We start from the raw sequence: 115,343 nt of genomic DNA, 5'->3' as shown, positions 1-115,343 counted from the left end.
CTGCCGCGACCGCTCGCTCACGTACTTCTCGCCGTTGATCACCCTGGAGACGGTGGACTTCGACACCCCGGCCACGCGCGCGACCTCCTCGATGCGCGGGCCGGGGCGGCGACTCCTGCCTTCCGTCATGAGACCGCGACCAGCGCGTTGTCGCGGGCCACTCTGCTGTACCACCTCGCACTCATCTTCGGCGTGCGAATCTGGGTGTCGTAGTCGACGTGGACGATGCCGAACCGCTTCGCGTACCCCTCTGCCCACTCGAAGTTGTCCAGCAGCGACCAGCAGAAGTAGCCGCGCAGGTCGACCCCCGCCTCGATGGCCGCGTGGGCGGCGCGCAGGTGGGAGGCGATGAAACCGGTGCGGTCCACGTCGTCGATCGCACCGGTGCCGGAGAAGTCGTCGCGGAACGCGGCGCCGTTCTCCGTGATGTACAACGGAAGTCGCGGGTAGTCGTTGTGCACCCGCATCAGCACGGCGGTGAGCCCGTCCGGCCTGACCTCCCAGCCCATGTCGGTCATGGGGGCGTCCCTGGGCGGGAACGAGGCGTGCTGCACGCCGACCCACGGCGACGGACCGGTCTCCCCGTTGGGAGAGGAGCTGACGTAGTGCTCGGTGTAGTAGTTGACGCCGAGCATGTCCATCGGACCCGAGATGACGCCGAGGTCGCCCTCCTTGACGTGCTCGCTGAACCCGAACGGTTCGAGGTCCGCGACGATGTCGGCCGGGTACTCACCGCGCAGCAACGGGTCCAGGAAGATCCGCTGCTGCAACCCGTCGAGCCGGCGCGCGACGTCGAGGTCCGCCGGGTTGCCGGGGTCCACGGGAATGATCGGGTACATGTTGAGCGTGATGCCCACCTTGGCGTCCGGCTGGGCGGCGCGGATGGTGTCGGCCGCGAGTCCGTGCGCGAGCAGCAGGTGGTGCACCGCGGCGACGGCGGCCGCCGGCTCGGTGCGGCCGGGTGCGTGGATTCCGCCCGCGTAACCGAGGAACGCCGAGCACCACGGCTCGTTCATCGTCGTCCACGTGCCGACGCGGTCACCGAGAGCCTCGACGGTGGAGGCCGCGTAGTCGGCGAAGCGGAACGCCGTGTCGCGGTTCGCCCAGCCGCCCGTCTCCTCCAGCTTCTGCGGCAGGTCCCAGTGGTAGAGCGTCGGCCACGGCACGATGTCGTGCGCCAGCAACGTGTCGATCAGCCGCCGGTAGAAGTCGAGCCCCGCCTGGTTGACCTTCCCGCCATCCGGCCGCACCCGTGGCCAGGCGATCGAGAACCGGTACGCCTTGAGGCCCAGGTCGGCCATCATGGCGACGTCCTGCTCGAAGCGCCGGTAGTGGTCGGCGGCGGGTTCGCCGTTGTCGCCACCGACGACGTTGCCGGGCACCCGGCAGAACGCGTCCCAGATGGAGTCGGTGCGGCCGTCCACGCCGGTCGCACCTTCCACCTGGAACGCCGCGGTGGCGGCTCCCCACAGAAAACCCTGCGGGAAAACAATGTTCTCCATTTTCACCCCTTGACGGCGCCCTGCATGACACCGGCGACGATCTGCCGCCCGAGTACGAGGAAGACGATGAGCACCGGAACCGTCGCGAGCGTGGTTCCGGCGAGTACGAGCGAGTAGTCGACGTAGTAGCCGCTCTGCAGCTTCTCCAGGGCGACCTGGAGAGTCGGGTTGTCGGCGTTGAGCACGACCAACGGCCACAGGAAGTCGTTCCAGGACTGCATGAACGTGAACACGCCGAGCATGGCGGCGGCCGGCCGGGCGGCGGGCAGCGCGACGTGCCAGAACGCGCGCCACAGGCTGCAGCCGTCCATCCGCGCCGCCTCGACGAGCTCGTCGGGGATGGCGTCGAGCAGGTACTGCCGCATCCAGAACACGCCGAACGCGGTGACGAGGTTCGGCACGATCACGGCCTCGAGTTCGCCGGCCCAGCCGAACTCGGCCATCGCCATGTACAGCGGGATGATCCCGAGCTGGGTCGGCACTGCCAACGTTGCCACGACGAACAGGAACAGCACGCCCCGGCCGCGGAAGCGCAGCTTGGCGAAGGCGAACCCGGCCAGCGTCGACAGCAGCACCACCGAGAACGTCACGGTGCCGGACACGATGAAGCTGTTGCCCAGTGCCTTCCAGAACGGCACGGTGTCGAACACCCGTGCCGCGTTGGTGAAGAAGTTCCCGCCGGGGATCAGCGTGAAGTCGCCGGTGAGGACAGCGTTGTCGCGGCTGGCGACCAGGAACGACCAGTAGAACGGGAAGGCGGAGCCGAGCACGAACGCGGCGAGGAAGCCGTAGATCGCGAAGGACGGACGTTTCATCATCGGACCGCCCTCCTGGTGATGAAGAAGTTGAGGCCTGCCACGGCGATCACGACCATGAACAGCACCCACGCGATGGCGGAGGCGTAGCCGAGGTCGAGGCCCTGGAACGCCGACTGGTACAGGTAGAGCACGACGGTCTGGTACTGGTGCTCCGTGCCGCCGCCGCTGCCGCCGGACGGCTCGAACAGCTTCGGCTCGGTGAAGATCTGCAGGCCGCCGATGGTCGAGGTGACGATCACGAAGATCAGCGTCGGCTTCAGCATCGGGAGCGTGATGCTGAAGAACCGCCGCAGCGCGCTCGCGCCGTCGACCAGTGCGGCCTCGTAGACGTCACGGGGGATCGCCTGCATGGCGGCCAGGACGATCAGCGCGTTGTACCCGGTCCACCGCCAGTTGACCATCGACGCGATGGCGACGTGGCTGCCGAAGGTGCTGGCCTGCCAGTCGATCGGGCCGATGCCCACGGTGGTGAGCACGCTGTTCACCAGGCCGTACTGCGGGCCGAACAGGTTGCCGAAGATGATCGTCAACGCCACCAGGCTGGCCACGTAGGGCAGCAGCACGCCCATCCGCCAGCCGGTGCGGGCCCGCAGGTTCGCGTTCAGCAGCGCCGCCAGGACCACGGCCACCACGATCTGCGGACCGCTGGAGAGCACGAAGATGCTGAACGTGTTGAACAGCGCGTTCCAGAACTGCCCGTCCTCGAAGAGGGTCCGGTAGTTCTCCAGCCCGATGAACGCCGGGTCGTCGGCGCCGACCTCCCAGTCGAACAGGGAGACGTAGGCAGTGTAGAGCAGCGGGAACAGCCCGATCGCGCCGAACAGCAAGAAGAACGGCGCGACGAACAGGTACGGCGACACCTTCGCGTCCAGTTTGGACACCCGGTGCCACCGCGGCGGCCGCGGGCGAACCTCCTCCGCTCGCCCGCGGTCGACCTTGGAGAGAGTGGCCGTCACTACTTGGCCGCCTTCTGAGCGCCCTCGACGGCGGTGGTCCAGGCCTCGTCGGCGTTCTTGCCCTGCTCGACCGACTGCAGTGCCGGGCTGAACACCGTCTCCTGGATCTGGCCGTCGGCCGGACCCTTGTACTGCGCGATCTTGATCTTCTTGGCCTGTGTGGCGAACAGCGCGCCGGCCTTGACGTCACCGAAGTAGGCGTTGGCCTGCTCCAGCAGCTCCGGCGCGTCGAGCGCCTTGACCTGGCTGGGGAAGGTGCCCTTGGCCTTGAACGCCTTGATCTGCTGCTCCGGCGCGGTCAGCCAGGCGGCGAGCTCGGCGGCCTTCTTGGCGTTCTTGCTCTGCTTCGGCACGCTCAGGTACGAGCCGCCCCAGTTGCCGCCACCGTTCGGGAACGCGTCGGTGACCGCCCACTTGCCCTTGTTCTCGGGGCCGGCCTGCGACTCCACGACGCCGAGCATCCACGACGGGCAGGTCTTGGTGGCGAACTTGCCGAGCTTGAACCCGGTGTTCCACTCGTTGCTGAACGCACCGAGCCGTGCCGACTGTCCCTTTGCGACAGCGCCGGTCACCGCGGTCCAGTCCGCCTTGATGGCGGTGTTGGTGTCGACGACCAGCTTGTCGGACTTGTCGTAGTAGCCGGTCTCGTGCTGGTTGTGCATCGCGTTGTAGACCTGGGCGGCGCTGTCGAACCAGGCGACGCCGGGGACCTTGGCGATGAACGTGTCACCTGCGGCGAAGTAGCTGTCCCACGTGGTGAAGAGCGCCTTCACGCCTTCCGGGTCGGACGGCAGACCGGCTTGGGCGAACAGGTCCTTGCGGTAGCACATGGCGAGCGGGCCGATGTCGGTGCCATAGCCGATGAGCTTGCCGTCCTTGGTGGTGACGGCGTCGGTCTTCCACTGGAGCCAGCGGTTGTCCTCGATCTTCGGGCCGATCTCCTTGAGATCGTTGAACTGCCCGGACTTCGACATCACCTGGCTCAGGTAGCCCTCTTCGACGGCCTCGATGTCGGCGAGTCCGGAGCCGGCGCCCAGCTTGGTGAACAGGTTCTGGTGGTGCGGCTGACCCTGTCCGGTCTTGCGCTGGGTGATCTTGACGTCCGAATGAGCCGCCTCGTACTCCTTGAACAGCTCTTCGTAGCCGAACTCGTTGAACGTGGCGATCGTCAGTTCGGTCTTTCCGTCCGCGGTCTGAGTGGCCCCGCCTGATCCGCAAGCGGTGGTGGCGGCGGCGGACACGGCGGCACAGATCAGCACGCTGATCCAACGGTGTCGCACGGGAGAACTCCTCTGGTCTCGGCGGCGAGGGTCTGGGAGCGCTCCCAGATGCCGAGGAGTGTCGTACTGGCTTCGAACGTGTGTCAAGACACACTTCGGCCCACACCAGGCCTTTTCGATGTCGTTCGACGGGGTGACCTCGTGGTTCATGACTCAGGTCACGGTTGGGAAACCTGGGAGCGTTCCCGGAAGTATGTCCTTTGGGTTAACACTGCGTGCTTCACCCGGCACGCACCGCCGTCAGGGCCTGTGTTGGTCTGCGGCAGACGGTTCCTGGCGGCGCGGCCCGCGTACGACACCGGTGTGCGGCCGTCCGGCCGCCGCGACTCTCGTCGAACCAGACCTCACCGCGTCAGGCGCTCGCGCGACGCACCAGAGAGGTCGGCAGCAACAGCGACGGCGGAAGGCCGTCCTCGCCGGCCAGTTCGCCCAGCAGCCGCCACGTCATCGTGCGGCCGAGTTGCTCGACGTCCTGCCGGACCGTGGTGAGCGGGGGAGTGGCCGTGGACGCGAGCAGCGAGTCGTCGAACCCGACGACCGCCACGTCCTCGGGCACGCGCTTGCCACGGGCGTGCAGCACCTGGAGCACGCCCAGCGCGATGATGTCGGCGGCGACGAAGACCGCGTCGACGTCGGGTGCCCGGTCGAGCAGTTCGGTCATCGCGCGAGCGCCGCTCTCCGGCGTGAAGTCGGCCTCGGCGACGAGGTCCGCGGGCAGCCTCGCCTCGCCGAGCCCGCGCCGCCAGCCGCTGAGCCGGTCGAGGCCCGCCGCCATGTCGCGCGGGCCCGCGACGGTCGCGATCCTGGTGCGTCCCAGTGAGACCAGGTGCCGCACCGCGTCCAGGCCGCCGGTGAAGTTGTCCGAGTCCACGAACGGGACCGAGCCGGAGCCCAGGGGGCGTCCGCCCACGACGACCGGCAGGCCGATCTCCTGGAGCCGGCGTGGCAGCGGGTCGTCGCCGTGCAGGCTCACCAGCAGCGCGCCGTCGACGTGACCGCTCGCCAGGTAGGCCAGGAGGTCGTCGTGGTCCTCCGGGTGGCTGAGCAGGAGCAGCAGCTGGATCTGCCGCCCGGTCAGCTCGGCGTGCACCCCGCGCAGCACCCCGGCGAAGAACGGGTCGCCGAGCACGCGGCCGCTCTGCTCGGAGACGATCAACGCGATGGCGTTCGCCTTGCTGCCCGCGAGCGAGCGGGCGGCCTGGTTCGGGCTGTACCTGAGGTGGGTGATCGCCGTGTGCACGGCGTCCCGCGCCTTGTCGCTCACGTACCGTTCGTCGTTGATCACCCTGGAGACCGTGGACTTGGACACCCCGGCCAGTCGGGCGACCTCCTCGATCCGCGGGCCGGGCCGTCGCTGCCGGTCGATCTCCGTCATGACGTTCATCGTAGGGCCGTGAGAGCGCGTTCATGGCACGACGCTGTGCCATGAACGCGGCTGGGGTCGGGGCGGGACGCCTGCCGCGCAGAACGTCCCGTCCCGAAGTCGTCAGGGCTCGGCACCCCACGCGAGGGCGCCCCCGGTGTGGGCGGTCACCCGGTCGAAGTCGGTGAGAGCACTGCTGATCCGGTAACTGTGGTCGTCGGACTGGGTGAAAGTGGACCAATCGGACTTCGCGGTCCTCACCTGGATCTCGCCCGTGCTCGCTCCCGCGGCGAGGCTGCCGGACGTGAAGGACACCTCCAGGTACGCGTCGGCTCCCGGGCGTGCGGTCGCGAGCTTGACCACCCGCACCTGGATGCCGGCGCAGCCGATCTGCGCCCAGTCGCACCAGGTCTGGTACGTCGCCGCCGGTGCCTCGCCGGTGAACCAGTACCGGATCGTCGTGGTGGTCAGGCTGGCCGGTGAGGTGCCCCGGTTCGTGAGCTGGAGGGTGGCGCCGATCTGGTTCGACGTCGCTGCCCCGGATCCCTTGTGCTGCACCGCGAGAGTGCTTGCTGTGCCGGGGAGTGTGCGCGTGGCGATCGATGTGCTGGGCGCGGAGACGTTGCCCGCCGCGTCTCTCGCGCGCACTGAGAACGTGTATGGCGTGTCCGGCGCGAGGCCGGTGACCCGCAGGCTGGTCGTGGTCGCTGTGCCGATGACCGTGGTGCCGTTGAGCACGTCGTAGCCGGAGACTCCGAGGTTGTCGGTCGAGGCCGTCCAGTTCAGCGTGACGCTGGTGGAGGTGGCGCCCGAGGCGGTCAGTCCACTGGGGACCGAGGGTGGCTCGCTGTCCTCGACCACGCCGCCGGGCTCGTTGCCCCACACCGTCCTGCCGTCCTGGCGCAGCACGATCCGGTCGGTCTGGGCGACGGTGTTGCCGCTGCCCAGACCGGTGTGGGACCAGTCGTTGGCCGGATCCCACGTGCCGGTGCTGGTGATGCGGAACTGGACCTCCTTGCGGTACGCGGACTGCCCGGCCGGAGCCACGCCGGGGCACGGGATCTCCACGTAGTACACCGCGCCGCGGTACTGCGCCGGCGCACTCGGTGTGCCGCACTGGTTGTAGTTCGTGGTGACGGTGATCTGGCCCGGCGTGGTGGTGCCGTCGAGCGTGAAGTAGTAGCGCAGCGTGCCGTTGAACGTCCGCGCCGGCCACGCGCTCTTGTTGAGCACGAACGCCTTGATCTCGGTGAACTGCGCGGCGCTCTGGTTCACCGACGCCTGGACGGTCAGCTCGGGGCCGTCCGGCGTCTCGGCCACCGGGAAGTTCGTGAGCGGGGTGCCGCCGAACTCCCCGTACAGGCGGGCGAGGGCGCCGGTGAAGCCGGCGTTGTAGTCGAGCGCGACCTCGTTCATCACGTAGTCGCTGCGACTGTCGGTGTAGGCGTCGTTGTTGGTGCTGGGGCCGCCGACCAACGCGCCGTAGAGCACGTGCCGGCTGGTCACCGGTTCCTGGATGCTGTCGGCCCACGAGCCGTGCGCCGTGCGGTGGTGCGGGTTGCGCGGCGGGTTGGTGCCGAAGCCGACGACGTAGCTGGAGTTGCGCGGGTTGTCGCCGAGGGCGTAGTTGACCTGCCGCACACCGAAGTCGTGGTAGGTCCTGGCTCTGGCGCTGTCGCGAGTGGACAGCCAGTCGGCGTACGTCAGGGCGGCGAACGCGGTGTTCGCGGCGTAGCGCAGAGAACCCCAGCTGTCGAGCACCGCCTGGCCGCCGGGGGAGTAGCGCACCCGGTTGCCGTTGTAGCCGGTGGTCCAGAAGTCCAGCCAGCGGTTGGCGTCGGTGACGTAGGTCTGCTCGCCGGTCAGCTTGGCCATCAGGACGTAGGCGCCGTAGGACTTGTCGTCCCAGGCGATGGTCCACTTGTAGGAGCGTTCGGTGCTCTGCGGTTCGGTGCCGAGCTTCTGGTACTCCGCCTTCGCCTTGGTCAGGTAGCTCGCGTCACCGGTGGCGCGGTGCAACCAGATCGCACCCCAGACGAGCTCGTCCTGGTAGCCGCTCCAGGAGTTGTAGAAGTTCGCGGCGTCCGTGATGCACGAGCTGTACTTGCCGCGATAGGTGTCCGCGAAGGTGTAGAGCTGCTTGGCGTGCGTGAGCAGAGTCGCCGCGTAGGCAGGGTCGGTGTCCTTGAAGACCATCGACGCCGACGCCATCGCCGCCGCGTACTCGCCCGCGAGGTCGGAGCCGGGACACGAACTGTCCACTTTGTACGACGGGCGGGCCATCGGCATGACCTCCGCCGATCCCCACCAGGCGTGGTCGGGGTTGCCCGCGCCGACCTGCCCGTAGACGACGTTCGGGGACGGATGCGCCTTGATGATCCAGTCGGTGCCGTGCTTCAGGTTCGCCAGGAGATGCGGGAGCTGGCCGGAACTCGCGTAGGCGGCCCGGTTCTCCACGGCTCCCCAGGCGAGCATGGACACGCTGAACGCGAACGGCAGCCCGAACTTGACGTGGTCGCCGGCGTCGTAGAAGCCGCCCGACAGATCGAGCCCGGCGTCGGCGCCGTCGCGCACCGCCGAGTCCGCACGCCAGCTCACGCGATTGCCCGCCGGCAGCACGCCCGACCGCTGGGCGTCGTAGAACCAGACCGACTTCTGCAACGCCTCGGCGTAGTTGAACGCGGGTGCGGCCGCCGATGGTGGCGCCAGTGGACCGGCCATCCCCGCGAGCAGTGCGACGAGGACGGCTGCCACAGCTCTCGACATGCGACTCTGCACGTCAGCCTCCGATGACAGGGGTTCCGACTTGTCTGGGAGCGCTCCCAGATTTCGGACTGTAACGGTCACGAAAGCCGTCCGACAGGGGTGCGGACACGTTCGACGGGCGCTTCGACCACAGTTCGACGACTCACTTTTCGAGCGTGTTGATGCTGGTTACAGTCCGGCTCCGACTGGGAACGCTCCCAGGCCGTGGAGGTGGGTGGCATGACCGGAAGGCGCATCGTCGCGCTGACGGCGGCGTTCGTGTCGGTGGCCGCGAGCATCGGCCTTGCGGTCGTGGCTCCGGCCGCCGCCGCGCCGGGGTGCAAGGTGGACTACGCGGTCCCGAGCCAGTGGCAGAACGGGTTCACCGCCAACGTGTCCGTGACCAACGTCGGTGACCGGGTCGACGGCTGGCGGCTGACCTGGACGTGGCCGTCGGGCCAGCAGGTGACGCAGGCCTGGAACGCGACCGTCACGTCGTCCGGCAGTCAGGTCACGGCCGCGGACGCGGGCTACAACAAGGTGATCGAGCCGAACGCCAAGGTCTCGTTCGGCTTCAACGGCAGCTGGTCGGGCACGAACACCGCGCCGGAGTCGTTCGCGCTCAACGGAGTCACGTGCACCGGCAGTCCCGGGCCGACCCCGACGACGACCACCACGACCACGACGGGAAATCCCGTGCCGGGCGACGCGATGGCGCAGGTGGCGGCGATGCAGCCGGGCTGGAACCTCGGCAACACGCTGGACTCGACTGGCGCCGACGAGACGTCCTGGGGCAACCCGCGGGTCACGGAAGCCTTGCTGGACAACGTGAAGGCGCAGGGCTTCAAGAGCATCCGCATCCCCGTCACGTGGGGACAGCACCAGGCGTCGGACCACACCATCGAGGCGGCTTACCTCAACCGCGTCAAGGAGGTCGTCGGCTGGGCGTTGGCGGACGGCTTCCAGGTGATGATCAACATCCACCACGACTCGTGGCAGTGGATCTCGGCCATGCCGTCCGACCGGACCGGCGTGCTCACCCGCTACAACGCGATCTGGACGCAGCTCGCGGCCGCTTTCAAGGACTCGCCGGGAAAGCTCGTCTTCGAGAGCGTGAACGAGCCGCAGTTCACCGGCAGTTCGGGTGACGCCCAGAGCGCCCAGTTGCTGCACGAGCTGAACGCGTCGTTCCGCGACATCGTGCGGCGGTCCGGCGGCAACAACGCGAGCAGGCTCCTCGTGCTGCCCACCCTGCACACGTCGTCCGACCAGGCGCGGCTCGACGAGCTGGCGACGTCGATGCGCGGGTTCAACGACCCGAACCTGATCGCGACCGTGCACTACTACGGCTACTGGCCGTTCAGCGTGAACGTGGCCGGCGGCACGCGGTACGACGCGACCGCGCAGAAGGACCTGACCGACTCGTTCGACCGCGTGTACAACACCTTCGTCGCCCGTGGCGTCCCGGTGATCCTCGGCGAGTACGGGCTGCTCGGGTTCGACCGGCACACCGGCACGATCGAGCAGGGCGAGAAGCTGAAGTTCTTCGAGCACCTCGGTTACTACGCGCGCACCAAGAAGATCACCACGATGCTGTGGGACAACGGCCAGCACCTCGGCCGCACGTCCTTCCAGTGGAGCGATCCCGAGCTGATCGCGCAGATCAAGTCGAGCTGGGCCACCCGTTCCGGCACGGCGTCGAGCGACCAGGTGTTCAGCGCCCGGTCGAGTGCCGTCGCCGCCAAGACGATCACGTTGAACACCAACGGAACCACGTTCACCAGCCTGCGCCAGGGTACGACGGAACTGGTGCGGGGCACCGACTACACGATCGCGGGCGACCAGCTCACCCTGACCGCGGCGGCGATGACCCGGCTGAGCGGATCGCGGAGCTACGGCACGAACGCCGTGCTGTCGGCCCAGTTCTCGGCCGGAGTGCCGTGGCGGATCAACCTCATCACCCACGACGTCCCGGTGCTGTCCGCCGCGACCGGCACCACCGGCGCGTTCTCGATCCCGACCACCTTCCGCGGCGACCTGCTCGCCACGATGGAGGCGAGGTACGCGGACGGGTCGAACGCCGGCCCGCACAACTGGACCTCCTTCAAGGAGTTCGACCGGGCGTTCGCGCCGAACTACACCACCGGCGCCACGACGCTCACGCCGGAGTTCTTCGCCGAGGTCAACGACAACGCGCGGGTGACGCTGACGTTCCACTACTGGAGTGGCGCCACCGTCACCTACCACGTCACCAGGTCGGGCAGCGCGGTCACGGGGAGCTTGTGACCTTCAGTCCGCGGCGCAGCGCCTCGATCTCGTCGGCGAACATCCGGCGCGTGATCTCCGCGCTCTGGACGAGCGAGGACCCGTGGAACGTGGCGGGGTAGAGGCGCAGTTCGGTGGGTACGCCGGCGTGCGCGAGCCGCCGTGCGTACTCGACGCCCTCGTCGCGCAACGGGTCGTACTGGCAGGTGGTGACGAACGCGGGCGGCAGCCCTGAGAGGTCGGTGGCCCGTGCCGGGGCGGCGTACGGCGAGACGTCGTCGCCGCCCGGTTCGGTGCCCAGGTAGGCGGTCCAGCTGTAGATCGCGTTGGGGCGGTTCCACAGCGGGGTGTCCACGTAGTCCCGCATCGACTCGGTGTCGAGCCGGTCGTCCAGCTCGGGGATGCCGAGGAACTGGAAGGCCAGCTGGGGGCCGCCGCGGTCCCGTGCCAGCAGCACGGTTCCCGCGGTGAGCCCGCCGCCCGCGCTCTCCCCGCCGATGCCGAGCCGGGCGGGGTCGATGCCCAGCTCGTCGGCCTTGGCCGCCGCCCAGGTCAGTGCCGCGTAGCAGTCCTCGACCGGCGCCGGGAACGGGTGCTCGGGCGCCAGCCGGTAGTCCACCGACACGACGACGACGTCCAGTTCGTCCACGATCTTCAGCACGTGCGCGTCGAACATCTCGACGCTGCCGACGACGAACCCGCCGCCGTGGATGTAGACCAGGCCGGGCACGGGGCCCGTGCTGCCGGAGCGGCGGTAGATCCGCACCGGTACGTCCGGAGCGCCGGAGGGACCGGGAATAGTCTCGTCGCGGACGTCGATCGGGTTCGCCGGTTCGTACGCCGGCACGAGGCCGGCCAGTTCCGACTGCTGGGTGCGGGCGGCGACCAGCGCGTCGTAGTCGGTCATGACCACCTGCGGCAGCATGTCGAGCCAGGGCAGGAGTTCCGGATCGATGTCGTAGCTCATGGGATTGATCCTCGGCTCGATGTGGCGGTGCGGGCAGCCGACACGTGGCGGGAGATTCGGGCGCCCGGCCAGCCACCTGTCGGGGCTATGGTGGCGTGATGCGAGGCCTGCTGCTGAGGTTGTCCGGGCTGGACGCCGACGCCGAGAGCGCGGTGAGGGTGATCGGGTTCTTCGATCGCCTGATCACCGAGCGCGCGGGCCTGGACGCGTTGGTGCGCAGCACGTCCGAACTCGCCGGGTGCCCGGTCGGCCTGAGCGCGCCAGGACAGGGACTGGCGCTGCGAGCCGACACCGGTGGTGCCGTCACGGCGGGGCCAGTGCCCGCGCGGGCCGCCGTCCGCGCTCTCGAAGGCGGCGTGCGGGTCTGGGTCGCGCGGGAGGGCACGCCCGCGCCGTTGGACGACATGTTGCTGGAACGGTTCGCGATCGCGGCCGCCGTGCTGCTGGAGCACTCCAGCGTGCCGTTGCCGGAACTGGGCGATCCGGCGCTCATCGAGCTCGTGCTGTCCGAAAGCGTTGGTACAGCGGAACGATCTCGTGCCCTGCACCTGCTCGGCATCGCCGCCACAGCGCCGTTGCGCGTGCTCGCGGCGACCGGCGAGGTGCCGGGGCGGTCGGTGCTGCTGGGCACCGTGCGGGCGGTGCTGAGCACCGAGGTCCCCGACGTGGAAGGGCGTCTCGGCATCGGGCCGTTGCTGCCCGCGATCGAGGCGGCGCGATCCTGGCACGCCGCGCGGACGGCGTTGCGGTACACATCGGACAGTGAGCCGGTGGTGTGGTGGGAAAGGCTCGGCGGGTTGGCACTTCTCGCCGAACAGCTCGACTCCGCGGACATCGCGGCGCTGCCGGACGTGCGCGCACTAGACCGGCTGGCCGCCGAGCCGGGCATGATCACGATGCTGGACGCGTTGTCCGCCACCGGTTCGGTGCGCAAGGCGGCGGCGGTGCTGCACCGGCACCACAGCACGATGACCGCCCGGCTCGTCCGCGCCGAGTCGGTGCTCGGGTTCGGCCTGGACGAGGCGTCCGGGCGGTTCCGGTTGCACCTGGCGCTGATGCTGCGGCGGCTGCGGGACAACGCTTAGGAGACCGGCGCCCGCCACAGGCCGACGAGCGCGTCCACCAGTCCCGTCGCGGTGTCGTGCCAGCTGGCGCGCGGGGTCGGGGTGTCGTCGGCCAGGGCGCGCTCGCGTTCGGCGATCATGTGCACCAGCAGCTGGCGGGCCATGTCGTGGCGTTCGGCCCGCACGTCGTCCGGCAGGTCGGCCAGGCACGCGTTCAGGCCGGCCAGGAGGCGCACCTGCGACGGTGACGAGCGCGTCTCCTCGATGATGATCGGCCGCAGCGTCGGGTCGGTCATGACCTGCGCGCCGAACCGGGCGAACCAGGTGGGGCTGCCGACCGCGTCCAGGTGCTCGGTGACCGGGCGGACGAGGCAGCTGAGCCAGTCCCGGATGTCCGGGGAGTCGCCGAGCTCGGAGACCATGCGCTGCCGGATCTCCTCGACCTGTGCCAGGTGCTTGCGCGCGATCGCCCGGACGAGGTCGGCCTTGGTGCCGAAGTGGTAGCCGACGGCGGTGTTGTTGCCCTGTCCCGCCGCTTCGCTGACCTGGCGGTTCGAGACCGCCAGCACCCCGTGCTCGGCGAACAGGCGCTCCGCCGCGGTCAGGATCAGCTCGCGGGTGGCGTGCGCCCGCTCGGCCCTCGTCGGGTTGTCGACCTTGCTCATCACGTCACCATCTTCCACCGGGAGCTGCTCCGGACATCGCGGACATCCTTCGCGCGAGCCGTTCAAGATGCCCTCCCCCTCCAGATTAAGTCAAGCGACTGACTTAGACTCGGTGACGTGCTCCTCGAAGAAACGCCTCCGGTGACCCGTCCGAACGTCGTCGTGGCAGTCCTCGCACTGGGCGGCATCACGGTGGCGCTGATGCAGACCCTGGTCATCCCGCTCCTGCCGAGGTTCCCGGCACTGCTGAACTCGTCGCCCGGCGACACGACCTGGGTGATCACGGCGACGCTGCTGGCCGGCGCGGTCGCGACTCCCGTCGTCGGCCGGCTCGGCGACATGTACGGCAAGCGCCGCATGCTCCTCATCAGCCTGATCCTGCTGGTCGCGGGCTCGGTGATCGCCGCGCTGAGCTACTCGCTGGTGCCGCTCGTCGTCGGCCGCGTGGTGCAGGGACTGGCGGTCGGTGTCATCCCGCTCGGCATCAGCATCATGCGCGACGAACTGCCGGTGGAACGGCTGGCGGGGGCGACCGCGCTGATGAGCGCCTCGCTCGGCGTCGGCGGTGCGCTCGGCCTGCCCGCGGCGGCGATCCTGGTCGAGCAGACCGACTGGCACATGCTGTTCTGGACGTCCGCGGGCGTGGGCACCCTGGTGCTGGCCGCGGTGCTGGTCTGCGTGCCCGAGTCCCCTGTCCGCAGCGGCGGGCGGTTCGACCTCCTCGGCGCGGCGGGGCTGTCGGTCGCGCTGGTCAGCCTGCTGCTCGGAGTGTCGAAGGCGTCCCAGTGGAGCGGCGGCACGGTCACGGGCCTGTTCGTAGTGGCGGCGGTCGTGCTCGGGCTGTGGGGCTGGTGGGAGCTGCGGTCACCGCGGCCGCTCGTCGACCTGCGCACCACGGCCCGGCGTCAGGTGCTGCTGACCAACATCGCGTCCTTGGTGTTCGCGTTCGCCATGTTCGCGCAGTCCCTGGTGCTGCCGCAGGTGCTCCAGCTGCCGGTCTCGACGGGACACGGACTCGGGCAGTCGTTGCTCGTCACGGGCCTGGTGCTGGTGCCGTCCGGGCTGGTCATGATGGCGACGTCACCGGTGGCCGCGCGGATCTCGAACGCGCGGGGCCCGCGCACCACGCTGATCCTCGGCACGCTCGTGGTCGCCTTCGGTTACGGCGCGGGGATCTTCATGCTGACCGCGGTGTGGCAGCTCGTCATCATCTCGGCCGTGATCGGGGCCGGCATCGGCCTCGGCTACGGCGCGATGCCCGCCCTGATCATGGGCGCCGTGCCGACGTCGGAGACCGCCGCGGCCAACAGCCTCAACGCGTTGATGCGCGCGATCGGCACGTCGGTGTCGAGCGCGGTGGCGGGCGTGGTGCTCACGCAGGTGGGAGTGCCGTTCAGCTTCCAGCTCATCCTGGGCCTGGGCGCCGCGACCGCGCTGCTGGCAGTCGTGGTCGCGGCGTTCATCCCCTCGGCGAGTCCGGTGAGGCAGGTCAGTCCGGTCAGTCCGGTCAGCTGAAGAAGCGCGTGATCTCGCCCGCGACGAAGTCCGGCTGCTCCTCGGCGAGCCAGTGGCCGGACCCGTCGACCCGCACGACCTCGAACTGGTTCGCGACGTTCGGCAGCGCGCCCAGGAACTGGTCGTAGGACGAGATCGAGGCCAGTCCCAGCACCGGTGGCACGAGCTTGGCATACGTCTTGCCGTCCGCGATGTCCTGGTGGAACGCCTGGTACCAGCCGTTGCTGGCCCGGATGGCGTCCGGTGAGTTGTAGTTCTGCGCGTAGATCCGCCGCGAGCGTTCGTCGATGGCGGACGGCGTGAACGCGGTGTTCGCGAACAGCCAGTCGACCAGGTACCGGAACCGCCCGGCCAGCAACTGCTCGGGCAGCCCCATGACCTGGTTGAACGCGAACCACCACAGGCTGAATCCGCCCGGCGGCGGCAGCAGCGGGATCTGGTAGAAGCTCTCGTCGGGGTGCAGCACGTCCATGAACGCGACCTTCTTCGTCGCGTTGGGGAAGTTGGCCGCGAACGAGAACGCGACCATGCTGCCCAGGTCGTGCCCGACGACGTTGACCTTGTCGTACCCGAGCTTCTTGACGAGCTCGTGCAGGTCCGTCGCCATCGTCTTCTTGTCGTACCCGCCGGCCGGCTTGTCCGATCCGCCCTGCCCGCGCATGTCGACCGCGATCACCCGGAACCTCGTGGCCAGCGCGGGCATGATCTTGTTGTACAGCCACCAGGTCTGCGGCCATCCCGGCAGCAACACCAGCGGCTCGCCCCTGCCGCCGGTGACGTAGTGCAGGCGCACCCCGTTGACCTGCGCGTAGTTGTGCCTGAAACCGGGGAGGTCCGGCTCGGCGACCTTCCGCTCGGTGTCCGCGGCGGCGGTCCCGGCGCTCGCGGCGAGCGCGGCGCCCGCACCCAGCGCGAACACCCTGCGCCTGTTCAGCTCCATGTCCCTTGCCCCCATCCGTTGCTCGGCGCGGACATCCGAACAAGCGGCGCTTGAGCACGAGTGGAGATCAGGGAACGAGGTGGTGGGCGACCGTCGGCCAGAGGCCGCCCTTGATCTCCCGGTCTTCGTCGCGGACGAACCCGGCGCGCTCGGCGACCTTGCGGGAGCCGATGTCGTCCCGGTGCGTCCACAACCTCGGCCTCACCCCAGTTCGGCGGAGTCCGTGAGCCGCAGCTTGCGGCGCGCCCGCTGGTAGAACGTCGTCATCCCGAGCCGCACCACGCGCGCGGCACCGGCGCGGCCGCGCAACGACACCCGCTGGCCAGACTCGACGTACCCCGCGACCATGCCGTCCACCTCGACGGCGAGGCGGCCGCTGGACGGCAGCAGGTCGAGGTCGACCTCGTCGTTCACCGACAGCACCACGCCCCGGCTGTAGGCGGAGTGCGGGGCGGCCGGGGTGACGAGCAGGGCCTCGACGGACGGGCTGGTGATCGGGCCGCCCGCGGAGAAGCTGTAGGCGGTGGAGCCGGTCGGGGTGGCGACGATGACGGCGTCGGCGGCGTAGCTGACGAACGGCTGGCCGGCCACGCGGACGGCGACGCGGGCGCTGCCTTCGCCGGGGATGCGGACCACGGCGACGTCGTTGAACGCGGTGACCTTCTGGTCGTTGAAGTGCGCGTCGACGGCGAGGCGGGGTTCGACGGTGAAGTCGTGGGCGTCGATGGCGCTCAGGGCGGCGGGCAGGTCCGGGACGTCGACCTCGGCCAGGAAGCCGAGTTTGCCCAGGTTGACGCCGAGGACCGGGGCTCGTTCGCCGTCGGCCATGCGCATGGCGCGCAGCATCGTGCCGTCGCCGCCGAGGCTCACGAGCAGGTCGGCGCGGCGGCCCAGCTCCTCCGCGGTGACCGGGGTGGCCTCGCAGCGCAGGCGCTGGATCTCGTCGGAGATGCCGAGGATCTCGACACCGCGCTTGGTCGCCCAGCCGAGGACTGCCTCGACGGCGGCGGCGGAGTCTCGTTGCGGGTGCAGCACCAGGCCGGCGGCGTGCACGTCAGTTCGTCCTCTGTCGGGTCACGACGCCAGTCTGCCGAATTCCCGGCGGGTGTGCGCCCCTCGTCCGAATGGCTGATGGTCACGCCTGCGAACCGGCCGTTCGGCGGGCGGGCGTGGCCTGGAGGAGGAGTCCGGAGTGGACGTCCGTTCCTAGGTTGGCTGCATGACCATCCTGCTAGCCGATCCGATCGTGCGCGCCGTCCGCGTGCTCGACAACGGGGATCCTTTGGTGCCACTGGACTACGCGCCCGGCGTGCTGGTGCGGGAAGGGCTCGCGCGGCGGCTCGACGTGGCCCGCGCGCTGCTTCCGTCCGGTGTGGACCTGCGGGTGATCGAGGGGCACCGCAGCATCGACGACCAGAGCGCGATCATCGAGCGGTACACGGCCGAACTGCGGGAACTGCATCCCGCCGCCGATGCTGTCGAGCTCGGCCGGTTGTCCAGCCGGTTCGTGGCGCCGCTGGCCGTCGCGCCGCACGTCGCGGGTGCCGCGGTCGACCTGACGCTGGTCACGACGTCGGGGGCCGAGCTGTGGATGGGCACGGCGGTCGACGCGACGCCCGAGGAGAGCAACGGCACGTGCTTCTTCGCCGCGCAGGTCGACGACGAGGCCCGCCACAACCGGACGGTGCTGGCCGACGCGCTGAGCGCGGCCGGCCTCATCAACTATCCGACCGAGTGGTGGCACTGGTCCTACGGCGACCGCTACTGGGCGTTGCTGACCGGGGCCGACCACGCCGTCTACGGACCAGTGGAGGTGCCTGCGTGGGCGCGCGCGTGACGAGCCTTCGCCAGGTCTCGGCCGGTCCGTCGCTCTCGATCGACCTCGCCGCGGTGGCCGCCAACACGAGGCGGTTCGTGTCGCTGGCCCGGGGCGGCGTCATGGCGGTGGTGAAGGCGGACGGGTTCGGGCACGGGCTGGGCGACGTCGCCCGGACCGCCGTGGCCGCCGGTGCCACCTGGGTCGGGGTCACGTCCCTGGCCGAGGCCGTCGCGGTGCGGGAGTCCGGTGTGGACGTTCCGGTGCTGAGCTGGCTCAACCCGGTCGACGCCGACGTGCGGACGGCGGTCCGGTACGGGATCGACCTGAGCGTGCCGAGCCTGGAGCACCTCGCGGTGATGGAGGCCGGGGTGCGCGTGCACCTCCAACTGGACACGGGGATGGCGCGGGACGGGGCCGCGCCGGAGACCTGGCTGTCGCTGATGTCGGCGGCACGTCGCGCGGAACTGGCCGGGAGGGTCTCGGTCGTCGGAGTGATGGGACATCTGCCTTGTGCGGACATTCTTGGAGCGAATGAGTCCGGGAAGCGGGCGTTGCTGCGGGGAGTCGCGATGGCGCGCCAGGCGGGGCTGCGGCCGTCCGTGCGGCACCTCGCGGCCACGAGCGCCGCGCTGACCGACCCCGGCACCCATCTGGACGTCGTCCGGATCGGGGCCGGGCTGGTGGGGATCGACCCGTCCGGGACCACCCGGCTGCGCTCCGCGTTGCGGTTCACGGCGCCGGTGGTCCAGGTGCGGCGGGTCGCCGCGGGAACCGGGGTCGGCTACGGGCACGCGCATGTGACGGACCGTGCGACGACGTTGGCGTTGCTGCCGGTGGGCTATGCGGATGGCCTGCCGCGCACCGCTTCCGGCAACGCCGAGGTGTGGCTGGCGGGCCGGCGCCGGCCGGTCGCCGGGGTGATCTCGATGGACCAGGTCGTGGTCGACGTCGGGGACGACGTGGTGGAGCCGGGGGACGAGGCGGTGGTCTTCGGACCGGGGGACGACGGCGAGCCGACGGTGGGGGACTGGGCTCGGTGGTCGGGAACGATCCCGCACGAGATCGTGACGGGCATTGGGGCGAGGGTGCGGAGGAGCGTTCGATGAGGGGGATCCGCGTCGCCGTGATCGGCGGCGGGCAGAACTGCGAGCACGACGTCTCCGTGGCGTCGGCGGCGTCGGTGCGCGAGGCGCTCGATCCGGAGAAGTACGAGGCGGTGGCGCTCACGATCGGCCGTGACGGCCGGTGGTACGGCCAGAACGGCCAGGTGCTGGACACGCTGACGTCCGGCAGCCTCGCCGCCGCGCTCGACGTGATCGCGACCTGCGACGTCGTGTTGCCGCTGGTCCACGGGCCGCTGGGCGAGGACGGCACGCTGGCGGGCCTGTGCGAACTCGCGGGCGTGCCGTACGTGGGCTCGCCGCTGCGGGCCGGGGCGCTCGCGATGGACAAGTGGGCCACCAAGCTCGTCGCCGAGGCCGTCGGGGTGCGCACGGCGAAGGGCGCGCTGGTCACCAACGCGTCCACTGTGGACTTCACCGGCCCGGTCGTGGTGAAGCCGGTGGCGGCGGGGTCGAGCTTCGGGGTGAAACTCGTCGAACGCGAGGAGGATCTCGAACCCGCCGTGCGCCAGGCGCTGGAGCTGGACGACCGCGTGCTGGTCGAGGAGGTCCTGGACGGCCGCGAGATCGACATCGCTGTCCTGGACGACCCCGAGGAGGGCCGCAGGACCGGTCCACCGCTGGAGATCCAGGTGCCCGGACTCTTCGACACGACGGTGAAGTACGACGGCAGCGCGAAGTTCGTGATCCCGGCTCCGTTGGCGGACACGGAGCTCAAGGCGCTGGAAGACGCGGCGTTGCGGGTCTACGAGGCGCTCGGCTGCCGTGGGCTGGCGCGGGTCGACTTCTTCCTCACCCAGGACGGCCTGGTGCTCAACGAGGTCAACACCATGCCGGGCATGACGGCGGAGTCGCAGGTGCCCAAGATGTTCGCGGCCGCCGGACTGTCCTATTCGGACCTGCTGGACAAGCTCGTCCGGGGAGCGATGCGGTGAAGCGGATCGCCGGGCTGGACGTGTTGCGCGGCATCGCGATTCTGCTGGTGATGCTGCGTCACGCGTTCCCTGACGTGTTCCCCGGTGCGGGAGTGGTCGGTGTCGTCGTGTTCTTCACGCTCAGCGGCTACCTGATCACCGGCGTCCTGCAGCGGGAGCTGACGAACACCGGACGCGTCGACTTCAAGCGGTTCTACCTGCGCCGGGCGCGAAGGCTGCTGCCCGCGCTGATAGCGCTGACACTGATCTTCGCGATCGTCACGCTCGTGTTCGATCCGTTGGGGGAACGCGACAAGCTGCTCAGGACCGTGGTCGTGCTGGTGACGTTCACCGGCAATCTGCCCATCGCCGGAGTCAGTCCGGCGGCGTTCCACGGTTGGACGCTCGCGACCGAGGAGCAGTTCTACCTGCTGTGGCCCGCTTTGCTGGCGTTCGCCTGGGTGCGGAACCGGACCGGCGCGGTCCTGGTCGTCACGGCGCTGGGCGCACTCGCGGCCTGCACGGCGACGCTCGTCTGGCTGTGGCCGAACGCCGACAACGCCTACGCGCTGCCGACGTCGTGGTTCGTGTGCTTCGTGATCGGCGCCGCGACCAGGCTGAAGCTGACGACCGCGCCGCGCTGGGCCGTGCCGATCGCCCTGACCGGGCTGGCGGTGCTCTCGGTGGTGCCTTTGCGAGGCCACGCGCTGACCTACCTCGTGGCGGGCCCGGCGATAGCGGCCTGCACGGCCGTGCTGCTGCTGGTCTGGTCGAAGTGGGAGCAGGTGGCGACGCCGATCCGCCCGTTGGTGGCGCTCGGCACCCTGTCCTACGGCGCCTACCTGTGGAACTACCCGCTGACGCTGTGGCTGCGGCCGGAGCTGGGCGCCGCCGCCGGGCCGATCGCGGCGGTGCTCACGATCGTGGCGGCGGCGCTCAGCTGGCGTTACGTCGAGGAACCGGTCATGCGGCGAGGTAGCCGTTCACCAGAGCGAGCCACGCCGGCTTGAGGTGCCACCCGTCCGGCTCGGAGGGGTCGGCGTAGTAGATGCCGTGCGTGTCCGGGTTCGTGCCGCTGATCCGGTAGGTCCACCACGCCCAGCCGATGCCGTTGTCGTCGAAGGCCTGCAGAACCTTGCGGGCCTTCGACTTCGCGTCGTCGTCGCCGCTCTCGATGCCGACCTGGTTGATCCACACCGGCACGTCGTGCGCGGCCCGGAATCCGGTGATCTGCCCGATCCGGTTGAGCGGCTCGGTGAAGATGAAGTAGTTGCAGGTGTAGATGACCTTGGCGTCCACCGTCGTGTAGGCGCCTTCGAGGTGGGCGCAGCTGTAGTTGTCGTTGGGCCCCACGACGATCGGGGTCCGGCGGTCGACGCCACGAATGACACCGATCATCTCGTCGTAGAACGCCTTCACCCCGGCGTCGTTCACCCCGACCGGCTTGGGCTCCGGCAGGATCTCGAACGCCCCCACGAACGCCTTGGTCTTGTAGCGCCGCACGAGGAACTGCCAGACCTCCTTGAACTCCTGCTTCATCGCGGCGTTCGTCCAGAAGTTGTCAGGACGCCCACCCGCGCCCTGCCCGTAGTCGGAGTCCACGAACAGCGTGATCCACATGCCCGCGGCGCTCGCCCGCTCGACGGTCTGGTCGAGCAACGCTAGGTGACCGGCCTTGATGTGGCTGGGGTTCGTGGGGTCCGGATCGCGGCTGTCGACGCCGTCCTTCCACTCACCCCACCAGCGCAACGGGATGCGCACCGAGTTCGCTCCCGCCGCCACGTTGTCGGCCGCGTCCTGCGGCTGGACCGTGCCCCACTGCCCCCAGTTGTAGCCCCGCAGCACGATCGGGTTCCCGGCCGGATCGATCACGTCCGCCCCGGACACCGACAGTCGCGCCGGTGCGGCCGCGCTCGCGGGCACGCCGCCCAGCAGCAGCACGACCGCTGTGGATAACCCGAAGACCACCTGTCTCAGCTTCACGAGAAGTCCCCTCTCAAGATCGGCAAGAACCGTTCGGGTCGATACGGTGCCGGATCTGGAACCGGGCGTGGTTCGGGCTTTGTTCGAGAAACGTCAAGATCGCGGGGTTGCTCACCGTTGTTTCTTCGGCTCACGGCCTCGACCGTGAAGAAACTTCTCCGGCTAGACAGGTTGCGGGAGAAGGGGGAAGCACCATGAGTGAAGAGGTGGGTCTGCCGCGATCGTCGCTCTGACGACGTCATCGCGGGCAGGGCGGGGTGAGGTCGATGTCCGGGAAGTGGCGGTTCCAGTCGGGGGCGGACAGGGGCGGCGACACCGTGGCGCAGATGCGCGCGGCAGCGTGCTCGGCATCGGCCTCCCACGCTCGGACGGTCCGGTCGCCACCCGCGCTGAGCAGCGTGTGGCCGTCGGGCAGGAACGCCAGCGCGTACACGCGCTCGGTGGGACCGGACAGCGTGGCGAACGGGGTGCGGTCGGCCACGCGCTGGCCAGGGTGGTGCCGTCGGGGGCGAACGCGACGGCGTGCACGGTGTCGGTGTGGCCGGTCAGTTCGGCGGTGAGGGTGCCCGTCGTGGCGTCCCGGACGCGGACGACGAAATCGGTGCCGCCGGTCGCGAGGAGCGTGCCGTCCGGACTGAACGCGACCGACTTGACGGCGTGCGACTGACCGGTGAGGTGGAGCGTCGGCAACTTGCGCCCGGCGGCGGCCTGGGACAGGGCCGCCTCCGAGTAGTGCGTCACCGAACTGAGCTGGCGGTAGGTGGGGCTGCCCGCCCTCTCCCGCAACGACCTGAGCTCCCGCGCGAACGTGAGCACCGCTGAGTCGCCCGCGTCGAGCGGCCTTTCCTAGCGTGGCATCCCCGGTTCCCCCTCGTACTTCCCCCAGGGAGAGAACCTAGTCGCAGAATCCGGTGATCGTGGCGGTCAGCACCTCGGTCAGCCGGTCCAGGGAGGCCAGGTCGACGTACTCGGTGGCCGCGTGGGCGCCGCCGCCGTCGACGCCGAACAGCAGGCAGGGGATGCCCGCGCGGTCCAGCAGGGCGCAGTCGGTCCAGAACGGCTCCGCGCGGATGACGGGCGGTTCGCCGAGGTTCGCGATGAGCGTGCGGACGATCTCCGCTTCGGGGTCGGCCTCGAAGGGATCCCTGGCGAGGCCTCGGGTGAGCGTGGCGGTGAAGTCCGGGACCGTCGCGGTGAGGTGGTCGAGGATCGTGCGCAGCTCGTCCTCGGTCTGCTGCGGGGATTCTCCCGGCACCGTGCGGCGTTCGAGCGTGATCTTGCAGGTCGCGGGGTAGGTCGAGGCCTCCTCGCCGCCGCTGATCAGCGACGCGTGGACCGTGCCGGTGCCGAGCAGGTGGTGCTTCGGGCCTTCCGCGAGGTCTCGGCCCAGTTGTTCCAGTGCCACCAGGAAGTGGCCGGCCTTGGCGATCGCGTCGATGCCCAGCTCCGGTCGTGAGCCGTGGGCGGCCCTGCCGTGGATCTCGACGTCGAACCACACGAAACCCTTGTGCGCCAGCGTGACTTCGAGGTGGCTGGGTTCGGTGACGATGGCGGCGTCGGCGGTGAAGTGCTCCAGCACCTCTTCCGTGCCGGAGCTGCCGTGTTCCTCGTCGGCCACGCACGCGACGATCACGTCGCCGCGCAGCGGGCGTTCGGTGGCTCTGGCGGCGGCGATCATCATGGCCGCGATGCCGCCCTTCATGTCGAAGGCGCCGCGGCCGAACATCCTGCCGTCGTTGATCTCCGGCTCGAGCGGGTCGCCGTCGTAGCCCGCGAGACCGACCGTGTCGATGTGGCCGTTGAGCATCAACGACTTCCCGCCGCCGGTGCCCTTCTTCACGGCGACGAGGGACGGCCTGCCCGGTCGTCTCTCCAGACGGTGGACCTCGAAGCCGTTGCGCTGGAACCAGGTGGTGCAGAAGCCGGCGATCTCCTGTTCGCCGTTGCCGCCGGGGACGAGGTCGGGGTTGACCGAGTCGATGGAGATCAGGTCGGCCAGCAGGTCACGGGGGTTCACGGGCGTCCTTCGGTGCTGATGAGCACGACGGTGGAGAGGTCGCCGAACTCGCTGCGGATGGCGCGCAGTCCGGCGAGCGGGGCAGCACCGCACGGTCCTGAGTGGACGTTCTGCGCGTGGAGGTCTCGCATCGCTTTGGTGCAGTCGGTCTCGGAGATGGACACGGCGGCGTCCAGGCCGTTGTTCAGGTACGGCCAGGCGGTCGCGGACGGTGTGCCGCAGTTGAGGCCGGCCATGATCGTGTCGCCCGTGGGGATGGTCTTGCGTTCGCCCGCTTTCAGGCTTTCGAGGACGCAGGCGGCGCTGTCGGGTTCGACGGCGAGGAGCCGCGTGCGGGAGTCGCGGCCGTGGTAGTGCGTGATGACAGCCTGTGCGAACGAGCCGACGCCGACCGGAACGACCACCAGGTCGGGTTCTGCGTCGAGCTGCTCGTCGATCTCGTGGCAGAGCGTGCCGTAGCCCTCGACGATCCAGGCCGGGATCTCCTCGTAGCCAGGCCATCCCATGTCCTGCACGAGGATCCCGTCCGCCGCGGCGGCTCTGGCGACCGCGTCGTCGTACGTGCCGTCGACGATGGTGACCTCGGCGTTCTCGGAGCGGATGGCCTCGATCGCCTGGGCGGGCACGGTGTTCGGCACGAAGACGTGGGCCCGCTGGTCGCGCAGACGGGCCATGCGGGCGACCGCGCGTCCGTGGTTGCCGTCGGTCGCGGTGGTGAGCGTGACCTGGCTGGTGTGATGCTGAAGAACGCGGTGAACGGCCCAGGACGCGCCCAGAGCCTTGAAAGCGGGCAGGCCCAGCCGGGAGGATTCGTCCTTGACGAACAAGCGGTCGATCTCGAGCTCCGCGGCGAGAGCCGGCAGTTCGGTCAGCGGAGTGGGCGCGTAGCCGGGCAGCTGAGCGTGGAAGTCCCACACCTCGGTGGGTGCGGGCGGGCATCGCCAGCTGCGGGCTTCTGGCCGCGAGAACTTCATGCGGGACAGCGTGCTGGTGGCGCGGATCATCGGTCCAGCGCGTGTTCTCGACGTGTATCGGTGGAAGAATCCGAAGAGTCGGCGGGAGGAGGTGCCGGATGAGCGACGAGGAGCTGATCGTCGAGTTCGCGCTGACCCGCCTCGACCATCCTCTTCTGGATCTGGAGGAGGTCGCCGCGCTCGTGGTCAGGCGGGCCGGGCCGGAGCGCATGGTCGAGTTCGCCGGGCAGACCCTGGTGCACCGCGACGAGCTGCGGGGAGCGGTGTTCCCGGCGGCCGTCGAGCACGTCCTGCGGGTGGTGCTGATGTTGCGCGGGCCGCGCGACTAGAGCTGTGCGGCTGTCTGCTTCGTGAGCTCGATGACGCGGGTGGCCAGCGGGGACAGCGTCCGGTTCGCCTGCCAGGCCAGGTAGATCTCCCGCGGCGCCAGTGCGGGTTGGAGTTCGTGCGCGGACAGGTCGTCCGACGCGACGTCGAGTGCGAGCCTCGGCATCACGGCGAGGCCCATTCCGGCGCGGACCATCGAGATCACGCCCCGGTTGTCGGCCGTGCGGAACACGATCAGCGGCGCGACCCCGGCGTCGGCGTAGACCCGTTCGACCCTGGCCTGGTCGCAGATCGGCGGCTGGGCGACCATCGCGGCGCCGTGCAGGGCGGTGAGCGGGACCGGGCCCTCGGGGAACTGGCCGCGGCGGGCGACCAGCACGTACGGGTCGTCGAGGATCTTGACCTGCTCGGCGTCCTTGACCCGGCCGTCGAAGAAGACCAGGTCCAGGCCGTCGGCGCTGGGCTCGTCGGTCTCCTCCTCGAACAGCCGGATGTCGGCGGCGGGATGTTCGGTGAGGATCTGGCGCACCACCGCCGGGAGGATGACGTTCGTGACGCTCTGGAAGGTGCCGATGTCGACGCGGCCCTCGCCGGCCTTGAACCGTTCGACGGCGTCCTCGGTGGCGGCGGCGCGGGCCAGCAGTTCGCGTCCGTGGGCGAGCACCACCTCGCCCAGCGGCGTGAGACGGACCGGTTTCGGGCCGCCGGGGCGGTCGAACACGGCGCCGCCCACGGCCTTCTCCAGCGCGGCGACCTGCTGGCTCACGGCCGACTGGGTGTAGCCGAGGCGGTCGGCGGCCTTGCCGAAGGTGCCCTCGGCGGCCACCGCGTCCAGGGTTGCCAGGTGGCGGAGGTCCATCACGGGTCCGACTATAAGTGTTGCTGGTTGACATGAGCAGAATCTATCGCTTTTGTTAATGCTCGTTCGTTTCTAGCGTTGCTCTCATGAACCCACGATGTGCTCTCTGGTTGCCGCTGTTCGACGCGCTCGCCGATCCGTTGCTCGTCGCCCGTCTCGCCGCGGAGGCGGAGGAAGCGGGCTGGGCCGGGCTGTTCGTCTGGGACCACGTCCGCTGGCGCGAGCCGGTCACGCACGTGGCCGATCCGTGGATCACGCTGGCCGCCGTCGCCTCGGCCACCTCGCGGCTGCGGTTCGGGCCGATGGTCTCGGCCATCACGCGGCGGCGGCCCGTGAAGCTCGCCCGCGAGACCGCTTCGCTGGACCTGCTCAGCGGGGGACGGCTCGTGCTCGGGGTGGGCCTGGGGAGTGACCGGTTCGCGGGCGAGTTCTCGCGCACCGGGGAGGAGTGCGACGACCGGGTGCGTGGGCAGATGCTGGACGAGTCGCTGGAGATCCTGCGGGCGGCGTGGTCCGGGGAGGTCGTGCGGCATCGCGGCGCGCACTACACAGTGGACGGTGTGACTTTCCTGCCTCGGCCCGTGCAGCGGCCTGGAGTTCCGGTGTGGGCCGCAGGCTTTCCTGGGAATTCGCGGCCGATGCGCCGTGCGGCCGGCCTGGACGGCTTCTTCCCGGTGAACCTGTCGTCGGCTGATGAGTTCGCTGACGCGGTGGGGCAGGTGGAGGCGCTGCGGTCCGGTGACGGGCCGTTCGACTACGTCTGCGAGGTCTCTCCCGGTGAGGACGTCGCGCCGTATGCCTCGGCTGGGGCCACCTGGTGCCTGACCGCCTTCGACCCGGCCTCCTTGTCCGTGGATCACGTGCGTGGCGTGCTGCGCGATGGACCGGCGGTGCGGTGATGCGCGCCAACGGGGTGGAGTTGTGCGTCGAGACGTTCGGGGATCCTGCCGATCCGGCCGTGCTGCTGATTCACGGCGCGTGCGCGTCCATGTTGTGGTGGGAGTCGGAGTTGTGTGCGGCGATCGCGGCGCGCGGACGGTTCGTGATCCGTTACGACAACCGCGACACCGGGCTGTCTGTGAGCTATCCGCCGGGAGAGCCGGGGTACGCGCTGTCCGACCTGGTGCTGGACGCCGTGGGGATCCTGGACGGGCTGGGCGTTGATCGGGCGCACGTGGTCGGGCGGTCGATGAGCGGGGCCATCGCGCTGGGGTTGGGCGTCGATCACGCGGACCGGCTGCTGTCGCTGACGTTCGTGGCGACCACGACCGGCGATCCGGATCTGCCGCCGATGACCGAGACGTTCCTGGAGGCTTCGGGTGCCCAGGCCTCATCCGATGTGGAGACCATCGTGTCGGTGTTGCGGGCCTACGCGGGCACGTCGCCGTACTTCGACGAGGAGTCCGTGCGCGCGCTGGCGGTGGAGGACGTGGCACGGACGGTGAACGTGGCGTCGGCGATGACCAACCACTTCCAGATCGAGTTCGACGCTCCGCGTGGTGGCGGGTTCGGTGACATCTCCGTTCCCGCTTTGGTGGTGCACGGTTCGCTCGATCCGGTCTATCCGCTGGCGCACGGGGAAGCTCTGCGTGACGCGATACCGGGTGCGTCGCTGCTGGTCCTGGACTCGGTCGGGCACGACCTGCCGCGTCCGGTGTGGCCCGTGTTCGTCGACGCTCTGGTGGAGCACACGGCTTGAGCGGTGCTCGATCGCGGCTGCACGGAATTGTCAGGGGTGCCGGGTAACGTCCCGTTCATGAGTGCTGCGGGGGATCGGATTCAGGAGCTGGCCGCGCGGATCGTCGAGCTGCGTGACGCGTACTACCAGGGTGAGCCGCTGGTGGCGGACGCGGAGTACGACGCGATCGAGGACGAGTTCCGTGCTCTGGTCGCGAAGCACCCGAAGCTGGCGCCGAAGGACAACCCGCTGGACCACGTGGGCGCGCCGTCGGTGCTGCACGCGCCCGTGCGGCACTCGCGGCCGATGCTGTCGCTCGAGAAGGCGAACAAGCCCGAGCAGGTCGAGTCGTTCTTCTCGCGGTTCCCCGGTCAGCCCGTGGTCGTCATGCCGAAGCTCGACGGCCTGTCGCTGGCGCTGGTGTACGAGAACGGCCGGCTCGCGCGTGCCGTCACCCGTGGCGACGGCACGACGGGCGACGACGTCACGTTCCTCACGCGCGCGTTGTGCGACGGCGTGCCGGACAAGGTCGAGGCGCCGGGCCGCGTCGAGGTGCGTGGCGAGTGCGTGATGCTGCGCTCGACGTTCGACACGTACAACGCGGCGCACCCGGACAAGCCGTTGATCAACCCGCGCAACGCCGCCGCGGGCACGTTGCGTGCGAAGGACCCGAAGGCGGTCGAGGGCCGGCGCATGCAGTTCTTCGCGTTCGACCTGACGACCGAGCCGGAGAGCGCCGACTCCGACCTCGACGCGGGCCTGCGCAAGCTGGGCTTCAGCGTGGCGGAGATGAAGCACTGCTCTACCGCGGCCGAGGCCCAGGAGCTGATCGGCGGCATCGAGCAGGCCCGCAACACGCTCGACTACGACCTCGACGGCGCCGTGCTGCGCCTCGCGAACCGTGACGCGTTCGCCGCCGCGGGCACCCGTTCGTCCTCTCCGCGTGGCGCGATCGCCTACAAGTTCGCGGCCGAGGAGAAGACGACGGTGCTGAAGGACGTCGTCTGGGACGTGGGCAAGACCGGCAAGATCGCGCCGGTCGCCTGGCTGGAGCCGGTGTTCGTCGGCGGCACCACCGTCACCCGCGCGACGCTGGCCAACCAGGAGGTCATCCGCTCGAAGGGCATCAAGATCGGCGACACGGTCCTGGTCCGCCGCGCGGGCGACGTGATCCCGTTCGTCGCGGGCGTCCTGGACGAGTCGAAGCGCACCGGCGACGAGCAGGAGATCATCCCGCCCTCCGACTGCCCGTCGTGCTCGCAACCGCTGACCGAGCAGGGCAACAGCCGCGAGCTGTTCTGCACGAACGCCGTCTGCCCTGCCCAGACCGTGCGCCGCCTGATCCACTGGTCGTCCCGCGCCGCCGCCGACATCGACGCCATCGGCCAGGTGTGGATCGAGCGCCTCGCCGAGACCGGCGACCTGGTGAACCCGTCCGACTTCTACACGCTCACCAAGGAACGCCTGCTGGAGTTCGACCGCGTGGGCGAGATCTCCGCGACGCGCATGATCGAGTCCATCGACCGCAGCCGCTCCGTGGGCCTGCGCCGAGCCATGATCGGCCTCTCGATCCCGATGGCCTCGGAAGGCACCGCCGCTCGCCTGTGCCGGGCGGGCTTCGGTTCCCTGGAAGAGGTGGCCGACGCGGGCGTCGAGAAGCTCGTCGCCGTCGAGGACATCGGCCAGAAGGTCGCCGAGTCGATCAACTTCCACCTGGCCCGCCTGCGCCCGGAGATCGAACGCCTGCGGGAGCGCGGCGTCTCCCTGGAGGTCCGCTCGGAGGACCTGCCGCCGGTAGTCGTCGCCGGCGCGCCCCTGGAGGGCAAGTCCGTCGTGATCACCGGCTCGATCAGCGACCCGCGCTCCGGCGAGAAGGTCACCCGCCCGACGTTCCAGAAGATGTGCGAACGCGCCGGCGCCACCGCCGCCTCCTCGGTCTCGGCCACCACCGACCTGCTCATCACGGGCGAGGGCGTGGGCGCGAGCAAACTGACGAAGGCGGAGAAGCTCGGCGTCGAGGTGGTCGACCAGGGCGAGATCTGGACGAAGCTGATCGCCGCCGGAGTCGCCTGACCCGTCCGGCCCGCGGATGTGAGAAGCCCCCACGCTGCCTGGGGGAGGACGGCAGCCTGGGGGCAAGTGGGGTGGTCGGTGCGGCGGTCGCCTCTCGGCGGTGGGCACGACGCGGCTCCGGGTGAACGGTGTTCCGCGAAGGCGATTGTGTTGGGGCCCGGGGACTCGTTCCGCACCGACCGTTTCGTACAACGGTGCGGTGTCCCGTTGTGTTTCCTGGTGATCTGTGTGCTCGCTCACCAGCTGGGGTGCTGAGTTCCTGGTTTGGCAAGAGATTGAGCGCGTTCGGTAGCGGGAAGGCCCTCAAGCCGCTGGGGGTGTCGGCTTGAGGGCGAGGCCTGTGTCCGGTGAACTTCCTTCTCTCCCAAGAGAGTCAGGGCATCCGGTGTTGGGAAGGCTCTCAGGCTGCCTGGGGGTGTGCCGCCTGAGAGCCGAGTTCGTGGTCGGTGCGGCGGTCGCCTCTCGGCGGTGGGCACGACGCGGTTCCAGCCGAACGGTGTGCCGCGAAGGCGATTCTGTTGGGGCCCGGGGACTCGTTCCGCGCCGACCGTCTCGTTCAACGGTGCGGGGGTTCTGTTGTGTTCCCGGTGAGGGGAAGGCCCTCAAGCCGTCGGGGGGTCCGGCTTGAGGGCGTGGCTTGTGGTCGGTGCGGCGGTCGCCTCTCGGCGGTGGGCACGACGCGGTTCCAGCCGAACGGTATGCCGCGAAGGCGATTCTGTTGGGGCCCGGGGACTCGTTCCGCACCGACCACTCCGTACAACGGAGCGGGGATCCCTTGTGTTCCAGGGGAACCTGTGTGGCCGGTCACCGTCTGGAACGCGGAATACCTTCCGGGACAAGAAGAAACTGGGTGGTCGGCGCGGCAGGAGAGCTCCGCGCCGACCGGACGCCCTCAAGCCGTCTGTCGGGGAGAGGGACGGCTTGAGGGCGAGCTTGGTGAGGCCGATGCGATCGGTCGCCTCTCGGCGAGTGGCTCGACGCGGTACCAGCCGAACGGTCTTCCGCGAAGGCGATGAGGTGAGGCCCGGGGGACACGGACCGCACCGACCAACACGTATAACGGCGGTTGTGCCCGCGGTGTTTCCGAACGGGCTGTGTGGTCGCTCACCGCAGTATCGGGATCTTGCGAAACTCAGGCCCCGCAGGGTGACTCCCCGCTCTGACGGGCAACGACGCCGCCCTGTCACAGGTCGGAGAAACCTGATGGTGAGGCGGCGTTCGTTCCTGCTCGGGGCATCGGCCCTGCCACTCATCGGCCCCGGTACAGCACTGGCGGACGCCGGACCGCTCGACTCCGGACGCCTGGCCGCGGACTGCTGGATCCGCACGGCTGCTCGACGAGCACGGCGTCGGCGTGCCGGCGGACGAACACTTCGGTGGCGACCCGGAGGCCCCGAGGTTCCGGGTCGTCACCAGCCTGCTCTACGGGAGGACCACCGAGCAGCGCTGGGAGGCGGTCCGCAGCGCTGACTCGGTGGCCTCGCCCTGGATCGCCGAGAACCTCGGCGACCCAGGGCCGGTGTTCCAGAAGGTGTGTCAGTAGAAACAGCCCGTGCGGGGCAGCGACGACGGCGCCGGCGGCGTCCGCCCGTCGTACAGCGCGAGCAGGAAGTTCTGCGGGCAGTAGGACGTTCCGCTGATCTTGATCGCGATGTGCAGGTGCGGGCCCGTCGAGTTGCCGGTGTTGCCGGTGGTGCCGACGCGGTCACCGGCCTTGACGGCGGCACCGTTCGAGACCGACCACGACGAGAAGTGGCAGTAGATGTAGTCGACGCCGCTCTTGACGATCCGCAGGCCGTTGCCGCAGCCGCTGGGCTCGTTGATGCGGTACGCGGTACCGGTGACCATCGCGTACGCCGGCTTGCTGTTCACCGGCAGGTCGATGGCGGGGTAGTCGTGGTGCGGGTCGTCGTACTCGCTGCGCGGCAGGGCGCTCTTGGCCAGCGGCAGGCTGTAGGTGCCGCCGCCACCGCCGCCGGAGCCCGACCCGCCGACCAGGGTCTGCCAGGTGTTCGGGCCGACGATGCCGTCCGCGGTCAGGCTCTTCGACCTCTGGAACGCCACGGCCGCGCTGTGCGTGCCGCCGCCGAAGTCGCCGTCCTCGTCCAGGCCGTAGCCGTAGCGGTTGAGCTGCACCTGGGCAGCGCGGACGGCGTTGCTGTTGTTGCCCTGCTGGACGCTGACGATCAGCTTCGGCCAGGTGTTCGGGCCGATCTGGCCGTCGGACGACAGGCCGTTCGCGGTCTGGAACTGCTTGACCGCCGACTCGGTGGCCGGACCGAAGTCGCCGTCGGCGCTGATGTTGTAGCCGCGGTGACGCAGCAGGTGCTGGGCGGTCAGCACGGTCGCGCCGTTCTGGCCTTCCTTGACGTTCGGCCACGCCGGCAGCGCCGCCTGAGCGGGGCTGACGACTCCTATCAGAACCCCGAACGAGATCAGGGCGGCAACGAGGATTCTCATGCCCAGCACGCTAGGAACGCACCGCCAGCGGACGCCCTAGTCGCGAGACCAGTTGTGTGCGGTCGCGGCAGCCGAACTTCCTCAGCAGGTTCGACACGTGGTACTTCACCGCGCTCACGGTGATGAACATGGCCGCGGCGATCTCCGCGTTCTCCCGCCCCTCGGCGACCAGCCGCAACGTCTCCCGCTCACGGGCGGTCAGCGACGCCGGTGGGGGACCGGGCAGCAACGAGGACACCAGCCGCGGCGACACCCAGCCGCCGAACCGGTGCACGTCGTGGACGGCCCGCACGATGTCCTCGGGAGGGTCGTCGGCGAGCACGAGCCCGGTCACGCCCAGCCGCACCAGGCCTTCCACGGCGTCGAACGACGACAGCACCGCGACCGTGCGCGGCCCGGCGGCGGCAGAGGCATCCGTGACGTTCACGTCGGCGGGAGTGCCTGGGACAGCCCACGGCACGGCGGTGAGGCGGGACGAGATCCGGTCGGCCAGCAAGGCGCTGCGCAACGACAGCGTGACATGGATGGTGAGCACATCCCGGAACAGTCGGGAAAGGAGCGTATTTCTCCGTATCGGCTGCGTATAACGCCAGGTCGTTGTTACCGTTCCGCCGTCATCGGGGGAGGGTGCGTGCGGTTCCGGGTGCTCGGTCCGATCGTCGTCGTGGCGGGCGAGGAAGAGACCCCGTTGCGGTCGGCGAAGCAGCGGATCCTGCTCGCGATGCTGGTGCGGCACGCGAACACGCCCGTCTCTCCGCAACGGTTGATCGAGGCGCTCTGGGAGGTCCCGCCGGCCTCCGCGCAGGAGAACGTCCGGCTGTACGTCTACCAGCTCAAGCGCGCGCTCGGCCTCGGCGACCGGATCACCCGTGAACCGGCCGGATACGAACTGAGAATCGACCCCGGCGAGCTCGACGCGGACCTGTTCGACCAGCTGACCCAGGACGGCGAGCAGGCCCTCGCGGACGGCGACCCCGCCAAGGCGGCCGAGTTGCTCACCGAGGCGCTCGGCCTGTGGCGCGGCCCGGCCTACCCGGACCTGCCCGGCCAGTTCGCCGCACGACTCGACGAAGCACGGCTGCGCGCGGCCGAAGCGCGCGCCGCGGCGGAACTGGCGCTGGGCCGGCACGCCGAGCTGATCGGCAGCCTGGCCGAGCTCGCGCAGGCCAATCCGTACCGGGAACCGTTGCACGCCAAGCTGATGACCGCCCTCTACGGCGCGTCCCGGCAGGCGGAGGCGCTGGAGGTGTTCCGGCGGGCCCGCGAACGGCTCGTCGGCGACCTCGGCATCGAACCCGGCCCCGAACTGCGGGGCCTGCACGAGACGATGCTCCAGGGCGCGCCACTGCACGAACCCGCGCCGCCCAGGACCGCCCGCGCGGACTGCCCGTATCGCGGCCTGATGGCGTACCAGCCGGAGCACCACCCGTGGTTCTTCGGCCGCGATCACCTGGTCGACCTGGTGACACGCCGGATCGACCGCCATCGGGTCGTCGGGGTGTTCGGCGCGTCCGGCAGCGGCAAGTCGTCGTTGCTGCGCGCCGGCGTCGTCGGCGGGCTCGGCAAGACCTGGCGGCCGATCGTCATCACGCCGACCGCGCACCCGATGGCAGCGCTCACCACCGCGCTGGCGTCGTTCACCGGCAAGCGGCCCGACCTCGGCGCCGACCCGGCGGCGTTCGACGTCGAGGTCCGCAACGCGCTCGCGAACGGCCCGGACGACGTTCGCGTGCTGCTCGTGGTGGACCAGCTGGAAGAGCTGTTCACGTTGTGCGCCAACGAAAGTGAGCGCTCACAGTTCATCGGCGTGCTGCTCGACGCCGCCCAGGGACCGCACCGCCGCACCCACGTCGTGCTCGGCGTCCGGGCGGACTTCCTCGCCCACGTCACGCAGCACCCCGGCCTGGTGAAGGCGCTCGCGGACGAGGCGACCGTGCTGGTCGGGCCGCCGTCGGGCGCCGACCTGCGGGACATCGTGCTGCGCCCGGCCACGATGAGCGGGCTGTCCGTCGCCGCAGACCTGCTCGCGACCGTTCTCGCCGACGTGGACGCCGAACCGGGCGCGCTTCCGTTGCTGTCGCACGCTCTCGTCGAGACGTGGCAACGCTCCGGCACCGAACTGACGTTGGCCGCCTACCGGGCCGGTGGCGGGGTGCGCGGCGCGATCGCGCAGACGGCCGAACGCGCCTACGACGACCTGGACGACGCCGAACAGCAGGCCATGCGCCGGATCCTGGTGCGGCTCACCGCGTTCGGCGACGGCACCGAGGACACCCGCAGGCCGATCCGCCGCGTCGAACTCGACGGCATCGCCGAACCTCAGGTGATCGACGGCGTGCTCGGCCGCCTGGTCGCCGAGCGGCTGCTCGTGGTGGACGAGGACACCGTGGAGATCGCTCACGAAGCGCTGATCCGCGCGTGGCCCCGGTTGCAGCGGTGGCTGTCCGACGACCGCTCGACGTTGCTGGTCCACCGCAGGCTGACCGCCGCCGCCCACACCTGGAGCGAGCTGGACCGGGACGAGGGCGCGCTCTACCGGGGCACCCAGCTCGTCACCGCGGCGGCCTGGGCGCAGGACCACCCCGGCGAGCTGAACGCGGCGGAGGAGGCGTTCCTCGGGGCGAGCCGCGAGCACGACGAGGCCGAGCAGGTGACGGTGAAGCGCCGCAACCGGCTGCTGACCAGGCTCGTCTCGATCATGGGCGTGCTGCTCCTGTTGGCGGCGGGCGGCGGTGGCGTCGCCTGGTGGCAGTCGCGGGAAGCCCAGCTGCGGCAACGGATCGAGCAGGCGCACCAGATCGCGTTGTCCGCTCGCGGTCTCGTCGACACGGCACCCGACCTCGCCGGACAGCTCGCCGTGTCGGCCTACCGGCTGCACGCGGACGACGACACTCGAGGCGCGCTGCTCAGCGCCGCTTCCGCACCGCGTCGCCGCATCGAGCTTAACGCGGACGGCCCGCCGGTGCTGGACGTGAGCGTGTCGCACCAGGGGGACGTGATCGCGACGGCCGATCGGGACGGCCACGTCACGCTGTGGGACCCGCGGACCCGGTCCCGCAAGCTCCTGCTGGCCGACCACAACGGGTTCACCGACGGCGGCTACGCCAGGCAGGCCGAGTTCAGCGCGGACGACAGGTTCCTCGCCTCGAACGCGTCACTGCCCGCGTTGGCCGGAAGCCGCGGCGATGTCGTGGTCTGGGACCTGACGACCGGCACCACCGTGTTCTCCCACCAGTTCGACGTGATCACCACCGGCCTCGCGTTCCACCCGGCGGGGACGTCGTTCGCGGTCGGCGTCGCCGGCGGCACCGTCGAGGTGTGGGACGTGGCCACCAGGACCAGCCGGATCTTCCAGGGGCACCGGAACGAGGTGAACGCGCTGGCGTTCAGCCCGGACGGATCACTGCTCGTCACCGCGAACGGCAAGGAACGTCCGCTGGTGTGGGACGTCGCGTCCGGCGCCCGCGTCGGCGAGATCCCGTCCCTGGAGGTCAACAACGTCGGCTTCGACGGCTCGGCGATCGTCACCTCGACGTTGCGCGACGGCGTCAAGTTCTGGGACGTCGGCGGGAAGCTGCTGTCCGAGCTGCCGAAGCAGGGCACGTACTCGTGGGAGGCGTCCGGGCCGGTGGGCGGCCGGATGGCGGTGGCGGACGAGGACGGCCTCATCACCATCTGGGACATCCGCACCGGCCGCCCCATCACGACCTACCGCGACCGCGGCCGCACCGAGTCCAGGGCGATCGCGCTGGGCCGTGACGGCACACTGCTGGTCTCCGGCGGCTACGGACGGATCGTGGCGGTGCGCGAGGACGCCGTGCCGCCGTTCACCGGGCACGCCGACGGCATCAACGACATCGACGTGTCCGGTGGGATGGTCGCGTCCGCCGGAGACGACGGAACCGTGCGGTTGTGGGATCTCGACGGTGCCGCGGTGGCCACTTTGGACGGTCATTCCGACCGGGTGGAGTCGGTGTCGTTCAGCCCGGACGGCTCCCGGCTGGCCGCGCTGACCCGCGACCACACCATCTCGCTCTGGGACGTCGCCCGGCGGGAGAGGTTGTCGTCGTTGCCCTACAACGGTTTGGGCGCGTCGACCGACATCGCCTACCAGCCGGACGGGCGCGGGATCGTCACGGCGTCGCTCGGCCGGTTCCGCTGGAGCCTGCCGGACCTGACTCAGGGCAGGTTCTCCGGGGGCCCGTACATCGCGAGCGCCGTCGAGTTCACCCCGGACGGCCGGCTGCTGATCTCCACCGATCCGGCGGGCGGCGCGATGCTGTGGGACCTCGCCGGAGACAAGCTGGAACGGCGCGTCAGCACAGGTCAGGGCGACGTGCGCGACGTGGCGATCAGCCCGGACGGCACGCGGTTCGCGACGGCGGGAGCCAACCGGACGGTGAAGGTCTGGGACGTGGCCACGGGAAGCGAGCTGATGACGCTGACCGGCCACTCCGCCGCGGTGGTGGCGCTGGCGTTCAGCCCGTCCGGCGACGCGCTCGCGTCCGGGGGAGAGGACGACTCGGTCGTCGTGTGGAACCTCGGCACCCGTGCGGGCACCACGCTGACCGGGCACACCGGTCCGGTGCAGGCCGTCGCGTTCACACGGGAGGACGAGCTGGTGTCCGGCGCGAACGACTCGCGGATCATCCGCTGGTCACTGTCCACTGAGGACGCTGAGGTGCGGATCTGCTCCGAGGGCTATCCGCGCTCCGAGGTCTGCGGGACGACCAGGCCCGACTCGTAGGCGAACACCACGAGCTGGGCCCGGTCGCGGGCGTGCAGCTTCATCATCGCCCGGTTGACGTGGGTCTTCGCGGTGAGCGGGCTGATCACCATGCCGGCCGCGATCTCGTCGTTCGAGAGGCCACGCGCGACCAGCGTGACGGCCTCTCGTTCGCGGTTGGTGAGGTGGGCGAGGCTCTGGTTGCGTTGTGGCGGCTGGCTCACGTACCTGTCGATCAGCCGGCGGGTGATCGACGGGGCGAGCAGCGCGTCACCGCGGGCCGCGACCCGGACGGCGTGCAGGAAGTCCTCTGGCTGGACGTCCTTGACGAGGAACCCGGCCGCACCCGCCTTCAGGGCGTGGAAGACGTACTCGTCCAGGCCGTAGTTGGTGAGGATCACGACGTGCGTGCCGGCCAGGGCCGGATCGGCGGCGATCTGCCTGGTCGCCTCGATGCCGTCCATCCCGGGCATCTGGACGTCGATCAGGGCGATGTCCGGGAGGTGTGCGCGGGCCTGGTCCAGCCCTTCCGCGCCGTTCGCGGCCTCGGCGACCACCTCGATGTCGTCCTCGGCGTCCAGCAACGCGCGGAAACCGCTGCGGATCAGCGGCTGGTCGTCCACCAGCAGGACGCGGATCATGGCTGTACCACGGGGAGTTCGGCCTGCACGCTGAATCCGCCTTCGCTTCGTGGCGCCGCGCGGAGGTGGCCGCCGAGCGCCGTGACCCGTTCGCGCATGCCGAGCAGCCCGACGCCCGGTTCCGGGTTCTTCGGTGTCGCCGTGCCGTCGTCGTCCACCTTGATGATCACCGCGTCCGGCCGGTAGTCGATGTGGATCCGCGCGGTCGCCGCGACGGCGTGGCGGGAGATGTTCGTGAGCGACTCCTGCACGATCCGGTACGCCGTCCGGTCGACCGCGGCGGGGACGTCGCAGTGGCGGCCCTCGATCGTGAGCCGGGCGTCCAGGCCGTTCGACCTCGCACGTTCGACGAGCCCAGGGACGTCGTCCATGCCGTGCGGCGGATTCTTGTCGTCGTCTCTGAGCGCTTCCAGCGTGGCCCGCAGTTCCCTGGCGGCCTCCCGGCCGGCGTCGCGGATCACCAGGAGCGGCTCCGGCACGTCCTCGCCGCGTTTCTGGGCGAGGTGGACGGCGACCTCGGCCTGGAGCTTGATCACGGAGATCTGGTGGGTGAGGGAGTCGTGCAGCTCGCGGGCGATGTGCAGGCGTTCCTCGCCGGCCCGCCTGCGCGCCGTCTCCTCGCGGGTGCGCTCGGCCTCGTCGGCTCTGCGCTCGGCCTGTCTGAGCGCTTCACCGGCGGCCGCGGCGGCGATCAGCCACGCGATCTGCAGGACGTCCCTGGTCTGGCCGAACGCCTCGTACGTCGTGAGGTCGCGGGGCGACAGGAGCGCCGCGAGGGGGAGGGTGGCGAGCATCAGCACGGAACCGGCGAGCGTGACGACCCGATGGCCCGCCCGCATCGTCGAGTACACGGCGAACAGGAACGCGATCACCGGCACGTCGGCGCCGGTCGCCTGGTAGCCCAGCGCGAGGAGCCCGGTCGCGGCGAGCACCGCGATCGGGGCCGTCCGGCGTGCCACGAGCGCCAGCCCGCTCGCGGCCAGCAACGCGTAGCCCAGTCCGGTGGCGGGGTGCCCGGCCACCACCAGGCTCGCGGCGACCCCGGCGGCGATCGCCCAGTCCAGCCAGCGCCTGCTCATGGGTGCACCCTAATCCGGTGTTCGGGCTGGTAGATCCTGCGCTGGGATGACTTCGCGACTACCGCGCCCGCGGTAGTCGCTGTCTGCGCTCGCACGACGACCGTGCGCGGTTCGCGGGACAGGCTGGGGCCATGTTGCTCTCAGCTGCTTACGAGATGACCGCCGGACGCATGTGGTCGCTGATCGGCGCCGGTGCCGGCGTTTTCGGTGTGGTGATGGGCGTGCTGGCCCTGAGACGAGGCCGGAGCGGGCTTGTCGCCGTGATCGCCGGTGGGGTCGGAGTGGTGCTCGGCGTCGCGGTGGTGCTGATGGCGAAAGGTGGCCCCGGCACCGGCTACGGAATCGTCGGCGGCTACGTGTCGCTGGTGGTGGGCCTCGCCGCCGCCGTGCTCGGTGGGCTGGCTACACGAAAAGCCGCTCGGGCTGCTGCACCGCGCGCCTCGTGACCAGTCCCGCCGCGCCCCGCACGACCGCGAACTCGCCGAGGGGTGAGGCGAGCAGCCTGGTGTGCCGTTCGCCGCCCGCGAGCACCCTGCGGTCCATCTCGGACTGCACGGCCTCGTGCAGATGGTCGTACAGCACGGCATAGCTGCCGCCGAGCACGACCGTCGGGACGTCGAAGAGGTTCATCAGGGTCCCGAGCCCGACCCCGAGCGCCTCGCCGGCGTTCCGCACGGCCTCCAGCGCCTTGGGGTCGCCCGCGTCGAGTGCCTTGCACAGCGAGTCGAGCCGTCGCCGTCCAGCCTCGCGCAGGATGACGTCGAGTCCCGCGTACCGCTCCACGCAACCGCGGCTGCCGCACGTGCAGAGGACGCCGTTGCGCTCGATCACGACGTGCCCGAGCTCGCCCGCGAACCCGCTGACCCCGCGGTAGACCTCGCCGTTCAGCACGACACCGGCACCGATGCCGACGTCCGCGGTCACGTGCACGAAGTCCTCGCCCGCGAGGTGCCGCGGCCACAGGTGGGCGAGCGCGGCGAGGTTCGCCTCGTTGTCGAGCAGGACGTCGAGGTCCGTTCGCCGGCTCAGCCCCTCGGCCAGCCGCACGCCGACGAGGTTCGGCAGGTTGGGGGTCCGGATGACGACGCCGTCGTGCACGACACCCGGTATCGCGAGGCCCGCGCCGAGGAGCGGGCGCGGCCCGCTGACCTCGCGGATCAGCTCGGCGACCCGGTCGAGCACCTCGTCCGCCGTGGCCCTGCGCATGTCGGCGGGCACGAGACGGCGTTCGAGCGTCTCGCCGTCGAGTCCGATGGTCTCGACGGCGAGGTGGCTGACGTTGATCTCCGCGCCCACCGCCACCGGGCCGTCCGGGTGGAAGCGCAACGGCTTGGACGGCCTGCCCATGCCGGCCAGCGTGGCCGGTTCCTCGACCAGGATCCCGTTGGCCAGCAACGGTTCGGTGAGATTGGACAGAGTCGCCTTGGTGAGGCCGGTGCGCGCCGCGAGGTCGGCCCGCGAGCCGGGGCGGTCGACGAGCGCGAGCAGCACCGTCCGCAGGTTGCCGAGGCGGACCTGGCGCAGGTGGTCGACGGTGGTCATCGGGGCCAGTATCGCGGCGCGGGTCCGGAAGCCCGCACGCGGACTCCCGGCCTCCGGACGGTCATCGGTTCAGGTACTTCCGCGCGGCATCGCCGTACCGCGCGCGGATCTGAGGCACGGCCGCCGCCTCGTACCGGGTGCTGTCCGCGCCCGCCCATTCCGGTGGCGTGTCGCCACCCGCGAGCGTCCACGCGGCCTGCCGGGCCGCACCGTCGGCCACGTACTCACCCGGCGCGGGCACCGTCACCGGCACACCGAACACCGTTGGCGCGATCTCACGCACCGCGCGTGAGGCTGCCGCGCCGCCCACGAGCCGTACGCCCGTGACGTCCGCACCTTGCTCAGCGAGCGCGTCGAGGCCCACGGCGAGACCGCACAGCATGCCTTCCACCGCCGCACGCGCGATGTTCGCGGGCGTGGCGTTGGTGAGCGTCAGACCGTGCAACGCGCCCGTCGCGTCCGGCAGGTTCGGCGTCCGTTCGCCTTCCAGGTAAGGCACCATCACGACGCCTTCCGCACCCGGCTTGGCGGACAGGGCGAGCTCACTGAGCTTCGTGAGGTCGACGCCCAGCATCCGGGCGGTCGCGTCCAGCACGCGGGCGGCGTTCAACGTGCAGGCCAGGGGCAGGTAACGGCCCGTGGCGTCGGCGAACCCCGCCACGATCCCGGACGGGTCCTGCGCCCGGACGTCGCTCGTGGCGGTCACGACCCCGGACGTCCCGAGCGACACCACGACGTCCGAGCCACCGCCCACCCCGAGCATGGCCGCCGCGTTGTCACCGGCGCCCGCACCGAGCCGGACCGGGCCGTCCACGAACTCCGCGGGCCCCAGGACTCGGGGGAGCACCACGTCGGAGCGCCCCAGCGCCAGCGAGACCAGCTCCGGCACGTAGGCGTTCGTCACCGAGTCGAAGTAGCCGGTGCCGGACGCGTCCGAGCGGTCGGTCACCAGGTCGGCCAGGTCGCCGGTGCCGCGCAGCCGCCACGTCAGCCAGTCGTGCGGCAGGCAGACGGCGGCGGTGCGCTTGGCGTTGGCCGGTTCGTGCTGGGCGAGCCAGCGCAGCTTCGTGATCGTGAACGACGCGACCGGCACGAGGCCGATCCGCGCCGCCCACTCCGCCGCACCCAGCTCGTCGGTCAGCGACGCGGCGGCCGCCGCGGAACGGGTGTCGTTCCACAGCAGCGCCTCGCGCACGACCTCGCCGTCCTCGTCGAGGCAGACCATGCCGTGCTGCTGACCCGCGACGCTCACCGCCGACACGTCGTCCAGCCCACCGGCGTCGGTCAGCGCGGACCGCAGCGCCGACCACCAGTGCGAGGGGTGGACCTCCGTGCCGTCCGGGTGAGCCGCGCGGCCCTCCCGGACGAGCCCGCCGGTCTCCGCGTCGCGAACCACGACCTTGCACGACTGCGTGGACGAGTCGATGCCGGCGACGAGCGTCATGTCAGCGTGCTCCCGTGAGGTGCTCGAGGGCGAGCTGGTTGAGCCGTACGAAGCCGTAGCCCCGTTCGCCCGCCTGGTCGGGGTCGAAACCGGTGTCCTTGATCAGGTCATCGTAGGACTCGCCGGCGTTCAGAGTGGGCTGCGACAGCTCGGCGACGCCCGCCGTCTCGAGTGCCTCCTGCACCTCGGGGTCGGCGCGGAAGGCTTGAGCGCGGTCCCGAAGCAGCAGGTAGGTGTCCATGTTCGCCTTGGCCGAGTCCCAGACGCCCTTGATGTCCTCGGTCCGCGACGGCTTGTAGTCGAAGTGGCGCGGACCCTCGTAGCCGGCCGTCTCCAGCAGGTCCACCAGCGCGAACGCGTTCATCAGGTCGCCGTGCCCGAACACCAGGTCCTGGTCGTACTTGATGCTGCGCTGCCCGTTGAGGTCGATGTGGAACAGCTTGCCGTGCCACAACGCCTGCGCGATGCCGTGCACGAAGTTGAGCCCGGCCATCTGCTCGTGCCCGACCTCGGGGTTCACGCCGACCAGTTCCGGCTTGTCGAGCGAGGTGATGAACGCGAGCGCGTGCCCGACCGTCGGCAGCAGGATGTCGCCGCGCGGCTCGTTCGGCTTCGGCTCGATCGCGAACCGGAGGTCGTAACCCCGGTCGGTGACGAACTGCGTCAGCAGGTTCATGGACTCGCGGTACCGGTCGAGCGCCGCCCGCACGTCCTTGGCCACGTCGTACTCGGAGCCCTCGCGCCCGCCCCACAGCACGAACGTCTTCGCGCCGAGCTCCGCCGCCAGTTCGACGTTGCGCAGCACCTTCTGCAGCGCGAACCGCCGCACGCCGCGGTCGTTGCTGGTGAAGCCGCCGTCCTTGAACACGGGGTGGCTGAACAGGTTCGTCGTCACCATCGGGATGACGAGCCCGGTTTCGGCCAGCGCTCCCTGCAACCGGCTGATCTGCTGGTCGCGGTGCGTCGCCTCGAAGCCGAACAGGTCGTCGTCGTGGAACGTCAGCCCGTACGCGCCGAGTTCGGCGAGCCGGTGCACCGCCTCGACCACGTCGAGCTCGGGCCGCGTGGCCTCGCCGAACGGGTCACGACCCTGCCAGCCCACGGTCCACAGACCGAAGGAGAACTTGTCCGCCGGAGTGGGCGCGCTCATCATCCACCTCATTCGTTCAATGCTTGAACTTAGTGCGGACAGTACGACGCACGGGCCTTGATCGCAATCGCTCAGGCGTGCAGCTCCGCGGCGACCGCCTCGACCGCGGGCGCCAGGGCGGCGGCGATCGCGCGGTAACCGGCGGCCGAGGGGTGGAAGCGATCCGCCGCGAAGAGCGAGGGATCGGCGGCGAACTGCGGCGTCACCGCGCGTTCGACGTGGGCGACCACGCCTCCTGCCCGGATGACGGCCTGCTGCTGCACCTGGGCGTAGTCGCGGCTCACGGCCGACACGACGTCGCGCAGTGCCGGCGGCACGTGCGCGACGACGCTCAGGTCGGGTGCGGTGCTGACGACGACCGCGGCGCCCGCCCGCCGCAGGTCCGCGACGGCGTCGTGCAGCTGCTGCGCGCCGACGTGCGCCGGGACGAACCTGGTCAGGTCGTTCGCGCCGATCACCACCACGGCGACGTCGACCTTGCCCGCCGCTCGAACCTGGGCGCGCAGGTCGGCCGAGCGGGCGCCCGCGAAGGCCCGCACGCTGAGATCGACCTGATGTCCCTTCGCCCGAAGGCGTTCGGCGAGCAACGGGCCGAGCGTGTCCTCCCGGCGCGTGCTGCCCACTCCTGCGGCGATCGAGTCGCCGAGCAAACAGAGGCGCATGGTTGGTGAACGACAGGCGTTGCGGCGGTGTTCCGGGGAACAATCCGCTCTGAGCGGATGTTGATGTGAGTAAACCGGTGTCGTGAGAGTGCTGCTCTGTCTACACTCCACGATCATCATCACCGAGTGAACGACGAGAGGGGACCGGCCATGCGCATTACCGCCGTGCTCCCGTCCCGTTTCGACGTGATCCTCGTGTCTCCGCACCCCGGCTGCCCGCTGCGCGCCGGGTACCGGAGTGTCTGACGAACCCGTTCCAGGTGTTCGTCGGGTCATCGCGCTGACCCCGTAAGTCCTTGACACCAAAGGCATACAGCCATGCGCACGATCACGTTGAACGCTGTCCGCAACCTCGGCATCCTCGCCCACGTCGACGCGGGCAAGACCACGCTCACCGAACGCGTCCTGTTCGCCACCGGCAGCACCTACAAGCGCGGCGAGGTCCACGACGGCACCACCGTCACCGACTTCGACCCGCAGGAACGCGATCGCGGCATCACCATCTTCGCCGCGGCCGTGACCTGCACGTGGGACGGGCATCGCGTCAACCTCATCGACACGCCAGGGCACGTCGACTTCGCCGACGAGGTCGAACGGTCCCTGCGCGTGCTGGACGGGGCCGTCGCGGTGTTCGACGGCGTCGCGGGTGTCGAGCCGCAGAGCGAATCGGTGTGGCGGCAGGCGGATCGCTACGGCGTGCCGCGGATCGCGTTCGTCAACAAGCTCGACCGGGCGGGCGCGGATCTCGACGCCGTCGTCGAGTCCATCCGCACGCGGCTGCACACCGTGCCGCTCGTCGTGCAGCTGCCGATCGGCGTGGAGGACGGGTTCCGCGGTGTTGTCGACCTGGTGCGCATGCGTGCGCTGACCTGGGACGACGGCATGACCGAGGGGCCCGTGCCGGACACGCTGCTGGCAGAGGCACAACGGCGCCGTCGCCTCCTGGAGGAGACGGTGGCGGAACTGCATCCCGAGGCATTGGAGGAGTTCTTCGCACAAGGCCTGTCCGAGCAGACGTTGAGGAACGCTCTGCGGGAACTGACCCAGCGAGGTCAGGCCACCGTCGTGCTGTGCGGCTCGGCGTACCGCAACCGCGGCATCGAACCGTTGCTGGACGCGGTGATCGCGTACCTGCCGTCCCCTGTGGACGTTCCGCCGGTGCGTGGCGTCGACGGCCAGGAACGGCAGCCGGACCCGGACGCGCCGTTCGCGGCGTTGGTGTTCAAGGTGAACGCCACCGCCACCGGACGGCTGGCGTACGTGCGCGTCTACTCGGGCACCCTCCACAAGGGAGAGACGGTCCAGGTGGGCGGCCGCAACGAGCGCATCGGGCGGATCCTGCGCGTCCAGGCCGATCGGCACACGCCGGTCGACCAGGCCGTCGCGGGTGACATCGTGGCGCTGGTGGGGCTGAAGTCGGCACGCACGGGAACGACCCTTTGCGCGCCAACGGCTCCGCTGCTGCTCGAACCCGCGGTGTCGGCCGATCCGGTCGTGTCGGTGGCGGTGGAAGCGCGGACCAGCGCGGACAACGCCAAGCTCACCGAGGCGCTGGCGCACCTGGTCGACGAGGACCCGTCCCTGCGGTTCGGGACGGACCCGGAGACCGGCCAGACGGTGCTGTCCGGCCAGGGCGAGCTGCACCTGGAGGTCTCGGTGGAGAAGGCGCGCACGTCGCACCGCATCGAGATCACCATGGGACGCCCGCGCGTCTCGTACCGCGAGACCGTCGCCTCAGGTGTGACGGGATTCGTCTACCGGCACGTCAAGCAGGACGGAGGGCAGGGCCAGTTCGCGCACGTCGTGATCGACACCGAACCGCTGGAGACCGGTTTCGAGTTCCGCTCGGCCGTCACCGGCGGACGCGTGCCGCAGGAGTTCGTCCGCGCGGTCGAACAGGGCTGCCGGGACGCGCTCGCCGAGGGGCCGCTCGGCCACCCGGTGACCGGCGTGCGGGTGACGCTCACCGACGGGTCCACGCACGTCAAGGACTCCTCGGAGATGGCGTTCCGCACGGCGGGACGGCTCGGGCTGCGTGAGGCGCTGAAGGCCGGCGCCATGACGTTGCTCGAACCGATCGCCGAGGTCACGGTGACCGTGCCGGAGGAGTACCTCGGTGGCGTGCTCGGTGATCTGGCGTCGCGCCGGGGCAGGATCCTCGGTTCGGTGGCCAGGACCGGTACGACGGTGGTGACGGCGAGCGTGCCGTTGGCGGAGATGTTCGGCTACGTGACGAGGTTGCGCAGCCGGACGCAAGGCCGCGGCAGCTTCACCAGCACTCCGACCGGCTACGCGCCGGCCAGCTAGAACGCAGGCCCGACCTCGAGCAGGTCGGGCCTGTGCCATGCTCGGTGAGATGTCGACCTTGAGCGTCATGTCGTTCAACCTGCGGTACGCCTCGACCGCCGAGCCGAACTCGTGGGCGGCCAGACGCCCGGTCATGGCCCAGTTGCTGCTCACCGAACTACCGGCCGTGCTCGGCACGCAGGAAGGCCTCTACGGGCAACTGCTCGACATCGCCCACGACCTGCCGGCCCACTACGACTGGATCGGCCTGGGCCGCGCGGGCGGCAGCCACGACGAGTTCATGGCGATCTTCTTCGACACGCTCCGGCTGGAACCCCTCGAGTTCGACCACCACTGGCTGTCCGCCACCCCGAACGTCGTGGGCTCCCGGTCGTGGGGCAACAACGTGATCCGCATGGTCACGTGGGTCCGGTTCGCGGATCGCCTGACGGGCAGGCAGTTCGTGGCCGTCAACACCCACTTCGACCACGAGTCGGCGAACTCCCGCCTGCGCAGCGCCGAGTTCGTGCGCGACCGCCTCCAGGCTCAGACCCTGCCGGTCGTGCTCACCGGTGACTTCAACGACGTTCCCGGCTCACCGGCCTACGCCACCCTCACGGCGGGGCTGGCCGACACGTGGCTCGCCGGGCCGCAGACCACGCCGGCGTACGGGACGTTCCACGGCTACGGCCCGCTCGTCCCCAACGGCCCGCGCATCGACTGGATCCTCACCCGTGGCGCCACCGTCGAGGCCGCCGCGATCAACACCTTCCAGCGAGATGGCCAGTTCCCGTCCGACCACCTCGCCGTCCAGGCGTTCCTCAGGATCTAGGCGCCCACTCGGGTGGCAGGTCGTGCGAGCAGGTCGGCGCACCGGCCGCCCGCGCCTGCCGTTGCTCCAGGTACGGCCCGGCGATCTGGTCCCTGGGCACCGGGGCCAGCGCGGTGATCGCGTCGCCCGCGGCCAGCACCTGGCGCCGCATCCGTTCGTGATCCACGGCCTCGGAGCCGAACGACGGTGCCCAGAGCGTCCACGGCCCGGAGATCATCGCCATCGTCGGGATCAGGTGCGAGTGGAAGTGCGTGCCGATGCCGCCGAACGAGCATTGGGCCGGCACTCGGCCCGGCACCGGTAGATCGCTGCCGGGCAGGACGAACGTGCGATCGACCGCGCGCCCTGCCAGTGCTGTCAGCGCGCTCTGGGCCAGCACCGGACTGCCCGCGAACCAGCCGGAGAGCTCAGCCAGTCCCGTCGGCTGAAGAGAACCGTCGCGAGGCAGGAACTCCCGCGTGCCCAGGTGTTCCAGCACGAACGCGAACGCGACGGAACCAGAGTCGTACTCGGCGTCGAGCGCGCGGGCCCGGAACTCGCTGCCCTCCGCCGGACGGTGCAGGTGCCCGGTCGCGAAGACGAACTCGATCGTGCGCGGCCGGCAGCGCAACGGCAGGCGGGCGAAGTGCTCGGCCAGCGCCAGCAGCGCGACGGTGCCGTTCTCCTGCACCCATCCGACGCCGTCGGTGTTGGTGTCGAGGACGATCCGCTCGCTGCTCAGACCGGGCAGCGTGGCGACCAGCGAGCGCGTGACGGCCGGTGCTCGTCCGGCCAGGACGCCGATCGTCGTCCTCGTGCCGGGGACCAGTTTCGCAACTGCATCGGAGCCGACGAACACGCCCGGCACGCGGTAGTGGGTGCCGAGGTGCGGGTCCCAGTAGCCCTTCACCTGCTCGTGCGGGAACGGGAAGGCGACGGCGACCCCGGCGGCGTCCGCCTTGCCCGCGTCGACCATGTCCTTGTCCAGCAGGGGTTCGGCGAGGTAGCCGCGGTCGAGGGCGGGGAAGTCGCGCAGGACGACCTTGCCGCGGGCGTTCGCGGCGGTGATCGGGGTGCCGGCGGGCAGGCGGACCAGTTCGCCGGAACGCAGGCCGGGTTCGGAGTAGGGGATCGCACCGGCGACCGGCACGACGCCGCCCGAGAGCAGGAGACCGGGACCGGGCTTCCAGCGCTGGATCGCGAAGGGCTCGGACCGCACGGACACGCGCGGCAGCCGGTCCACGCGGTGTTCGAGCCAGGAGATCAGGCGGTTGTGGGCAGGACTGCCGGTGGCGCGCACGCCGAACCCGGCGACGGTGGCGTTGAGAGCGCGCAGCTGGGCGGCGGAGGCGAACGACCGCTCGTCGATGCTGGGGGAGCAGTCGGCCGACGCGACGGCCGGGGTGGTCGGCTGGAGGGAGAAGACCGTTATGACAGCTATGAATGCGATGCATCTGGCGGGCTGCACGAGGCTCACTGTGACCGTCGTGGGTGGCCCTCACAATCCGCTGTCCAGGTAGCCAAGTGAGACCGTGTCAACGGTGAACGGAAATGGTTTATACCAATTTCCGCTACGGTCCGCGAGATGCGCCTGAAATCGACGTTCGGCCGCGTCGCGGTGATCGCGTACGCGCTGCTGTTCACCCTCGGCTCGACAGCGGTCGCGAACGCCTCGCACGGCCGCGAGTGCGCCACCCCGTCCATCGACCGGTTGCAGCAGTGGATCGCCAGTGGTGAAGGTGCCACGGAGCCCGCGACCGGCAGCATCCTCGTCCCCAAGGGACGGCACGACCACACGGCGAAGATCAAGTTCCTGGCGGACGACTGGGCTGTGATGGTCGTGTGGCTGGGCAACAAGTTCGAGGCCCAGGCCGACCTGTCCGGCTCGGCCGGTTTCTGGATGACCTACCGCGCCACCAACGACCTCTACGTCCAGTTGCGACCGGCGGAGTTCTGGAGCGGCGGCGACAAGTGGGTCACGAAGATTCCCTCCACCGGCGGCAGGCTGGTGAAGCGGTTCTTCAGCTTCAAGACAAAGAACTGGACATATCTGCCCGCGCTCGGCAAGCCGTCCTACCCGCTCGCCGAGGCCCTCGACGACGCCCGTGGCCTGGTGTTCGTCGGCAACACGAAGAACGACCTCGAGTTCCAGAGCCTGAAGATCGACGGCTACCGGCCACCCTGCGTTTACTGAGAACCGGTTAGTGTCCCGGGACGTGAGAGCGCTCCCGGTCTTCCTGGTCACTGTCCTCACCGCCGCGCTGGCGACTCCCGCGAGTGCGGCGGTGAGAGACGACACCCGGTACGTCGACCCGTTGATCGGCTCGGCGGGCGGCGGCAACACCTACCCAGGCGCCGTGCGGCCGTTCGGGATGATCTCGTGGAGCCCGACGTCGACCCGCGGCGACCAGACGAACACGGGCGCTGCCAACGGATACGCGTACGACGCGACGAGGGTGCGCGGCTTCAGCCTCACGCACGTCAACGGCGCGGGCTGTCATCCAGGCGCCGCGGGGGACGTCCCGATCATGCCGCACGTCGGTGACATCACCTCGTCGCCGACCGCGGACACCAAGGACCAGATCTTCGCGAGCGACTTCTCCCACGCCGACGAGAAGGCCGAGGCCGGCCGCTACCGGGTGGGCCTGAAGTCCGGCGCCACGGCGGACCTGTCCGTGTCGACGCGCGCGGGCATCGGCGAGTTCACCTTCCCAGTCAACGGATCGCTGCTGTTCCGCGCCTCGAACTCGCTCAACGGCAGCGAGGACGCCGACATCACGATCGACCCGGCGACCAGCACCGTGTCGGGATCGGTGCTCACCGGCGCGTTCTGCGGCCGGCGTGCGAACGGTGGCACGAACAACCAGAAGACCTACTACCGCCTGCACTTCACGGCGTCGTTCGACCGTCCGATCTCGGCCTACGGCACGTGGGTCAACAGCGAACTGCGGCCCGGCACGACCTCTGCGTCCGGCGGTGAGGGCTACCTGACCGGAAGCAACCGTGCGGGCAAGGGTTCCGGCGGTTACGTGTCCTTTGCGGACAGCTCCGTGCGGATGCGCGTCGGCATCTCCTACACCAGCCTGGACGCTGCTCGACGCAACCTCGCGACGGAGATCCCCAAGCGCGCGACCGTCGCCGACGTGGCGGCGGAAGCGAAGAAGGCCTGGGCGAAGCAGCTGCGCGCGGTCGAGATCGACGGCGGGACCGCGGACGAGCGCACGATCTTCTACACCGCGCTCTACCACACCTTCCTCCAGCCCAACGTGATCAGCGACGTCGGTCAGGCGACCAGGTACGGCAACTTCTCCGGCTGGGACCAGTACCGCGCCCACACCCAGCTGCTGGCGTTGCTGGCACCGGACGTGGCGAGCGGCTACGCCCAGTCGTTGCTGGACATCTCGCGGAAGAACGGCGGTGTGTGGGACCGCTGGGTGCACATCACCGGCCCGACGCACGTCATGACCGGCGACCCGTCCGCCCCGGCCATCGCGGGCATGTACGCCATGGGCGCGCGGAACTTCGACGTGCGGGCGGCCTACGACTCACTGCTGCGCCAGGCCACGGTTCCGCATCCGGACGGTCTGTCCGACAAGGGCTGCCCCGGCCAGTGCGAGGGCCAGCGCCCGAACCTCGCCGAGTACATGCGGCTCGGCTACGCGCCGCAGGACACGTGCCACTGCTGGGGTGGCGCCGCCGAGACGCTCGAGGACTCCGTCGCCGACCAGGCACTCGCCGACCTGGGACGCAAGCTCGGCCGTCGCAGCGAGGAGATGCGGAAGCGCGCGGGCTGGTGGCGCAACACGTTCAACCCGGCCACCGGCTACCAGCAGGCCCGCAAGGCCGACGGCACCTGGGTGACGCCGTTCAACCCGGCCTCCGACCAGGGCTTCGCGCAGGGCAGCAGCGCCACCTACACGTGGATGGTGCCGCACGACGTCCAGGGCCTGGCCGAGGCCATGGGCGGACCCGAGGCAGCGGCGACCAGGCTCGACGCGTTCTTCCACCGCGCGGACGGCTCGTGGGCGACCGGCGGCGACGCGCTGCGGTACGACCCGACGAACGAGCCGGGCATCCACACGCCGTGGATCTACAACGAGCTCGGCCAGCCGCGCAAGACCCAGGAGACCGTCCGCGCGATGGCCCGGCTGGTCTACCGCACCGGCCCGTCCGGCCTGCCCGGCAACGACGACCTCGGCACGATGTCGGCCTGGTACGTCTTCGCCGCTCTGGGCCTGTACCCGCGCACGCCGAGCAGCGCCGAACTGCACGTGTCGAGCCCGATGTTCCCGAAGGCCCGGATCACCGCGAAGAACATCACGGTCCTGGCCCCTGGAGCCCCGGCCGTCTACGTGCAGGACGTTCGGTGGAGCGGCCGCAAGGTCGAGCAGCCGTGGCTGCCCGAGTCGTTCGTGCAGCGTGGCGGGGTGCTGAGGGTCGCCGTCGGCTAGGCCGTGTCCTGTAGGTCCGTTCGATGAGAGTCACGGGCGAGAGACCCGGAGGCGGTGCCGCCGGAACGCCCTCATACCGGGCGTATTCGGGCGTTTCGGCGGTGCCGCCTCCGGGGCCCTCGGCCGCGACTATCGCGGACGAGACCTACAGGACACGGCCTAGTCCGGGTGAGGCCGGTGTCACCCTGGTGTGAACCGCACCGGCCAGGGGTACTCGCGATCCAGGAGGTCGTGATGCCAGCAGGATCGAACGCGAAACGGGAACGCCAGTACGAGCACATCAAGGACTCCGCCGAGGACCGTGGCGCCTCGCCCCAGCGCGCCAAGGAGATCGCCGCGCGGACGGTCAACAAGAACCGCGCGCAGGCCGGTGAGTCGAAGACCGCGAGCCGATCGTCCATCAAGGACATGTCGCCGCAGAAGCGCGGCGGGCAGCGGTCGCACAGCGGTGCGCAGGGACCGACGTACGACCAGCTGTACAACGAGGCGAAGCAGCGCAACATCAAGGGGCGCTCCAAGATGACGAAGAAGGAACTCGTCGACGCCCTCGGCCGCTGACGTGTCCGAAGTGGACAAGGCCTCCGCGCTGACGATCCTCACGATGGAGCACAACACGCTGCAGATGATCCGCACGGCGACCATCACGGACGCGACCGGGCGGGCAGGTCACCTGCTGACGACGATCTCCGCGTCCATGATCGCCCTTGGGTTCGTCTCCCAGGTCGTGCCGCTGAAGGTGCTGCTCACGTTGATGCTGGTCATCTTCTCGGCGTTGTTCCTGATCGGTCTGGCCACGTTGTTCCGCACGGTCGAGCTGACCATCGAGGACGTGCAGGCGGGGCTCGGGATCAACCGCATCCGGCACGTCTACGGCGACCTCGAACCGTCCGTCAGGGACGTCTTCGTGCGGCAGATCCACGACGACACCCTCGGTGTCGAGGCGGACGGCGGCCAGACCGGCTGGCGCAAGACCAGGCGGCCGCGGCTGATCGGCACGACGCTGGGCGTGTCCGGCCTCGTGAACCTGGTGAACGGCCTCGTCGCCGGCGTCATCGCCGGCTCCGCGGCAGGACTGCTGAACGCCGGCCTGACGTGGTCGATCGTCATCGGTGCCGTCGCCGCCGCGGTGGTGTTCGGCGCGTTCGGCGTGGCACTCGGCCGGATCGGACGGCGCGGCCTCGCCTCCATCACCACGCGCTATCCGAGGAAAGACCCGAACTGAAGGAGAACCACCACCATGCGGTACGACGTCGTCGACCTGATCATGCAGGACCACCGCGAGGTGGAGCGCCTGTTCGACGAGCTGAAGAACCACCCGGAGAAACGCCCGCTGCTCACGCCCGTCATGTGCGGCCTGCTCGTCGCCCACAGCCGCGCGGAGGAGTCCGAGGTCTACCCGCCGGCCAGGGACGCGGGCGGTCAGGACGAGGTCGAGCACAGCCAGGAGGAGCACGCCGAGGCCGAGCTGCTGCTCGCCAAGCTCCTCGACTGCGAGTACGACTCGCCGAAGTACGAGAAGGCCCTGCAGGACGTCGTCGACTCCATCACCCACCACGTGGAGGAAGAGGAGAAGACGGTGCTGCCGGGCATGCGCAAGCGCCTGAGCACGCAGCGCCGCCACGAGCTCGGTGAGGCGTTCGCGCGCAGCCGCGCCGACCACCTCGGTGAGCTGCCCGGCCAGGCCACCCGCGACGAACTGCTCGTCCAGGCCCAGAACCTCGGCGTCACCGGTGCGTCGAACATGACCAAGGAACAGCTGCGCAAGGAACTGCAGAAGGCCGGCTCCTAAGCGTCATCTGTTCGCACCGTCTGGATGTGCACGGTCCGGGCGCCGGTGTGTGCGTCCCGGCCGTGCCAGCAGTGGTAGTTGTCGAGGACCAGTAGTTCGCCCTCGTTCAGTCTGATCCTCGGCAACGTCCGCTGCACCCGCTCGACCTCGGTGTCGAAGCGGGCGAGCATGTCGATGACGTGTTCGGCGGCGGGGTCGCGGTGCAGGGCCGCGACCCCGTCCGTGCGTCGGGTGATGCGCCTGCCCGTGCGCGTGTACTCGATGTGACGGCCTACCCGCGGAGTCGCGGGCAGGCCGCGCGTGTTTGCCCAGCGCCCGTAGAGGTCGACGTCCGTCCCGGTGAGGAAGTCCTTCAGCTCCGCGTCGAGCGAGTCGGTGAACTCGTGCGCGTCGAGGACGAAGGACTGGCCGCCGTACGCGGCCTGGGAGGCGAGCAGCACCAGGACGTAGTCCTCGTCGGGATGTCTGCGCCGCACGGGTTTTCCGGCGATGTCGACGACCACGTCGAAGCTGTCCGCGTGCAACCCGACGACCTCGCCGTCCACCGAACGCCGGGTCCGGTGTGGGAACAGCTCGCGCAACGACGTGCCGAACAGCAGGGAAGCGGCCACGGGCAACGAGTTCGGGGAGTTCGGCAGGCCGGTCAGGATCACCGCGCCCGTCTCCGTCAACGCGCCGCGCGCGGCGGGATCCAGGACCGGCAGGCGGGACACGATCATCGGCGCGGCCCGAAGTCGCGGGACGACGGCACCAGCGCGGCCAGCGCGGGCGCGGCGAAGCAGATCACCGCGCAGGCGGCCAGCACCACGGGAGCGCCGAACGCCGAGATCGCCGGGGCGATGAGCGCCAGACCGATCGGCGCGAGCCCGTAGGACATCAGGAAGTCCAAAGAGGACACGCGGGCGAGCTTCGACGGCTCGACCTCGCGCTGGGTCGCGGTGAACCACGGCACGTTGAACAGCTCGATGCCCAGGCCCGCGACGGCGTAGGCGGCGATCACGACGAACGGGTGCACCGGCAGCAGCAGGCTCAGCGGCGCGAACCCGTACAGCGCGAGGCCGAACAGCGCGGTCCAGCCCGCGTGCCGCGGCCGCCAGCGGGCGATGAGCAGGGCGCCGGCCAGCGCGCCGAGCGTGTAGGCGGTCAGCGCGCCCGCCAGCACCGCCTCGGTGTCGTAGCGGTCGCGGCTGACCAGGGGGAGCACCACGCCGGTCGCCGAGTAGCCGGTGGCGATCACCGCGGTCAGCGCGCCGAGCCCGGCCAGGAACCAAGGGTGCCTGCGGGCCTCACGCACGCCGTCCCAGAAGTCCGCCACGAAGCCGGAACCGCCGCCAGGGGCCGTGCCGCCGGTTCCGACGGGTGGGACCAGGGCCGCGACCAGCCACAGCGCACCGATGCCGAGCAGCAGCACCTGCGTGTTCAGGAACAGCGCGAGCAACGCGGTCAAACCCGGCGCTACCAACGTCGTCACCCGCACCGACAGGGTCATCGCGGCGTTGGCCTGCTGACGTTGGTCGATTGCCACCACCTCGGCGGTCAACGCCTGGAACGCCGGGCGGCACGCGCCCTGGCCCGCTCCCATCGCCACGGCCGCGACGGCCGCGAACACCAGCGAGTTGCCCACGAAGGCAGCGAGGACGGGCGCGGCGACGGCAGAGGTGAGGCCCGACCACAGGACCACCTGGCGGCGCGCGTAGCGGTCGGCCAGGACGCCGCTGACCGGGACGGCGGCGAGGAAGCCCGCGGTGCGCGCGGCGAGCAGGACGCCCAGTTCCACGGCCGTCAGCGAGCGTGAGAGCACGGCCAGGCCCAGCACGAACGGCAGCGCCCAGGTCGCGATGCCCGATGCCGTCGTCGCGGTCCAGAGGCGGAGAAAAGTGGTGCTGCGCAACACCGACGGGCTGCGCACTGTGTCGTGGACCACGCGATCGACCTTCCAGCAGGGTTGCATTGAAAATGATTGTCGTTACAGTAACGCACACCGTCGAGTGAACTTTCTGGAGGATCCGATGTCTCACCCCGCCCGTCTCGGACTGGCGTTGGTCGCGGTGCTGGCCGCGGGCTGCGCCACACCGGGAGGCGCCCAGGCGCCGACGGCTCAGTCGGTGGTGGTGGACAGCTGCGGCAAGCAGCTCACGTTCACCGGCACGCCGCAACGGGTGGTGACGCTCGACCAGAACTCGACTGAAACGTTGCTGGCGCTGGGAATGCAGGACCGGATGGCCGGTACCGCGAACGTCAAGACCAAGGTGGCGCCCCGGTTCGCCGACGCCTACGCGAAGATCCCGGTGCTGTCGCCCAAGATCCTCACGTCGGAGCCGCTCAGGGCGGCCAACCCCGACGTGGTGGTGGCGTCGTTCAAGGAACTCTTCACCGCCGACCGCGCCGGAACGCGCGACGAGCTGGAAACCCTTGGCGTGCCTACGTTCGTGAGCGCGGTGAACTGCCCGGACGGCACGACCGCGCCGTTCGACCGGCTGTTCCGCGACTACGAGAACTTCGGGAAGATCTTCGGCGTCACCGAGAAGGCGAACCAGCTCGCTGCCGAGCAACGCGCGGCCGTGGCCGAAGTCCAGGCGGTGAAACGGGATCCGGTGAAGGTCGTCTGGGTCTACTCGGTGTTCAAGGGCGTTCCGTACGTGGCGGGCAAGGACGGCATGCCGAGCCAGATGAGCAGGATCGCCGGTGCGGTCAACGTCTTCGACGACCTGAGCCAGGAGTGGCCGGAGGCGTCCTGGGAGGAGATCGCCCGCCGCGATCCCGACGTCATCGTGATCGGTGACCTGTCCGAACGCGGCAACCCCGGTGACAAGGCGAGCGAGAAGCTCGCGATGATGCGCGAACACCCGGTCGTCTCGCAGCTCAAGGCGGTGCGGGAGAACAAGGTGATCGAGCTGCCCGGCATCGAGATGGACCCGTCGGTGCGTACGGTCGACGCGCTCAAGGCGTTCGGCGCGGGGCTCGACAAGATCGCCGGCCGTGGCTGACGCGGCCCTTCTCGACCCGGTCGTCCGGCAAGCTCCGAAACCCGTTCAACGCAGGAAGAACACGCTCGTCGTCGTGCTGAGCCTCGTCGTGCTCGTGGTGTCGATGGTGCTCGCCGTCCGCATCGGCGTGGGCGCGGGCTGGGCCGAGATCGGCCGGGCCGCGGGCGGACGCCTCGGCCTGCCCGTGATTCCGCTGCCACGTTTGCTGGACTCGCTGATCTGGGACCTGAGGGTGCCGCGGGTGCTGCTCGCGGCACTCGTCGGGGCGGCGCTGGCGGTGTGCGGCGCGGTGCTGCAGAGCGTTACGCGCAACTCGCTCGCCGACCCGTACCTGCTCGGGGTGTCGTCCGGCGCCTCGACGGGCGCGGTGATCGTGGTGGTGCTGGGGTTCGCGGGCACGCAGCTCGGGGTGACCGGTGGGGCGCTGGTCGGCGCGCTGGTGTCGTTCGGGTTGCTGATGTTGCTGCTCAAGCGCACCGGACTGGACTCGTCGCGCGTGGTGCTCACCGGTGTGGTCGTGGGGCAGCTGTTCGCCGCACTCACCTCGTTGATCCTGCTGACGTCCGGGGACGCCGACAGCATCCGCGCCGTGACCAACTGGCTGCTGGGGTCGCTCGCGTCGGCCCGGTGGACGTCCGTGGTGGTGTGCGCGGTGGTCCTGGCGATCGGCCTGCTGGTGGTGTGGCTGTGCTCGGCCGCGCTGGACGGGTTCGCGTTCGGCACCGACACCGCGTCCTCGCTGGGGGTCGACGTCCGGACGACACGCGTCGTCCTGCTGGTGACGACCTCGGTGCTGACCGCCGTCGCGGTGGCCGCGGTGGGCGCGGTCGGGTTCGTCGGGCTCATCGTGCCGCACGGCGTCCGGTTCCTCGTCGGTCCGTTGCACCGCAAGCTCCTGCCGTTGTCGGCGGTCGTCGGCGCGGTGTTCCTGGTCTGGACGGACGCGCTCACCCGCGTGGTGTTCTCGCCGCTGGAGGTGCCCGTGGGCGTGTTCACCGCGCTGCTCGGCGTGCCGCTCTTCCTGCTGGTGCTGCGCAAGCGGGGTGAGCTGTGAGGATCGAGGTCCGGAACCTGAGCTGGGGCGTGCCGGGCAAGACCATCGTCAGGGACGTGAGCCTGACGGTCGAGCCGGGGGAGACGGTCGGGCTGATCGGGCCGAACGGCTCCGGCAAGTCGTCGCTGTTGCGGTGCATGGCCGGGCTGCGCGCCCCGACCAACGGCGAGGTGCGCTTCGACGGCGTGGAGATCACGTCGTGGTCAGCCCGTGAGCGAGCGCGCAGGCTGGCGTTCGTCGAGCAGACCGCCGACACCGACAGCGATCTGCGGGTGGCCGAGGTCGCCATGCTCGGTCGCACCGCGCACCGGTCGCGGTGGCGCGGCCCCGATGCCGAGGATCACGCGATCGTCGCGGCGGAGCTGGAAGAACTGGACCTCACCGGGCTGGCGGACCGGCCGTGGAAGCAGCTGTCGGGCGGCGAACGTCAGCGCACCCACCTGGCGCGGGCGCTGGCGCAACGCACGTCCGGACTGCTGCTGGACGAGCCCACGAACCACCTGGACGTGCGCCACCAGCTCGAACTGATGGAACTGGCCGGCCGCACGCCGCAGACCGTCGTGGTGGCGCTGCACGACCTCGCGCTGGCCGCCCGCTACTGCGACCGGCTGGTCCTGATGCACGGCGGCACGGTCGTCGCGAACGGCCAGGCCGCTGACGTCCTGACCGCGCCGTTGCTGCGCGAGGTGTTCGACGTGGAAGCCGAGATCGGCCATGACGAACTGGGTCACCTGGCGGTCGGGTACCGCTCGCCGGTCCGCCGCGAACCGATCCGATGAGACGAGGGGGAGAAATGTCCACAGTGGATGATCTGATAGCCGGGGTGCTGGCGGGCCGGCACGGTCCCGATCCGCGCGAACTGCCCGCCACCAGCGTGTTCTGGGTTCACCACGGCACCAGGCTGGCCGGCGGCGACACCACCTACCGCAACCAGTACGTGCTGGCCCGCGTCGGAACGGCGTTCGGCGCCTGCGCGTTCGCGGAAGGCGACGCCGATCCGGCCGTGGCCGCGAACTACTCCGGCGCTCCCGTCGCGCGGTTGCTCACCGAGGCCCCGGCGCCGGTACGGGTCGCGGCACTTGACGCCTACCTCGGCAGCGTCCGTCCACATCGGACGTCCGACGCCGAGCGGGTCGTGCTGCCGTCCGGAACGCCGGAGGAGCGGGCACGGGCGAGGGACGCCGCCGTCGCAGGCCTGCTCGACGTCGAACCGGGCGCCAAGGTCGCGTTGATCGGAGTGGTGAACCCGCTGGTGGCGGCCATCCGCGAACGCGGCGCCGAGTGCCTGCCGTGCGATCTCTCGTTGCGCACGACGCAGTGGGGCGACCCGGTGACTCCGGACATGCGGGACGTCCTCGGCGTCGCGGACGCCGTGGTGGCGACGGGGATGACGATCGGCAACGGCACGTTCGACGAGATCCTGCGCACCTGCCGCGAACGCGACGTCCCGCTGATCGTCTACGCCCAGAGCGCGAGCGCCGTCGCCCGCCACTTCCTCGGCGCGGGAGTCACCGCCCTGTCCGCGGAACCGTTCCCGTTCTCGCAGTTCAGCGCCGACGAGACCGCGCTGTACCGCTATCGGGCCCGAACATGAGAGAAGACGTGGACCACCACATCGCTGACGCCCTCAGCCGCCCTGCCCTGGTACGCCTCGACTCCCGCACCCTCTGCCTGCGCTTCGAGACCATGAAGGTCGCCTCCGCCCTCGAAGCCGTCCGCTACCTCCTCGAACGCGGCACCATTGAGCACGGGGACACGCTGGTCGACAGCTCCAGCGGCATCTACGCGCACGCCCTCGCGCTGGCCTGCCACCGCTACGGCCTGCACTGTCACATCGTCGCCTCCACGACGGTCGACAGGACCTTGCACACCCAGTTGGAGATCCTCGGCGCGACCGTGGAGCCGATGCCGCCGTCCGCGAGCCTGAAGCTCGACCAGAGCCGCCGGGTGGCACGGGTGCGGGAGATCCTGCGCGATCATCCGCGGCACCACTGGATGCGCCAGTACCACGACGACGTCCACTACCGCGGCTACCGGCCGATCGCCGACCTCATCCGCGAACACGCCGACTGCGACCACCTGAGCGTCGTGGGAGGTGTCGGCACCGGGGCGTCGACCGGAGCGCTGACGACGTTCCTCCGGGAGACCGCGCCCGATGTCGGACTGGTCGGCGTGCAGCCGTTCGACAGCGTCACGTTCGGCAGCGAGCACGTGCACGACCCGGAGATCATCATCGCCGGCATCGGGAGCTCGATCCCGTTCGGCAACGTCGACCACACCCTCTACGACACCGTGCACTGGTTCGGCTTCGACGCCGCTCTGTCCGGCAGCGTCGCGCTGCTGCGCGAGCACGCGATCTTCGCCGGACTGTCGGCGGGGGCGGCCTACCTGGCGGCCCGGTGGGAGCAGCGGCTGGACCCGGAACGGCACGTGGTCGTGCTGGCCCCGGACACCGGCCACCGCTACGTCGACGCCGCCTACTCCCGGCACGCGGAAGCCCCGGCGCCGGAGGAGTTGCGGCCACGGCAGATCACCGCGCTGAGCGACATGGACCTGCCGTGGTCGCGCATGCACTGGAACCGGGCCGAGGCCCCGCCGAACGCTAGCGCCGGCCAGGCGATCCCGGTCGCTTCCTGAAGGCCAGCGTGGTCAGGGCCGCGGCCACGCGCTGACGCAGGGTCCTCTGTGAGAGGGGGCCCTCGCTCAGCGCGCGGGCCAGGTCCGGATCGGAGACGCGGAAACGCCCCTCGATGGCGATGAGCCGCTGGTGTTCCTCTCGACTGAGCATGGCGCGCTCCAGAGTCGGCCCGGCAGTGGCACCACGCTCGTACCCAGGCCCTTCCGACTTCAAACCACCGGAACTAGATCAGTTTCGGCTCCGGCGGAAGGGGATCCGGGGCCGGTCCGGGAGAGCGAAGGGGATCGGGGGCCGGGCCGGGCGGCTGGGGCTGGTCGGGCCCGGTAGGTCTCGGCTGGTCAGGGCCCGGCGAGGTCGGCACGGGCTCCGCAGGCGGTACTGGTTGGCTCATGTCCGCGGGGTACCCGCCCGGCTCACCCTTCTCACGCATTCTCACCCGCCTCGAATTAGCCGGATTCCGCTAATGCACGGACCGTCCTGATCGACAATCCGTCAGGTTCTGTTTGGGACCGGCAGAACAGGGCGAGGGAGAGATGGCGCTGTCCAAAGTCACGTCACAGGGGTGGTTCCAGGGTTCCGAGCAGACTCGCGGCCTCCAGTTCATCGGCGCGATCGAGCTGTTGCGGTTGCTCGACCGCCTGTCCTCCCGGCCGCGCTGGCCCTCCCGCGACGTGCCGCTGCCGATCGTCCAGCTGCGCCGCCCGCCCGGTGTGGAGCGTCCGCTCGACGCCCTGGCGAACCGGCCTGCCGGCGCGCGTGGCCGCCGGGTCCCGTTCGCGCTCGTCGACGGCGCCGCGGAGTCCCGGCGCAAGCTGCTCGACGACGTGGTCGGGCAGCTCGCGAGCGAGGTGCGGGGCGTGGCGCGGCTGCGGTTTCCGCGGTTCGCCCTCGTGGGATGGCTGCTCGATCTGACGTTGCCCGCCGGGGTCGAGGCGGACGAGGAGGAACGGGAGATCGCGCGGGAGTTCCGGATGCACCTGCAACGGCGCATGCGGGTGACGCGGGACGGGATGCAGGACCTCGCGCAGGACTTCCCGTGGTGGATCAGGCTGGTCATCGGCGTGATGCCGCGCATCGGCCTGGCGCTGATGGCGTTGTTGTGGCGCCCGGCGAAGTGGGTGGGCGAGCAGTCGCTGGGCGGCCGGTCACACCAGGGTCTCTACCGCCTCGCCCGTGCGGTCGTGAAGGACCGCCTGGCGGAACGGCACGAGGACGAGGTCGGCGACCTGCTCGTGCGCGCGTTGCTGGAGGACCTGCGGCGTTCGCACCGGCGCTGGACGGTGTGGGGGACGGGCCGGCGGCGCACGGGCCATCCGTGGCTGCTGCTCGACGACCACGACGGCGACTGCGCGGGACAGTGGCTGGTCGACGCGATCGGACGCGTCCGCAACGGTGTGCAAAGTGGACAGTCGTGGCGGGCGAACCCGTTGAACCGCCCGGATCCGCTGCTCGTGATCGTGGCGAAGGAGTCGGCCGACGTGCCGGCGACGCACGCCGCGGACGCTCTCGCGGGCTACCACGACTGGCTCCGGCAGCTGTCGCGGTCGGGGAACTGGGTACTGGAGCTGGAGACCGACGCCACCGATCCCGCGCGCGGCATCATCGGCGCTCTCTCCGAGTACCCGCCGCTGCGCCTGCGCCGGGCCGTCGCCGCGCCGCTCGTGCTCCTGGTGCTCGCCGGGTCGCTCGTGGCCGTGCCCTTCGTCAACCACGGCAGGTGCGACGACTGGTGGTCGCCGTCGTTGCGCTCGCCGCTGGAACGCGTCGGCGCGGAGTGCATCGGGGTGTCGGCGGATCCGTTGCGGCACTTCGTTCCCGACTCGGTGCCGCAGGACATCCGGCCCGCGCTGGAGGACGTCTACGGCCGGATCATGGCCGAGAACCGCAAGGCGGCGCTGCGGCCGGACGCGATCACCATCGTGTTCCTCAGCGTGCTGACCCCGAGCACCGCCAACAGCTTCCACGCCCTGGTCGAGGAGCTGCGCGGGGTGTGGGTGGCGCAGAAGAACAGCGACGTGCCCATCAAGATGTTGCTGGCCAACGGCGGCGAAGGGCCGGGCGGTCGCGGTCTGGCGTCCAGTGACATCGCCGCGGACAAGATCATCGAACTGGCCGCCCGCGACCGGAGCGTGGTCGCGGTGACCGGGCTGTCGATCAGCTCCGACACCGCCAAGTCCGCCGTGAAACGGCTGGGCTCCAACGCCTTGCCGATCATCGGCACGCTGACCTCCGCCGACGACATGGCGAGCGTCAACGAGTACTACTACCAGGTCGGGCCCAACAACCTGCGCGAGTCGAAGGTCGCCGCCTACTACCTGCGGAACCGGTTGAACGTGACGAACGTGGCGATCTTCTTCTCCGGCGACACGAGCGACAGGTACAGCCAGAACCTGGCCGAGGACGCCCGGCTGTCCTTCGCCGAGCGCGGAATCGTGGTCAGCCAGTACAAGTCGTACCGGGTCGCGAACGACGACGAGGGCCTGGCGCCGGCGAGCCTCGGCCAGGGAGCGTGCCCGGCGGAGGCCACCCCCGGCTACGCGGTCTTCTACGCCGGCCGCGCCCAGTACCTGGCGGAGTTCCTGCGCGGTATGAACAGCAAGTGCCAGGGCAGCACGCCGCCGGTGGTCGCGAGCGACTCGTCCACGCGGTTCATCCTGGAGGGGACGATGGCCCAGTTCCCGAACGTGCGGCTGGACTACCTGTCGTTCGCGAGCCCCGCCGCGTGGGCCGACTGCGCCAAGGTGCCGTTCTACAAGAACTACCTCGACGTGTTCCGCAAGACCTGCCAGACGTTGGGGGACGGGCGTTCGGCCGCCGCCTACGACGCCATGCAGGTACTGGCGGAAGGGGTCCGGCAGGTGCGGCGGACGGATCCGGGGGCGCGCGTGCGGGAAGGCCTGCTCGCCGGGATCGGCAGCATCCGGCCGGACAACGCCATTCAGGGCGCCACCGGGACGATCGGGTTCGGGGCGAGCACGCGCGTGCCGTCGAACAAGGCCGTGCTCGTGTTGCAGGGCAACACGGACACGACCTCGACGCCTCGGTTGCTGTGCGGTGAGCTGCCGTTCCGCGAGGACCTGGCGGCCGGGCTGGAGCAGGACGGGGGATGCCCGCGCGATCCCCAGTAGGTCAGCGTTCCGGACCCAGCACGGGCTTCACGTCGACGATCGGCGTGCCGTCGATGGCCTCCAGGTGCGCCACTCGCAGCTTGAGGCCGTCCACCGCGGTGATCCGGACGTGGTGCAGCCCGATGGGGTTCGGGCGGTCCGGCGAGCGGGTCGAGAACACGCCCGTCTCCGGCCGGTCCAGATCGCTGCGGGGATGCACGGCCAGCACCGACCTGTCGGCGCGGTCGAGCCAGGTCAGGACCAGGACGTCCTGGCCCGCTTCCAGTTCCCGCATCGCCCGTGCGTACTCGGGCGCGAACACGAGCAAGGCCTCCGGCGCGCCCTCGTCCGCCTGCTTGGGCGCGGCGGAGCGGTCGGTGAGGGGCGATTCGACGTGGCCGATCGGCTGCAGCTTCATCAAGTCCCGCAGTAGGTCCGGTAGGTGGCACTGAAGTCCCGCGGCGCGGGATCGGCGAAGTATTCCAGGCCGGGTCGTTCGCCGAACGGGGAGGTAACCGCTTTCAGCAGACGGTCGAACGGATCCAGGTCGCCGGCCGCCCCGGCCGCCAGCGCCTCCTCCACGAGGTGGTTGCGCGGGACGTAGACGGGGTTGACTCGGTCCATCGCCCCGGCGTCCGGTTCCAGGTCGAGCCAGCGCGCGAGCCAGGCGTCGATGGCCGCGAGGTCGAGGAACAGCGATCGGGCGGGTTCCGCGTCGCCCCGAGCCGCCTTGCCGAGCAGGTGGAAGAACGACGTGAAGTCGACGTGGTTCTCGTGCATCAACGCGAGCAGGTCCTGCAGCAGTGGCTTCACGTCGCCGGACACCCCGAGCTTCGCCCGCATGCCGCCGATCCAGGCCTCCTCGAAGTGCGCGTCGAACGTCCGCAGCGTCGCGAGGGCCAGCGAGACCGCTTCGTCCTCGTTCTCGCTGAACAACGGCAGGAGGGCCTCGGCGAGGCGGGCGAGGTTCCACTCGGCGATGATCGGCTGGTTGCCGTAGGCGTACCGGCCGCGGTGGTCGATGGAGCTGTACTTCGTCGTCGGGTCGTAGGCCTCCATGAACGCGCACGGGCCGTAGTCGATCGTCTCGCCGGAGATCGTCATGTTGTCGGTGTTCATGACGCCGTGGATGAAGCCGACCAGCATCCAGCGGGCGACGAGGGACGCCTGGGCGGCGACCACGTGCGCGAACAGCTCCAGGTAGGTGCTGCCGGGGTGATGGCGGGCGATCGCGTGGTCGGCGAGACGGCGCAGCAGCTCGTGGTCGCCGGTGTTGCGGGCGTACTGGAAGCTGCCGACGCGCAGGTGCGACGCGGCGACCCTGGCCAGGACGGCACCGGCCAGCGGTTCCTCGCGCTGGACCACGTGCCCGGTGGCAACGACGGCCAGCGCGCGGGTCGTGGGGATGCCGAGCGCGTGCATGGCCTCGCTGACCAGGTACTCGCGCAGCATCGGGCCGACGGCCGCCAGTCCGTCGCCGCCGCGGGCGAACGGCGTGCGGCCGGAGCCTTTCAGGTGAAGGTCGCGGAGGCGGCCATCGGCGTCGGTCAGTTCACCGAGCAGCAATGCGCGGCCGTCGCCGAGCCTGGGGGAGTAGCCGCCGAACTGATGACCGGCATAGGCCTGGGCGACGCCACGACCGCTCAGGAGAAAAGGCAGACCGTCAGCGCGCAGCCAGGCGGGATCGAGGCCGAGTTCCTTCGCGAGTGGCTCGTTGAGTGCCAGGAGTTCCGGTTCGGCGGCCGGGACGGCCTCCCACGAGACCGCCATCTCCGGCACCGCGTCAGCGAAGTCGCTGCTCAGGCTGATGTTCACGCCCTCAACGGTACCGGGTGGGCGCCGCTGTGAGTGTGATCGCGCTCTCACCTCGAACTCGGCTGAACCGATCGGAGGGGTCGTACGTGATTGGGGGTGAACAGGTTGACGAAAGTCCACTCAGGAATGAGAAAAACAATGCGTCGCAAGCAAGTTGGGTTCGCTGCTGCCCTTTTCGCGGTCGGTGTCATCGCTCTGACGGCGTGCGGTCAGGGTGCCGCGCAGTCTGGATCTGCTTCTCCCGCAACGGAACAGGCCCAGGAGACGCAGCAGGCGTCCGCCGAACAGTCCGATGTGGACTTCCTGCGCGGATCGGCGAACTCCAACAAGGCCGACCAGAACACCGGCGACCGCGCTCCGGCGACCGCGTCCCCCGAGGTCAAGCAGAAGTGGGTCGAACTGCGCGTCGCCAACGCCGGCGGTCTGGAGCCCGCCGTCGTCAACGGCAAGGGACTCACGGTCTACTGGTTCAGCGACGACCCGGTGAAGGGCGGAGTGTCCAACTGCAACGGTGACTGCGCCAAGACGTGGCCGCCGATCACCGTCGCCAAGGGCACCAAGCTCTTCTTCCCCGGCATCAAGAGGGAGAACATCGGTTTCGTCAAGCGCCAGGACGGCGCGACCCAGGTGACGATCGGCGGCCGCCCGATCTACCTGTTCAACAAGGACGAGAAGCCCGGTGACATCAAGGGCCAGAACGTCGGCAACAAGTGGTTCGTGATCAACCCCGAGGGCAAGCGCGCCGTCGCCCCGGCCGAGGCTCCCGCCACCCAGCCCGCCCCGCCGGCTCCCGGTGCCAAGCCCGCGAGCTCCGTGACCTTCTTCACCGGCAAGAACTTCGACGACTTCAGCGGCAACAACTTCGCGACCGGCGTCAAGGTCGAGGCCCAGTGCGGCGACCTGCGCGGTGGCTTCAAGTCGCTCACCACGGACGGCGCCGTGAAGATCTGGTCCGAGCCGGGCTGCAAGGGCAAGTCCGCCGTCGTGACCGACGACGTGGCGGACACGGCCCCGCTCGGGTTCCCGGACGGCGTGAAGTCCTACATCCGCGCGTGAACCTGATCGGGTGAACGCCGAGGCCGCCAGAGCACCCCAGCTCCGGCGGCCTTTCGGGCTCGCTACGCTCCCTGCATGCGCTACTCCGCCATTGCGCTGGCTTTCCTCCTGCTCGGGTGCGGTACCGGGACCTCGTCCCTGCCCACGATCACCCCCGCCGTGCCCTCGGTCACCGGCTCGCCGCTGCCCGACCTTCAGCCGCGGCTCGACGCGATCGGCGTCCTGCTCACGGACTGCGCGGCGCGCCTGCGAGGCGAGCCCGTCGCCCCGGCCGACAACTGCACGCACGTCATGCCCGACGTGACAGGGGTGATCGACGAGGTCGAGAAGCAGTCGGCCAGGCTGCCACCCGCCGGTCAGACCGCCCTCGCCGAGGTGCGCCGCCAGCTCGCCGAGATCGCGCCGTGCGAGCCGTGGTTCGCGGCCGGCGGGGTGAGTGCCGACGGAAAGCTCGACGCCACGTGCAAGAAGGCGTGGGACGCGCTCTTCAACGGGTACAGCGCCGTGCGCAACGCGGCCTGAACAGCTGGGCCGGAAGTATCGTCCGAACCTGAGCGCACCGTCGGCGCCAAGGTGTCTGCGAGTACCACCAAGCCGTGATCGAATCGCCGTTGCCGGCACTCAACCCGTTCGCCTGCTGTCGGATCGGCGCTGTGATGTGGTGGCCCAGTCGGCAGCAGGAAAGCGCGGACGCCGTCAGGGTCGCGCGGGGCAGGCCGGTCGTGTGACGGACACCGTCTCCGGCGACCTGCTCAGCCCGGTTCCACTGTGGACTGGACGACCTCGCCGAAACGCGCGGTCAGCTCGTTCGAGATCTCGTAGTGGCGCACCAGGAACGTGCGCTCGTCGAGCTTCTTGCGGCGCAGCCAGCCCGTCACCTCGGCGTTGCACTTGCTCGCGTTGCAGGATCCGCACGCGGGCACGACGTTGCCGAGCGTGTAGCGGCCTCCGCGGGAGATGGCCTGCACGCAGTCCTTCTGCAGCGAAGCCGCGGGAGCGGCGCAGTAGGCGCAACCGCCCCACGCCGTCTTGAGAGCGTCCCACTGCTCGTCGGTGAGGTCGTTGATGACGCGGGCCATGCGCTTCTTGCGCTTGCGCGCGGCGCGAACCTGTTTGCTACCGCCGGTCGGCACGATCGGTGAGACTACGCGTCGCGATGGTCAACAGGTCGGAGGCGGGCCCCCGGGGTGTCCGGCCGGACGGCCAGACCGCCCTCAACGCGCGGTGCAGGTCCACGTCGGCGACCTCGACCCGGACGAGCGTGCGGGCGGCGATGTCGGCGGCCACGGTGTGGATGCTCAGGACGGCGGGGCCGATGCCGCCGATCGCGGCCGCCTTGATGGCGGTGGTCGACGACATGTCGAGCAACGGCCCGGCGGACTCGGTGATGCCCGCGGCCTTCAGCGCGTGCTCCCAGGCCTGCCGCGTGCCCGAGCCCGACTCCCTGCTGACCAGCGGCGTCGCGGCGGCCTTCGCGGCGCTGACGCGACGACGCCGGGCCCAGGGATGGCCGGGTGCGACGACGAGCACGAGCTCGTCCTTCGCGACCACGCGGCTGGCCAGGCCCGCCGGCACGTCGGTGCTCTCGATGAACCCCAGGTCGGCCTTCTGGGCCAGCACCTGCTCGGCGACGTGCACCGAGTTGCCCGCGGACAGCACGGTCGCGGTGTCGGGGCTGACGGACCGCAGCGCGATCAGCCACGCGGGCAGCAGGTACTCGGCCACGGTGAGGCTCGCGGCGATCCTGAGGTGGCTCTGCCGGTCCGCGCGCAGGCTGGTGATGCCGGCGTCGAGGTCGGCCGCCCGCTCCAGCACCTGGGCGGCCCACCCGGCCACGAGCTGGCCCGCCGTGGTGAGCCGGGCGCCGCGCGAGGTGCGTTCGAGCAACGTGACGCCGACGCGGGCCTCGAGCGTCCTGAGCCGTTCGCTGGCACTGGGCTGGGACATGCCGTGCGCCTGCGCCGCCCGGCCGATGCTGCCCAGCTCGGCGACGCTGCGCAGCAGGTCGAAGCTGGTCAGGTCGGTGACCCTGGACGGCAGAGGCATAGGGACAGCCTATGTGCACCTCGGCGATTGGTGCCTACCGAGCCAGGCGCGGCGCGGGGATTGTCATGTCGTGACCGCTCTCGCACCTCAACACACCGTGCCCGTCGGGGTGCGACGAGCGGCACCATTCGGCCCGAACCTCTTCGCCTCGGTGATGGGGACGGGGATCGTCGCCACGGCCGGAGCCTCGATGCCCGGCCTGCGCACCGCCGCCACGTACGTGTGGGCGCTGGACGCCGCGCTGCTGGTCTTCCTCGTGGCCGCCGCCCTGAGGCGCTGGACGTGGGCGACGGTGCGCGCGCAGCTCGCCGACCCCGTGATGGCCCAGTTCTGGGGCGCGCCGCCGATGGCGTTGATGACCGTCGGCACGGGTGCGTTGCTGCTCGGCTCCGACTGGATCGGGCTGCCCGCCGCGCTCGCGCTCGACTGGACACTGTGGACGGCAGGGACGCTGCTCGGGCTGGCGACCTCGGTGCTGGTGCCGCTGCGGATGATCGGTAGCGGCGAACGCGCGTTCGCCGGCTGGCTGATGCCCGTGGTGCCGCCGATGGTGTCCGCCGCCTCCGGCGCGTTGCTCGCCCAGCACCTGCCGGAGGGATCGTCGCGGCAGGCCATGGTGCTCGGCTGCTACGCGCTGTTCGGCGTCAGCCTGTTCGCGACGATGGTGATCGTGCCGCAGATCTGGCAGCGGCTGGTGCAGCACGGCCTGGGCGCCGCCTCGACCGTGCCGACGCTGTGGATCGTGCTCGGGCCGCTGGGCCAGTCGATCACCGCCGCGAACCTGCTCGCGGGTGTGCCCGTGCTGCCCGGCCAGGCCGCGTTCGGGGTGCTCTACGGCACGATCACGTGGGGGTTCGCCCTGCTGTGGGTCGCCTTGGCGGCGGCCGTCACCGTGCGGACCGCGCGGCGCGGGCTGCCGTTCGCGTTGACGTGGTGGAGCTTCGTCTTCCCGCTCGGCACGCTGGTGACCGGGACGAGCGCGCTCGCGGTCCGGGTTCCCTCCGCGATGTTCTCCGGGGTTTCCGTTGTGCTGTACGGAGTGCTGGTGGTCGCGTGGGTCACCGTGGCCGCCCGAACGCTGTTGCGCCGGTAGACGTAGACTGTCCCCATGAGCCCGGAAGCCCGCCACCTCGTCATTCTCGTTGAAGGACAAGAGCTTCCGCGCGCCGTGGTACGGCTGACCGGCGCCGTCGAGGAGGCGTTCACGCACGACCTGCGCTGGGAGCCGTCGGATCTGCTCGGCCGCGTTCCGTCCGAACCGGACTGGACGGCTCGCGAGGTGGGGGTCAGCGACGCCAACGGGTTCCTGGTCGGGATGATCCGCGCGATCCGGTCGCGCGACCACGAGTCGGAGCTGACGGACTACAAGTACTACGCGTCGTTCAGGGACGCGCTCGGCGTGCTCGACCTCGCCAACGCCGACCGGCTCCTCCGCCGGCCGGAGGGTGGCGTCGAGGAGGAGTACGCCGGACACCAGACGTGGGAGCGCGGCGAGAAGCTCCACCGCATCGACTCCGGCCAGGACAAGCCGGAGGAGTACGTCGCGCTCAGCCTCGTCGAGGCGGCTCAGGTCAAGAGGCTGATCGACGCGCACTGGGACCGCGGCTGCACCCACCACGTCGTCCTGGTGGACAAGCGTCCGGTGGCCGTGGTCACCAGGGTGGCGAAGGACCCGGACAGCGAGCTCGCGTTCACCGGCGACCCGGAGCCGCAGCCGTCGAGGTTGCTCGCCCAGGCCGCTCGCGAGCCGCGCATGGACGCCGTGCAGACGTCCATGGCGACCGCGGTGGAGACGATGGCGAGGCTCTCGCTGAGGTGGCGGACCGAGGCACGGGCGGGCGAGACCGCCGGATACGCGGTCTTCCACCAGCTGACCGACGTCCTCGACCTCGACTCGGCCCACGCCGTCGTGCCGGAGCCCCAGGGCCGGTTCTCCGTGCCGCTGAACGACTCGGAGAAGGCCGGCCTCACCGCCCGCCTGCACCTCCGCGACGCCCGCCGGGAGGCGCAGCCGATCGACGGCCACTTCTACTTCGCCGTCTTCGGGCTGCTGCACGAGGTCATGGACCTGGACAACGCGCACTCGCTCCTCCGTGTCGACGGTTCCCAGCAGTGGGAGGCGCTCCAGCGCGACGGGCAGTGGCTGCCCACGGTCAAGCCGCGCGAGCTGCACACGCTGCCGCTCACGAAGTCCGGTCTCGACCGCGTCACCCGTCAGGTGGCGAAGGAGCAGCTGACCCGCTGACCGTCTGATAGCGCGCGTGCAGGCGCCGCAACGCCTGCTGTTCCGCTTCCAGGGCGGGAAGTTCCGCGAGCTGCTCGGCCCGGGACAGGCAGTGCTTCAGGAATTCCAGCGAGTCGATCAGGTCGGGGATCACCCACGGCTGGGACTCGCGGACGCAGCCGCGCTGCAGCGTGACGGTGCCCCGGATCGCCTGCTCCGCCTCGCTCCAGCGGTGCAGGGCGGCGAACGCGTTGGCCGTCGACCACGTGGCGATGGCGCACCTGGCGGCGTAGGCGTGCGGCGACTGCGGGACCAGCGCGTACAGCACGCGGGTCGCGGTCAGGTAGCCCTCCAGCGCGGTGGCGTGATCACCGCGAGCGGCCAGGCGGTTCGAGAAGTTCAGCACCACCTGGGCGTACTGCGGTCCGTGCTGCCCGGGGTCGCGCTGGTGCAGGTCCTGGATCAGCAGCAACGCCTGCTGACCGACGTCGAACGCGTCCTGGCCCGCCGCGCTCAGCGCGGTCGCGTACGTGTCGAGGGCGGCGATGTAGCGCGGCAGGTGCCGGCCGGGGTCGCGGTCGGCCAGGTCGCGGAGCAGGGCGACCGACTCGGCGGCGAACTCGGCCGCGCGGCCCGGCTCTCCGGTGTGGGCCGCGCAGGCGAGACCCAGTGCGATGGCCTGGTCCTCGAGGCCGAGTTTCCGGGACAGCTCCAGGGCTTCGAGCGACGCGGCCGCCGCGCGCTCGCGGTCCCTCACGGCGTGGTTGCTCGCCACGACGGTCTGCAGCGCGTCGAACAGCAGGCCCTTGTCGCCGACACCACGGGCGACGGCCACGGCCTCGTCGGCCTTCTCCCGGGCGTACCAGTGGTGGCCGAGCACGGCCACCGCCCGGGACAGGACGACCAGCGCGCGGACGCGGAGGTCCTGGCCGTGTGCGTTCCCGGCGGCGCGGTGGGCGAACGCGGCGGCCTGTTCCGGTCGCTCGCCATCGAGCATCCGGGTGGCGAGGTCGAGGTCGAGCATGGGGCTGGGCTCGTCCGCCGGATCGGTCTCGGTGCCGAAAGTGTTGCGGGCGAACAGGTCCAGCGCGATCTGCGCGATGGCCGAGCTCAGCCGCGAGTCCTGCCGCGGCAGCCTGAGGTAGGCGTCGACGGCGACCTCGTAGCTCGCCGCGGGAAAGGCTTGGCGCAGCAGGCCGATGAGCCGCGCGGGATCTTCGGCCGTGGTCGTCGCCTGCGCGAGTGCGGGCAGGCAGGCGTCCGGGTCGTCCGTCAAAGCCTGTGCCAGCGCGAGATCCGCGGCCTCCGCGGCGACGCCTGGTACGGAGGCCAGGCGGCACAAGGATTCCACGGCATGTGGACGATCCGCTGCCGCGACGGCGCGCAGTGCGCCGACCAGCACGTCCGCGCCACGATCTGGTTCTCCGTAGGCGTTCAGTGCTTCACGCACCAGTTCGTCGCCCGATTCCACTGGGGAGAGAAAGTCGACGGTGCGGTGGAGGTCGTAGAGCTGGGCGCTGAAACCCGGCAACGCGGTGAGCAGCGCCTCGGTCGATCGCCTGTCGCGCACCGGGAACAGCGCGGGCAGCGCGAGGGTCAGGGAAAGGGTGATCGGGTCGTCCGCGAAGCCCAGTCCGGCGTCACGGACCTTGGTACGCCAGTGCTCCAGGTCTTGGGGCATGGAATCATGTAACCAGCTCTCGTGCGTGTGCAGGGTGCCGATCTGGGCAGGCCCGTGGATCCGTTGTCGCGGCTGGCGGAACGGCTCTGGTGGTTCACGACGGGTGGCGACCCCGGCCCGTTGCTGGAGGACGCCGCGGTCGACGAGTCCCGGGCGGCGCTGGCGGCCCGGTCCGGACGGCCAGGCCGAGGTGCTCGACCGCGACGCCTCCGCCGCCGACCACCTGCGGGCCCGGATCTCGGTGCTGCTCGACGCGTTCGTCGTGGTGGTGTACCGGCAGTTCCTCGCCCGGCCGGAGGAGGTGTGGCTGCTGGAGGAGTCGGTCGTGGCCGCCCGCCGAGCGCTGGGACTCACGGCCGAGGACGATCCGTTGCGCGACGGCCGGATCTACGCACGCGGTGCGGTGCTGGACGCCCGGACCAGGATCTCGTCGCCCCGCCGAAGCCGTGGAGTTGTTGCGCGGACTGGCTTCCCGGACCGCTGATGACGATCCCGTGTCTCCTCGCGCTGTGCAGGGCGTTGCCGGAGTCCGACCAGACGTTCGCGGTGCTGTCCAGGGCGATGAGGGTGAGCGATGAGCCGGGCTGCGATTTCGGACGATGCCCGGCTGTTTGTGAGAATGCCGGGATTTCGAACGTGCAGCCACGCCTTTCGCGACGTTCACACCCTGACGTTCACACCGACGAGCCCCAGGTCGCGACCAGACCACCGCTCTCACCGGTATTATCCGGAAACCGCGGAAATGCGCTCTGACCAGCAAGATCACCTTCGCACCGGAAACCTTAAAGGCATTTAAAACCAACAGGGTTCTGTTCGATTTGAACCTCGTCCGTGACCTCCCCGTAGTCATCGGTACAACACCGTTCGACCCCCCGAGGAGACACAGAATGGGCGCTCGACACCGCAAGCCCGCCATGATCGGCGCGGGCGCCGTGCTGGCGGTCGCCGCTGTCGCCGGTGGCATCTTCGCCTTCAGCGGCACCAACTCGAACGCGGCTGAGGACTGCGGTGGACTCGACACCGCGCTCCAGAACAACCTGACCTTCATCGCCGGACAGCAGGCGAACCCCGACGCGCAGTCGGACGCTCGCATCGCCAACCGGCAGGCGGTCGTCAACCTGATCAACCAGCGGCGTGCGGCCGCCGGTTGCGGCAACAACGTCCAGGCCAAGCCCGAGGCCGGGCAGGCCGCCACGTCCGGCGAGGACTGCGGCGGGCTGGACAAGGCGTTGCAGAACAACCTGACCTTCATCGCGGGGCAGAAGAGCGCTCCGGACTCCCAGTCCGAGGCCCGCATCGCGAACCGGCAGGCCGTGGTCGACCTCATCCAGCAGCGACGCAAGGCGGCGGGCTGCAAGGGTGACGGCGGCGCGGCGAACGCCGGCCAGGGCAACGCCAATCAGGGCAATGCCGGTCAGGGCAACAACAACGCCGGCCAGGCACCGGCCCAGCAGCCCACCAAGCAGCCCGACGCGAACCAGGGCAACAACAACGGCGGTGGCGCTACCGGCCAGCAGGTCTGCAACGGCTCGACCGTGACGCTGTCCGGCGAGGGCGGCGAGCCCGCCGCGTCGAGCGGCACGTTCCCGATCGGCACCACGCTGAAGGTCACGAACCTGGACAACAACAAGTCCACGACCGTCAAGGTGGCGTCGGTGTCCGGCAGCTGCGCGCTGCTGAACAACGCGGCCTTCGAACAGGTCCGTGAGCCCGGCAAGTTCCTCATCCGCAACGCGCGGATCGAGAAGATCGGCTGATCTGTCCACAAAGGACGGCATGAGGCCGGGTGTTCCCGTCAAGGCGCGGGGGAACACCCGGTTTCGTGCCGTTCGTGCGCGGTCACCGGGAATAACGATCTCGTGGTGGTCAGAAGCCTGCCCAGGATGAGACCTTGGTCTTCGTGACCGAGAAAGCCGAGAAAGCCGGGAAAGCACCGTCCGTCTTCCGGAACACGGCGTTCCTGCGTCTGTGGACCGGCACGACCGCGTCGGGCCTCGCGATGTGGGCGATGCCTTTCGTGCTGGGCCTGGCCGTGCTGGAACGCTCGATCACCGCCGTGGAACTGGGCGTCGTCCTGGCCACCAGAACCGCGGGTTTCGTCGCCGCGGTCCCCGTCGCCGGAGTGCTCGCCGACCGGCATCCCCGTCGCGCCGTGGTCTTCTGGTCCTGCCTCACGGCCGCGGTCATGACACCGGTCATCGCGGTCGGCATGGGGAAGTCCCTGCTGCTCATGGCCGTCGCCGCGGCGATCGTCGGTGCCGGTCAGGGCGCCTGCCGGCCCGCGTTCCAGGCGCTGGTGGCCGAGGTGGTCCCGGAGTCGGGACGGCAGCAGGCCAACGCGGCGACCACCCTGGCGATCAGGGTGACCACGCTGGTCGCGCCGAGCCTCACCGCTCTCACGGCACTACTCGTGGACGCCCGCGCGCTGCTGGCGATCACCGCCGTGATGTGGCTGTGCGCCGCGCTCGTGCCCCCGAAAGGGACGGGCCAGCCGGTACAGACCAGCTCCGCTCGCGCGGGTTTCGTCGCCGACTTCCTCGACGGCATCAGGGAGGCTCGCCGGCACCCGTGGTTGCTCGGCGGGCTCGGCGCGCTGACCGCGATGATCGCCTTCGGCTACTCCGCGACGGCCGTCCTGCTGCCGGTGGTGAGCCGCGACCGCTACGACACCGAGGCGGTGCTGGCGGCCGCCACGACCGCGTACACCCTGGGAGCCCTCGCGGGCGCGATGCTGATCGCCCGCTGGCGGCCGCGTGCGGCGGGATGGGCGTCGCTGGCCGGACTCGCCTGCTACGGCCTCATCCCGCTGGGCCTGCTGGCGCCGGTGCACTCGTTCGTGCTGATCGCCGTGTACGTCGTCGCGGGCATCGGCATCGAACTGTTCAACGTCCCGTGGTTCACCGCGATCCAGCGCGAGGTCGAACCGGGCAAGCTCGCCCGGGTGTCCTCATTGGACTTCCTGCTCTCCTACGGCCTGGCGCCGATCGGCCTGGCGTTCATCGCGCCCGCGATCGACCGGTTCGGTGCGAGTGCCGTGCTCGGCGTCTGCGCGGTGATCTGCTTCGCCGCACCCGCCGCCGCCGCGCTGATCCCGTCGTCGCGCGGGTTCACCAGGTCCAGCTGAACCCGCGGACACCCGGCTGCACGTCCAGCGCCACGTCCAGCAACGTGCGGCCGGGGGTCACGGCGGAGCCGTCCGCGAGCTGGACGACGGAGGCGGGCGCGTCGCCCTCGAACGTCACCTCCAGCACGTACTCCCGAGTCGGCAGACGGAACTTGCGCTCGTAGTTCGTCGCAAGTGGACACGGGTCCTGGTTCACCAGCTCGTGCTCGATCACGACGCTCTCGCCCTTGCGCAGCGGCCGCTCGAACAGCAGCTCGGCGACCAGCAACCCCTCGGACGGTTCCCGGACCACCTGCCCGACCGTGCAGTTCTTCAGAGCGTTGACCAGCGGCAACGGCTGGTCGTGCGCGTCGACGTGCATGATCACGACCCACCGGTCCGGCCCGGTCATCGACGCCGACAGCACCTGCCGCGACCGGAACGCCCGCTCGGTGCGGTCCGCCCCGATCGTCACGAAGTCCTGCTGGCTCACGCGCAGGAGCTGGTCGTCCCACTGCGTGTCGAGGTCGTGCAACGCGTGCTCGACGGGCGTCGGGGACGGCCAGAACGCCGACATCGGCGCCGGGGCGTGGCGCAGCCAGCGGCCACGCGGGCGCGGCGGCCCCAGCAGTTCCGAGAGGTGGCCGGGCGGCAGTTGCAGGATGTGTTCCAAGTGGACGACGGCCTGGAGCGACTTCTGGCGCTCGGGGCGGCTTCGGCCCGTCTGCCAGTAGCTCAGCGTCGCCATCGAGACGGTCACGCCGTTCTGGGAGAGGTGCTCACGCAGGCGCTCCAGACCGAGACCGCGATTCGTGATCGCCGTCCGGAGCGCCTGCGCGAACTCGTCCACGCGAGCCACGCTAATGCATCTGCACGTCCGCTTGCACCCCTCCCGGCGGCTGGTATGGCCGGTAGGTGACCTGGCGTCCGTCGATCACCATCTCGACGTCGACGGTGTCGGGGAACGGCGGGCCCATCGGCCGCAGCAGGACCGGGTTGCCCCCTGCCTGGTGGATCCGGATGTTGACGCCCTGCTGCGTTGCGATCAGCTGTCCGACCAGGTCACGGGCGTTTCCGGCACCGACGTTCTCGGCGGCGTCGGGCTTCATGTGCCAGTTCGCGTTCTCCACCAGCGCGCCGTTCATGTGCCCCTGGTGCATCGGCCGGCTGACGGTGTACTCCGCCACGAACCTGGTCACCGCCTGGTGGGTGGCCGCCAGGCCCACCACCTGCTGGCGCAGCGTCACCGGGTCGACACCGCGGGCCTGCGCGACGACGGCGTACAAGCCGTTGTCGGTGACCGGTGGCGTGGGCTGGCGGACCAGCACGTCCTCGTTGAGGAACCGCAACTGCCGCTGCGTGTTGCTCACGTGGTCGGACGCGACGAGCCCGTGTGCCGCGACGACCTTCTGGTCCTTCTGGATGCCCGCCTGCATCTGCTCGAACGGCGCGGGCATCGGCGCGGACACGGCCGGGTTCATCCGGTTCTTCTGCGGCGCGCCGAGCTGGGTCTCCATCTTGCGGGGCGGGTTCCACGTGTTCGTGGTCTGCCCCTCGGCGGGAGGCAGGAACGGCTCGACCACGGCGTGCTCACCGGTGGCGAGACGGGCGCGCTCGTCGGCGAACTTCGTGCCCTTCTTGGCGGGCTTGCCGTCGAGGAACCGCTCCGACACGTTCGGCAGCGCGGTGTGCGACTGCGGCAGCTTGCCGTCCGTGATCAGCCCGTAGGCGATCCTGGACAGGTCGGTGCCGGTGTCGCCCGCCACGAAGTCGGTCGTGAACGCCTGGCCGCGCACCGGGTGCCGGTTGTTCTGAACGTCCACTCTGGCCAGTTCGGTGGCGGCGTCCATCTTCGCGGGGTCGGCCGGCGTGTGCAGCTTGGCCAGTTCCGCTGCGTAGAACCGGTTGAGCGACTGGCCGAGCTGCCCGAACTCCGCCTGGCCCTGGCCGAACCGCACGTTCGGGTCCACCAGCGGCACCAGGCCGTCGACGAACAGGTTCGGCTCCGGCGTGTAGGGCAGCAACGGGTGGATGCCCTGCTGGGTGCGCCGCGCGTGCATGTCCGCGTCGATCACGTGCACGAACCGCTCGTGGAAGCCCGGCTCGTCGAGCTTGGCCCGGTAGGCGTCCTTCTGCGCGTCCGTGGTCTTCGAGTCGCCGTTGATGCGGTCGAGGACATCGGCGTGCAGCTGCTCCGGCGTGACCGCGACCCGGTAGCCGCCGCCGATCATCAACGGTCGCAGCGGCGCCGGGACGTCGAGACCGTCGGCAGGGCCGACCTCGTCCGCGTCCGTGAGCCGGGCGACGTGGTCGAAGACGTGCCCGCCCTCGCGGGTCGTGCGGTCGCCCGCGTCGAAGTCCATGACCGCCACGTACGGGTGCGTTCCGGTGGCCGCCAGGGCGGTCACCGCGAACACGTGCGCGTCGCTCTCCAGCGTCGCGTTGCGGGTCTCGCCGAACTTGAAGCCACTGGACCCGTGCGGAACGCTCACCAGCGCGACCGGTTCCGCGCGGCCGGTGACCGACGGGGTCGCGGTGGCGATCGCGGCGTCGATCTCCGCCTGCGTCGCGCCGTTCACGCCCAGCACGAACGCCACGCGGCCGTCCATGTCCTGCGTGCCGGCCATGACGCCGTTGATCACATTGTCGAGCTGGTCGAGCTCGCTCGCCCGGACGATCATGCTGACCACGAACGACGGCTTCTCGTTGGCGTCGATGCTCTGCTGCGTGCGCTGGAGGTAGTTCTCGGCGGTGATCTGCGTGAGCGGGTGTCCCTGGGCCAGGTTCTGGTACGCCGCGTTGTGCACGCCGTTCTCGTTGAACGGCGTGGTGTCCTGCTGCTCGGCCATCTCGACGTCCTCGTTGTCCTCGATGGACAACTCGGCCAGTTCCTCGCGGGTCCGCTTGACGGCGTCCCCGGCGGGGTCGGAGTCGAGATGGTCGTTGCCGCGCTTGGGCATGTTCGGCGGCGGCAGCTCGGATCGTTCCTCGACGACGGGCTGCGGCCTGTTGTGCGTCTGCAGCGCTTCCATCCGGTTCTGGACCAGCTGGAGGTGCCGAGGCTTGAGCTGGGCGTCGGCCTTGTCGATGCCCTGGGTCATGGGGGTGTTGTCGTTGACGACGCGGCCCCGGCCGTCCTGGTGCTGGAAGATCGGCTTCACGTCGCCGGTCTCCAGGTACTCGTCGCGCAACCCGAGGAAGTGCCCGACCTCGTGCGCCAGGCGCCGCGAGTCGGTGTGCGCGGGCCAGGTGAGCTGGTTGGCCCGGCCCTTCGGGTCGTTCGTGACGTCGATCGTGGCGTGCGCGTCAGCGGGGTTGTCGGTGAACTCGACCGTGACGTGGAACTGCTCGCCGCCGGGCAGCTTGTAGCCCTGGTTGTACAGCTCCTCGACGCCCGCGCGGGTGCGGTCCTGAACGTCGGCGTCGCCGCCGTTCAGGTGCAGCCGCACGGTGAAGTCGCGGACCGGCACGCCGTCCACGTTCAGCACGCGGTTGTCGTACGCGATCGGGCCGCGCCACGCCTGCATCTTGATGCCGTGCGGGCCGACCTTCGTGGAGTCGAGGACACCGCCGTCCTCACCGCGCACCCAGCTGGTGGCCGGGGTCGTGGCACGGACGTCCGCGATGGCCTGCGAGGACACCGGGTTCTGCGGGTCGAACCAGGCCGCGTTCGTCTCCGTGCTGTGCAACGGACTCGGGTCGCTGGGCGGCACGTGCGACGTCGGCGCCTCCAGCGGGGGAGCGGACGGCGCCGGGTCGTCGGCGACCATGCCGTCACCCTGCAGGTGCGCCTTCATCTCGGCGATCGCCGCGGGGTCGAGCTGGACCCCGAGCGCCTGGCCGAGCTCGGCCTGGTTGTCGGTGACGGCCTGGGTGAAGGCCTCCGGGCTGACGAGGCCTTCCGGGACGATCATCGACTTGGCGAGCACCTGGTGCACCCACAGCGCCTGGCTGTAGGAGTCGGGGCCGTAGACCGCGATCTCACCGATCGAGTCGGACAGCGGCGGCGCGCCCATCACGTCGATGATCGCGGTCTCCTGGGCGAAGTTGAACGCCCGGTTGTAGCCCTTCTCGTGGTTGAAGATCTCGGAGGCGATCTTCGCGGGGTCCGCCGCGAACGTCGGGCTGCCCTCGAGGGTGTTCCACAGCTGGTGCGACCAGTCGTCGAACTTCCCGTGGCCGGGGTCGTCGGCGAACGCCGCGATCTGCTCGCTCTCGATGATCGGCCGCTTGAACTCGTCGTTGAACGCCTTGGTGACGGCCTCGAGGCCGTGCTGGTCGACCAACGCCGCGACCTCGCCGGCGCGGGTGTGCAGGACCACCGAGGCACGCAGCAGATCCAGGCCCGCCTTGTGGTCCAGGTACTTCTTCGGGTTCTCCTTGAGCTCCGCCTCCACCTGCTTCATCAGAGGGGTGGCGTTCTCCACGGCGTCGTCGGTCAACGCCACCAGCTGGGTCTCGGCCTCGCTGCGGGGAGTGGGAGCCGACGGCGGCACGGGCTCGGTGGCCGGCGCCGGGTCGTCGGCGACCATGCCGTCGCCCTGGAGGTGCTCCTTCAGCGCGGTGACCAGCTCCGGCGTCAGGTCGACGCCGAGAGCCGCACCGATCTCGGACCTGTGGTCCGTGACGGCCCTCGTGAACGCCTCCGGGCTCACGATCGCGTCGGACGGGATGATCTCCGCGTCGCCCAGCACCTTCTGCACCCACAGCGCCTGGCTGTAGGAGTCGGTGCCGTACACCTGGGTCTCGGCGATGGCGTCGGCCAGCGACGGTGCGCCGACCAGGTCCGCGAACGCCGTCTCCTGCGCGAAGTTCGTGCCGCGGTTGTAGCCCTTGTCGTGGTTGAAGACGTCGGCGGCGAGCTTGTCCGGGTTCGCGGTGTAGGACGGCGTGTTGCCGATCGTGTCCCACATCCGGTGCGCCCAGCCGTCGAACGCGGCCCGGCTCTCCGGCGTGCTCAGGTCGCCGAACTGCGCCAGCTGCGCCGTCTCGATGATCGGGCGGCCGAACTCCCTGGTGAACGCCCGCGCCACCGATTCGACGCCGTGCCGCTGGATCATCGTGGCGATGTCGTCGGTCCTCGTGTCGAGCACGACCGACGCCCGCAGCAGGTGCAGGCCCGCCTCGGCCTGGACGTACTTGCCGGTGTCCGAGTTCAGCTTCTGCCCCACCTCGGTGGCCAGCGGGGAGGCGTTCGTCATCGCGTCCGCCGTCAGCGCCTTGAGATGGCTCTGCACCACGACGTCCGGCACGCTGGTGGGCGCCTCGGTGTCGGTGCTCGACGTGGTCGCCTCGGTGGACGGCTGCGTGGACGGCGCGTTCGGCGGCTGCGGTGCCGGAGGGGTCTCGACGTTCCTGCTCGTTGACGCCTTGCTGGACGAGGACGTCTCGGGCGCCGGCGGTTGTGGTGCCGGACGGGTTTCGACGTTCCTGCTGGTCGACGGCTTGCTGGACGACGAGGTCTCGGGTGCCGGTGGTGCCGGACGGGTCTCGACGTCGCTGCTCGACGGCTTGCTGGACGACGACGTCTCCGGTGCCGGAGGAGGCGGCGGGGGAGTGGACGACGACGCTGTCGTGGTCGTCGCCGGCGGGTTGTTGTACTCGGCGACCTTCCGGTCGACCACCGCCTTCTTGTCCCACCACTCCTGCTGCCGCCCGTCCGCCGTGGTGCGGGCGTCGTTCAGCTTGGTCTCGGCCTCCGTGACGAGGGCCTTCTGCGCCGCGTGGTCGGCCTCGAGCTGGGCCATCGCCTGGTCGTGACGGGCCTGCTGCGCGATGCGGGCGGCATCGAACTGCGCCACGACCTGCTGCTGCGCCACGAGGTCCGCACGCCGGGCGGCGGCCTCCGTGCGCAGACCGCCGATCGCGTTGTTGGCGGCGTCGAGCCGGTGCTGGGCGTCCTGCATGCCCGCCTTCGCGCTGGTGAACGCGCTTTCGGCGGTGCGCAGCGTCGTCTGGGCGTTCGTGTGCGCCAGACGGGCGGCGTCGACCTGACCCTGCAGGGCCGCGTTGCCCGGCGTCGCGGCCAGCTGGCTCTCCAGCGTCCGCAGCGTCGTGGCCTTGGCCTCGATGTCCGACTTCGCGTCGTCGATCTCGAACTGCGCGGTCATCGCGAGCGCCCCGAAGCCGCCGACCTTGGGCGACAGCTCGGAGATCGCGTCGAGCGTGCGCTGCGCCTCCTGGCGGGCGGTCTCCGCGCGGGTCTCCAGGTCCGGGAGCTTCGCCTGCTCGTCGAGGTGATCCTGGATCGCCTTGTTGTAGTCGATCTGGACGGGTGTGAAGGAGGAGTCGGCCCTGGCGAGCGTCGTGGCGGAGGTGTTGATCACCTGCTGCGCGGCGTGCCGCTGGGCGTCGACCTCGACCTCGGCGGTGCGCCAGGCGTCCGCGGCGGCCTTCACCTCGGCCTGGGCGGACGTGAGCTCCGGGCTGAAGTTCTTGCCCAGCACGGTCTGCGCGTCCGTCGTCGGCATCCGGACCGCGGCCGAGTTCGGCACGGACAGGTCGACGACGGCGGTCCTGCCGCCGATCGTCGCCACCACGCGGTACTCGACACCGAACTGCACCAGTCCGGTCGTGGCCTTCGGCTTGAGGTTGTTGACCTTGTTGTCGGTCTGGCCGCCGGAGTTCGCCGTGGAGTCCTCGCCGGCGTGGCGCAGCTCGACACCGCTCGTGCCGAAAGCGACGTTGTCCTTCGGGTCGGTGTTCTGCTTGATGCCCGCGCCACCGGTCGCGAGACCGACGGACAGGTCGCCGCTCTCGGTGACCTTCGAGTCCGTGCTGGTCGCGGTGACCTGCGACTTCGGGTTCTCCAGCGCCACCCCGTCGCTGAGCGAGCCCAGCGTCGGGTCGACCAGCTTGGCGTAGACCTTGACGTCCGCGTCCTGGCCGAACGTCAGCGCGGCCTCGTGCAGGCCCGGCACGGTCAGCGGGCCGGACAGCATGCCCGGCAGGTGCGGCTGCAGGTTCTCGGGGCTCAGCGTGGACAGCAGGCTGTTCAACGCGCCCGTGCCCTTGCCGGTGAGGCCCTTCTTCGCGCCCGCGTCCTTCAGCGCCTGGATCGTCGCCTCACGCAGGTCCTGCGCGCCACGCAGGTTCTCCACCGACGCGCCCGGCGGCAGCGTGGACGGGCTGCCGTCCTGCTGCCAGTCGGAGGCGGCCTGCGGGGTGCCCTGGTCGGCCGTGCGGGAGTTCTGGTCCTTCGTGTAGGGCTGCGGCGCGGCCGAGCCGTCGACCTTCTGGTTGTCCGCGTGCAGGCGGACGGTCATCTTCTGTTCGCCGCTCTCCGACTTCGCGACGAGCTTGTCGCCCTTCTCCACGACGAGCTCGAACTCGATCGGCACGCTGTAGCGCGCCGCCGGTCCGCTGCCCGCGCGGAAGCTCGCGAACTGGTCCGTCGTCGAGGTGGAGACCGAGCTGCTCTTGGACTGCCCGATGTTCCCCGCCGCCATCACACCCGCGGTGCCGGAGACGTTCGGGTTCGCGCTGCCCGGCTGGGCGAGGCCCGGTGCCTTGAGCCCGATGCCCCACCCGGTGCCGCGGCCCTGGCCGTCGGTCACCTTGTGCGAGCCGGCGATCGTCGACTCCATCTCGACGCCGTCGTTGACGACGTTCTGGAACTCCGGGGTGCCCGCCTTGGCCCGCAGCGTGACCTGGTACGAGTCCTTGCCGAACGTGCCCGGCTGGTGCACCAGCAGCGGCACGCCGCCGTCCAGCGCGCTGTCGACCATCGCCTTGACGCTGGCCGGCGAGCTGAAGTCGACCAGGCGCTGGAGGTTGCTCATCGAGTCCTTGAGCACCGAGTCCGGCAGCAGCGGTTCGCCGAAGCGCTTCGCCGTCTTCGCGTTGACCTTGCTGGACAGGTCCGCGACCACGTCCGACAGGTCCGGCACGCTCTCCACCGTGGACAGACCGAGCGCGCCGGGCTCGCCCTCCGCCACCGTCGCCGGCGGCGCCATCTTCGGGAACTCGGGCTTGGGCACGGTCGGCTGCACGTCCGGCAGCAGGCCCATGTCCCGCGCGACGTCCTCGGTCACCCGCACGAAGACGGACTTCGGCAGGCTGACGGTCGCGCCCTCGGCCTTGGGCGTGGTGCCGGCGATGAAGTTCGCCGCGCGGCTCTCGCCGACCACGGTGACGTCGGCGTCGAGCTGCACCAGCACGGTGCGGCCGCCCGCGGGCGTGACGTAGTTGCGGTCGTGGCTGCCGCCGACCTCCTTGCCGGTCGACTTCGAGTCCGACCACGGCGTGACCTTGCCGGCCACCGCGAAGCCACCGGCACCGCTGGCGGGCGTGGGCTCACCGGCGGGCGGGGCGGGGTCGTTCGGCTTGATCGGCACGTTGATGCCGCCGGTGACGTCGACCGACCGGTTGGTGGACGACGCCTGGCCGGCCTTGTAGCCGCCGGTGCTGGCGTTCTCGGTACCGGTGTTGTCCGAGATGGACACGATCTTCGGGTTGCTCAGCCCGAACTTGACGCCGATGGCGCCCGTGCGGTCGGTGACGCGGCGGTCGTACTTGAGGCCCTGCTCCTGGATGCCGGTCTCGGTCAGCGTGCGCAGGTTCGCCTTGATGTTCTCCGGGGAGAACATCTTGTCGATCTGGGCGCGGGACGCGGTGCCCGGCACGGTCAGCGCCGAGTCGCCACCGGCCGCGCGGTTGAGCGCGTCGATGGCCTGGTCACGCAGCGCCGTCGTGTTCGCCACGGCCTCCACGTGCAGGAAGTCCGGCGCCTTCTCCTTGGGCTTGGTGCTCAGGAGCTTGTTGACGGTCGGCGCGTCCTTGAGCCTCCTCGGCTCCGGCGTGCCCGGCTCGAACCCCTTGCCGGGGTCGGAGTCCAAAGTGGAGCTGTCCGACACCCAGAGGTTGACCTCGCCCTTGATGGGCTTGAGGTCGGTGGCGCCGCCGCCGGTCTTCGCGACCGTGGTCTGCTCCGGCGAGTGGAAGCCGGGGGCGCCGGGCACGATCCGCCGCACCCAGGCCCGCGGCCGGGTGAACGTGGTGATCTCGACCTCGAACTCCACGTCGCCGCGGAACACCTGGGCGTTCGGGCTGCCGACGCTGAGCGAGGTGCTGTTGACCGTCGGACCGGCCGACGTCTTGTCGGTCCACGAGTGGTTGTACTTCACCCCGGCCTGCGGCGTCGGCGTCAGCTTGGCGATCTTGGTCTCGCGCGGGATGACGAGCTTGCCCTCGACGCCACCGCTCCAGCCCTTGGTGGTGCTGCTGGAGCTGTCGAGCTTCGGGCCGGTCGACGACGCGTCACGGACGTTGCGCGCGTCGGCCTGACCGAGGTGCTTCGGGTCGGAGACCTTGGCCTTGACCGTGACGTTGACGTACGTGTTCGTGGACTTGCTGCTGCTCTTGAGCTGCACCTGGACGCCCGGACCCATGAGGCTGTCCATGTTGGTCCGCAACGCCGCCGGCGAGAGCTGCGAGGTCAGCCTGCGCTGGTTCGCGAGCTGCTCGGCGACGTCGGAGAAGGCCTTGCCCTTGCTGCTGCGCGGGTTCGCGTTCGGGTCGTTCCAGTTCGGCAGGAACCTCGCCATGCCGGGGATGTCCCGCAGCGCGTCCTCGACCTGCGTCTGGACCTCCGAGGCCACCTCGAACTCGCCGACCTTGGCGTTGCCCGCGGCGAGCGCGTCACCCATGTACGGCGGCGGGAACTTCGTGCCCTTGTTGGAGTCGTCGACGATCGTGTTGCGCGTGCCGTCCGGAGTCGGCAGGCCGATCTGCCCCGCCTCGGGCAGGCCGACGCGCAGGTAGGTCGTGACCGGGAACTGGACGGTCTTGCCGCTGGGCGTGCGGACCTCGACCTCGGCGGTCACCTTGTACAGGCCGGTGTCGCCCTTGAGCTGGATGCCGCTCTTGTGCGCGGTGTTGATGCCCGCGTTGACGTTCTCGGCGGTGCGCGCGGAGTAGCCGGCCGTGACGCCGGCCTGGCCGCCCAGCACGTTCGGCAGACCGGAGTTGAAGCCGAGACCGGCGTTGACGTCGCCACCGGACTTGGTCGTCGAGGACACACCACTGCTGTGCGCCGACGTCTCGTGCAGGCGGAGCTGACCGGTGCCGAGCGTGCCGACGAGCTCCGCGCCCTGCAGCTTCGCCTTCATCTGCACTGCGGCACCCTTGCTGGCGTGCGGGCTGATCAGGTCCGGTGACGTCACGTAGGCGCCGCCGAGCATCGCACCGAGGTTGTTGCGGATCTCGGTGGGGCTCAGGAAGTTCTGCAGCGCCTCACGGCCGGGCGAGCCGACCTTGACGATCGACGGGTGGAGCTCGCGCGCCACGTCGGCGAACGCCTTCGCCGGGTTGTCGACCGAGACCGCCTCGGGCGCGGGGTGCTCGAGCTTGGTGCCCCACTTGCCGTCCGCCGGCGTGACCGCGGCGGAGGTGTTGCCCGAGCTGGTGATCGTGGCGAGGTCGTTCGGGATCTGCAGTGTCACGTCGGTGCCGGTGTCGACCGTGGCGACGGGCCTGAGCCCACCGCTGGCGTTGGCCAGCGTGATGTCGTAGGACACGTTCACCGTGGCCTGCGTCGACCCCTCGCCCGCGCGGATGATCCGCTGGTCGGTGAGCGACGACGACATGCTCTGCGACTGCGCCGGCGTGGCGAGCTGCGCCTTGCCGCCGAGCGAGCCGTACGCGCCGAGCCCGCCACTGGCCGAGGCCGAACCACCGATGTCGTTGGCCGTGGCGACGGTGTGCGTGGCCGACGACGAGTTGCCCGACTGCGCCGTCGCGTCGACCTTGACACCTGGCGCGTCCACCGGCGCGACGTCCGTCTGCGCCTGCATGGTGGCGCGGATGTTCGCCTCGAACCAGTTGTTGCCGATCTTGACCTGGAAGTTGCGGCCCTTGTCCAGGAACGACTCGAAGTCACCGTTGATCGCCTGCTGGATGCGGGCGGCGTCGGCGGGCTTGAGGTTCTCGATCGCGTTCGTGACGTTCTCGGCGCCACGCACGTTCGTCGGCGCGATCGTGCCCAGCGCCTTGTTGTCCTGGAAGAAGCCCGGCAGGGCCTGCGTTCCCGGCATGACCTGGCCGACGGGCTGCGGGCCCATCACGGTCATCGGGATGGCCGGGTTCGGCGTGGGAGACGGCGGTGCGGGCCGCGTCTCGACCTCGGTCTCCGGCGCCGTCCACACCGGAGCGTCCTGAGTGGACGTCTCCTGGACGGGCGGCGGCGGTGCCTGGCGGGTGTCCATCGCGTCGTCGTCGAGCGGCTGGTTCGCCGGGTCGTGCCGGGTGAACGCACTCCTGCCGTTGTCCAGCGGGCGTGCGTCGAGCTCCAGCGGAGCCGGGAACACCGGCTTCTTCCAGGCGTTCGCCTTCTTGATGTCCGCTTCGGACGACTTGGAGTTGGTCTCCGGCCGCGGCTCGAAGAACGGCTCGATGGTCACGGACCCGCTGGGGCCGTGGATCGTCAGCGGCCGGCCGATCTCGGTCGCGAGCAGCTTGGCGGCCAGTTCCTCCGCCTTGGCGAGCCTGTCGACGTCGGCCGGGTACGCCAGGGCGAACGGGTCGGCCGTGGGGTCGGTGACCGACGGCGGGCCCGGTTCGACGAGCGCGGTGACGACGTGTCCGTTGTCCAGACCGTGCTCCTGGCGGAACCTCGCGATCTCCTTGTTGATCGCGGGCGAGGAGATCGAGGCCTTCTGGACCGCACCGGCCCGCAGCTCCGTCGCCGTCTTGACCGCCGGAGCGGCCTTGCCCTTCTTCTTGCCGGAGCCGGACGCCGGGGGAGGAGTCTGGCTGGTCAGGGCGTCGTGCACGGCGTTGAACAGGCCGTCGGGCCGCGGGTCCGCGGCGATCGGCAGGATGCCGTGTTCCAGCGTGCCGAACGTGCGGGTCACGTTGCTCGTGTTGGCCGACATGGCCAGGTTGAGCATCGTGGCCATCTTCTGCTGCTTGTTGCCCGGCACGATGTGCTGGACGTCGGCCTCGGTCTTGGCCTTCTTGGCCGGGGCCTTCTCCTTCTCCTTGCCCTTCCCCTTGGCCGGCTTCTCCACCACCGGCTTCTCCGGGTAGACGGTGGTGGGGTCGACCTGCGGGTCCACGCCCATGTAGCCGTGACCGGGGATCGGCGCGGAGATCGCGCCGCCCAGGGTGTTCTTGTCCTCCCAGCCGAGGTGCAGCGCGTCGAGCTTGGACGGCTGCCAGCCGCCGGACTTGCTCGTCTCGGTGTGCACGCCGGTCTGCGGGTCGTAGCTGTACGTGTGCTGGGTGATCTGCTGGGCCTCGCGCTGCGAGTGCGGCTTGTTGCCGGGGTTCGGCGCACCGCTCGCCCTGGGCTTCTTGTCGCCGTACCCGTCGCGGGCCTTCGCGCCGGACACGTCGGCCTTGGCCGCCCGGTCCGCCTTGTTGTCCACCTTGCCGTCCGCGTCCGGCAGACCGCCGTACCCGCGGTTCGTCACCGAGGTGAGCGCGACGTGCGACTGCGGCCACTGCTTGCCCTCGGTCTTCGCGAAACCGAGCGCGAGACGGGACAGGTCCGTGCCGACCGCGCCCTTGACGAAGTCGCTGGTGAAGTTCTCGCCGCGGTAGGGGTTGCGGTTGTTCTGCATGTCGACGTCGATCGCCGACTCGATGGTGTTCTTCGCGAGCGAGCCGTTGACCACCGCCTCGACCGCCGAGTCGATCGTGGTCTGCGGAAGATCGGGGCGCTGGGCCTTGAAGGTCGCCTCGACCTCGGCCTTGAGCTGGGCGACGTCCGCCTCGGCCTTGTCGATCCCCTTCTGCAGCTCCTGCAGCGTCTTGGCCTCGCTCGGGCTCGGAGCACGGTTCTCGGCCGCGATGTCCGACTCCAGCTTGGCCTTGGCTTCGGCGAGCGACTCGCTGGGCTTCGGCGGAGTGGGCAGTTCGTTCTCGTGGAGGTCGACGATCTCCTTGCCGGCGAACTCGTTGATCGAGTCGCTGAGGTCGCCGAACTCGTTGCCGCCGTCGCTGAACTTCACCTCGGGGCCCACGACCGTCACGGCCGCGTCCATGAACAGGTTGGGCTCCGGCGAGTAGGGCAGCAGCGGCGCCGAGTCCTTCTGGCGGCTCCGCGCGTCCATGTCGTCGCTCATCGCCTGCTGGAACTTCTCGGCGAACTCCGGCTTCGCGAGGTAGTCCTGCGCGACCTTCAGCTCGGCGAGCGCCTCTTTCTTCTCGTCGGCCGTGAGCTTCGTGTCGCCCTCGATCGAGGCCTTTTCGGCGGTGATCCGCGCCTGGGTCTCCTTGATGAGCTTCGCCGGGTCACCGACGCGGTAGCCGCCCGAGTACAGCAGCGGACGGATCGGGCCCGCCTCCGAGTTCATCGACTCGGCGACGTGGTTGAAGACGTCCTTCTGGTTGCCGGTGACGAGACGCGAGCCGGTGTCGAAGTCCTGGAACGAGATGTACGGGTGGGTGCCCTTGCCGTTCATCGCGCCGATGGCGAACTGCGTGGCAGAGCTGTGCATCGTGCCGTTGCGCATCCGCCCGAACGGGAACCCGTCCTTCGGGGCGAAGGTCGACAACGGCACGAGGGCGATCGGTTCCTTCCGGTTCGCCACGTTGGTGTTCGCCTTGGCGATCTCGGCGTCGATCTTCGTGTCCGCGCCGGTCGGGCCGTTCACGCCGATCACGAACACCATGTCCTTGCCGAGCGGACCGGCGTCCTTGGTGATCGCGTCGATGACCTGGTTGATGTCGGCCTTGGGATCGTTCAGCGCGCTGTGGCTCACGATCATGTTGACCACGAACGACGGGCGCCTGCCCTCCTCGACGCTCTTGCGGAGGTCGCCGAGGTAGCTGTCCTTGGTCGGCAGCACGGGAGTGATGCCGTTGGCGAGCTTCGCGAACGCGGGGTTGTAGGAGAAGTCGACTTCGCCCAGCGAGAGCTTGCCGAGCTCGGCGGCCAGGTTGTCGACGTCCGAGTCGACTTCCATCTTGGCGCCGGCGCCGGTGTTGCTCGGACCGGCCTCGGTGTTGGTCCAGCGGTCGGCGTCCGGCTTCTTCTTGGTGGTCCGGTTGTCGGCCGGGGGGTTGCTGTCGCTCTCGGGGGAACGGTCGCGCTTCGTCGCCACCGGCCGGGTGTCGCCGTCCGGCGTGGAGTCCGGCGTCGTGCTCGGCGGCGTGATGGCCGGGCCGGACGTGTCCAGCCTGGTGTCGGGCACCATGACCTGGCTGGTGGCGGTGCGCTCGACCAGCCACAGGTGCCGCGGCCGCAGACCGGGCTCCTTGCCGTGGACGTCGGCGCCCATCATGCCGCCGTCGTCCTTGTGCACACCGGAGTTCGTGTCGTGCTGCTGGAACACGCGCGACTTGTCGCTGTACTCGTCGGGAATGCCGAGGTAGTGCAGCGTCTCGTGCGCGAGAACCTCAGGACTGGTGGTGGGGTTCCAGTGCGTCTGGTCGACGTTGGGGTTGTCCGGGTCGACCTTGATGCTGGTGTGGGCGTCGGCCTTGTTGTCGGTGAACTCCAGGTTCAGGTGGAACTGGTCACCGCTGGGGAGCCGGAAACCCTGGTTCAGCAAGGAGTTCACGCCGTTGGCGGCGTTCTCCTTCACCTGTGCGACGACGGCCGGGTCGGTCTTCGCGGCAGGGTCGATGTGCACCTTGACGGTGTACTCCTGCACGAAGTTGCCGGGCGAGGTCTCGATGCGGCGCAGGTCGTAGTTGATGAGGCCCTTGTAGGACTTCAGGTTCGACGGCGTGCTGTTGGTGCGGACGTCGTGCACGACCACGTCGACCGTCTTGACGTTCGCGTCGGCCCTGCGGTCGGCCCACGTGCTCGGGTCGGCCGGCTTGCTCGGCGCGAACCAGTCGGCGGTCTTCGCGGGGTCGTGGCGCCACGACTCGTCGGTGAGGACGTCCTTGCCCTGGTGGGACTCCGGGGTCGGCGGGGTCATCCTCGGCGGTGCGCCACCGCTCTTGACCTGCTTCGGCGTGTCGCTCTTGGCGTCCGGCGCCGGGGGAGCGGGCGGTGCCGCGGGCGGCGCGGGACGGGACGAGCTCGCCTCGGCGCCACTGCGGCTGGTCTCCGCCACGGTGGAATCCTGCGGCCGCTGGTCGACGCCGGGGGTCGTCGTGGAGGCGGACGTGGTCGTCGTGGGCGGCATCGGCGCCGGCGGCGGGGTGTTCGCCGTGGTGTTGAACGCGTCGACCTCGTTGTCCACCTTGGCCTTGGCGTCCCACCACAGCTTCTGCTTGGCGTCCGCGTCGCGCCGGGCGGCGTCGAGCCTGGTCTCCGCGTCCTTGATCGCCTGCTCCGCGGCCGTCTGCTCGTCCACGAGCTTCTGGCGCGCGTCCTGGGCAGCCGCGCGAGCGGCATCGGCGTTGGCCGCGGTCTCCTTCGGCCCCTGGAGTTCGGTGCGGGCGTCCGTGGCGGCCTGACGCTGGACGTCGAGTTCCACACGCGCGTCGGCGACCTGCTGCTGCGCGTCGGTCAGCGCGGTGTGCGCCGCGTCGGACTCCTGCGTGAGCTGGTCGATCTCGGTCTGCGGCGCACCGTTGGCCCGCGCGTCGCTGACCGCGTTGTCGGCCACCTGCGCGTCCTGGCTCAGTGACACGACCTGCGCGTTGAGGTCCTTGATCGTGGCACGGGTCTGGCCCGCGTCCCTGATCGTGTTGTCGAACGCCGTCTGGAACGGCGCGGCCGCGGCCTCGGCGTCCTTGTGCGTCTGGATCGCGGTGTTCAGCGTCGTCGACGCGGCGCCCAGCGGCTGGTCGGTCCGCGCCAGCACGGCCGCGGCCTCGTTGATCGCGTCCTGGGCGTCGTGACGGGCCTTCTCGACGTCCTTCTCCGCGGTCCGCCAGTCGTCGGCCGCCTTCTTGACGTCGGCCTGGGCGTCCTTCAACGAGTCGCCGAGCGGCTGGTTCAGCGTGGTCTCGACCTCGGCGGCGGGCATGCGCACGCCGGCCGAGCCGGGCACCGACAGGTCGACGACGGAGGTCTTGCCACCGATCGTCGCGACCACGCGGTACTCGACGTCGAACTGCACGAGACCGGTGCGGGGAGCGTCCTTGGGCTTGACGTTGCCGCCCTCGGCCTGCGCCGGACCGCCCGACACGGCGGACGAGTCCTCGTTCGCGTGCCGCAGCTCCACGCCGCCGGTACCGAAGTTGACGGTGTCGGTCGGTGCGCCCTGCTTGACCGCCGCGCTGCCCTGCGCGAGACCGACCGACACGTCGGCGGTGTCGGAGACCTTGGCCTCGCTGGAGGTCTCGGTCGTCTTCGTGGTGAGCGGGGTCTCGATCTTGACGTCGTCGCTGAGCGACCCGAGCTGCGGGTTGACCAGCTTGGCGTAGACCTTGACGTCGGCGTCCTGCCCGAACGTCAGTGCCGCTTCCTTCAGGCCGGGCACGTCGAGCGGGCCGGACAGCATCGACGGCAGGTGCGGCTGGAGGTTCTCCGGGCTGAGCGTGGAGAACAGGGCGTTGAGCGAGCCCGTTCCCTTGCCGGTCAGGCCCTTGCCCGCACCGGCGTCCGTCATCGCCTTCACCGCGGCGTCGCGCAGGTCCTTGGCGCCACGCAGGTTCTCCACCGACGCGGTCGGCGGCAGCTGCGAGGCACGGGTGTCCTGCTGGAACGCGGCCGTCGCCTCGGGAGTGCCGAACTCGCTGCCGCGCCTGCTCGACGCGGACATGTAGGGCTGCGGATTCCCGTGACCGGTGGTCGGCTGGGAGATCTTCTGGTTGTCCGCGTGCGTGCGGACCTTCATCTCCTGCGGACCGCTCTCCGCCTTCGCGACGAGCTTGTTGCCCTTCTCCACCACCAGCTCGAACTCGACCGGCACGGTGTACTGCGCCGCCGGGCCACTGGCCGTGCGGGTGCTGCTGAACGCCTCGGTGGTCGAGGTCGTCAACGAGGTGCTCTTGCTGGAACCGATGTTCGCGCCCGCCGCGACACCCGCGGTGCCCGAGACGTTCGGGTTCGCGCTGCCCGGCGAGGCCAGGCCCGGCGCCCTGATGCCCGCGCCCCAGCCGGAGCCGCGGCCCACGCCGTCGCTCTCCTTGCGGGAGCCGCCGACGTTGTGCGACATGTCCACGCCGTCGTTGACGACCTGGTCGAACTGCGGCGAGCCCGCCTTGGCGCGCAACGTGACCTGGTACGAGTCCTTGCCGAACGTACCGGGCTGGTGCACCAGCAGCGGAACGCCGCCGTCCAGGGCGCTGTCGATCATCGCCTTGACGCTGGCCGGCGAGTTGAGGTCGACGATGCGCTGCAGGTTGCTCATCGAGTCCTTGAGGACCGAGTCCGGGATCAGCGAGTCGCTGCCGAACTTCTTGGTCTTCGCGGACAGCTCGGTGGTGAGGTTGTTGACCACGCCGGAGAGGTTCGGCACCGACTCCACGTTGGACAGACCGAGCGCGCCCGGCTCGTCGGGCGCCACCGTCGCCGGCGGCGCCATCTTCGGGAAGTCCGGCTTGGGCACGGTCGACTCGACCTTGGGCAGCACGCCCATCTCGCGCGCGACGTCCTCGGACACCCGCACGAACACCGACTTCGGCATGTCCACCTTCACGCCCTCGGCGTTCGGTGTGCCTCCGTGCAGGAAGTTCCCCGCGCGGCTCTCGCCGACGATGGTGAACTCGGCGTCGATCTGGACCAGCACGGTCCGCGCGTCGCCGGGGGTGGTCCGGCCGCGGTCGACGTTGCCGGCGACCTCGTTCGACTCGGTCTTGGTGTCCGACCACGGCGTGATCTTGCCGGTCACCGCGGCACCGCCGGACCCGCTGGGGTTCGACGGCGTGCCCGCGGGCGGCGGGGTCACGTTCGGCCGCACCGGGACGTTGATACCGGCGGTGAGGTCGACGGACCGGCTGGTCGAGGACGACTCACCGGCCTTGTAGCCACCGCTGACCGAGTTGTCGGAGCCGGTGGTGTCCGAAATGGACACCAGCTTCGCCTCGCCCAGCGTCACGGACATGCCGATGGCGCCGGAACGGTCGGTGACGCGCCGGTCGTACTTCAGGCCCTGCTCCTGCACACCGGTCTCGATGAGCCGCTGCAGGTTCGCCTTGATGTTCTCCGGGGCGAACATCTTGTCGATCTGGGCACGGGACGCGGTGCCCGGCGTGGTGAGCGCCGAGTCGCCGTTGGCCGCGCGGTTGAGCGCGTCGATCGCCTGGTCCCGCAACGCGGTCGTGTTGGCGACCGCCTCGACGTTGAGGAACTCCGGCGACTTCGGCCGCGCATCCTTCGGGTTCAGCAGGTCCTTGACGGTCGGGGAGTTCTCGAGCTGCGTGGGCTTCGGGTCACCTGGCTTGAAGCCGTCGCCCGGGTCGTTCTTGAGCGTCGAACCGTCCGACACCCACAGGTTGACCTTGCCGTCGATCTTGTCGAGGCCCGCGTCGGTCTTGGCGACGGTCGTCACCTCGGGCGCCTGCTGTCCGGGCGCTCCGGGCACGACGGTGCGCACCCACGTGCGGGGCCGGGTGAAGGTCGTGATCTCGACCTCGAACTCGACGTCCTGCTGGAAGACCTGGGCGTCCGGGCTGCCGGGGTTCGACGACGTGGCACTGACCGCCGGTCCGGCCGAGGTCTTGTCCGTCCACGAGTGGTTGTAGGACACACCGGCCTGCGGCATCGGGGTGAGCGAGGCGACGCCGGTCTTCACCGGGATGTTGACCCGGCCCTGGACGCCACCGGTCCAGCCCTTGGTGGTGCTGGTGTTGGCGTCGAGCTTCGGGCCGGTCGTGGTCGAGTCGCTGACCGGGCGCGCGTCGGCCTGGCCGAGGTGCTTCGGGTTGCTGACCTTCGCCTTGACCGTGACGTTCACGTAGGTGTTCGTCGTCTTGCCGGAGTTCTTCAGCTGCACCTGGACGCCCGGACCGAGCAGGCTGTCCATGTTGGCCTTCAACGCGGCGGGGGACAGCGTCGCCGCGATCTTGCGCTGGTTCGCGAGCTGCTCCGCGACGTCGGCGAAGCCCTGACCCTTGCTGCTGCGCGGGTTCGCGTCCTTGTTGTTCCACTTCGGCAGGAACTTGTCGAAGCCGGGCAGTTCCCGCAGCGCGCTCTCGACCTGGCCCTGCACCTTGTTGGCCGGCGTGAACTCGCCGACCTTCGCGTTGCCGGCGGCGATCGTGTCGGCGACGAACGGCGGCAGGAACTTCGTGTCGGCGGTGGCCGGGTCGGTGATCGAGTTCCTGGTGCCGTCCGGCGTGGGCAGCCCCACGGCACCGGCCTCGTGCAGGCCCATGCGCATGTGGGTGGTGACTTCCATCTTCACGCTGTCACCGGACGGCGTGCGGACCTCGACCTCGGCCGTGACCTCGTACAGACCGGTCTCGTTCTTCACGCCGATGCCGGTCTTGTGGCTGCTGCTCGACCCCGCGTTCACGCCCTCCGCGGTGCGCGTGGAGTAGGTCGCGGTCGCGCCGACCGTGCCGCCGACCTGGCCGGGCACGCCGATGTTGCCGCCGAACCCGGCGGTGGCGTCGAACCCGGTCTTGGTGGACGCGGACACACTGCTGCCCCAGGCGGAGGTGTCCTTCAGGTCCAGCGCCGCCGTGTCGTGCGTGCCGACCAGCTTCGCTTCCTTCAGCGTCGCGGTCATCTGCACCGCGCCGCCCTTGCTGGCGTGCGGGCTGATCAGGTCGGGCGAGGTGACGAAGCCACCGAGCATCGACGGCAGGTTGTTGCGGATCGAGGTGGGGCTCAGGAAGTTCTGGAGCACCTCGCGGCCGGGCGAGCCGACCTTCGTGATCGACGGGTGCAGGCCTGCGGCGACCTCGGTGAACGCCTTGCCGGCGTCCTTGACGACCACGGCTTCCGGCACCGCGTTCTCGACCTTCGTGCCCCATTCCGCGTCCGCGGGCGGGGTCATGTCCGAGGTCTTGCCGGAGTCGACGATCGCGCTGAGGTCAGCGGGGATCTGCAGCGTGACGTCCGTGCCGGTGTCCAGCGTCGAGAACCGCGCCGGGTCGCCCTTCGCGTCGGTCAGGGTGATCTCGTACGAGACCGGGACGGTGACCTTCTTGGAGCCGTCGTCCGATCCCTTGATCGCGCGCTGCTCGGTGGTGCTGTTCGTGTTCGACTGCGACACCGTGGGCGTCGCGAGCGCGGCCTTGCCGCCTGCCGTGCCGTACGGGCCCATCGCGACACCGGCCGTCGCCGAACCGCCGACGTCGTTGGACGTGGCGACGGTGTTCGTCGTCGTGGTCGACACGGCGGCCTGGTAGTTCTTGTCCACCTTGGTGTCGGCGTCGGCCGCGACGTTCGTGTCGGCGTCCGCGTGCATCTCGGCGCGGATGTTCGCCTCGAACCAGGCGTTGCCGATCTTCACCTGGAAGTTGCGGCCGCCGTCGAGGAACGTCTCGAAGTCGTTCTCCAGCGCGTTCTTGATGCGCGCCTGGTCGTCCGGCTTGAGGTTCGGGATCTCGTTCACGACCGCGTCGGCGCCACGCACGTCGGTCGGCGTGATCGAACCGAGCGCCTTGTTGTCCTGGAAGAAGCTCGGCAGGTTCGTGTCCGGGACCTGGCCGACGGGCTGCGGCGCCATGGTGGTCATCGGGATGACCGGGTTCGGCGTCGGCCTCGGCGGCGCGGGACGGGTCTCGACCTCGGTGTCCGCGTCGGGGGCCGACCGCGTGTCCGTGCCGGGCGCGGGCGGAGCGGGGCGCGTGTCCGCGTCGGGCGCGGGCGGAGCGGGGCGCGTGTCCGCGTCCGCGTCCCTCCGCGCTTCCTGGACCTCCTGCGTGAAGTCCCGGAGTGCCTCGAGGTGGCCGGTGTTGTGGCCACCCGCCTGCGCGTCCTGGATCTGCTGGTCGAGGTGGGTCTGCACGGCCGCGATGTCGGCGTCGCTGAGCTGGCGCCAGCCGTAGGAGTTCGGATCGGCGGGCTGCTGGAGCGCGTAGGTGGTGAGCGCCGCGTCGCGGTTGTTCGTGAACTGGTCGACCCGGTTCTGGGCGCGCTGGATGTCGCGGTTCGCCTGCTCCTGGCGCGCCGCCTTCTCGTCGAGCATGTCCTGGGTCTTGAGGGCGTCGGGCACCAGGTCGGCGGCGTTCCACCGGTTGTTGGCGGCCTCGACCCTGGCGAGACCGTCCCGCGCGGACTGGGTCTGCCGGTCGTAGATCTCGGGACCGCCGATGGCCCGGTAGTTGGTGTCGATCTGGCTCTGGATCGCGGCCGCGCGCTCCGGGTTGCTGCTGTACGCCGGGTTCTGCTGCATGTCGCGCAGTGCCGCGGAGTCCAGGCCGTAGAGCGACGCCTCGAAGGACCGCTGTGGCGTGCCCTCCTGGATGGGGCCGAAACCGCCGGGGACGACGAGGTCCACGTCCGGGTTCGCGGGCCGTGTCGACGGGTCCTGCATGAACGGCTGCGGCCGCGGGCGGGGCTCGGCCGCCGGTGCGGGGTTCTCGTTGACCGGGGCGCGGTCCTGGACGTCGTTGTCGGACTGGACCGACGCCGAGTCGTCCGTGTGGATCGACGGCGCGTCGTTCTGGCCGGCGGCGGGGTCGTTCGTCTGGATCGGGCCGCCCTGGTCACCGATCCGGAGGTCCTTGAGCGTGTCTGCCAGCCGGTCCAGGTCCGGGGTGGGCTGGCCGGTGGCCCGTGCGTCGTTGATGAGGCCTTCGACGTGGGTCTCGAGGTCCGCGACGTCCTGTGGCGTCACCGACTGCCATCCGGGGGCGTTCGGGTCGGCAGGCAGGTTCAGCGCGTACGTGGTGAGCGCGTCGTTGCGGTCGAACTGGAGCCTGTTGATCTCGTTGTTGAGCTCCATCTCGCGCAGCCTGAGGTTCTGCTGCTCCGCCTGGCGCTGGGCCTGGTCGGTGCGCATCAGCTCGGTCTTCCACGCGTCCGGCAACGCGTCCTTGATGTTCTTCAGGTCGTTGACCTGGTTGCGCGTGTTCTTGATGTCGCCCTGGAGGTCCTGCAGGTGCTGCGCGATGCCGCCCGGCTTCTGCGCGGCCTCCTGGTTGCGGGACATCTGGTCGATCTCGAACGTGCGGTCGGGGTTGCCCTGGTACTGCGTCTTCAGGTCGTCGAGCTCGGCGGAGGACTTGCCGAACAGCGAGGCCTTGAACGCGGCGTGCTCCTGCCTCGCCTGCGCCTGGGCGCGGTCCCGGGCCTGCTGCTCCTGCGCCTCGCGGCGTTCCTGAGCCTCCCGGGCCTCCTGCGCCTGGGCCGCCCTCTCCGCGTCGCGCTCAGCGGTCCTGGCGGCGTTCTCCCTGTTGGTCTCCTGGAGCCGGTCCAACCGCTGGTTGATGTCGTGCATGTTCAGGGCCTTGTCGACCCTGTTGCTGTACTCGGGGTTGTTCGCGAACGACAGCTGGTGCTCGGACTGCTTCAGCACCGCCTCGGCTTCGGCGATCTTCGCGTCGACCTCGGCGGTGCTGTGGTTCGTGCCGTCGCCGAACCACCGGTTCATGAAGCCGTTGAAACCGGTGTAGTCCTCCTTGGTCTCGCGGAACTCCTGCAACAGCCCGCTGGCCTTGTCCACCTGAGCGGTCAGGCCGTCCACGCCGTGCCGGCTGATCTGGGCCATCGCGGCGCGCGCGTCCGGCTCGTTGCGCACCCGCTCCTGCAGGGCCTTCAGCTCCGTGGTGTCGAACCCGGCGTTCTCCGCCGCCGCGATCTCCTGGGTCAGGTGGGCGTCGAGCTGGGTGAGCGCCTGCGGGCCGACGTTCGCGAGCTTGTCCGCCTTCGGGCCCGCGACGAAGTTGTCGACGGCGTGGGTCAGGCCCACCCTGGCACCGGCGTCCTGGATGGTGTTGATCTGGTTGTTGACGTTGTTGAGGAGATCGGTGTCCCGCGCGATGTCCTGCTGGATCTGGGCCTGGTTCGCCTTGTCCTGCTTCGTCTGGAGCGCCTCGGGCTTCCAGGTCGACTTGGACTTCGAGTCGTCGATCCGGTTCTCGAGCTTCGCCTGCTGGTTCAGCAGGTCGTTCATGAAGACCTGCGGACCACCGGGGTGCGCGGACGCGCGCTTGATCAGCTGCGTCTGCTGCGCCGCGGTGATCAGGGCGTCGTTCTGACCGCCCTTGCGCAGGTCGGCGATGGTCTGGTTGATCTCGGCGGAGGACTTGGCCCCGAGCCAGGCCTCCATGCCGGCGCGCACGTCCTGGGGCGACGGGGTGCCGAGCGCGCCGAACGTGCCGTTCTGCGAGCTGACCGTCACCTGCGGCGCGCCCGCCGGGCCGTGGACGGTCTGCACGCCGTTGTTGTCCACGACGACCTGCACGCCCAGCGACTGCGCGATCGTGTCGGGCAGGTGGCTGCCGACCTGGGAATCAGCCCACGCCGGCGTCTGCAGACCCTTGGTGACCAGGTCGGCCGACGTCGGCATCGCGCCGTTCTCTTTGACCTGCTGCGCGACGTGGTTGACCACGTCGGCGTCGCCCGGCTTCATGCCGTCGGTGCTCACGACGTCCCAGCGCCTCGACGACCCGTTCGCGAGGTCGTTCGCGAGGTTCGCCCGCCACTGGTCCACCTTGGCGTCGGCGGTGAGGCCGGGCACGTTCGGTTCCAGGTCGGGGTGGAACTTCGCCAGCGTGTCGGGATCGACCTGGCTCGCGACCCAGCTCGACAGGCCGTTCGGCGTGAGACCGGGGTGGTTGTGGTTCTGCGGGTTCTGCTGGACGTCGTTCAGGACGGTGTCCACAGTGGACTTGACGTCGTTGGAGCCGACCAGCGGCGACGAGTTCGGGACCGGCACGCCCTGGAACGCGGCGCTGCGCAGCACCGACTCGACCAGGCCGACCTTGTCCAGGTTCGGCGAGTGCGTCTGGTTGGGCCGCACGTCGGCGTCCACATCGGCGTCGGCGTCGAAGCCGCCGGGGAAGCTGCCGGGCATGGTCGACGAAGGCATGGGCCTCGTCTGCACGTCGGTGTCCGGGGTCGGGGTGGTGCTGTCGGTGTCCGGTGTGGACGGTGCGGGGGCGCTGTCCGTGGCGGGCTTGGGAGTCCAGTCCGCGGGCGGCGGCACGGTGGCCGGGCCGGCCGGGTTGATCGTGGTGTCGGGCACCGCGACCTGGCTGTTGGCGGTGTTCTCGATCAGCCACAGGTGACGCGGCCGGATGCCGGGGTCGTCCAGGTGGACGTCGGCGCCCATCATGCCGCCGTCGTTCTGGTGCACGCCGGAGTTGGTGTCGTGCTGCTGGAAGACCCGGGTCGTGTCCTTGTACTCGTCCGGGATTCCCAGGTAGTGCAGGGTTTCGTGCGCCAGGACCTCGGGGCTGGTGTCGGTGCCCCAGTGGGTCTGGTCCGGGTTGGTGGTCTTGTCGTCGACCTTGATGCTGGTGTGCGCGTCGGCCTTGTTGTCGGTGAACTCGAGGTTCAGGTGGAACTGGTCACCGCTGGGCAGCCGGTGGCCCTGGTTCAGCATGGAGTTCACGCCGTTGGTGGCGTTCTCCTTGACCTGCGCGACGGCCTCCGGGGTCATGTTCGCCGCAGGGTCGATGTGCACCTTGACGGTGTACTCCTGCACGAAGTTGCCGGGGCTCGTCTCGATGCGCCGCAGGTCGTAGTTGATGAGTCCCTGGTAGGACTTGATGTTCGACGGCGTGCTGTCCGTGCGGACGTCGTGCACGGTCTGGTTGACGGTCCGCACGTCGGTGTCGTTGCGGCGGTCCGCCCACGTGCTGCGGTCGGCCGGGTTGCTCGGGTTCGACCACTCCGCGGTCTTGGCGGGGTCGTGCCGCCACGACTGGTCGGTGAGGACTTCCTTGCCCTTGTGCGACTCCGGGGTCGGCGGCGTCATCGCCGGCGGCGCACCGACCTTCGGCACGTCCTTCCGGGTGCCGTCGGGGTTCAGGTTCGAGGCCGGAGCGGGCGGTGCCGGGGGAGCGGGCGGTGCCGGCGGGGCCGACGCTGGCGGCGGGGTCGCCGGGGCGTCCCTGGTCGGCGTCGGACGGTTGTCAGCCGGGCTGTTCTGCGCGGACTTGTTGTCCGTGCTGGTGTTCGCGGCCGTGTCGGTGTCGGTCTGCGACTGGACGTCGGCGTTGCCGGGCCCGGGGGGCGCGGAACGGGTCTGGTCGCCGTTCTTGGGGTCGCTGCCCTTGGAGTCGCCGTCCCGGGTGTCGCTGTCGCTGTCCCTGGAACCGCCGCCCTTGGCGTCGCCGTCCTTCGGGCCGCCGTCCTTCGAGTTGTCCTTGCCGCTGTCCTTGCCGTTGTCCGTGTCGGGGCTGTCGTCGTTGTCGGGGCCGTTCCCGTTGCCGTTGTCGACGGTGTCCGGCTTCGGCTGGGGGTTGTTCTCCGCGACGGCGTCCTTCAGCACGTCCCACGCCGGCGTGACGCCGGGTTCGACGTCGTGGTCCCTGTGGGGCCGGTCCTGCTGGAACGTGTCCGGGTTCTGGTCGAGGATCTTGTACGACCCGTGCTCGGCGAAGTCGTCGAAGGCCTCGTTGCGGAACGCGTCGCCCAGCGGGTGCCTGAACTCGATCTCGTGCGTCTCGATGCCGTTCCTGAAGTCCTGACGGGCATCCGCGCGGCCGGTGCCGTCGATGTACTGCTCGTAGAGGCCCTGGAACCTCGATCCCGGCTGCGCGGCGGCGTTGATCGTGTTGTTGATGTCGTTGCGGTTCGTCGCCTCGTGGATCGCGAACGCCTGCACGCGGGCGTCCGACCCGTTGTTGTTCATGTGCTGCTGCAGCTGGTGCTGCGCGGACACCAGGGACAGACCGCCCTGCGTGTAGTCGATCAGCAGCACGTTCTTGCCCGGCGGCAGGTCGCCCAGGAACTCGTCGAAGTGCTGGTCGAGCATGTCCTGCTGCTGATCGGTCATCGGCTCGGTCTTGGGCTTGCCGTCGGGACCGTTGTACGCCGGGGCGAGGATCGAGTTCGGGTCGGCGGGCAGCGGCCGGAAGTTCGACAGCGGGATGGACACCGCGTCGTGCCCCTGGTTCTGCAGCGCGGCGACCACGGCGGCGGGACTGCGGCCCAGGCCGACGTAGTTGAACTGCTCCGGCGGGTACTTGGTCGTGATGTCGGTGGCGAGGTCGTTCACCGCGTTCAGCACGTTCTGCTGTGCCTGGATGTTCTGCTGGGCCGCGACGCCCTGCATCTCACTGCGGAAGTCCGCGGCGTTGTCGATGCCGTACACCTCGGGCTTGCGGTTGCCGCCGCCCAGGCCCGCGTCGTAGAGAAGCGGGTGCATCGCCGCTTCGACACTGGTGCGCGGCGGCACGGTGACCCCGTTGTCCGCCAGCCACTGCTTGGCCATGTACGGCGTCAGGCCGACGGTGGTGTTCTCGTCGACCCTGATGGCGACGAACGGCGACGGCGGGTTCGGACCGTGCTCGAGGTTGCCGTCGTTGTCCGGGTTCGGCCAGTAGCCCGAGTCGTTCTTCGGGTCCGTGGCCCGGTAGCTCTCCACCCGCTGCTCGGCCGTCGGCTCGAGTGCGTCCTCGTACACCGAGTCGGTGTCCGTGTTGGTGCCGGTCTGAGCCTGGTTCGGTGCCGGCACGACGACCGGCGCCACGACGAAAGCCGGAGCGGGGTTGGGGTTCGCGGTGGTGTTGGGGTTCGGCGCCGCGCCGGTGGGAGGCTGGGGCGCCGGCCGCGTCTTGACGCTCGAGTCGCCGGGGTTGGGCGTGGTGGTGGGCGGGATGTCGGTGTTGGGCGCCGGGGTGTTGACCGGCGGTGCCGGCCGCGTCTGTGCGGGCGGCGGCACGTTCGTGTCCGGGGTGGGCTTCGGCCCGGCCGGGGGAGCGTTGGTCTCGGGCTTCGGCGTGTTCGCCGCGGGAACGGCGGTGTCCGGCTTCGGCGACGGGGTGTTCGCGGGCGGGATGTTCGTTGCAGGGGCGGGCGACGGCGTGTTCGCCGGTGGGGCGTTCGTTGCCGGGGCGGGCGACGGCGTGTTCGCCGGTGGGGCGTTCGTTGCCGGAGCGGGCGGCGGCGTGTTCGCGGGCGGGACGTTCGTCTCGGGCCGCGGCGACGGCGTGGTGGCCGGGGGAACGTTGGTGTTCGGAGCCGGGTTCGGCGCGGCGGCCGGCGGGACGTTGGTCTCGGGCCTGGGGGCGGGGTTCGGGTTCGGCGAGGTGTTCGCCGGGGGCACGGTGGTGTTCGGTGCCGGGCTCGGCGTGTTGACCGACGGCGCGTTCGTCGCGGGGTTGGGTGCGGGCGTGTTGACGTTCGGCGCGGGCGACGGCGTGCTGACCGGCGGCACGTTCGCGGCCGGTGCCGGCCGCGTCTGCACGGGCGGTGCGTCGGATCGCGGCGGCTGCGCCGACGGCGTCGTGTCCGAACGCGGCGGCGGCGTGTTCGCCGGCGGGACGTTCGTCGAAGGCGCGTTCGTCGCGGGATTCGTCGCGGGCGTGTTGACGTTCGGGCTCGGCGTGTTGACGTTCGGCGTGGGCGAGGGCGTGTTGACCGGCGGCACGTTCGCGGCCGGCGCCGGACGCGTCTGCGCGGGCGGTGCGTCGGCACGCGGCGGCTGGGCCGACGGCGTCGTGTCCGTGCGCGGGGAAGGCGCGTTCGTGTTCGGTGCGTTCGTGTTCGGCGCGGGCGACGACACCGGCGGCGCGACGGGAGCGGGCCGGGATTGCGCGGGCGGCGGGACGTTCGTGTTCGGCGGGACGTTCGTGTTCGGTGCGGGCGCCGGCGAAGAGACCGGTGGCGTGCCAGGGCGGTTCTGTGCGGGCGGTGCGGTGTTCGGCGAGGTCGCCGGAGGCGCGGTGGCCGCGGGCGGGGACAGCGGCGTCGGCTTCGGGGCCGGGGGCGGCGTGGAGGGGGAGGACTGCGGCGGGGCCTTGGTGATGGTGCTGTCGGGTGAGGGGGGCTTGGGTGCGTCGAACACGCCCTTCGCGCCGCCGCCGGCGGGAGTGAACTTGCTGCCGCCGCGCTCGCCGCCGGTCGCACCGGGGTTCGCGCCGCCGCCGGGTGCCATGGGCGGGGCCATGGGAGGAGCGGCTGCGGCGGAAGGCGTCGCGCCGGGCGGCACTACGCCGCGCGGGCCCGCGCTCTGGGGCGGGGTGGCGACAGCGCTCTGCGAACCGGGCGTCGTCGGGCCGCCTGGGTTGCCGGGGCCGTTGTAGCCGGGCGCCGTCGGAGTGAAGGGAGCGGGGCCCTTGGCACCGCCGCCGGGCGCCGGGGAACCGGGAGTCGCGCCACCGGCGGGCGGCGTCGCGCCACCCGTGGGCGGAGTGCCGCCGACGCCCGGCTTCGGGGCCGGGGGCGGCGTGGAAGGCGACGACTGCGGTGGGGCCTTGGTGATGGTGCTGTCGGGTGAGGGGGGCTTGGGCGCGTCGAACACGCCCTTCGCGCCGCCGCCGGCGGGAGTGAACTTGCTGCCGCCGCGCTCGCCGCCGGTCGCGCCACCGGGGTTCGCGCCGCCCATCGGCGGGGCCATCGGGGGCGCCGCGGGAGGCGTCGCACCGCCGCGCGAAGGCGACGTCACCGCGTTCTGCGGGCCGGGAGCGGACGTGGCGGGCTTGGTGCCGGCCGCGCCTCCGGGAGTGTTGGGGCCGTTGTAGCCGGGCGCGGTCGGCGTGAAGGACGCGGGGCCCTTGCCGCCACCACCGGGCGCGGCGGGCGAACCGGGCGACGCACCGCCGCCCTTGCCGCCGGCGTTGGTGCCGTCGGGGCCCTTGTAGCCGGGCGCCGTCGGGGTGAAGGCCGCGGGGCCCTTGGCACCGCCGCCGGTCGTGCCGCCCTTGCCACCGGCGGCGGTGGCCCCGCCGGGCGGGGTGTAGCCGGGAGCGGTCGGGGTGAAGGCTGCGGGGCTCTTGACGCCGCCGGTCGCGCCGCCCTTGCCGCCGCTGGTGTTGGTGCCGCCGGGCGGGGTGTAGCCGGGCGCGGTCGGCGTGAAGGGCGCGGGGCCCTTGGCGCCGCCACCGGGCGTGGCACCGGCACCGCCCTTGATGTTCGGCGTCGCGCCGACCGAAGGCCCGCCGGGGGTCTTGACGCCGGACGTGCTGCCCTTGCCGCCGGCACCGCTGGGCGGGGTGTAGCCGGGCGCGGTCGGGGTGAAGGGTGCGGGGCCCTTGGCGCCGCCGGGCGTGGCGCCGGTGCCGCCCTTGATGTTCGGAGCCGCGCTCGCCGCGGCACCACCGGCGGTGTTCACGCCGGACGTCGTGGCGCCCGTGCCGCCCTTGATGTTCGGCGCGGCCGCGGACGGGCCGCCGCCAGGTCCCTTGACGCCGGACGTCGTGTTGCTGCCGCCGCCCTTGATCGGCTGCGGTCCGTTGGCGGTGGGGCCGCCCGGCGTGAAGTTGCCCGAGGTGTTGCGCCCGCCGCCGTTGATCCCCTGCGGGCCGTTGGCCGTGGGACCGCCAGGAGTGAAGTTGCCCGACGTGTTGTTGCCGCCGCCGCGCACGTTCTTCGCGTCGGTGCTCGGGTCGATCGACTTGATGTTGGTCTGGTTGGTCTGATCGACCTGCTGCGACGTCTGAAGCGTTGCCTTCAGGTTCGACTGGACCTCGGTGAACGCCTTGGCTCCCCGGTCGGCCTGGGAGACGGCGTTGTCGTTCGACGCGTTGAGCGCCGGCACCGCGAACAGGCCGATGGGGCCGAGCGCGTTGCCGCTGAAGTTCAGGCCGCGCAGGCCGGACGAGATGCTCGACAGCCGGGACCCCAGGTCACCCGCCTTGCCCTGCAACCCCTGCATCGAGGAGTCGTTCATGGAGTAGCCGCTGTTGCCGGTGGGGCCGCCTCCGCCCGTACCGCTGGTGGGCGGTGCCGAAGGGGGAGGGTTCGCTCCCGGGTTCGGCGCTGGGTTGGGATTGACGTTCCCCTTGGCCATGAGCGGCGATTCTCCAGAACTGCGTCAGAACAAGGCGGGATCGCGGGGATCCCGGCTGTTGGCTGGGACTTACTCTGTCGGCCGGACGGACCGCTCGTGCGCGATGGTCGGGCGCAGAGGCTGGGCCGCGGCACCGCCTGCCGCCTCGTAGCCGACGGTCGGCTGCAGCGGCTCGCTCGCCATGAGCGGGTTGACGCTCTCGTAAACCGGCTGGGCGTCGACGCGCCCGTAGACCTCACGCGGCTGCGACGGCTCGAGAGCGTCGTACGCGTGCGACATCTGCGTGCGCGCGAGCGGCTCGTAACCCGACTGGGCCTGCAACGGCTCGGACGGGGTCTCGGGGCTCGTGTACATCTCACGCGCCTGCATCGGCTGGACGGCCTCGTGCATGGGCGCGCTCGAGGTCATGCTGACGCCGGACGCCATCGTCGAGTCCGAGGCCACCGAACGCGAGAACGCCACAGGAGCCTCAGCCGCCTCCACGCGGGAGAACGCCATAGGTGCCTGAACCGCCTCGGCCCGCTGCATCGGCTGCAACGGCTGCATCGGCTCGGCGGCGTGCATCGCCGTGCGCGCCTGCATGGGCTCGACCGCGTCCATCGCCCGGAGAGCCTGCATCGGTTGTGCCGGCTCGGTCGCGGACACCGCCCGGAGAGCGTGGGTCGGCTGAAGGGGCTCGGTCGCGTCCATCCGCTTGAGGGCCTGCATCGGCTCAGCGGCTTCTGTGCGCCTGAGGGCCTGCATCGGCTCGGCAGCCTCTGTCCGCCTGAGCGCCTGCATCGGCTCAGCTGCCTCCGTGCGCCTGAGAGCCTGCATCGGCTCGCCCGCTTCCGTCCGCCGGAGCGGAGCGTTCGGGAGCGTTGCCTGCGCGAACCCGTCCTGCTGGACGGTGCCGATGCGGGCGTTCGCGAGCGTGGCCTGCGCGGTGCCGTCCTGCTGGACGGTGCCGACACGGGCGTTCGCCAGCGTCGCGCTCGCGGTACCGGTCGCGTCCGCGGCCGTCTTGCCTCCGGAGGCGCCGGGCGGGGTGGTGCCGTCACCGCCGCCGCCCTGGTTGGCCGCGACCGCCTCGTCGATCTTCTTGTTGACGCCGTCCTGGGCCTTGTAGCCCTCGTAGGCGATCTCGGCGACGTCGGCGGAGTTCTCGAAGCGCTCCCAGCCCTTGCTGACCTTCTTCATGATGTCGTCGAGGTCGCCGATGCGCTTCATCTGACGGCCCAGGGCCGCGACGACGCGGGCGACGCGGGACGCGATGTTCACGCCCAGCGCGACGGCCTTGCCGACCGCGAAGCCGGCGAAGATCGGGATCGAGGCGCCGAAGGTCGGGATCATGGCGGCGGCCGCGAGGATCGCGCCACCGATCAGCGAACCGATCAGCTGGGCGATGAGGTCGCGGACGATGTCGCGCAGCACCGTGACGAGCATGCCCATGATCGCGACGATCTTGGCCTTGGACTCGACGGCGTTCGCGAGGTCGTCGAGCTCCTGGCCCATGCCGTCCATCGACGTCTTGAAGCGCTCGGACGACGCGCCCGTCCAGCCGTCGAACGTCGCGAGCCCGCTCTTGTGGTCCTCGGCCAGCACCCGCAGCTCGGCCGCGCGCGCCTTGTTGGCCTCGACGTTGGCCTGGATCTCCTCCGGGTTGCCCATCAGCTGGTTCAGGGCGTCACGCAGGAACGACACGTGCTCGATCAGCCAGCCGACGCCCGCACCGATGATGCTGCCGAGCGGGTCGATCGCGAGCATCACCGTGGCCGAGGCCGCACCGATGGCGTTGAACGTGATGTCGAGAGCCTTCTCGGTCTCGGACTCCGCGTCCTTGCTGATGCCGTCGATCAGGCTGCCGTAGGCCTCGATGAACAGCGAGCCCTTGAGCTTGTTCTCCTCGGTGATGTTCATCCCGGGAGGAGACGGGAGTGGAGTTTGAGGCGCGGTCATCGCTGTTCCTTACCAGGGGTTGTCGTCGTCGTCATCGTCGTCGTCCGCACGGCGCCGGCCGCGGACGGGCGCCGGCTGCGGGGCCGCCGCCGCGGGCTTGCTCGCCGGAGCGGCCGGAGCGGGTTCCGGCTCGTCGTCGACCTCGTCGTACGGATCGGTGCCCTCTTCGACCTCGTCGTCCGGGATCGAGTCCGAGACCATCTGGTAGGCCTCGGTGCCCTCGCCGAGCGGCTTGAAGAGCTCGAGGACCTGCGTCGCGGCCTGCTTCTGGGCCTTCCGCGCGGTCTCCAGGATCAGCGCGGTGAGCCGGGGTCCGCCCAGCTCGACCGCGCGGTGCCCCAGCTGCAGGTTCTGCAGGCCGCCGTTGGGGCCCACCGTCACGGTCACCGCGCCGTCCTTCGACGTCACGGTGGCGGAGGCCGCCGCGAAGTTCTCCGTGAGGTCCTCCGACTTCTGCTTCAGGTCGGCCAGCTTGGCCTCGTACTCTTCGACCCACTGATAGGGGTTCGCGGGATTCACACGGTCCTCCGGCGGCGGCGGTTCAACTGAGACGCGCTAGTTCACGCGAGCACAGCGTCGATTCGGGTTGCGATGCGGTCGTTGTCGGTCGGCGAGACGCTCATCCAGCCGTCCGAGTTGACCATCAGATAACGGCCCTGGTGGGTGTCGAACCAATTGATCACGACACCCGACCGCTGGCGGCCGTGGGTGACGCCGAACTGGCCACCCGCGACGCGGTTCGAGGCGAGCTCGTCGAACTGCTTCGCGTCCTGGGCGGACAGACCGGCCTGCTGAAGCGCCTGCTGGTCGTCCACCCCGCCGTCACCGAACAGGTCGTCGGCGGGGTCCGTCTCCTGGGCCTCCTGCAACGCGACCGCGTCCTGAAGGGACTGGACCCGGACGTTCACCGCCGTGCCCGGACCGGGCACGGCGTCGGGCAGCACCTTGACGATCTCGCGGGCGATCCCGGTCTCCCGGATCTCCAGCAGTCCGACCCGGTCGTCGTCGATGATCGCCAGCGCGGCGCGCCGGCCGTTGGAAACGGCCAGCGCGCGCACGGTGCGGTCGAGACCGGCGACGGCGTCCACGGACACCTCGTGGTCGTCGAGCAGCCGCAGGAAGTCCTCGAGACGCTGGTTGTCCACGAGCCCGCGTGACCGCAGGTCGTCCATCGTCTTCGTGACGAGCACGCGGCGTTCCTGCTCGGTTTCGCCCTCGTTCGGCACGTCCAGCGGGTACGGCACTCTGCCGAGCCGCAGGTCGTGCCACAACACGTCGAACTCGCGCGGCGAGAGCAGGAACTCGGGCGTGATCACTGCGACTCGGTCCCCTTCTGCTTCTTGACCTTCGCGGCACCGATCACCGACGGAGGCAGGTTCTCACCGGGGACCTCGAACAGGTCGCCGCCCATGATGTAGCTGGCGGAACGGTGTTCCTTGTCGTCCTCGCCCTTGCCACCGCCGGGAGCGCCACCCATCGGCGCGCCACCCATGCCGGCACCGGCGGCCGAAGCACCGCCGGGGCCCATGCCCATCGGCATGCCGCCACGGCCGGCCTGGCCCTGGACACCGGCCGCGCCACCGGACTGCATCGAGCCGCCACCCGCGCCCGCGGCACCGCTCGCGCCGCCGCCGAACGCGCCGCCGCCGCCTCCGGCACCCATCTGGGGGGAGTACGGCATGGGGCCGCCCTTCATGCCACCGCCGCCACCGGCACCGCCACCGCCGCCACCAGCGCCGCCGCCCGCACCACCGGGACCGGTGTAACCGGGCGCCGAGGGGTTGTAGGCCGCGGGACCCTTGGGGTTCTGCGGGGTGTAGTTCGGGTTCGCCAGGTCCTTGCCGACGACCGGCACCTTCGGGATGTTCTGGTTCTGGCCGGTGTTGGACTTGCCACCGGGGCCCATCTGGGGCGTGTAACCGGGCGCGGTCGGCGTGTAGCTACCGCCGCCGCCACCTCCGCCGCCACCGCTGCCGCTGGTGTACGTGCTGCCCGTGTTGCTGGGGCTGTAGCCAGGTGCGGTCGGCGTGTACGCCGCGGCGGTGTTCGTGTTCGTGTTGCCCATCTGAGGCGTGTAGCTGCTGCCACCACCGGCACCACCGCCCGCACCGCCGCCGGCACCGGCACCGGTGTAGCCGGGTGCGGAAGGCGAGTAGGCCGCCGCGGCGGGCTGGTTCACGCTGCCGCCGGCTCCAGCACCGGATCCGCTCTGCTGCCCGGTCGGAGGGGCGGCCGTCGCCGCACCGGCACTGGCGGTCTGGGTGGACATGAGGCCGTCCACGCCGTTGGTGAACGCGGCCGCGCCGGAGCGCGGCATCGCCATCACCGGCTCCTCGACCATGCCGGTGTTCGGGTTGAACGGCGGCTTGAAGGCGGGCGTCGTCGAGTCGATCTGGCGGGAGTTGTTCTCCATGTCGGTCATCACGGTGACCGCCTGGTCGTGCGCCGCGCGCGACGCCGCGTTGGCGATCGCGATGTCGGCGGAGGCCAGCACGAAGGACGGCGTTCCCGGCTGGGACAGCGCGGCCGCGGCCTTGTTCCAGTCGAACTGGATGGGCGGGGGCATCTGCGCTCGCGCGTTCTCCATGACCCGGCCCTGGTCGGCGACCTTGGTGCCGACCTCGACGGCCGTGCGCGCGGTCTCGTCGACCCAGTCCCCGAGCTTCTTCATCGCGGCCCGGGCGGCCTCGGCGGCTCCACCCGTCCACTTCGACTCCGACGCGGTGATGACCGAGTTGATGGTCCGGGACGCCTCGGTCAGCTCGTTGCCGTACTTGCTCCAGTCGGAGCTGATCTGGCCGGCTTGACCGGGGTCGTTGTTGTTGTGCACCGCGGCATAGAGCTCTTGGTGCGATCGGGACGCCCAGTTCTGCGGGTCCGTGAGGACCGGGACGTTCTCGACCTCGCTCGGGTCGGTCTCGGGGGGCATGACCGGCTCGCCTCTCACTCCGTTGGATCAGCTGGCCACAAGATCAGCTGTTACCCATGTGCTTCTTCAGTTCGGCCTGCTGTTCCTCGTCGAGCCTCGTGAAGTTCCCGATGGCTTCGACGATGGAGTTCTTCGTCTGTTCCAGAACCGTGCGGTACGCGGTCATGACGCTGACGAACGAGTACTGCTCACCCTCTGCTCGATGGGTGAACTTGTCGCGCATCTTGTCGCCGACCGGGTTCGCTCCGAGCGGTGCCGGACGGGCGATGCTCGAGTTGGCGCGTTCGATCCACGAGTCGACCTGGTCGATCTGGGCCTGGAACTGCTTGCGGAGTTCCTCGCCCGCGGTCGGGTCGATCTGCACCTGACCCGAGCTGACGGTGTCGCCGAGCGGGACAGCCTTGTTGTCACCGACGATGTACATGCGGGCAGTATCGGGGGTCTTTTCGTGCATCGCTCACTTTGCCGCGCACGAGTTACCAATTGAGATCCGCGTTCACAATGCGTTGCCACGGACGGAAACGGGCCACGATCCGGTGAACGTCGTGTAACGGGGTGATCGTTTGCCCTGGTTGTGGGAGCGCTCTCGGTGTGCTGCCCGTTCGGGCTCCCGATCTCTGTTCACATCCCTGGAACGGCCCTTGACGTGGGCCTACTGTGACGCGAATCACGTAGGGCATTCTCTGGAATTTAGGGCTTTCTTGAGGTCGGTCACAGCCAGGTTCGTCGATCACCGGATCGGCTGAATCGGTCGACCGGCAACGAGAACGCGGGCGCACTCCGGAGAGTACGCCCGCGATGCCCGGTTTGGATCATTCTTGTGCGCTGGGACGCACTGCTCTCAGGCCAGCACCGCGTCGATCCGCGTCGCGATCCGGTCGTTGTCGGTGGGCGACAGGCTGAGCCAGCCGTCCGAACGCACCATCAGGTAGCGGCCCTGATGGGTGTCGAACCAGTTGATGACCACGTCGGCCCGATGGCGTCCGTGCGTGACGCCGAACTGGCCACCCGCGACCCGGTTCTGCGCGAGCTCGTCCATCTGCCGCGCGTCCTGCGCGGACAGCCCGGCCTTCAGCAGCGCCTCGCGGTCGTCGAGCTCCTCGTCGGCCGCACCCCACGGGTCCTCGGAGTCCTCCTCCTGCTCGGCCTCCTGCAGCGCCACGGCCTGCTGCAACGTCTCCAGCCGCACGGACAGCGCGCTGCCGGGCCCCGCCACCCCCTGCGGCAGCACCCTGACGATCTCGCGGGCGAGAGCGGTGGACCTGATCTCGGAGAGGCCGACGTTGTCGCCGTCGATGACGGCCAGCACGGCCTCCGTCCCGCTGGCGGCGGCCAGCGCCCGGACGGTCCGGTCGAGCCCGGCGACGGCGTCCACGGACACCTCGTGGTCGCCGAGCACCCGCAACAGGTCCTCCAGCCGTGCGTCGTCGGCGATGCCGCGCCGCCGCAGCCCGGCGATCGTCCTGTCCTGCAGTGCTTTGACGTCCTGCTCGGTCGCTCCTTCGCTGGGCACGTCGAGCGGGTACGGCATTCTGCCGAGCCGCAGCGTCTGCCACAGCACCTCGAACTCGCGGGTCGACAGCAAGTACTCGGGCGTGATCACGAGTGCTCGGAACCTTTCTGCTCTGCCTGCTTTGCGCGCAGTATCGGGCAGAATTGGGCCAACCGTTCCTGATCGAGCGAATACGTACCCGGTTGAGACGAATGTTCACAATCTGTCGCGGCGGGCGGAAACGGGCGACTTCCGGGCGAACGGAACCTGTGCGCACGCTTGTTTTCCCAGGTTCTGGGAGCGCTTTCAATGCGTGACCTGGGCAGACGCTCTCTGCCCGTTCACACGTCCCCGCGGCGGCCATTCGGCCGATTGGACGTGACCCAAATCACGTCGCCTGGGCGGTCCTGCGATGTGAGACGCGCTCTTGCGGTGGGTAACTAGCTTCGGACGCATGATCTCTCGGCGCGGTGTGCTCCTCGCGGCAGGACTCTCGGTGCTGCCTTCGGTGCTTCCCTCCAGGGCCCTGGCGGCCCCCGCGATCGTGAAACCTTTGCCCGGCACGGACTTCATCGTGCACGGCACCAACGCGGAAACGCGCTGGGAGGCCCTGCGCGGCACCGGCTCGCTGACGCCGGCCTCGAAGTTCTTCGTCCGCAACCACACCTCGACACCCCTGCTCGACGCCACCTCCTGGCGGCTGGAGATCCACGGCTCCGGAGTCGAACGCCCGTTGTCGCTCTCCTTGCGGGACCTGCGTTCGCTGCCGTCGTGCTCGGTGGAGGCGGTGATCGAGTGCGCCGGCAACGGCCGCGGCTTCTTCACCACGCAGCAGGGCCAGACCGTGTCGGGCACGCCGTGGAAGCTCGGCGCGGTCGGCAACGCCCGGTGGCGAGGAGTGTCGCTCGGACTGCTGCTGCGGCTGGCGGGGCTGCGCCGGTCCGCGGTCGACGTGCTGCCCGCCGGCCTGGACGCGGAGTACGTGACCGGCGGCGTCAATCTGGGGCGGGTGCGGCGTCCGCTGCCCGTGTCGAAGGCCCTCGACGACGTGCTGGTGGCGTACGAGATGAACGGCGTCGACTTACCGCCCGACCACGGTTTCCCGGCGCGGCTGGTGGTGCCGGGATGGGCCGGGATCGCGAGCATCAAGTGGCTGGGATCGCTGGAGGTCGCGGCTTCGGCACTGCACTCGCCCTGGGACACGCAGTACTACCGGTTGCTCGGCCCCGCGTATCCGGCGGAGGGGACGCTGGTGACCTCGCAGGTCGGCAAGAGCGCCTTCGAACTCGGGTGGGGCGCCGTGGTGCCGGCCGGGCGCCAGGTGCTGACCGGGCGCTCCTGGTCGCCCGGCGGGGTGCGGAAGGTCGAGGTGTCGACGGACGGGCGGTCGTGGCGGCGGGCCACGCCGGTGTCGCGCGGCGGGTGGACCCGGTGGCAGGTGCCGTGGCAGGCGACCGCGGGGGAGCACGTGCTGCGGGCGCGGGTGGACGGGCAGCCGGACGAGTCGCCGTACAACACGCAGGGCTACCTGTTCGGGGCCGTGGTCAGGCATCCGGTCACGGTGGCCTGATCGTTCGTGCTCTCAGTAACTTCAGTGTCGACCAAAATCAGGTCTCGCGCCGATGCGTCGACCGATGAGTCCGTTGCCGGATGCGCAAACCAGCACGGGCGGTCTGGGCGGCTCCCGGTTCGACCTTGGTGACCCCGGCCGACAAGCTCGCCGTGCTCGGCAAGGCGCATCCGCAGGTGTGAAGATCGGCGGGTGACTGTCTCCCCGTGGGCGCCCCTGCGCCGCAGCGCGTTCCGTGCGCTGTGGCTCGCCCAGTTCGCCTCCAACATCGGCACGTGGGCGCAGACGGTCGGTGCCCAGTGGCTCATGGGCGACCTGGGCGGAAGCGCCCTCCAGGTCGCGCTCGTCCAGACCGCCACGACGCTGCCGGTGTTCCTGCTCGTGGTGCCGTCCGGGGCGCTGGGCGACATCCTCGACCGGCGGCACGTGCTGATCAACGGCCAGGCGTTGATGCTCGCGGGAGCGGGCGGGCTCATGGTGCTCGCGGGCACGGACAAGGCGACGCCGGCCAGCCTCCTCGGACTGCTGGCGCTCATGGCGATCGGGCAGGCGCTGTCGATGCCGTCGTTCCAGGCCATCCAGCCGGAACTGGTGTCGCGCGAGGAGATCCCGCAGGCCGCGCTGCTCAACGGCGTCAACATGAACGTCGGCCGCGCGATCGGGCCCGCACTGGGCGGGTTGCTGATCGCGCTGGCGGGGTCGGAGGCGACGTTCGCGTTCAACACGGTGAGCTTCTTCGGTGTGCTGATCGTGCTGTCGCGGTGGAAGCGGCCCTCGGATCACCGCCCGCTCGGGACCGAGCACATCACGACCGCCATGCGGACAGGCGCGCGGTACGTGGCCAGTTCGCCGTTGTTCCGGCGCGTGCTGACGAGGCTGACGTTGTTCATCGTGTTCGGCAGCGGGTTGTGGGCGCTGCTGCCGGCGATCGCGCGCGGGCCGCTGCGACTCGACGCCAGCGGGTACGGCGTGCTGCTCGGCAGTGTGGGCGCGGGGGCGATCGGCGGCGCGTTCGTGGTGCCGAAGTTGTTGCAGCGCATGAGCAAGAACCGGATGGTGCTGCTCGCGACGTTCGTCTACGCGGCGGCGACCAGCACGGCGGTGCTGACGCAGAGCTTCGCGCTGGTGATCGTGGCGATGTTGCTGACAGGCGCCTGCTGGATCGCCACGCTGTCGACGTTCAACGCCCTCGCGCAGATCCTGCTGCCGGCGTGGACGCGAGCGCGGGCCTTGGCCTACTACCAGCTGATCCTCATGGGCGGCCAGGCGCTCGGCGCGGTCGTCTGGGGCGTGATCGCGGACGCGTACAGCCTCAAGGTCGCCATGATCGTGCCCGCCGTGGCGATGGTCGTGCTGGCCGTCGGCGCGACGAGGTGGCTGCCGCTGCACGACCGCCCGCTCGACGTCAGCCCGGCGACCTACTGGGAGGAACCGCCGGAGATCACCGACACCGACGCGGGCCCGGTGCTGGTCACGGTGGAGTGGCCGGTCGCGCCGGAGAACGAGGACGCGTTCATCGACGCCATGCAGCGCGTCGGCAGGGCCCGGCGGCGTACGGGCGCCACGATGTGGGGGTTGTTCCGGGACACCGAGAAGCCCGAGACGTTCCTGGAGACCTTCACCGTGGCGACCTGGCAGGAACACCTGCGCCAGCACGTCGAACGCGGCACCGTCGTGGACCAGCAGAACCAGGAGACGGCACGTGCGCTGGCCAAGGGACCCGCGCACGTGCGGCACCTGCTGTTCGCTGAACCGACCAAGCCGGACTAGGCGTTCGGACCTTCTCCGTCAGCGTGCGGCGGTCGCCGCGAACGCTCCCATAGCTGCGCGCTATGAGCGGAAGGGATGATCGCGGGCCGACTGGCGATGTGACGCTCTGGGACACCTCAGACCCCTGCGGAGGACCCCAATGAGATCACTCGCGCTCGTCCTGGCGCTGTTAGCCGGGCTGCTCGCCCCTGCTACGGCCCAAGCCGATCCCGGCACGCCGAACAGCCCGTTGCTCCCACCCGAGACCACCAGGAACGTCCTTCACCCCGCGCCCGAGTCGACGATCTACGCGGCCGCGACCGACTACCCGGCCGAACTGCGCGCGTTGACCCGCGTGCTGGACAACTACACCAGCGCAGATGACGCCGCGGTGCACGCGGGCATGCTGCTGCTCTACTACGGCCACGGCTACCCGGAGTTCCTGGCGGCGGTGTGGGCCGACCCGGAGGTGCTGCGGGCGCTGTACCGGTTCGTGGTGGGGCACCTGGACCTCTTCGGCACCGACCGTCAGTACCTGGTCCAGAACGCGACCCGCGAACTGGGAAGGTTCTTGCAGCACAACGACATCGCGCCCCGCGTACGTCCATCACTGGCGGACATGGCCGCACGCGGTGACGTCGTCGGCCGCCTCGCCCCGCTGTGGGTGGGCGTCGCGGAGATGGTCGACTGGTACGACAAGGCGAACTGCCGCCGCTACAACACCTGCGACTTCCGCACGAAGATCGACCGCCGCGTGCTCACCGTCCGGCACACCTGCAGTGCCACGCTGAAGATCCGCGCCCAGCAGCTGACGCGGACCCAGCTCCGCCAGACCTGCGCGTCGCTCGCCGGTCAGGACGCGGCCTTCCACCGGGTCGTGCGCGATCCGGGACCCGTCGCCGGTGACCAGAACACGGCGCTGGAAGTCGTCGTCTTCAACACCAGCAACGACTATCGGACCTACGCCGGGGTGCTGTTCGACATCTCCACCAACAACGGAGGCATGTACCTCGAAGGCGACCCGGCGCTGAACCAGGCGCGGTTCATCGCACACGAGGCCGACTGGCTGCCGACGTTCGCGATCTGGAACCTCAACCACGAGTACACCCACTACCTCGACGGCCGGTTCGACATGCACGGCGACTTCGAGGAGAACATGACCACGCCGACGGTGTGGTGGATCGAGGGCTTCGCCGAGCACCTCTCCTACAGCTACCGCGGCGAGGTCTACACCGACGCGCTGACCGAGGCGAAGAAGCAGACCTACGCGTTGAGCACGCTGTTCGACACCACGTACGACCACGACACCAAGCGGGTCTACAACTGGGGCTATCTGGCGGTCAGGTACCTCGTGGAGAAGCACCCGGCGGACGTCGCGGCGGTGCTGGCCGACTACCGCGTGGGGGACTGGGCGGGTGCC

The 115,343-nt window shown here is 70.2% G+C and carries 79 protein-coding genes and 1 pseudogene (2 of these 80 running past the window's edge); 37 read left to right on the top strand and 43 right to left on the bottom strand.

The features are described from left to right. The 7 genes from BM417_RS08975 to BM417_RS08945 all read right to left on the bottom strand — a co-directional run. A protein-coding gene (locus BM417_RS08975) for a LacI family DNA-binding transcriptional regulator (RefSeq protein ID WP_093589862.1) crosses the window boundary here: on the bottom strand, positions 1 to 129 show its 5' portion. 891 nt of this gene lie to the left of the window's left edge; 129 of the gene's 1,020 nt are visible here — the first part of the coding sequence; it begins with the start codon at positions 127 to 129; its stop codon lies beyond the left edge, outside the window. After that, positions 126 to 1,502 (bottom strand): GH1 family beta-glucosidase, encoded by a 1,377-nt coding sequence (locus BM417_RS08970; RefSeq protein ID WP_093589859.1) that lies wholly within the window; start codon positions 1,500 to 1,502, stop codon positions 126 to 128. The genes BM417_RS08975 and BM417_RS08970 overlap by 4 nt, the downstream gene beginning before the upstream one ends. A 2-nt stretch (positions 1,503 to 1,504) precedes the next feature. After that, positions 1,505 to 2,320 (bottom strand): carbohydrate ABC transporter permease, encoded by an 816-nt coding sequence (locus tag BM417_RS08965; protein ID WP_093589856.1) that lies wholly within the window; start codon positions 2,318 to 2,320, stop codon positions 1,505 to 1,507. Further along, positions 2,317 to 3,276: a carbohydrate ABC transporter permease gene (locus tag BM417_RS08960; protein WP_093589853.1), complete on the bottom strand. Its 960-nt coding sequence runs from the start codon at positions 3,274 to 3,276 to the stop codon at positions 2,317 to 2,319. The genes BM417_RS08965 and BM417_RS08960 overlap by 4 nt, the downstream gene beginning before the upstream one ends. Continuing rightward, the gene (locus BM417_RS08955; protein ID WP_407656104.1) at positions 3,276 to 4,556 is read right to left on the bottom strand and encodes an ABC transporter substrate-binding protein; all 1,281 of its coding nucleotides are present in this window, start codon (positions 4,554 to 4,556) and stop codon (positions 3,276 to 3,278) included. Before BM417_RS08955 ends, BM417_RS08960 begins: the two co-directional genes overlap by 1 nt. A 352-nt stretch (positions 4,557 to 4,908) precedes the next feature. After that, positions 4,909 to 5,931: a LacI family DNA-binding transcriptional regulator gene (locus tag BM417_RS08950; protein ID WP_093590996.1), complete on the bottom strand. Its 1,023-nt coding sequence runs from the start codon at positions 5,929 to 5,931 to the stop codon at positions 4,909 to 4,911. Between the two features lie 111 nt (positions 5,932 to 6,042). Then, the gene (locus BM417_RS08945; protein ID WP_093589847.1) at positions 6,043 to 8,685 is read right to left on the bottom strand and encodes a glycoside hydrolase family 9 protein; all 2,643 of its coding nucleotides are present in this window, start codon (positions 8,683 to 8,685) and stop codon (positions 6,043 to 6,045) included. A 219-nt stretch (positions 8,686 to 8,904) separates the two neighbouring features. Here BM417_RS08945 and BM417_RS08940 point away from each other — a divergent pair, with 219 nt between their 5' ends. After that, positions 8,905 to 10,950 (top strand): cellulase family glycosylhydrolase, encoded by a 2,046-nt coding sequence (locus tag BM417_RS08940; protein WP_093590993.1) that lies wholly within the window; start codon positions 8,905 to 8,907, stop codon positions 10,948 to 10,950. Here the strand turns inward: BM417_RS08940 and BM417_RS08935 are convergent. Then, entirely contained in the window at positions 10,934 to 11,896 is a 963-nt protein-coding gene (locus BM417_RS08935) for an alpha/beta hydrolase (protein ID WP_093589844.1), read from the bottom strand. The genes BM417_RS08940 and BM417_RS08935 overlap by 17 nt on opposite strands. A 98-nt stretch (positions 11,897 to 11,994) precedes the next feature. Between BM417_RS08935 and BM417_RS08930 the strand changes: the two genes are divergently transcribed. Beyond that, entirely contained in the window at positions 11,995 to 12,981 is a 987-nt protein-coding gene (locus BM417_RS08930; RefSeq protein WP_093589841.1) for a helix-turn-helix domain-containing protein, read from the top strand. On the opposite strand, the gene BM417_RS08925 is transcribed toward BM417_RS08930, so the two are convergent. After that, the gene (locus tag BM417_RS08925) at positions 12,978 to 13,625 is read right to left on the bottom strand and encodes a TetR/AcrR family transcriptional regulator (RefSeq protein WP_093589838.1); all 648 of its coding nucleotides are present in this window, start codon (positions 13,623 to 13,625) and stop codon (positions 12,978 to 12,980) included. The genes BM417_RS08930 and BM417_RS08925 overlap by 4 nt on opposite strands. Positions 13,626 to 13,742: 117 nt before the next feature. Between BM417_RS08925 and BM417_RS08920 the strand changes: the two genes are divergently transcribed. Further along, positions 13,743 to 15,140, top strand: coding sequence for an MFS transporter (locus tag BM417_RS08920; protein ID WP_245821794.1), 1,398 nt, complete (start codon positions 13,743 to 13,745; stop codon positions 15,138 to 15,140). Here the strand turns inward: BM417_RS08920 and BM417_RS08915 are convergent. The 3 genes from BM417_RS08915 to BM417_RS08910 form a co-directional block, all read right to left on the bottom strand. Beyond that, positions 15,133 to 16,080, bottom strand: coding sequence for an alpha/beta fold hydrolase (locus tag BM417_RS08915; RefSeq protein ID WP_093589835.1), 948 nt, complete (start codon positions 16,078 to 16,080; stop codon positions 15,133 to 15,135). The two genes, BM417_RS08920 and BM417_RS08915, sit on opposite strands and share 8 nt — an antisense overlap. A gap of 67 nt (positions 16,081 to 16,147) precedes the next feature. Next, positions 16,148 to 16,273 (bottom strand): hypothetical protein, encoded by a 126-nt coding sequence (locus BM417_RS49835; RefSeq protein ID WP_281251299.1) that lies wholly within the window; start codon positions 16,271 to 16,273, stop codon positions 16,148 to 16,150. Positions 16,274 to 16,281: 8 nt separating this feature from the next. After that, positions 16,282 to 17,133 (bottom strand): NAD(+)/NADH kinase, encoded by an 852-nt coding sequence (locus tag BM417_RS08910; RefSeq protein WP_093589832.1) that lies wholly within the window; start codon positions 17,131 to 17,133, stop codon positions 16,282 to 16,284. Between the two features lie 166 nt (positions 17,134 to 17,299). Here BM417_RS08910 and BM417_RS08905 point away from each other — a divergent pair, with 166 nt between their 5' ends. The 4 genes from BM417_RS08905 to BM417_RS08890 are packed head-to-tail and all read left to right on the top strand — an operon-like array spanning position 17,300 to position 20,944. Next, positions 17,300 to 17,917 carry a M15 family metallopeptidase gene (locus BM417_RS08905; protein ID WP_093589829.1) on the top strand — a complete coding sequence of 206 codons (618 nt, stop codon included), beginning with the start codon at positions 17,300 to 17,302 and terminating at the stop codon, positions 17,915 to 17,917. After that, on the top strand, positions 17,902 to 19,005 hold the full coding sequence (alr, locus tag BM417_RS08900; protein WP_245821793.1) for an alanine racemase: 1,104 nt from the start codon (positions 17,902 to 17,904) through the stop codon (positions 19,003 to 19,005). Before BM417_RS08905 ends, alr begins: the two co-directional genes overlap by 16 nt. Continuing rightward, the gene (locus BM417_RS08895; protein WP_093589826.1) at positions 19,002 to 19,955 is read left to right on the top strand and encodes a D-alanine--D-alanine ligase family protein; all 954 of its coding nucleotides are present in this window, start codon (positions 19,002 to 19,004) and stop codon (positions 19,953 to 19,955) included. The genes alr and BM417_RS08895 overlap by 4 nt, the downstream gene beginning before the upstream one ends. After that, complete coding sequence (locus BM417_RS08890) at positions 19,952 to 20,944, top strand: acyltransferase family protein (RefSeq protein ID WP_218164396.1); 993 nt, start codon at positions 19,952 to 19,954, stop codon at positions 20,942 to 20,944. The genes BM417_RS08895 and BM417_RS08890 overlap by 4 nt, the downstream gene beginning before the upstream one ends. Here the strand turns inward: BM417_RS08890 and BM417_RS08885 are convergent. The 5 genes and pseudogenes from BM417_RS08885 to BM417_RS48605 form a co-directional block, all read right to left on the bottom strand. After that, positions 20,898 to 21,917: a glycoside hydrolase family 5 protein gene (locus tag BM417_RS08885; protein WP_093589823.1), complete on the bottom strand. Its 1,020-nt coding sequence runs from the start codon at positions 21,915 to 21,917 to the stop codon at positions 20,898 to 20,900. The genes BM417_RS08890 and BM417_RS08885 overlap by 47 nt on opposite strands. A gap of 238 nt (positions 21,918 to 22,155) precedes the next feature. Beyond that, on the bottom strand, positions 22,156 to 22,398 hold the full coding sequence (locus BM417_RS49125) for a WD40 repeat domain-containing protein (protein ID WP_245821792.1): 243 nt from the start codon (positions 22,396 to 22,398) through the stop codon (positions 22,156 to 22,158). Positions 22,399 to 22,436: 38 nt separating this feature from the next. Next, a pseudogene (locus tag BM417_RS49830) lies at positions 22,437 to 22,658 on the bottom strand (WD40 repeat domain-containing protein); the annotation flags it as partial. Between the two features lie 154 nt (positions 22,659 to 22,812). Continuing rightward, positions 22,813 to 23,934 carry an ArgE/DapE family deacylase gene (locus BM417_RS08875; RefSeq protein ID WP_218164395.1) on the bottom strand — a complete coding sequence of 374 codons (1,122 nt, stop codon included), beginning with the start codon at positions 23,932 to 23,934 and terminating at the stop codon, positions 22,813 to 22,815. Beyond that, positions 23,931 to 24,908, bottom strand: coding sequence for a pyridoxal-phosphate dependent enzyme (locus BM417_RS48605; RefSeq protein WP_245821791.1), 978 nt, complete (start codon positions 24,906 to 24,908; stop codon positions 23,931 to 23,933). Before BM417_RS48605 ends, BM417_RS08875 begins: the two co-directional genes overlap by 4 nt. A gap of 98 nt (positions 24,909 to 25,006) precedes the next feature. Between BM417_RS48605 and BM417_RS08865 the strand changes: the two genes are divergently transcribed. Next, positions 25,007 to 25,237: a hypothetical protein gene (locus tag BM417_RS08865; RefSeq protein ID WP_093589811.1), complete on the top strand. Its 231-nt coding sequence runs from the start codon at positions 25,007 to 25,009 to the stop codon at positions 25,235 to 25,237. On the opposite strand, the gene BM417_RS08860 is transcribed toward BM417_RS08865, so the two are convergent. Next, positions 25,234 to 26,094: a LysR family transcriptional regulator gene (locus BM417_RS08860; protein ID WP_093589808.1), complete on the bottom strand. Its 861-nt coding sequence runs from the start codon at positions 26,092 to 26,094 to the stop codon at positions 25,234 to 25,236. The two genes, BM417_RS08865 and BM417_RS08860, sit on opposite strands and share 4 nt — an antisense overlap. Before the next feature lie 86 nt (positions 26,095 to 26,180). Here BM417_RS08860 and BM417_RS08855 point away from each other — a divergent pair, with 86 nt between their 5' ends. The 4 genes from BM417_RS08855 (at position 26,181) to BM417_RS08840 (ending at position 31,388) form a co-directional block, all read left to right on the top strand. After that, positions 26,181 to 26,993, top strand: coding sequence for an LLM class flavin-dependent oxidoreductase (locus tag BM417_RS08855; RefSeq protein WP_093589805.1), 813 nt, complete (start codon positions 26,181 to 26,183; stop codon positions 26,991 to 26,993). Beyond that, positions 26,993 to 27,793, top strand: a complete 801-nt coding sequence (locus BM417_RS08850; protein WP_093590980.1) for an alpha/beta fold hydrolase — start codon at positions 26,993 to 26,995, stop codon at positions 27,791 to 27,793. Before BM417_RS08855 ends, BM417_RS08850 begins: the two co-directional genes overlap by 1 nt. Positions 27,794 to 27,850: 57 nt before the next feature. Further along, the gene (gene ligA / locus BM417_RS08845; RefSeq protein ID WP_093590977.1) at positions 27,851 to 29,845 is read left to right on the top strand and encodes an NAD-dependent DNA ligase LigA; all 1,995 of its coding nucleotides are present in this window, start codon (positions 27,851 to 27,853) and stop codon (positions 29,843 to 29,845) included. Between the two features lie 1,354 nt (positions 29,846 to 31,199). Beyond that, positions 31,200 to 31,388 carry a hypothetical protein gene (locus BM417_RS08840; RefSeq protein ID WP_093589802.1) on the top strand — a complete coding sequence of 63 codons (189 nt, stop codon included), beginning with the start codon at positions 31,200 to 31,202 and terminating at the stop codon, positions 31,386 to 31,388. On the opposite strand, the gene BM417_RS08835 is transcribed toward BM417_RS08840, so the two are convergent. Further along, positions 31,382 to 32,305, bottom strand: coding sequence for a peptidoglycan-binding protein (locus BM417_RS08835; RefSeq protein ID WP_093589799.1), 924 nt, complete (start codon positions 32,303 to 32,305; stop codon positions 31,382 to 31,384). The two genes, BM417_RS08840 and BM417_RS08835, sit on opposite strands and share 7 nt — an antisense overlap. A gap of 10 nt (positions 32,306 to 32,315) precedes the next feature. Further along, the gene (locus tag BM417_RS08830) at positions 32,316 to 32,840 is read right to left on the bottom strand and encodes a response regulator transcription factor (protein WP_177320341.1); all 525 of its coding nucleotides are present in this window, start codon (positions 32,838 to 32,840) and stop codon (positions 32,316 to 32,318) included. 96 nt (positions 32,841 to 32,936) lie between these two features. Here BM417_RS08830 and BM417_RS08825 point away from each other — a divergent pair, with 96 nt between their 5' ends. After that, on the top strand, positions 32,937 to 37,052 hold the full coding sequence (locus tag BM417_RS08825) for an nSTAND1 domain-containing NTPase (protein ID WP_177320340.1): 4,116 nt from the start codon (positions 32,937 to 32,939) through the stop codon (positions 37,050 to 37,052). Here the strand turns inward: BM417_RS08825 and BM417_RS08820 are convergent. Then, the gene (locus BM417_RS08820; protein ID WP_093589793.1) at positions 37,007 to 37,672 is read right to left on the bottom strand and encodes a response regulator; all 666 of its coding nucleotides are present in this window, start codon (positions 37,670 to 37,672) and stop codon (positions 37,007 to 37,009) included. The genes BM417_RS08825 and BM417_RS08820 overlap by 46 nt on opposite strands. Further along, entirely contained in the window at positions 37,669 to 38,751 is a 1,083-nt protein-coding gene (locus BM417_RS08815; RefSeq protein ID WP_093589790.1) for a sensor histidine kinase, read from the bottom strand. The genes BM417_RS08820 and BM417_RS08815 overlap by 4 nt, the downstream gene beginning before the upstream one ends. 131 nt (positions 38,752 to 38,882) lie before the next feature. On the opposite strand from BM417_RS08815, the gene BM417_RS08810 reads away from it, so the two are divergent. Next, the gene (locus BM417_RS08810; RefSeq protein ID WP_093589787.1) at positions 38,883 to 39,197 is read left to right on the top strand and encodes a DUF6223 family protein; all 315 of its coding nucleotides are present in this window, start codon (positions 38,883 to 38,885) and stop codon (positions 39,195 to 39,197) included. On the opposite strand, the gene BM417_RS08805 is transcribed toward BM417_RS08810, so the two are convergent. The 4 genes from BM417_RS08805 to BM417_RS08790 form a co-directional block, all read right to left on the bottom strand. Then, on the bottom strand, positions 39,154 to 40,293 hold the full coding sequence (locus BM417_RS08805) for an ROK family protein (protein WP_093589784.1): 1,140 nt from the start codon (positions 40,291 to 40,293) through the stop codon (positions 39,154 to 39,156). The two genes, BM417_RS08810 and BM417_RS08805, sit on opposite strands and share 44 nt — an antisense overlap. A gap of 61 nt (positions 40,294 to 40,354) precedes the next feature. Continuing rightward, the gene (gene xylB, locus BM417_RS08800; RefSeq protein WP_093589781.1) at positions 40,355 to 41,737 is read right to left on the bottom strand and encodes a xylulokinase; all 1,383 of its coding nucleotides are present in this window, start codon (positions 41,735 to 41,737) and stop codon (positions 40,355 to 40,357) included. A gap of 1 nt (position 41,738) precedes the next feature. Then, on the bottom strand, positions 41,739 to 42,890 hold the full coding sequence (gene xylA, locus BM417_RS08795; protein ID WP_093590971.1) for a xylose isomerase: 1,152 nt from the start codon (positions 42,888 to 42,890) through the stop codon (positions 41,739 to 41,741). 68 nt (positions 42,891 to 42,958) lie between these two features. Continuing rightward, positions 42,959 to 43,549 carry an SGNH/GDSL hydrolase family protein gene (locus BM417_RS08790; protein ID WP_093589778.1) on the bottom strand — a complete coding sequence of 197 codons (591 nt, stop codon included), beginning with the start codon at positions 43,547 to 43,549 and terminating at the stop codon, positions 42,959 to 42,961. 318 nt (positions 43,550 to 43,867) lie between these two features. Here BM417_RS08790 and fusA point away from each other — a divergent pair, with 318 nt between their 5' ends. Both fusA and BM417_RS08780 read left to right on the top strand, forming a co-directional pair. Beyond that, the gene (gene fusA, locus BM417_RS08785) at positions 43,868 to 45,856 is read left to right on the top strand and encodes an elongation factor G (RefSeq protein WP_093589776.1); all 1,989 of its coding nucleotides are present in this window, start codon (positions 43,868 to 43,870) and stop codon (positions 45,854 to 45,856) included. A 49-nt stretch (positions 45,857 to 45,905) separates the two neighbouring features. Beyond that, on the top strand, positions 45,906 to 46,667 hold the full coding sequence (locus BM417_RS08780; RefSeq protein ID WP_245821790.1) for an endonuclease/exonuclease/phosphatase family protein: 762 nt from the start codon (positions 45,906 to 45,908) through the stop codon (positions 46,665 to 46,667). Here the strand turns inward: BM417_RS08780 and BM417_RS08775 are convergent. Next, entirely contained in the window at positions 46,657 to 48,114 is a 1,458-nt protein-coding gene (locus tag BM417_RS08775; RefSeq protein WP_143138568.1) for a hypothetical protein, read from the bottom strand. The two genes, BM417_RS08780 and BM417_RS08775, sit on opposite strands and share 11 nt — an antisense overlap. A gap of 117 nt (positions 48,115 to 48,231) precedes the next feature. On the opposite strand from BM417_RS08775, the gene BM417_RS08770 reads away from it, so the two are divergent. The 5 genes from BM417_RS08770 (at position 48,232) to BM417_RS08750 (ending at position 52,886) form a co-directional block, all read left to right on the top strand. Beyond that, complete coding sequence (locus BM417_RS08770; protein ID WP_093589767.1) at positions 48,232 to 48,840, top strand: hypothetical protein; 609 nt, start codon at positions 48,232 to 48,234, stop codon at positions 48,838 to 48,840. A gap of 22 nt (positions 48,841 to 48,862) precedes the next feature. Further along, a complete protein-coding gene (locus BM417_RS08765) occupies positions 48,863 to 51,097 on the top strand; it encodes a GH92 family glycosyl hydrolase (RefSeq protein ID WP_177320339.1) in 2,235 nt (744 codons plus the stop codon). Positions 51,098 to 51,331: 234 nt separating this feature from the next. Continuing rightward, a complete protein-coding gene (locus tag BM417_RS08760) occupies positions 51,332 to 51,655 on the top strand; it encodes a plasmid stabilization protein (RefSeq protein WP_093589761.1) in 324 nt (107 codons plus the stop codon). 10 nt (positions 51,656 to 51,665) lie between these two features. After that, the gene (locus BM417_RS08755; protein WP_143138567.1) at positions 51,666 to 52,319 is read left to right on the top strand and encodes a hypothetical protein; all 654 of its coding nucleotides are present in this window, start codon (positions 51,666 to 51,668) and stop codon (positions 52,317 to 52,319) included. Between the two features lie 15 nt (positions 52,320 to 52,334). Then, positions 52,335 to 52,886: a hemerythrin domain-containing protein gene (locus tag BM417_RS08750; protein ID WP_093589755.1), complete on the top strand. Its 552-nt coding sequence runs from the start codon at positions 52,335 to 52,337 to the stop codon at positions 52,884 to 52,886. Here the strand turns inward: BM417_RS08750 and BM417_RS08745 are convergent. Next, complete coding sequence (locus BM417_RS08745; RefSeq protein WP_093589752.1) at positions 52,883 to 53,605, bottom strand: TauD/TfdA family dioxygenase; 723 nt, start codon at positions 53,603 to 53,605, stop codon at positions 52,883 to 52,885. The genes BM417_RS08750 and BM417_RS08745 overlap by 4 nt on opposite strands. Then, positions 53,602 to 54,780, bottom strand: coding sequence for an MFS transporter (locus BM417_RS08740; protein WP_245821836.1), 1,179 nt, complete (start codon positions 54,778 to 54,780; stop codon positions 53,602 to 53,604). Before BM417_RS08740 ends, BM417_RS08745 begins: the two co-directional genes overlap by 4 nt. Before the next feature lie 115 nt (positions 54,781 to 54,895). Between BM417_RS08740 and BM417_RS08735 the strand changes: the two genes are divergently transcribed. Genes BM417_RS08735 through BM417_RS08715 form a run of 5 tightly spaced genes read left to right on the top strand, consistent with a single transcriptional unit; the run spans position 54,896 to position 59,564 of the window. Next, entirely contained in the window at positions 54,896 to 55,873 is a 978-nt protein-coding gene (locus BM417_RS08735; RefSeq protein WP_093590969.1) for an ABC transporter substrate-binding protein, read from the top strand. Beyond that, positions 55,866 to 56,927, top strand: coding sequence for a FecCD family ABC transporter permease (locus tag BM417_RS08730; RefSeq protein WP_245821789.1), 1,062 nt, complete (start codon positions 55,866 to 55,868; stop codon positions 56,925 to 56,927). The genes BM417_RS08735 and BM417_RS08730 overlap by 8 nt, the downstream gene beginning before the upstream one ends. Further along, a complete protein-coding gene (locus BM417_RS08725) occupies positions 56,924 to 57,706 on the top strand; it encodes an ABC transporter ATP-binding protein (protein ID WP_093589746.1) in 783 nt (260 codons plus the stop codon). Before BM417_RS08730 ends, BM417_RS08725 begins: the two co-directional genes overlap by 4 nt. Before the next feature lie 14 nt (positions 57,707 to 57,720). Next, complete coding sequence (locus tag BM417_RS08720) at positions 57,721 to 58,521, top strand: Rossmann-like domain-containing protein (RefSeq protein WP_093589743.1); 801 nt, start codon at positions 57,721 to 57,723, stop codon at positions 58,519 to 58,521. Continuing rightward, on the top strand, positions 58,518 to 59,564 hold the full coding sequence (locus BM417_RS08715) for a pyridoxal-phosphate dependent enzyme (protein ID WP_245821788.1): 1,047 nt from the start codon (positions 58,518 to 58,520) through the stop codon (positions 59,562 to 59,564). Before BM417_RS08720 ends, BM417_RS08715 begins: the two co-directional genes overlap by 4 nt. Here the strand turns inward: BM417_RS08715 and BM417_RS08710 are convergent. Continuing rightward, positions 59,530 to 59,715, bottom strand: coding sequence for a DUF3040 domain-containing protein (locus tag BM417_RS08710; RefSeq protein ID WP_093589737.1), 186 nt, complete (start codon positions 59,713 to 59,715; stop codon positions 59,530 to 59,532). The genes BM417_RS08715 and BM417_RS08710 overlap by 35 nt on opposite strands. Before the next feature lie 383 nt (positions 59,716 to 60,098). On the opposite strand from BM417_RS08710, the gene BM417_RS08705 reads away from it, so the two are divergent. Next, positions 60,099 to 62,693 carry an ABC transporter substrate-binding protein gene (locus BM417_RS08705; protein WP_093589734.1) on the top strand — a complete coding sequence of 865 codons (2,595 nt, stop codon included), beginning with the start codon at positions 60,099 to 60,101 and terminating at the stop codon, positions 62,691 to 62,693. A gap of 1 nt (position 62,694) precedes the next feature. On the opposite strand, the gene tsaA is transcribed toward BM417_RS08705, so the two are convergent. Further along, on the bottom strand, positions 62,695 to 63,090 hold the full coding sequence (gene tsaA, locus BM417_RS08700) for a tRNA (N6-threonylcarbamoyladenosine(37)-N6)-methyltransferase TrmO (RefSeq protein ID WP_093589731.1): 396 nt from the start codon (positions 63,088 to 63,090) through the stop codon (positions 62,695 to 62,697). Then, the gene (locus BM417_RS08695; protein WP_245821787.1) at positions 63,090 to 64,487 is read right to left on the bottom strand and encodes a protein adenylyltransferase SelO; all 1,398 of its coding nucleotides are present in this window, start codon (positions 64,485 to 64,487) and stop codon (positions 63,090 to 63,092) included. The genes tsaA and BM417_RS08695 overlap by 1 nt, the downstream gene beginning before the upstream one ends. Positions 64,488 to 64,625: 138 nt before the next feature. On the opposite strand from BM417_RS08695, the gene BM417_RS08690 reads away from it, so the two are divergent. Both BM417_RS08690 and BM417_RS08685 read left to right on the top strand, forming a co-directional pair. Further along, a complete protein-coding gene (locus BM417_RS08690; RefSeq protein ID WP_093589728.1) occupies positions 64,626 to 65,543 on the top strand; it encodes a COG4315 family predicted lipoprotein in 918 nt (305 codons plus the stop codon). A 75-nt stretch (positions 65,544 to 65,618) separates the two neighbouring features. Further along, entirely contained in the window at positions 65,619 to 66,065 is a 447-nt protein-coding gene (locus tag BM417_RS08685; RefSeq protein WP_093589725.1) for a hypothetical protein, read from the top strand. A 230-nt stretch (positions 66,066 to 66,295) separates the two neighbouring features. Here the strand turns inward: BM417_RS08685 and BM417_RS08680 are convergent, their stop codons facing one another. Together BM417_RS08680 and BM417_RS08675 are read right to left on the bottom strand one after the other, a co-directional pair. Continuing rightward, entirely contained in the window at positions 66,296 to 66,676 is a 381-nt protein-coding gene (locus BM417_RS08680) for an HNH endonuclease (RefSeq protein WP_218164394.1), read from the bottom strand. Continuing rightward, complete coding sequence (locus BM417_RS08675) at positions 66,660 to 67,589, bottom strand: LysR family transcriptional regulator (RefSeq protein WP_177320338.1); 930 nt, start codon at positions 67,587 to 67,589, stop codon at positions 66,660 to 66,662. The genes BM417_RS08680 and BM417_RS08675 overlap by 17 nt, the downstream gene beginning before the upstream one ends. A 70-nt stretch (positions 67,590 to 67,659) precedes the next feature. Between BM417_RS08675 and BM417_RS08670 the strand changes: the two genes are divergently transcribed. Both BM417_RS08670 and BM417_RS08665 read left to right on the top strand, forming a co-directional pair. After that, entirely contained in the window at positions 67,660 to 68,682 is a 1,023-nt protein-coding gene (locus BM417_RS08670; protein ID WP_245821786.1) for a TDT family transporter, read from the top strand. Between the two features lie 15 nt (positions 68,683 to 68,697). Further along, positions 68,698 to 69,834: a hypothetical protein gene (locus BM417_RS08665; protein ID WP_143138566.1), complete on the top strand. Its 1,137-nt coding sequence runs from the start codon at positions 68,698 to 68,700 to the stop codon at positions 69,832 to 69,834. On the opposite strand, the gene BM417_RS08660 is transcribed toward BM417_RS08665, so the two are convergent. Next, positions 69,797 to 71,494, bottom strand: a complete 1,698-nt coding sequence (locus BM417_RS08660; protein WP_093589718.1) for a hypothetical protein — start codon at positions 71,492 to 71,494, stop codon at positions 69,797 to 69,799. The two genes, BM417_RS08665 and BM417_RS08660, sit on opposite strands and share 38 nt — an antisense overlap. A gap of 103 nt (positions 71,495 to 71,597) precedes the next feature. Between BM417_RS08660 and BM417_RS08655 the strand changes: the two genes are divergently transcribed. The 3 genes from BM417_RS08655 to BM417_RS08645 all read left to right on the top strand — a co-directional run bounded on the left by BM417_RS08655 (position 71,598) and on the right by BM417_RS08645 (position 74,618). Continuing rightward, entirely contained in the window at positions 71,598 to 71,978 is a 381-nt protein-coding gene (locus BM417_RS08655; RefSeq protein ID WP_143138565.1) for a hypothetical protein, read from the top strand. A gap of 637 nt (positions 71,979 to 72,615) precedes the next feature. Continuing rightward, positions 72,616 to 73,251 carry a hypothetical protein gene (locus BM417_RS08650; protein WP_407656136.1) on the top strand — a complete coding sequence of 212 codons (636 nt, stop codon included), beginning with the start codon at positions 72,616 to 72,618 and terminating at the stop codon, positions 73,249 to 73,251. 143 nt (positions 73,252 to 73,394) lie between these two features. Further along, positions 73,395 to 74,618: an MFS transporter gene (locus tag BM417_RS08645; RefSeq protein ID WP_143138564.1), complete on the top strand. Its 1,224-nt coding sequence runs from the start codon at positions 73,395 to 73,397 to the stop codon at positions 74,616 to 74,618. Here BM417_RS08645 and BM417_RS08640 read toward each other — a convergent pair. The 8 genes from BM417_RS08640 to BM417_RS08605 form a co-directional block, all read right to left on the bottom strand. After that, entirely contained in the window at positions 74,602 to 75,447 is an 846-nt protein-coding gene (locus BM417_RS08640) for an XRE family transcriptional regulator (RefSeq protein ID WP_245821784.1), read from the bottom strand. The genes BM417_RS08645 and BM417_RS08640 overlap by 17 nt on opposite strands. Positions 75,448 to 75,457: 10 nt before the next feature. Next, positions 75,458 to 104,125 (bottom strand): hypothetical protein, encoded by a 28,668-nt coding sequence (locus tag BM417_RS08635; RefSeq protein ID WP_093589710.1) that lies wholly within the window; start codon positions 104,123 to 104,125, stop codon positions 75,458 to 75,460. Between the two features lie 189 nt (positions 104,126 to 104,314). After that, a complete protein-coding gene (locus tag BM417_RS08630; RefSeq protein WP_093589707.1) occupies positions 104,315 to 106,144 on the bottom strand; it encodes a hypothetical protein in 1,830 nt (609 codons plus the stop codon). 48 nt (positions 106,145 to 106,192) lie between these two features. Next, entirely contained in the window at positions 106,193 to 106,702 is a 510-nt protein-coding gene (locus tag BM417_RS08625) for a YbaB/EbfC family nucleoid-associated protein (protein ID WP_093589704.1), read from the bottom strand. Between the two features lie 41 nt (positions 106,703 to 106,743). After that, a complete protein-coding gene (locus tag BM417_RS08620; protein WP_093589701.1) occupies positions 106,744 to 107,499 on the bottom strand; it encodes an ESX secretion-associated protein EspG in 756 nt (251 codons plus the stop codon). Then, a complete protein-coding gene (locus BM417_RS08615; protein WP_093589698.1) occupies positions 107,496 to 109,112 on the bottom strand; it encodes a PPE domain-containing protein in 1,617 nt (538 codons plus the stop codon). Before BM417_RS08615 ends, BM417_RS08620 begins: the two co-directional genes overlap by 4 nt. 43 nt (positions 109,113 to 109,155) lie before the next feature. After that, the gene (locus BM417_RS08610; RefSeq protein ID WP_093589695.1) at positions 109,156 to 109,536 is read right to left on the bottom strand and encodes a hypothetical protein; all 381 of its coding nucleotides are present in this window, start codon (positions 109,534 to 109,536) and stop codon (positions 109,156 to 109,158) included. Positions 109,537 to 109,953: 417 nt separating this feature from the next. Next, complete coding sequence (locus tag BM417_RS08605) at positions 109,954 to 110,715, bottom strand: ESX secretion-associated protein EspG (RefSeq protein ID WP_093589692.1); 762 nt, start codon at positions 110,713 to 110,715, stop codon at positions 109,954 to 109,956. Positions 110,716 to 111,058: 343 nt separating this feature from the next. Between BM417_RS08605 and BM417_RS08600 the strand changes: the two genes are divergently transcribed. The 3 genes from BM417_RS08600 to BM417_RS08590 all read left to right on the top strand — a co-directional run. Then, complete coding sequence (locus tag BM417_RS08600) at positions 111,059 to 112,174, top strand: molybdopterin-dependent oxidoreductase (protein WP_093589689.1); 1,116 nt, start codon at positions 111,059 to 111,061, stop codon at positions 112,172 to 112,174. A gap of 192 nt (positions 112,175 to 112,366) precedes the next feature. Beyond that, on the top strand, positions 112,367 to 113,944 hold the full coding sequence (locus BM417_RS08595) for an MFS transporter (RefSeq protein ID WP_093589686.1): 1,578 nt from the start codon (positions 112,367 to 112,369) through the stop codon (positions 113,942 to 113,944). A 139-nt stretch (positions 113,945 to 114,083) separates the two neighbouring features. Continuing rightward, positions 114,084 to 115,343, top strand: partial view of a collagenase gene (locus BM417_RS08590; RefSeq protein WP_093589683.1) — the 5' portion only. It continues 75 nt past the right edge of the window; the window shows 1,260 of its 1,335 coding nt (coding positions 1-1,260); the start codon lies at positions 114,084 to 114,086; its stop codon lies beyond the right edge, outside the window.

This window comes from Lentzea waywayandensis (genome assembly GCF_900115955.1).
GTDB lineage: Bacteria > Actinomycetota > Actinomycetes > Mycobacteriales > Pseudonocardiaceae > Lentzea > Lentzea waywayandensis.
The sequence above is the reverse complement of the archived record's forward strand: the minus strand, read 5'-3'. Positions and strand labels throughout refer to the sequence as shown.

Excerpts from the sequence above, each read along its gene's own strand:
- BM417_RS08815 (WP_093589790.1), bottom strand. The coding sequence starts at position 38,751 with ATGAGCAGGCGCTGGCTGGACTGGGCGATCGCCGCCGGGGTCGCCGCG.
- BM417_RS08760 (WP_093589761.1), top strand. The coding sequence starts at position 51,332 with ATGCCAGCAGGATCGAACGCGAAACGGGAACGCCAGTACGAGCACATC.
- BM417_RS08810 (WP_093589787.1), top strand. The coding sequence starts at position 38,883 with ATGTTGCTCTCAGCTGCTTACGAGATGACCGCCGGACGCATGTGGTCG.
- BM417_RS08705 (WP_093589734.1), top strand. The coding sequence starts at position 60,099 with ATGGCGCTGTCCAAAGTCACGTCACAGGGGTGGTTCCAGGGTTCCGAG.
- BM417_RS08710 (WP_093589737.1), bottom strand. The coding sequence starts at position 59,715 with ATGCTCAGTCGAGAGGAACACCAGCGGCTCATCGCCATCGAGGGGCGT.
- BM417_RS08965 (WP_093589856.1), bottom strand. The coding sequence starts at position 2,320 with ATGATGAAACGTCCGTCCTTCGCGATCTACGGCTTCCTCGCCGCGTTC.
- BM417_RS08865 (WP_093589811.1), top strand. The coding sequence starts at position 25,007 with ATGAGCGACGAGGAGCTGATCGTCGAGTTCGCGCTGACCCGCCTCGAC.
- BM417_RS08945 (WP_093589847.1), bottom strand. The coding sequence starts at position 8,685 with ATGTCGAGAGCTGTGGCAGCCGTCCTCGTCGCACTGCTCGCGGGGATG.
- xylB (WP_093589781.1), bottom strand. The coding sequence starts at position 41,737 with ATGACGCTCGTCGCCGGCATCGACTCGTCCACGCAGTCGTGCAAGGTC.
- BM417_RS08925 (WP_093589838.1), bottom strand. The coding sequence starts at position 13,625 with ATGAGCAAGGTCGACAACCCGACGAGGGCCGAGCGGGCGCACGCCACC.
- tsaA (WP_093589731.1), bottom strand. The coding sequence starts at position 63,090 with ATGAAGCTGCAGCCGATCGGCCACGTCGAATCGCCCCTCACCGACCGC.
- BM417_RS08770 (WP_093589767.1), top strand. The coding sequence starts at position 48,232 with ATGCGCCTGAAATCGACGTTCGGCCGCGTCGCGGTGATCGCGTACGCG.
- BM417_RS08750 (WP_093589755.1), top strand. The coding sequence starts at position 52,335 with ATGCGGTACGACGTCGTCGACCTGATCATGCAGGACCACCGCGAGGTG.
- BM417_RS08805 (WP_093589784.1), bottom strand. The coding sequence starts at position 40,293 with ATGACCACCGTCGACCACCTGCGCCAGGTCCGCCTCGGCAACCTGCGG.
- BM417_RS08690 (WP_093589728.1), top strand. The coding sequence starts at position 64,626 with ATGCGTCGCAAGCAAGTTGGGTTCGCTGCTGCCCTTTTCGCGGTCGGT.
- BM417_RS08745 (WP_093589752.1), bottom strand. The coding sequence starts at position 53,605 with ATGATCGTGTCCCGCCTGCCGGTCCTGGATCCCGCCGCGCGCGGCGCG.
- BM417_RS08970 (WP_093589859.1), bottom strand. The coding sequence starts at position 1,502 with ATGGAGAACATTGTTTTCCCGCAGGGTTTTCTGTGGGGAGCCGCCACC.
- BM417_RS08685 (WP_093589725.1), top strand. The coding sequence starts at position 65,619 with ATGCGCTACTCCGCCATTGCGCTGGCTTTCCTCCTGCTCGGGTGCGGT.
- BM417_RS08935 (WP_093589844.1), bottom strand. The coding sequence starts at position 11,896 with ATGAGCTACGACATCGATCCGGAACTCCTGCCCTGGCTCGACATGCTG.
- BM417_RS08600 (WP_093589689.1), top strand. The coding sequence starts at position 111,059 with ATGATCTCTCGGCGCGGTGTGCTCCTCGCGGCAGGACTCTCGGTGCTG.
- fusA (WP_093589776.1), top strand. The coding sequence starts at position 43,868 with ATGCGCACGATCACGTTGAACGCTGTCCGCAACCTCGGCATCCTCGCC.
- BM417_RS08940 (WP_093590993.1), top strand. The coding sequence starts at position 8,905 with ATGACCGGAAGGCGCATCGTCGCGCTGACGGCGGCGTTCGTGTCGGTG.
- BM417_RS08615 (WP_093589698.1), bottom strand. The coding sequence starts at position 109,112 with ATGCCCCCCGAGACCGACCCGAGCGAGGTCGAGAACGTCCCGGTCCTC.
- BM417_RS08665 (WP_143138566.1), top strand. The coding sequence starts at position 68,698 with ATGAGCCCGGAAGCCCGCCACCTCGTCATTCTCGTTGAAGGACAAGAG.
- BM417_RS08915 (WP_093589835.1), bottom strand. The coding sequence starts at position 16,080 with ATGGAGCTGAACAGGCGCAGGGTGTTCGCGCTGGGTGCGGGCGCCGCG.
- BM417_RS08660 (WP_093589718.1), bottom strand. The coding sequence starts at position 71,494 with ATGCCCCAAGACCTGGAGCACTGGCGTACCAAGGTCCGTGACGCCGGA.
- BM417_RS08855 (WP_093589805.1), top strand. The coding sequence starts at position 26,181 with ATGAACCCACGATGTGCTCTCTGGTTGCCGCTGTTCGACGCGCTCGCC.
- BM417_RS08930 (WP_093589841.1), top strand. The coding sequence starts at position 11,995 with ATGCGAGGCCTGCTGCTGAGGTTGTCCGGGCTGGACGCCGACGCCGAG.
- BM417_RS08610 (WP_093589695.1), bottom strand. The coding sequence starts at position 109,536 with ATGTACATCGTCGGTGACAACAAGGCTGTCCCGCTCGGCGACACCGTC.
- BM417_RS08835 (WP_093589799.1), bottom strand. The coding sequence starts at position 32,305 with ATGAGAATCCTCGTTGCCGCCCTGATCTCGTTCGGGGTTCTGATAGGA.
- BM417_RS08630 (WP_093589707.1), bottom strand. The coding sequence starts at position 106,144 with ATGAACATCACCGAGGAGAACAAGCTCAAGGGCTCGCTGTTCATCGAG.
- BM417_RS08720 (WP_093589743.1), top strand. The coding sequence starts at position 57,721 with ATGTCCACAGTGGATGATCTGATAGCCGGGGTGCTGGCGGGCCGGCAC.
- BM417_RS48605 (WP_245821791.1), bottom strand. The coding sequence starts at position 24,908 with ATGAAGTTCTCGCGGCCAGAAGCCCGCAGCTGGCGATGCCCGCCCGCA.
- BM417_RS08715 (WP_245821788.1), top strand. The coding sequence starts at position 58,518 with ATGAGAGAAGACGTGGACCACCACATCGCTGACGCCCTCAGCCGCCCT.
- BM417_RS08950 (WP_093590996.1), bottom strand. The coding sequence starts at position 5,931 with ATGACGGAGATCGACCGGCAGCGACGGCCCGGCCCGCGGATCGAGGAG.
- BM417_RS08895 (WP_093589826.1), top strand. The coding sequence starts at position 19,002 with ATGAGGGGGATCCGCGTCGCCGTGATCGGCGGCGGGCAGAACTGCGAG.
- BM417_RS08905 (WP_093589829.1), top strand. The coding sequence starts at position 17,300 with ATGACCATCCTGCTAGCCGATCCGATCGTGCGCGCCGTCCGCGTGCTC.
- BM417_RS08735 (WP_093590969.1), top strand. The coding sequence starts at position 54,896 with ATGTCTCACCCCGCCCGTCTCGGACTGGCGTTGGTCGCGGTGCTGGCC.
- BM417_RS08860 (WP_093589808.1), bottom strand. The coding sequence starts at position 26,094 with ATGGACCTCCGCCACCTGGCAACCCTGGACGCGGTGGCCGCCGAGGGC.
- BM417_RS08820 (WP_093589793.1), bottom strand. The coding sequence starts at position 37,672 with ATGATCCGCGTCCTGCTGGTGGACGACCAGCCGCTGATCCGCAGCGGT.
- BM417_RS08635 (WP_093589710.1), bottom strand. The coding sequence starts at position 104,125 with ATGAACGACTCCTCGATGCAGGGGTTGCAGGGCAAGGCGGGTGACCTG.
- ligA (WP_093590977.1), top strand. The coding sequence starts at position 27,851 with ATGAGTGCTGCGGGGGATCGGATTCAGGAGCTGGCCGCGCGGATCGTC.
- BM417_RS08780 (WP_245821790.1), top strand. The coding sequence starts at position 45,906 with ATGTCGACCTTGAGCGTCATGTCGTTCAACCTGCGGTACGCCTCGACC.
- BM417_RS08850 (WP_093590980.1), top strand. The coding sequence starts at position 26,993 with ATGCGCGCCAACGGGGTGGAGTTGTGCGTCGAGACGTTCGGGGATCCT.
- BM417_RS08790 (WP_093589778.1), bottom strand. The coding sequence starts at position 43,549 with ATGCGCCTCTGTTTGCTCGGCGACTCGATCGCCGCAGGAGTGGGCAGC.
- xylA (WP_093590971.1), bottom strand. The coding sequence starts at position 42,890 with ATGATGAGCGCGCCCACTCCGGCGGACAAGTTCTCCTTCGGTCTGTGG.
- BM417_RS08675 (WP_177320338.1), bottom strand. The coding sequence starts at position 67,589 with ATGCCTCTGCCGTCCAGGGTCACCGACCTGACCAGCTTCGACCTGCTG.